Below are 113,809 nucleotides of genomic sequence, written 5' to 3'. Positions count from 1 at the left end.
TCGACGCCGACGATCCGGGCGGCCTGCTCGATGTGCGGGGTGTCGTCCGCCACGATGATGCCGAGCTCCTCGTGCGAGGAGTCGAAGTTCGTCATCACCTCGGCCGTGGCGATCAGGGTCTTCGAGGGCACGCAGTCGGTGAGTACGGAGGCTCCGCCGAGGCCGTCGCAGTCGACGACGGTCACCTCCGCGCCGAGCTGGGCGGCCACCAGAGCCGCCTCGTATCCGCCGGGTCCGCCGCCGATGATCACGATCCGGGTCACTGGGGTTACGCCTCGCGCTCTCGCTCTGCCGGGTGTCCGTCCCACCCATTCTCCCGCACGCGCGAACCTGCTTCGCGCCGGGGGCTCTCCCGGGCGGGGAGCGGACCGGCGGGGAGGACGGGGGAGCCGGGCGCGAACGCGGGACCTGCGCGTACGGGCCCAGGCGCGCACGAAGGGGCTCCTCCCGGAGGGCCCGTCCCGGGGCATCGGGGCGGGCGGCCACGGCTTCCCCTCCCGTACCCTCGATCCCATGTCGCTCTACGCCGCGTACGCCGGCAACCTCGACGCGCGGCTGATGACCCGCCGCGCACCGCACTCCCCGCTGCGCAGCACGGGCTGGCTCAACGGCTGGCGGCTGACGTTCGGCGGCGAGCAGATGGGCTGGGAAGGCGCGCTGGCCACGATCGTGGAGGCCCCCCGCTCCCAGGTCTTCGTCGCGCTGTACGACATCGCGCCGCTCGACGAGGACTCGATGGACCGCTGGGAGGGCGTAGGGCTCGACATCTACCGCCGCATGCGCGTCCGGGTGGACACGCTGGACGGCGAGGAACCGGCCTGGGTGTACGTCCTGAACGGGTACGAGGGCGGGCTGCCCTCCGCCCGCTACCTGGGCGAGATCGCCGACGCGGCCGAGTCCGCGGGCGCCCCCCACGACTATGTGATGGAGCTGCGCAAGCGCCCCTGCTGACCGGGGCGCAGGGGCGTACCCGCCGGACGCGGCGCCCGTCCCCCGGCACCCGGCAGGTCCCTCGACCGGGCGGCACCACCTCGTCGCGGCCGTTCACGACCGCCGCGGCCACGGCTGCCTCCGCGCCTCCGCCCGGCGCCGCTCCCCCCGCTCGGGCCCTTGCCCGGCGCCCGTCAGCCCGTCCCGGCACGCAGGGCCGCAGGCCGCCGTACCGGTCCCGCGCACCTCCGCGCACCTCCGCGCCACTTCGCCCGCGCCGCTTCGCCCGCTGTGGCCGGCCGGGGGCCTCGCGCGCACCTCCGCGCGGCCGGCGCCGCCGTGAACTGCGCGCGTCGCGCGCCCTCTTCCCCGGCTTTGTGCGTTTCCACCAGGAAACGGTTGCAGAGTCGTGAGCATCGTCATCTACGCGCGTAGGGTTTCTCAGGCTAGGCTTTTCTCGTGAACGTTTCTCATACCCCGGACCCCCATGCCGCCGCCGACGCCGCGGCCGCGCGCCTGCGAGAGCTGACCGGCGCCGAGACCCACGACGTCGCCCTGGTGATGGGCTCGGGCTGGGCGCCCGCAGTCGACGCCCTCGGTGCCCCCGACGCCGAGTTCCCGGTCACCGAACTGCCGGGCTTCCCGCCCCCGGCGGTCGAGGGCCACGGCGGCAAGATCCGCTCGTACCGGATCGGTGAGAAGCGCGCGCTCGTCTTCCTCGGCCGTACGCACTACTACGAGGGCCGCGGCGTCGCCGCCGTGGCCCACGGTGTGCGCACCGCCGTCGCCTCCGGCTGCAAGACCGTCGTCCTGACCAACGGCTGCGGCGGTCTGCGCGAGGGCATGCGGCCCGGCCAGCCGGTCCTGATCAGCGATCACATCAACCTCACCGCGGCCTCCCCGATCGTCGGCGCCAACTTCGTCGACCTGACCGACCTCTACTCGCCGCGGCTGCGGGCGCTCTGCAAGGAGGTGGACGCGACGCTGGAGGAGGGCGTGTACGTCCAGTTCCCCGGCCCGCACTACGAGACCCCGGCCGAGATCAACATGGTCCGTGTCATGGGCGGCGACCTGGTCGGCATGTCCACGGTCCTCGAGGCCATCGCGGCCCGCGAGGCCGGCGCCGAGGTGCTGGGCATCTCCCTGGTCACCAACCTCGCCGCGGGGCTCTCGGGCGAGCCGCTGAACCACGAGGAGGTCCTGCAGGCCGGCCGTGACTCCGCGGCGCGGATGGGCGAGCTGCTCACCCAGGTGCTGGCCCGGATCTGACGGGACACCGCCGCGGCGCCGGAGCGGCGCCCGGCACGGACCCCGCGGGCCGCGCGGGACCGGAAGGCCGGCGGCGGCCCGGGGCGCGGCGGGACGACACCGCCGCCCCGAACGGGCAGGCGCGGGCGCACGTGTCGTCGGGCACACCGGCGGCGGCGCCCACGCTCACGACGACATCAGAGAGGCACATCACCGTGGCGCAGGACCTGATCGCGCAGGCCCGGGCTTGGCTGGCCGAGGACCCCGACGCGGAGACCCGGGACGAGCTGGCCCGGATCATCGAGGCTGGGGACACCGCGGAGCTGGGCGCCCGGTTCGCCGGGACGCTGCAGTTCGGCACCGCCGGTCTGCGCGGGGAGCTCGGGGCCGGGCCGATGCGGATGAACCGCGTCGTCGTCGTCCGCGCGGCGGCCGGCCTGGCCGCCTACCTCAAGGCCCAGGGCCACGCGGGCGGCCTGGTCGTCATCGGCTACGACGCCCGCCACAAGTCGGCGGACTTCGCCCGTGACACGGCCGCCGTCATGACCGGCGCCGGGCTTCGGGCCGCGCTGCTGCCCCGCCCGCTGCCCACGCCCGTGCTCGCGTTCGCGATCCGGCACCTGGGCGCCGTCGCCGGTGTCGAGGTCACCGCGAGCCACAACCCGCCGCGCGACAACGGCTACAAGGTCTACCTCGGCGACGGCTCCCAGATCGTGCCCCCGGCCGACGCAGGGATCGCCGCGGAGATCGAGGCGGTCGGCAGCATCCACCACCTGCCACGCCCCGAAAGCGGCTGGGAGACGCTCGGGGACGAGGTCCTGGAGGCGTATCTGGAGCGCACGGACGCCGTCCTGAGCCCACACTCCCCGCGGACGGCCCGTGTGGTCCACACGGCCCTGCACGGCGTCGGCAAGGACGTGGTCCTGGCGGCCTGGGAGCGGGCCGGATTCCCCGCCCCCGTGCTCGTCGACGAGCAGGCCGAACCGGACCCCGACTTCCCCACGGTCGCCTTCCCCAACCCGGAGGAGCCGGGCGCGATGGACCTCGCGTTCGCCAAGGCGCGCGAGGTCGGGCCCGACCTCGTCGTCGCCAACGACCCCGACGCCGACCGCTGCGCGGTCGCGGTCCCCGACGACACCGCGGACGGCGGCTGGCGCATGCTCCGCGGCGACGAGGTCGGCGCGCTGCTCGGCGCCCACCTCGTCCACAAGGGCGTGTCGGCGAAGGACGCGAACAGCACGTTCGCCACGTCCATCGTGTCGTCGTCGCTGCTGGGCCGGATCGCCGCGGCGGCGGGGCTCGGCTACGAGGAAACCCTGACCGGCTTCAAGTGGATCTCCCGGGCGGAGGGCCTGCGGTACGGCTACGAGGAGGCGCTCGGCTACTGCGTCGACCCGGACGGCGTGCGCGACAAGGACGGCATCACCGCCGCGCTGCTCGTCGCCGAACTGGCCTCGGAGCTCAAGGCCCAGGGCCGTACCCTCACGGACCTGCTGGACGACCTCGCCGTCGCCCACGGTCTGCACGCCACCGACCAGCTTTCGGTGCGCGTGGAGGACCTGGACGTCATCGCCGAGGCCATGCGCAGGCTGCGCGAGAAGCCGCCCGCTGCGCTGGCCGGACTGCGGGTGGTGTCGGCCGAGGACCTGTCGAAGGGCACCGAGTCGCTGCCGCCCACGGACGGTCTGCGCTACCACCTCGAGGGCGAGTACGACGCCCGCGTCATCGTCCGCCCGAGCGGCACCGAGCCCAAGCTGAAGTGCTACCTGGAGGTCGTGGTCCCGGTCGGCGGGCCGAGCGAGCTGTCCGCCGCGCGCGCCCGCGCGGCGGAGGTCCTCGCGGCCGTCAAGCGGGACCTGGCGGAGGCCGCCGGGATCTGAGGGCACGTCGGGCCCGAACCACCGCCCGCGTCCGGCCACGGCCGGGCGCGGGCGCAGTCTTCTTGCGGGTGATTTCCGTACGGCAACCGACCTACCGGCCCGTGCCCCTCCGTGCCCTGCGGGCGAAGGTGGCCCCGGTAGCGCCCGCCGAATCACCGGAGCCCCCGTGCCCCCGACCGCAACCCACCACGCCACCGTCCCCGCCTCCCGCCGGGCACCCGGCTCGGGAGGCGGCGCCGTACCCGGCGGGGAGAGCAGGCTGCTCCATGCGCTGAACCGGGCCGCCCCGGCACTGCTCGGCTATCTCGCGGTGCGGTTGACGGGGCTCCTGGTGCTCGCACGGTGGGCCCATCTCAAGGGCGAGAGCCTCTGGCCGACCCTGGCCGCTTCCTGGGACTCCCACTGGTACCTGGGGATCGCCGACCACGGCTACCACCACGAGCTCGGTCCCACCCTGAACACCAACAACCTGGCGTTCTTCCCGCTCTATCCGGTGCTGGTGAAGGCGGTCGCGGCGGTGACCCCGGGCAGCCGCGCGTCGGTTGCCCTGGCGATCGCGGTGGTGGCGTCCGTCGCCGCGGCGTGGGGCATCTTCGCGGTCGGCGAGCGGCTGCACGGGTGGCGCACCGGGACCGTGCTGACGGTGCTGTGGGGCGCGATGCCCGTCGCCGTCGTGCAGTGGATGGGCTACACCGAATCGCTCTTCACGGCGCTCGTGGCCTGGTCGCTGTACGCGGCGCTCACCGGACGCTGGCTGTGGGCCGGCTGGCTGGCGGCCCTGGCCGGGCTCACCAGGCCGACCGGCGTCGCGATCGCCGCGGCGGTGACGGTGGCCGGGCTGGCGGCGTTCGTCCGCGGGCGCGGACGGCGTGCGCTCGCGGGCGCGCTGATCGCCCCGCTGGGATGGTGCGGCTACGTGGCCTGGGTGGCGCTCCGCCTCGGGCGCTGGGACGGCTACTTCGCGGTCCAGCAGCGGTGGACCAACGTGTGGGACGGCGGGAAGGCGACGCTGGATGAGCTCACACAGCAACTCGCGTACGACGCCGACCCGCAGCTGCTCATGCTGCTCGTCTCGGTCGTGCTGGTGCTGGCCACCGGGCTGTTCCTGCTCTGTCTCGCCGACCGGCAGCCGCTGGTGCTGCTCGTGTTCACGGGTGTGCTGCTGCTGATCGTCCTCGGCAGCGGTGGCGTCTACTTCCCCCGCGCCCGGTTCCTGCTGCCCGCGTTCCCGCTGCTGCTGCCCGCCGCGGTCGCGCTGGCTCGGGCGCGCAGGGCGGCGGCGCTGCTGGTCCTGGGCGGGGCGGTGCTGTCCTCGGCGTGGCTGGGCGGGCATCTGCTGCTGGTGTGGCAGGGGCCGCCGTGACGGCCGCGGCCGTGCCCGCACCCGGCGGGCCCGGGCCGGCGCCCGGGAGGTCCGGCCGCCCGCCGGCGGGGACCGCGCCGGATCAGCCGACGGCGAGCAGGACCACCAGGGCGAGCGCACCCACGACGACGGGGCCGGCGATCTCGTACGCCCAGCGCACCTGGGGTTCGCCCTTGGCGGTCGGGCGGTGCGCGGCCTGCTCGGACAGCTCCCGCAGTTCGGCGATGGTCCGGTCGCCGGGCGCCACGTGCGACGCACCGCCGGCCGGGGCGCCTCCCGGCCCGAGGCGGGAGGAGTCGCCCGCGGCGGCCCTCGACCGGCGGCGGGCGGCCGTCTTGCGCTGCCGCAGCGACACCGGCACGGCCCACAGCTGGTACTTCGCGCCGTCCTCGGTGAAGACCTCGCTGGAGTACGCGGCGCGCACGTCCGAGACCGTCTGCCAGGGCAGCACGATGGTGCGGAAGGGGTTCCTGATGCGGAGCCGGTCGTCGTTGGCGAAGACCGCGGGCCGCAGCGTGAAGGCGACGATCAGCGGTACCAGCACCAGGAGTCCCGCGAGCGCGATCCACGGAGTCAGCCCCTCGCCGCGGACGAGCGCGTCGCCGCCGATCCAGCCGGTGAGCGCGAGCAGCAGCACACCGGCCGCGATGCCGGAAATCGAACGGTAGGCGCGGTCGGCGTAGACCGGCTCGGCGGTCGGCTGCTGGGGGCTCTTCATGCTCCCGATTCTGCCCCATGGGCCCGCGGTGCCCGATGACGAGTCCCGGGTGCCCCCTGTACAGGTTGCTACGCGCGTAGATATGCTGGTCTGGTGACCATGCCCACCATTGCACCTGCATTCGCTGACGTGACCTCGTCCGACAGCGCACTGCGCCGCTTCCTGCACGGGCTGCCCGGGGTCGATCCTGTCGGCCTGGAAGCGCGCGCCGCGTCCCTCGGCACCCGCTCGATCAAGACGACGGCCAAGGCGTACGCCATCGACCTGGCCATCTCGATGATCGACCTGACGACGCTGGAAGGCGCGGACACCCCGGGCAAGGTCCGGGCGCTCGCCGCCAAGGCCGTCCACCCCGATCCGACCGACCGCACCACCCCGACGACGGCCGCCGTCTGCGTCTACCCCGACATGGTGGCCACCGCCAAGGAGGCCCTGGCCGGGGCGGACGTGAAGGTCGCCTCCGTCGCCACCGCCTTCCCCGCGGGCCGCGCCGCCCTCGACGTCAAGCTCGCGGACACCCGTGACGCCGTCGCGGCGGGGGCCGACGAGATCGACATGGTGATCGACCGCGGCGCCTTCCTCGCGGGCGGCTACATGAAGGTCTTCGAGGAGATCCGCGCCGTGAAGGAGGCCTCCGGCCCCGCACGGCTGAAGGTCATCTTCGAGACCGGCGAGCTCTCCACCTACGACAACATCCGCCGCGCCTCCTGGCTCGGCATGATGGCCGGAGCCGACTTCATCAAGACGTCGACCGGCAAGGTCGCCGTCAACGCGACCCCGGCCAACACCCTGCTCATGCTGGAAGCCGTCCGCGACTTCCGCGCGCAGACCGGCGTACAGGTCGGCGTGAAGCCCGCCGGCGGCATCCGCACCAGCAAGGACGCCATCAAGTTCCTGGTGCTCGTCAACGAGACGGCGGGCGAGGACTGGCTGGACAACCACTGGTTCCGGTTCGGCGCGTCCAGCCTGCTGAACGACCTGCTGATGCAGCGCCAGAAGCTGGCGACCGGCCGCTACTCCGGCCCCGACTACGTGACGGTGGACTGAGACCCCATGACCATGGACAAGCATTCTCTCTTCGAGTACGCACCCGCACCCGAGTCGCGGTCGGTCGTCGACATCGCCCCCTCGTACGGCCTCTTCATCGACGGCGAGTTCACCGACGCCGCCGACGGCAAGGTCTTCAAGACCGTGTCCCCCTCCAGCGAGGAGGTCCTGTCCGAGGTCGCCCAGGCGGGCTCCGAGGACGTCGACCGTGCGGTGAAGGCCGCGCGCAAGGCGTTCGAGAAGTGGTCCGCCCTGCCGGGCTCGGAGCGCGCCAAGTACCTGTTCCGCATCGCCCGGATCATCCAGGAGCGCTCGCGCGAGCTCGCCGTGCTGGAGACCCTGGACAACGGAAAGCCGATCAAGGAGACCCGCGACGCGGACCTCCCGCTGGTCGCGGCGCACTTCTTCTACTACGCGGGCTGGGCCGACAAGCTGGGCCACGCGGGGTACGGACCCGACCCGCGGCCGCTCGGCGTCGCCGGCCAGGTCATCCCGTGGAACTTCCCGCTGCTGATGCTGGCGTGGAAGATCGCCCCGGCGCTCGCCACCGGCAACACCGTGGTGCTCAAGCCCGCCGAGACCACCCCGCTGTCCGCACTCTTCTTCGCCGACATCTGCCGCCAGGCGGGGCTGCCCAAGGGCGTCGTCAACATCGTCCCCGGCTACGGCGACGCGGGCGCCGCGCTCGTCGCGCACCCGGACGTGAACAAGGTGGCCTTCACCGGTTCCACCGCCGTCGGCAAGGCCATCGCCCGCGAGGTGGCCGGCACGGACAAGAAGCTCACGCTGGAGCTGGGCGGCAAGGGCGCCAACATCGTCTTCGACGACGCCCCGATCGACCAGGCCGTCGAGGGCATCGTCGGCGGCATCTTCTTCAACCAGGGCCAGGTCTGCTGCGCCGGTTCCCGGCTCCTCGTCCAGGAGTCGATCCAGGACGAGCTGCTGGACTCCCTCAAGCGGCGGCTGTCGACGCTGCGCCTCGGCGACCCGCTGGACAAGAACACCGACATCGGCGCCATCAACTCGGCCGAGCAGCTGGCCCGGATCACGGCCCTCGCCGAGACCGGTGAGGCCGAGGGCGCCGAGCGCTGGACTGCGCCGTGCGAACTGCCTTCGTCCGGCTACTGGTTCGCCCCGACGCTGTTCACGAACGTCACCCAGGCCCACACCATCGCCCGTGACGAGATCTTCGGCCCGGTGCTGTCGGTGCTGACGTTCCGCACCCCGGACGAGGCCGTCGCCAAGGCCAACAACAGCCAGTACGGCCTGTCGGCGGGCATCTGGACGGAGAAGGGCTCCCGCATCCTCGCGGTGGCGAACAAGCTCCGTGCCGGTGTCGTGTGGGCCAACACCTTCAACAAGTTCGACCCGACCTCGCCCTTCGGCGGATACAAGGAGTCGGGCTTCGGCCGCGAGGGCGGTCGCCACGGTCTGGAGGCCTACCTCGATGTCTGAGTCGACGCGTCTGTCCGTCTTCAAGACCTACAAGCTGTACGTCGGGGGCAAGTTCCCCCGCAGTGAGAGCGGCCGGGTGTACGAGGTGACCACAGCGACATCAGCCGCCGGCGCGGGGGGCAAGGGCAAGTGGCTGGCCAACGCGCCCCTCTCCTCCCGCAAGGACGCCCGTGACGCGGTGGTCGCGGCGCGCAAGGCGTTCGGCGGCTGGTCGGGCGCCACGGCGTACAACCGGGGCCAGATCCTCTACCGCGTCGCCGAGATGCTGGAGGGCCGCCGCGGGCAGTTCGTCCGCGAGGTCGGCGAGGCCGAGGGCCTGTCGAAGTCCAAGGCGGGCGCGGTCGTGGACGCGGCGATCGACCGCTGGGTCTGGTACGCGGGCTGGACGGACAAGATCGGCCAGGTCGTGGGCGGGGCGAACCCGGTCGCCGGCCCGTACTTCAACCTGTCGACGCCCGAACCGACCGGTGTCGTCACCGTCCTCGCCCCGCAGGAGTCGTCCTTCCTCGGGCTGGTCTCGGTGATCGCCCCCGTGATCGCGACGGGCAACACGGTCGTGGTCGTCGCCTCGGAGCGCGCCCCGCTGCCGGCGCTGTCCCTCGGCGAGGTGCTGGCCACGTCCGACCTCCCCGGCGGAGTCGTGAACGTCCTCTCCGGCCGCACGGCGGAGATCTCCGCCCCGCTGGCCGCGCACCAGGACGTCAACGCGATCGACCTGACCGGCGCCGATGCGCAGCTCGCCAAGGAGCTCGAGGTCGCCGCCGCGGACAACCTCAAGCGGGTGCTGCGGCCCCGCGCCGAGGACTGGACGGCCGAGCCCGGCACGGACCGGCTGACGTCGTTCCTGGAGACCAAGACGGTCTGGCACCCGACGGGTTCGCTGGGGGCCTCCGGCTCCGCGTACTGACGCCTGCCACCGGCCGCGGGAGGCCGGTGTGCCGAACGGGCCCGCGGGGATGCTCCCCGCGGGCCCGTCGCCGTACCCCGCCCTCAGCCCGGGATGAGCCCGCCGAGCAGCGGGCCGGCGACCGGGACCTCGCGCGGGCTGCCCAGGGAGCCGGTGACGTGCCGGGTGTTGAGCGCCTTGAAGTCGGCGACCTGCGTGCCGACGCCGTTGTCGAGCGGATCCACACCGGTGTGCGCGAGCGGGTTCAGCGGGACGCTCTCGACGGGGGCTCCGACGTACCCGACGGTGTCCGCGAGGGCGTTCACGGTCTCGGAGCCGTGGCCGTCCGCGTGCGCCGCCTGGGCCGGTGCCGCCCCGGCGCCGAGCGCCGCGCCCAGCGCGGTGACGGTCAGCCCGGCCGCCCTGAGGAATTTCGTGCCTGCCATGGGAATCCTGCCTCCAGAAGTAACCGATCGACGACGCAGCGTAGTTGCGATGTGACGCTCGATACCAACCGGACCTCCAGGGGATCCCCTGCACGGGTCAATGCCTCACACTGGTGTCCCGTGAGTTCCCAACCGCCGCCGATGCGCGTCGTCCTGCTGTCCGGGCCCTCCGGTTCCGGAAAATCGTCCCTCGCCGCCCGCTCCGGCCTCCCGGTGCTGCGCCTCGACGACTTCTACAAGGAGGGTGACGACCCGACGCTCCCGCTGATGGCGGGCACGGCGGCCGTCGACTGGGACTCCCCCGCCTCCTGGGACGCCGACGCCGCGGTCGGCGCCGTCGCCGAACTGTGCCGCACGGGACGGACGACGGTCCCCGTGTACGACATCGCCACCAGCTCCCGGACCGGCCGCGAGACCGTCGACATCTCCAGCGCCACGCTGTTCGTCGCGGAGGGCATCTTCGCCGCGGACATCGTGGACCGCTGCCGGGAACTCGGCATCCTCGCGGACGCCCTGTGCCTGCGTGGACGCCCCTCGACCACCTTCCGCCGCCGGCTCGTGCGCGATCTGCGCGAGGGGCGCAAGTCCGTGCCCTTCCTCGTCCGGCGCGGCTGGCGCCTGATGCGCGCCGAGCGCGGCATCGTCGCCCGCCAGACGGCGCTCGGCGCCCACGCCTGCGGCACGGACGAGGCCCTGGGCCGCCTCGCCGCCGCTGCCGCGGGGCACTGCCACCGCGCGCCGGCGACGGAAGCGGTGTAGGCGGCCCGAAGAGCGAACTCCCGTCCACCGGCGCGGGCCCGGCCTCGCGGAAACGGAGCCCGGCGCGGGCCCCGGTGGGGACGCGCGGCTGCTCGGGCGCGGCCCCCGGGCACAACCGCACGACCCCGCTCCGGACGAGCACACGCCGCACGATCCGGCCCTCCTGGCCAGGGCGCCCGCCGCCCGGCCCGCGACCCGCTCCGGACCCGGCAACGCCTCCGGCCCCGGCCCTCCTTGGCCGTCCGCGCACACGCGAAGCGGGACCGTACAAGACCCCCGGTCCTGTACGGCCCCGCTTCGTCTCCCCCGTGGATCCCCCGTGGTCCCCCGTGGTCCCCCCGTACCGCCTTCAGGCCACCAGCTCGCCGAAGGACTCCTCCTCGTCACGGCCGAAGCTGAGGGCGTCGTCCTCGCGCATCCGGCGCAGGGAGCGCCAGATGCTCGACTTCACCGTGCCGACACTGATGTCGAGGATCTCCGCGATCTCCGGGTCCGTGCGGCCCTCGTAGTAGCGCAGCACCAGCATCGTGCGCTGCAGCTCGGGCAGCCGTGCCAGGGCCTGCCACAGGACCGCCCGCAGCTCCGTGCCGCGCATCGCGTCCGTGTCGCCGGCCGTCTCGGGCAGCTCCTCGGTCGGGTACTCGTCGATCTTGCGCCGGCGCCAGGCGCTGATGTGCAGGTTCGTCATCGTCCGGCGCAGGTAGCCGCCGACCGCCGCCTTGTCGCTGATCCGGTCCCACGCCCGGTAGGTGGAGAACAGCGCGCTCTGCAGCAGGTCCTCCGCCTCGTAGCGGTCGCCGGTCAGGTGGTAAGCCGTCGCGTACAGGGAGGCGCGGCGCTCCTGGACGTAGGCGGTGAACGCCGCTTCGGCGTCCGCCCGCTCCCCCGTGACGCTCCGCTCCCCCGCGGCCTCCCCGTACGCGCTTCCCCCGTGGCCCCCCTCGACCCTGACGTCGACGACGGTCATGCAGGACGTGCGTCCCTGGTCCGCCGGCGACGGCCTGTGCTGGCGCCCGGCGCCGCGAACGCACCCCCGTCCGTTCACGGCGCCGGACTTCTCGGTGTTCCGCACGACGTCGTGGAGACGCATGACAACTGCGCTTGAAGAGGTGCTGTGCAGTGCGTTCATCTCGCGCCCCCCGTCGGTAGGAGTCCGTTCGTGCCTTGTGGAGAAGACTCTGCCCGGGTGACTTCACGCCGCTGTCCGCCGACTGTCACAGGCCTGTCACAGGGCCCCGTGTCCCTGGCGGGACGGGCCGTGGCGGTCCAGCGGTCGAACTGTCGGGGCCGCATGGGCCAGAATGACCTCCGTGCCTTTCCTGTTGCTGATCGAGGACGACGACGCCATCCGCACGGCCCTCGAACTCTCGCTGTCACGCCAGGGCCACCGTGTGGCCACCGCGGCGACGGGCGAGGACGGCCTGAAACTGCTGCGTGAGCAGCGGCCGGACCTGATCGTGCTGGATGTGATGCTGCCCGGCATCGACGGTTTCGAGGTGTGCCGGCGGATCAGGCGCACGGACCAGCTGCCGATCATCCTGCTGACCGCCCGGAGCGACGACATCGACGTCGTGGTCGGCCTGGAGTCGGGCGCCGACGACTACGTGGTCAAACCGGTGCAGGGGCGGGTGCTCGACGCCCGGATCCGCGCCGTGCTGCGGCGTGGTGAGCGCGAGTCCACGGACTCCGCGACCTTCGGCTCGCTGGTGATCGACCGCTCCGCGATGACGGTCACCAAGAACGGCGAGGACCTGCAGCTCACGCCGACCGAGCTGCGTCTCCTGCTGGAGCTGAGCCGCCGGCCCGGCCAGGCCCTCTCGCGCCAGCAGCTGCTGCGCCTCGTGTGGGAGCACGACTACCTGGGCGACTCCCGTCTCGTGGACGCGTGTGTCCAGCGGTTGCGGGCGAAGGTGGAGGACGTCCCGTCCTCGCCGACGCTGATCCGCACGGTCAGAGGCGTGGGCTACCGGCTGGACACGCCTCAGTGAGCGGTGCCGCAAAGAGGGCCATACTGGCGGGACTTGGCTGGACCAGTCTCAGACTGCGCCTCGTCGTCGTGTTCGGCATGGTCGCGCTGACCGCCGCCGTGTCCGCGTCCGGCATCGCGTACTGGCTGAACCGCGAGGCCGTGCTGACCCGTACGCAGGACGCGGCGCTGGGCGACTTCCGCCAGCAGATGCAGAACCGTGCCGCGTCGCTGCCGGCGCGGCCGACGGAGAGCGAACTCCAGACGACCGCCGAGCAGATGGCGGGCGGCACGGCCGGCTACAGCGTCCTGCTGCTCGGGGAGCGGGCGGCCGGCAAGCCGATCGTCGGCGCCTCCGACCCGGACCTCTTCACGCTCGACGACGTACCCGCGCAGCTGCGGGACGCGGTGAACGAGCAGCCGCATCTGTTCTGGGTGCGCACCCAGCGCGGCAACACGCCCTATCTGGTCGCCGGTACGCGCATCGTCGGCGGAGGGCCCACCGGCTATCTGTTCAAGTCGCTCGACCAGGAGCGCCAGGACCTGAACTCGCTCGCGTGGTCGCTGGGTATCGCCACGGCCCTGGCCCTGGCCGGCTCGGCGCTGCTGGCGCAGGCGGCCGCGACGACCGTGCTCAAGCCGGTCCAGCGGCTCGGGCAGGCGGCGCGGCAGCTCGGCGAGGGCAAGCTGGACACCCGGCTCCAGGTGTCCGGCACGGACGAACTGGCCGATCTGTCGCGGACCTTCAACAACGCGGCGGAGTCGCTGGAGAAGAAGATGGCGGACATGAGCGCGCGGGAGGAGTCCAGCCGCCGCTTCGTCGCCGACATGTCGCACGAGCTGCGCACGCCGCTCACCGCGCTCACCGCCGTGACGGAGATCCTGGAGGGCGAGCAGGACACCCTCGACCCGATGATCGCCCCGGCCGTGGAGCTGGTGGTGAGCGAGACGCGACGGCTGAACGACCTGGTGGAGAATCTGATGGAGGTGACCCGCTTCGACGCGGGCACGGCCCGGCTGGTCCTGGACGACGTCGACGTCGCCGACCAGGTCACCGCCTGCATCGACGCCCGGGCCTGGCTCGACGCCGTGGAACTGGACGCGGAGCGCGGCATCATGGCCCGCCTCGACCCGCGCCGCCTCGACGTCATACTGGCGAATCTGATCGGCAACGCCCTGAAGCACGGCGGCTCGCCGGTCCGGGTGGCGGTGCGGACGGAGGGCGAGGAGCTGGTCATCGAGGTACGGGACCACGGTCCCGGCATCCCGGAGGAGGTCCTGCCGCACGTCTTCGACCGGTTCTACAAGGCGAGCGCCTCGCGGCCGCGGTCCGAGGGCAGCGGCCTGGGACTGTCCATCGCGATGGAGAACGCCCTCATCCACGGCGGCGGCATCACCGCGGCCAACTCGACGGACGGCGACGGCGGTGCGGTGTTCGTGCTGCGGCTGCCGCGCGACGCCTCCGGCATCTCCCCGGAGGGCCACGGGCGTCCCGGCCAGGAGCGCGACACCGAGCAGGGAGAGGCGGGCGACGCGCGGTGAGCCGAGTACGTGGGTCACGCCGGTCCCCCGTGCCGGACGCGCCGGCGGGCGCCGGTGGCAACGCGGCCGGGACGGAGCACGGCACCTCGCGTCCGGGGGCGCGTCGGGCGGTCGCCGCCCTGGCCGGTGCCATCGCCCTGGCGGCGGCCGTCAGCGGCTGCGGCATCAGGACGACCACGGTGCCGGTCGACGCCGGCCCGGCGCCCTCCCGGGTGCCGTGCACGCTCTCCGGCAAGGAGACCGCCACCCAGACGCAGCCGCAGATGCCGGTGCGGGTGTACCTGGTGTGCGCGTCGGCGCTGGAGGCGGTGGACCGTACCGTTCCGATCTCCGAGGGGCGGACCGGCAACCGGGTGCGGATCGCCCAGGCGCTCCTCGGCGAGCTGCTGGAGGAACCGTCGGAGACCGAGCGGGAGGCCGGGTTCGCCACCCTCGTACGAGGGCCGCTGACCGTCTCCCCGCCGCGTGACGGCGACCCCGCCGGCACGCTGCGGCTGAGCCGTCAGCCCGAGGACCTGCCGCCGGCGGCACTGGCACAGGTCGTGTGCACGCTCGCGGAGAGCGAGGTGGCGACCGGGAGCGGCACGGTGGTGCTCGCGGGTCCCGGCGAGTACGCGCCCCGCGGCTACCGCTGCACGGACTCGGTCAAGCAGCGTCCCGACACGGCCCTGCCGACCGCGGGCCCGACGCCCTCGCCGGCCGCTTCCTGACGGGGCTCGGCAGCCGTTCCGCGACGCGGACGCGGCCGGTGCGGAACCGATCCCGCCGGTCGTCGCGTCTTGGGGTGCGTGCAGCGTCAAGGTTCGGGCGGCAGTGCCGCCATCCGCTTCCGCGTCGCAGGAGGCGTCCTCCTGCTCGCACATCTCGCTCTCGTGGCGTGGCTGACGCTCCGCCCGCTGGATGTGCCGTGGGTGACGGCGGCGAACCTGGAACCGCTGGCGGGCATCAAGGCCGACCTCGCGGCGGGCCCGGTACGGGCGGCCCGCCGGATCGGCGAGGGAATGCTGCTCCTGGCTCCGCTCGGGATACTGCTCCCGATGGCGGGCGGCAGGCTCGCCGTCTCCCCCTGGGCCTCACTGGCACGTACGGTCGCGGCCGGTGCGCTGCTGTCCCTGGGCATCGAACTGCTCCAGACCGCGGTGCCGGGCCGGGTCGCCGACGTGGACTCGCTGCTGCTCAACACGGCCGGGGTGGCGCTGGCCCATCTCCTCGTCGTGCCCGCCGGACGGGCCCGGCTGCGGCGCGGGGGCTCCGGACGGCGGCCGGCAGGCCCTGGGAAGGAGCGGGGGCCCCTGCTCCGGGAGGACGCTCCTCAGGGGCCCACCCCGACGATTCCCAGGGTCGGGATCGCCCCCTAGAGCGACGCTTGTTCCGCTTGTTCCCGGTGAAGATGGAGTCATCGGGAGCCCGACGGAGCGGCTCCCCGGAAGGACTCGTGAAGGAGCCCGCCATGGCCGCACTTGCCCGCCCTCGTGACGGACGCATGATCGGCGGTGTGTGCGCAGCGCTGGCACGGCGCTTCGGCACCTCCGCGACCACGATGCGCGTGATCTTCCTGGCGTCCTGCCTGCTGCCCGGCCCGCAGATCCTGCTGTACCTGGCGCTGTGGCTGCTGCTGCCGACGGAGAAGACCACGTCCACCGCCTGGTGACGACCGCCGCGACCAGCGCGACCAGCGCACAGGGGCGCGCACCCGGATGTCCGGGTGCGCGCCCCTCGTCGTCGGCGCTCGCGCCGTCGGGCGTCCCTCGTCACCGGACGCCGTGCGCCCTGGTCACATGGGCAGCGGCAGGCCGTTCAGGGGCAGGCCGTTCAGCGGCAGGCCACTGAGCGGCAGACCGCCCAGGAGGCCGCCGACGGGGGCGGGTGCGGGGGCGGGCAGGATCCTGGGACCGGACTGCTGGGCGAGCTCCTCGACGGCGGGCAGCACGGTCGGCTGGACGGCGGAGAGCGCGTCCACCGGCGTGCCGACGTCGGGGAGGGACGTCGCGGCCGACGCGGAACCGGCGGCGGCAGCGGCAAAGGCGGCGCCGAGAGCGGCGACACCGAGGGTCTTGGCAGCAGCTTGCTTCATCAGGTGTGTTTCCTTGGGGAGGGGAAATTGCACGGCTTTGCAAGCTAGCCAGCGCCTCCGCGGCCCCGCAAACACCCGGAGGAGGGAAAAAGACCGGGATTTGACACTCCCGGCCGGTTCCCCCCCTCCCGCGCCTCAGCCCTTCTTCGCGGCGGAACCGCTGGTCGCGGCGGTCTGCTGGAAAAGCCACTCGGATTTCAGTTCGGCGTATCCGGGCTTGATGACGTCGCTGATCATCGCGAGCCGCTCATCAAAAGGAATGAACGCCGACTTCATCGCATTGACCGTGAACCACTGCATGTCGTCGAGCGTGTAGCCGAACGTCTCGGTCAGCAGCTCGAATTCACGACTCATACTCGTGTTGCTCATCAGCCGGTTGTCCGTGTTGACGGTGGCCCTGAAGTGCAGCCGGCGCAGCAGCCCGATGGGGTGCTCCGCGTACGAGGACGCGGCACCGGTCTGCAGATTGGAGGTCGGGCACAGCTCGAGCGGGATCCGCTTGTCCCGGACGTACGCGGCGAGCCGCCCCAGCTTCACGCTGCCGTCGGCGGCGACGTCGATGTCGTCGATGATGCGGACGCCGTGACCGAGCCGGTCGGCGCCGCACCACTGGAGGGCCTGCCAGATGGACGGCAGCCCGAATCCCTCGCCGGCGTGGATCGTGAAGTGGTTGTTCTCCCGCTTGAGGTACTCGAACGCGTCGAGGTGGCGGGTGGGCGGGTAACCCGCCTCGGCACCCGCGATGTCGAAGCCGACGACGCCCGAGTCCCGGTAGCGGTTGGCGAGTTCGGCGATCTCCAGCGCCCGGGCGGCGTGCCGCATGGCGGTCAGAAGGGCGCCGACCCGGATGCGGTGGCCGTTGGCCCGGGCCCGGCGCTCGCCCTCCCGGAAGCCCTCGTTCACCGCCTCGACGACCTCTTCGAGGGTCAGCCCCGACTCGAGGTGCTGCTCCGGCGCGTACCTCACCTCGGCGTACACGACGCCGTCCTCGGCGAGGTCCTCGGCACACTCGACCGCGACGCGCTTGAGCGCCTCCCGGGTCTGCATGACGGCACAGGTGTGCGCGAACGTCTCCAGGTAGCGCTCCAACGAGCCGGAGTCGGCGGCCTCGTGGAACCAGATGCCGAGCTTGTCCGGCTCGGTCTCGGGCAGGGCGTCGTAGCCGACGGCACGGGCGAGGTCGATGACCGTGCCGGGGCGCAGCCCGCCGTCGAGGTGGTCGTGCAGAAGAACCTTCGGGGCGCGGCGGATCTGGTCCGTGGTCGGCCCCTGGTGCCCGGGGGCGCTTCCCCGGGAGGACGCGTGGGGTGTCTGGCTCGTCATCTCCGCACTCTAATCCCTACGCGCGTAGAAGGCAGCTGCACGAATCACCTGTCGATACGTAACAGTGACCGTGCGGACGGGTGGAGTACACCTGTCCTTCTGAGACTGTTCTGCCATGGCACACCACGCACTGCCCCGGTGGTGGGGGCGCATGGCGGGCGCGGCGGGGTCGGCCCGTGCCGGGCTCGAGGGGAACGCGGCGCGAGGGGAAGGGCACGGCGGCGCCGCCGTGCGGGCCAGGCTGGGCCGCGCCGTCCGGCCCTCCGGAGAGACGGCGGACGGGGTCGTCACCGGAGTGGTCCTGGTGCTTCCGGACGGTGAGCCCGCTTCGGCACGCGGCCCCTCCACGGTCTCCCACGCCTCCGCGCTGCCGCTGGCGCGCTCCCTCGCCCGTGCGGGCCGGGCGGACGGTCTCGTCGCGCACGTCGTGCGCTACCGCGGGCGCGGCTGGAACGGCCCGGACGCCCGGCTCGCGGCGGATGCGTCCTGGGCCGTGGAAGAGGCGGTCCGCCGTTACGGCGACGTCCCCGTGTGCCTGGCAGGGCAGGGCATGGGAGGCCGCGCGGCCCTGCACGCGGCAGGGCACGACGCCGTCAACTCCGTTCTGGCGCTTGCCCCTTGGCTGCCCGAGGACGATGTCGCCGCGCAACCCGAACCGGTGAAGCAGCTCGTGGGCCGCCAGGTCCTCATCGTGCACGGCACGAACGACGCCAGAAGCGATCCGGAGCTGTCGTACCGGCTGGCGGTGCGGGCGAAGAAGACGAACCGGGACACGTGCCGGTTCGAGGTCCATTCGGACGGCCACGCCCTGCGCCAGTACCAGGACGAAGTCCAGGCGCTGGCCGCGGACTTCGTCCTCGGCTCCCTGTTCTCGCGCTCGTACGCCCGGCCCGTCGCCGACGCGCTCGCCGCACCCCCGCCGCTCGGGCTCCGCATGCCCCTGGCCGCCGGCTTCGGGCGGGCGCTGCGTCACTGACGGTACGGGTGTGCCGTGCCGGGGCTCCGAGGCAGGCGCCCCGGCAGACGGTGCGCGCCCGTCCGTACGACCGCGCCCCGGGCGCCCGGCTCAGTCCGGCAGCAGGTTCCCCCGGCGCGACAGCAGGAACCTCTTGAACGCCGCAACCGGCGGCGTGTCCACGTGACCGTCCAGCCATGCCACGCCCACCTCCCGGATCGCCCGCGGCGCCGTCACCGTCAGCTCGACCACCCCCGGGCGCGGCACCGCCGGCGGCGGCAGGAGGGCCACCCCCAGGCCCGCGGCGACCAGTCCGCGGAGCGTCTCCGCCTCCTCGCCCTCGAAGGCGACCCTGGGCGAGAAGCCCGCCTCGGCGCACAGCGCGTCGGTGATGCGGCGCAGCCCGTAGCCCGGTTCGAGGGTCACGAAGGTCTCGTCCGCCGCCTCGGCCAGCCGGATCCGCTTGCGGGTGGCGAGCCGGTGGTCGTCGGGCACGACGAGCCGCAGCCGCTGTTCGTCGAGGCGCCGGGCGACGAGGTCCGGCGCGTCCGGGACCGGCGAGGTGAGGCAGAGGTCGAGTTCGCCGGCGCGGAGCCGCTCGATCATCGCCTCGCCGTAGTTCTGCACGAGCGTGAAGCGGATGCGGGGATGGTCGACGCGGAACGCCCGGATCAGCTCGGGCACGGTCTCGGAGCCCATGGTGTGCAGGAAGCCGAAGGCGACCTTGCCCCCTGAGGGGTCGGCGTCGGCGCGTACCGACTCCGCCGCCCGCTCGACCTCGGCGAGGGCCCGCTCCACCGAGACGAGGAAGTCGCGGCCGGCCGGCGTCAGCGACACGGTGCGGCCCTTGCGGGTGAACAGCGTGACCCCCAGGTCCTGTTCGAGTCGGACCATCGCGCGCGAGAGCGTCGACTGGGGCACGCCGAGCTCCTGCGCGGCCCTCGTCACATGCTCGTGCCGGGCGACCCCGGCGAAGTACGCGAGGCGCGGCGCGAGGAGCATTCGCATGTCTTCTTCGTAACTGCTCGGTGACAGGCGACCCTGTGAGCTGTAGTCATGCGCCATGGGAACGATTAAAGCCGTTCCATGCATTGGACGCATCAAAAAGGAATGCCTACCTTCGACGTATGCCTTCCGCAAGTACCGGGGCACCCACCACCGTGGGTGCCCTCTCCTCGCCGTCCCCCGAACCCACCTCGTCGCGGCTCGCTCCCGGAGTCCCCGGCTACCGGCGGATGAGCTTCGCGCTCTTCACCGCGGGCGTCGCCACCTTCGCCCTCCTCTACTCCACCCAGGCCCTGCTGCCCGCCGTGTCCGACGACTTCGGGGTGACCGCGAGCGCGGCCAGCTGGACGGTCTCCGCGGCCACCGGGGCCCTCGCCCTGTGCGTACTGCCGCTGAGCGCGCTGTCCGAGCGGTTCGGCAGGGTGCGGCTGATGACGGTGTCCCTGGTGGTGGCGACGGTCCTGGGGCTGCTGGTGCCGTTCGCGCCCGGCCCGGAGTGGCTGGTGGCGCTGCGTGCGGTGCAGGGCGCGGCACTGGCCGGCATCCCCGCCTCGGCGATGGCGTACCTGGCTGAGGAGGTGCGCCCGAAGGCACTGGTCGCGGCCATCGGGCTGTTCGTCGCCGGCAACAGCATCGGCGGGATGAGCGGACGGATCGTGACCGGCTGGGTCGCGCAGCTGTGGGGCTGGCGGGCGGCGCTCGCCGCGGTCGGCCTGATGGCGGTGGTCTGCACCGTGGCGTTCCGGCTGCTGCTGCCGAAGGCGCGGAACTTCACGCCCGGTTCGCTGAACCCGAGCGCGCTGGCGCGCACCGTCCGGGGTCATCTCTCGGACCCGCTGCTGATGCGGCTGTACGGGATCGGCGCGCTGTTCATGACGGTCTTCGGCGCGGTCTACACCGTGATCGGCTACCGCCTCGTCGGCGCCCCGTTCGGCCTTCCCCAGGGCGTCGTCGGCTCCGTCTTCCTGGTCTACCTGGTCGGCACGGTCTCGTCCGCGGCGGCCGGCAGTCTCGTGGGCAGGCTCGGCCGGCGCGGAGCGCTGTACCTCGCGGTCGGTACGACGACGGCGGGTCTGCTGCTGTCGCTGGCCGACTCGCTGACTGCGGTGCTGGCGGGCCTGGTGCTGATCACGGCGGGCTTCTTCGCGGGGCACGCGGTGGCCTCCTCCTCGGTCAGCCGTACCGCGACGACGGGCCGCGCCCAGGCCTCGGCCCTGTACCAGTCGGCGTACTACCTGGGCAGCAGCGCGGGCGGCACGCTCGGCGCGGTCGCCTTCCACTCCGGCGGCTGGGCGGGCACGGTCCTGCTGGGGCTGCTGGCGGTGCTCGGCGTCGTGTCGATCACGCTGTACGGGTCGTACGCGGCCCGTGCGCGGGAACGCCGGCCGGTGCTCTCTGCGGCGGGAGTTCGCCACTGAGGCCACTGTGACGGCGGTCCCGGAAATCCGCCGAATCCGTCCCCTCCTCCCTACAACCGCCGCTCCCCCCTGCGCGTCCATAGGTCAAGGCAACCGCACCGGGCGTACAGGGGAGTTGGTGACCATGGGCCGCGCAGGACACTGGGGGACCATACGGAGACGGGGTGGTGCCGCCCTCGGCATCACCGGGCTGGTCGTGCCGCTGAGCCTCGCGCTCGGCGCCGCGCCGGCCCAGGCGGCGTCGTGCACGACGTCGACCGGGCCGTACCAGAAGCAGGTCGAGAAGTTCATGGGCCTGAAGGTCGACGGGCGGCAGTCGCCGTCCGACTGCAAGGCGATCCAGACCTTCCAGCGCTGGCACGGGATCACCCCGACCATCGGCTATGCGGGCACGGTCACCTGGCGCACGATGAACACGATCCTGGCCCAGCGGGCGGCGGGCACGACCCCGAACAAGGCCGGCACGTGCCCGACGAACAAGGGGCGCATCGCCTGTGTCGACCTGACCCGGCAGCTGAGCTGGATCCAGGACGGCTCGAAGCTCAAGTACGGGCCGGTGCCGGTGCGCACCGGGCGGAACGGCGCCGAGACCCGCACGGGCGCGAAGCGCGTCTACTACCGCAGCACCAACCACTGGTCGACGATCTACAAGGTGTGGATGCCGTACTCGCAGTTCTTCGACGGCGGACAGGCGTTCCACTCGGTGACCAAGAGCATGTACAACCCGCCGGGCTCGGGTGGCTGCGTCAACATGCGGTCCGCTGACGCCAAAGCGTATTGGAACCTGCTCAAGAACGGGGACGACGTGTACGTCTACGGCCGCAAGCCGGGAACCTGACCCCCGTTGTCAGTCCCCTCCTGTAGCGTCCGAAGGGCTGGTGCGGACGGCGACAGGGGCGGACCCATGGGTGATCTGGCATCGACGCAGGACCTCGAGTCCCGGCTGGAGGGCTATCGGACGGAGCTCACCGGTTACTGCTACCGCATGCTCGGCTCGGCCTTCGAGGCGGAGGACGCGGTCCAGGACACGATGGTGCGGGCCTGGAAGAGCTTCGAGAAGTTCGAGGGAAGATCCTCGCTGCGTTCGTGGCTGTACCGCATCGCCACGAACGTGTGCCTGGACATGCTCAACGCGGGCAACCGCCGCGCCCGCCCGATGGACCTGACCGCCGCCACCCCGGTGGCCCGGGCCCAGCTCACCGCCCGTCCGGAGATCACCTGGCTGGAGCCGGTGCCGGACGGGCGGGTGCTGCCGTCGGTGGCCGACCCGGCGGACACGACGGTGGAGCGCGAGTCGATCAGGCTCGCGTTCGTCGCGGCGCTGCAGCACCTGCCGCCGAAGCAGCGCGCGGTGCTGATCCTGCGGGAGGTGCTGGCGTGGAAGGCCGCCGAGGTGGCCGAGCTGCTGGGCACGTCCGTCGCCTCGGTCAACAGCGCGCTCCAGCGGGCCCGTGCCACGCTCGCCGAGTACGACCCATCGGCCTCCGATCCGGCGGACCCGCTCGACGAGGAGCAGCAGAAGCTGCTGGAGCGCTACGTCGCCGCCTTCGAGGGGTACGACATGCAGGCTCTGACGGCGCTGCTGCGCGAGGACGCGACGATGTCCATGCCGCCGTACGACCTGTGGCTGCGGGGCCACGACGACATCGTGGGCTGGATGCTCGGCGTCGGCGAGGTGTGCCGCGGCTCGAAGCTGGTCCCCACGGTCGCCAACGGCTCGCCGGCGTTCGCCCAGTACCACCCGAGCCAGGACGGCGAGGGGTACGAGCCCTGGGCGCTGATCGTCCTGGAGGTCGCCGACGGCCGGATCGGCGCGATGGACTTCTTCCTGGACACCAAGCGCTGGTTCCCGCTGTTCGGGCTGCCGGAGCGGCTCAGCGCCGGGGGCTGACCGGCGACGGCCGGTCAGGGTCGTCGTCACCCAGCCCGACGAGGGAGAGCAGGGCGAGCAGCTCGGGACCCGCGTTCACGAGCCGCAGCTCCCGGCCCAGCCTCCGGGCGGTCAGCCGCAGCCGGACGACGGCGTTGACGGCCGTCAGATCGGCGACGGCCAGCAGGCCCGCGTCGCACACGACGTCCCGGCCGGTGCCGTCACCGGCGGCCTGTCTCCGCAGCCGGGCGCACAACAGCGGCACATCGGCCGGGGTGATCCGGCCGATGAGCTCCACGACGATCGGCTGCCGAGTGCTGTCCACACGAGAAGAGACCGCGCCCGCGACGACAACTCATCGGATCGGCGCGGTCACTTCCCGCGTGGGGCGCGCGCGCACGGGAGGCCGGGCGGGACGTCAGCCGACAGGACGCCCGTGTCGATCGTGAGGGCGAAGGGGCGGGGATGCGGAGCCCTTCCCCGTACTCCACCGTGTCGAGCTCGCGGTACATGGCGTTCTTGGGCTGCCCGTACAGGGTCGCCGTGGGCCGTCCGGAGTGCCCGCTGTCGAGCAGCAGGTGCAAAGGCACTCCGGCTGTCGCGTAGCCGTGCAGCTTCTCGATCCGATCGTGATCGGCGTCGGACTTCGAGGTGATCTCGACGACGAGCAGGGCGGCCGCAGCCGGCATGTAGTGACCGGGTTCGTCAGAGCTGCCGCTGGACCCGCTGGGCGGCGCTGTTGCGGCTGTTCGCAGGCGTGGGTGACACGGTGACGATCCCCTCGATGATCTCCACCTTGCAGCCCTCGGGTACGTCCGTCTCCTCCCAGAAACGGACGAGGTCCCGCTCCTGGCCGTGAGGGGCCGGTGGGTCGACGCTGAGTGCGCTCATGGCGGTCTCCGCCGTCGGTGCGTCACCGGGTCCAGCATGCCGAACGGGACCGGCGGCCCAGCACCGATCCCGTTCGCCCGAAGGAAGTCACCGGGCTCTTGCCCGCGCCCGCATCGTCAGGCGATGCGCTCCAGCACCACCGGGGTCGCCTCGTGCGAGGTGCCCGGTGCGGCGATGTCGAAGGAGCCCTCCAGGGACTGCAGGGCGTAGTCGAACTTCTCGGGGGTGTCCGTGTGCAGGGTCATCAGCGGGGTGCCCGCGGTGACCTCGTCGCCGGGCTTGGCGTGGAGCTCGACGCCCGCGCCCGCCTGCACCGGGTCCTCCTTGCGGGCCCGGCCCGCGCCCAGGCGCCAGGCCGCGACACCGACCCCGTAGGCGTCGAGGCGGGTCAGCACGCCGGAGGCGGGAGCCGTGACCACGTGCTGCTCGCGCGCGACCGGGAGAGCGGCGTCCGGGTCGCCGCCCTGTGCGGCGATCATGCGGCGCCAGACGTCCATCGCCGAACCGTCGGCCAGGGCCTTCGCCGGGTCGGCGTCCTTGATGCCGGCCGCGTCGAGCATCTCGCGGGCCAGCGCCAGGGTCAGCTCCACGACGTCCGCCGGGCCGCCGCCCGCCAGCACCTCGACGGACTCGCGGACCTCCAGGGCGTTGCCGGCGGTGAGGCCGAGCGGCGTCGACATGTCGGTGAGCAGCGCGACGGTCTTCACGCCGTGGTCCGTGCCGAGGCCGACCATGGTGGAGGCGAGCTCCCGGGCGTCCTCGATGCTCTTCATGAAGGCGCCGGAGCCGACCTTGACGTCCAGCACGAGCGAGCCCGTGCCCTCGGCGATCTTCTTGGACATGATCGAGGAGGCGATCAGCGGGATGGCCTCGACCGTGCCGGTGACGTCGCGCAGGGCGTAGAGCTTCTTGTCGGCGGGGGCGAGCCCGTCGCCCGCGGCGCAGATGACCGCGCCGGTGGTGTCGAGCACCCGCAGCATCTCCTCGTTGGACAGCAGCGCCTGCCAGCCGGGGATGGACTCCAGCTTGTCGAGCGTGCCGCCGGTGTGGCCGAGACCGCGGCCGGAGAGCTGCGGCACGGCTGCGCCGCAGGCGGCGACCAGCGGGGCCAGCGGGAGCGTGATCTTGTCACCGACTCCGCCCGTGGAGTGCTTGTCGGCGGTCGGGCGCGACAGCGACGAGAAGTCCATGCGCTCGCCGGACGCGATCATCGCGGCGGTCCAGCGGGCGATCTCCGTCCGGTTCATGCCGTTCAGCAGGATCGCCATCGCCAGGGCCGACATCTGCTCGTCGGCGACCTCGCCGCGCGTGTACGCGTCGATGACCCAGTCGATCTGCTCGGGAGTGAGTTCGCCTCGGTCGCGCTTGGTGCGGATGACGGAGATGGCGTCCATGTGCTTGGGGTCCTTCCGGGTGCGAACCAGGTGGTGCGAAAAATGGCGCGGCCCCTCCGCCGGAGCAGCGGAGGGACCGCCAGGATGATGGCCCCGCGGGGCCTAGCCGAGCTTCTCCGGGCCGAGCTTCTCCGGGCCGAAGGCCAGGGGCAGCATCTCGGAGAGGGGCAGGATGCCCGCCTCGGTCTCCAGCAGCAGACCGGGGCCGCCGAACTCGTACAGCAGCTGGCGGCAGCGGCCGCACGGCATCAGCACGTCGCCGTTGCCGTCCACGCAGGTGAAGTGCGTGAGCCGGCCGCCGCCCGAGGCGTGCAGCTGTGAGACGAGTCCGCACTCGGCGCACAGCGACAGCCCGTAGGAGGCGTTCTCGACGTTGCAGCCGGTGATGGTGCGGCCGTCGTCGACGAGGGCGGCCGCACCGACCGGGTAGCCCGAGTACGGGACGTACGCGTGGGACATCGCGTCCCGCGCCGCCTCGCGAAGGGCTTCCCAGTCGACGGCGCCGGCGGCCGGCGCGGGGCCGGGCGTCACTTGCCCTGGCCCTTCTTGTACGGCAGGCCGTCGGCCTTGGGCGGCCGCAGGCGCTGTGCCGACAGGGCGAGCACCAGCAGCGTGGTGACGTACGGCGCGGCGTCCACGAACTGGCTGGGCAGCGCGTCGGTGAGTCCGTACCAGGCGAAGAGCAGACCGGCGACGGCGAGGGAGATCGCGCCCTGCCAGTACTTCTTCTTGTACAGCTGCCAGGCGAGGACGAGCACCAGCAGGATCGCCAGGAGCAGCAGCATGGCGTGGACGTTCTCGGCACCGCCGCGCAGCTTGAGGCTGTCGGTGAAGCCGAACAGTCCGGCGCCCAGCGCCATGCCTCCGGGCATCCAGTTGCCGAAGATCATCGCGGCGAGACCGATGTAGCCGCGGCCGCCGGTCTGACCCTCCTGGTAGATGCCGGTGGAGACGATCACGAGGAACGCTCCGCCGAGTCCGGCCAGCGCGCCGGAGACGATCACGGCGATGTACTTGTACTTGTAGACGTTGACGCCGAGGGTCTCGGCGGCGACGGGGTTCTCACCGCAGGACCGCAGCCGCAGGCCGAAGCCGGTCCGCCACAGGATCCACCAGGTGGCGGGCACGAGCAGCAGCGCGAGGACGGTCAGCAGCGACAGGTTGGTGACCAGGCCGCCGAGCACGCCCGCCAGGTCCGAGACGAAGAACCAGTGCTTGGCCTGGACGTCCCCCAGGGCTTCCGAGAGCCCCGGAACGGTGATCTCGGTGATCGGGTCGATGCGCGGGGACTGCTTCGACGAGCCGCCCGGGGCCTCGGCGAAGGTGAAGTTCGACAGGTAGCGGGTGACACCGATGGCGAGGATGTTGATCGCCACACCCGAGACGATGTGGTTCACGTTGAACGTCACCGTCATGATCGCGTGCAGCAGGCCGCCGAGCGCGCCGCCGACGATGCCCATCAGGACACCGGTCCACGGGCCCCACTGGAAGCCGGCCCAGGCACCGAACCAGGTGCCCATGATCATCATGCCTTCGAGGCCGATGTTGACGACACCGGCCCGCTCGGCCCAGAGACCGCCGAGGCCGGCGAGGCCGATCGGAACGGCCAGCTGGAGGGCGCCGGAGACCTGGCCGACCGAGGTCAGGTCGTTGGCGCCGCTGATCACGCGGACCAGGGAGAACAGCGCGAGACCGGCCGCGATGATCAGCAAGATGACCGGCAGGGACAGCGTGGGGCGTCCACCGCCCTTCTTGGGCGCGGTGCTCGTCATCGAGACCGTGCTCGTGGACTCGCTCATGCCGTCCTCATTTCGTTCTCCCCCGGCGCTGACGCCTGGGTGGTGCCCCGGTCTCCGTCCACGCGGCTCAGAGCCGCGTCCTTCGTCGTCGTCTGCGGCCCGTCGGCCGCGCGCGCGTCACTCACAGCGCAACCTCTTCCTTGTTCTTGCGGGCCTGGGCGGCGAGCTCCTCGCCGACCTTCTGCTGCTGGCGGCGGAGCCCGTACTGGCGGACGAGTTCGTAGGACACGACGACCGAGATCACGATGAGTCCCTGCATGATCGTCGCGATCTCCTTCTCGTAGCCGAACTGGTCCAGGTCGGCCGAGGTCTTCTCGATGAAGGAGATGAGGAGCGCGGCGAAGAAGATGCCGATCGGGTTGTTGCGGCCCAGCAGCGCGATGGTGATGCCGGTGAAGCCGACGCCGGCCGGGAAGCTCAGGCTGTACGTGTGGGTCTGGCCCAGCAGCAGCGGCATGCCGACGAGACCGGCCATCGCACCCGAGATCAGCATGGCGGTGAGAACCATCTTCTTGGAGTCGACGCCGCTCGCCTGCGCCGCGGACTCGCTGGCGCCGGTGGCGCGCAGGTCGAAGCCGAAGCGGGTGCGGTTGAGCGTGAACCAGTAGACGATGCCGAGGGCGAAGGCCACGAAGGTGAAGCCGTAGATGGTGCCACCCTCCATCGCCAGGCCCGGGAACCAGCCGGACTCGGCGATCTGGCCGGTGGTCAGGTCGTTCGAGCCGGGCAGCTGCTCACCCAGGTTGGCGGGCAGGATCATCCAGGCGATCAGGCTGGTGGCGATCGCGTTGAGCATGATCGTGGAGACGACCTCGCTGACGCCGCGGCTGGTCTTCAGGACACCCGCGATACCGGCCCACAGCGCGCCGACCAGCATCGCGACGACCACGATCAGCAGGATGTGCAGCGGCGCGGGCAGCTCGACGGACGCGCCGACGACGGCGGCGAGCATCACGGCGAGGCGGTACTGGCCGTCCACACCGATGTTGAACAGGTTCATCCGGAAGCCGATGGCGACGGCGAGCGCGGCGAGGTAGTACGTGCCGGCCTGGTTGAGGATGTTGACCTGGACGTCCGTGAACTCGGCCGTCTGGAACATCAGCTGGTACGGCTCGAACGGGTCGCGGTCCGAGACGAGCAGCACCACCGAGGTGAGCAGGAAGGCGACGACCAGGGCGAGGCCCGGTCCGGCGATGCCGAGGAGCACCCGGTCCTTGTCGAACTTCTTCATCGGCCCTCACCGTTCTCGTTGTGCTCGAGGTGGCCGGTGGCAGCGCCGGTCATGGCCGAACCCAGCTCCTCAGGAGTGATCGTGGCGGGGTCGGCGTCCGCGACCAGCCGGCCGCGGTACATCACCCGCAGGGTGTCGGAGAGCCCGATGAGCTCGTCCAGGTCGGCGGAGATGAGCAGCACCGCCAGCCCCTCCCGCCGTGCCTCACGGATCTGGTCCCAGATCTGCGCCTGCGCGCCGACGTCCACACCCCGGGTGGGGTGGGCGGCGATCAGCAGCTTGGGGTGGTGGCTCATCTCGCGGCCGACGATCAGCTTCTGCTGGTTTCCGCCGGAGAGGGAGGCGGCAGTGACCTCGATGCCGGGCGTGCGGACGTCGTACTCGCGCACGATCCGCTCGGTGTCCTTGCGGGCCGCCTTGAGGTCGAGCAGGCCCTTCTTGCTGTTGGGCCGCTCGGTGACGTGGCCGAGGATGCGGTTCTCCCAGAGCGGCGACTCGAGCAGCAGCCCGTGGCGGTGGCGGTCCTCGGGGATGTACCCGATCCCGTCCTCACGGCGCTTGCGGGTCGGCACGTGCGAGATGTCCGACCCGTCGAGGGTGATCACACCGCCGTCGGGGTCGCGCATGCCCATGAGCGCCTCGATGAGCTCGGTCTGGCCGTTGCCCTCGACGCCGGCGATGCCCATGACCTCGCCCTTGTGGATGGTGAAGGTGATGCCGTCGAGAACCTCGCGGATGACGCCGTCGGGGTCTGTCGCGGTCAGCCGCAGCGCGTCGACGTTCAGCATCGGCACATCGGTCACGGTCGACTCGCGGGTCTCCGGCGAGGGCAGCTCGCTGCCCACCATCAGCTCGGCGAGCTGCTTCGGAGTGGTGGTGCGCGGGTCGGCGGTGCCGACGGTGGTGCCGCGGCGGATGACGGTGATGTCGTCGGCCACGGAGAGCACTTCGCCCAGCTTGTGGGAGATGAAGATGACGGTCAGGCCCTCGGCCTTGAGCTCGCGGAGGTTGTCGAAGAGCGCGTCGACCTCCTGCGGGACCAGCACGGCGGTCGGCTCGTCGAGGATGAGGGTGCGGGCACCCCGGTAGAGGACCTTGAGGATCTCGACGCGCTGGCGGTCGGCGACGCCGAGCTGCTCGACGAGGACGTCCGGGCGGACGTTCAGCCCGTACGCGTCCGAGATCTCCTTGATCTTGTTGCGCGCCTTCGCGCCGATGCCGTAGAGCTTCTCGCCGCCGAGTACGACGTTCTCGAGCACGGTGAGGTTGTCGGCCAGCATGAAGTGCTGGTGGACCATGCCGATGCCGGCCGCGATGGCATCGGCCGGGCTGTGGAAGCCGACCTGCTTGCCGTCGATCGTGATGGTTCCCTCGTCCGGCTTCTGCATGCCGTAGAGGATCTTCATCAGGGTCGACTTGCCTGCACCGTTCTCACCGACGAGGGCGTGGACCGTGCCCTTGCGGATGGTGATGTCGATGTCGTGGTTGGCGACGACGCCGGGGAAGCGCTTGGTGATGCCGCGCAGTTCTACAGCCGGCGGCGTTGACGGACTGGACGCGTTGATGACGCACTCTCCTTGGCGGGAAAGGAGCGAGAAAGCAGTGGGCAGGGCGGACGCCATAAGGGTGTCGCGCGGGCAGGGGTGGGGCGAAGTTACCGCGCTCCCAGGGGCTCTACGCGCGTAGCGATACCGAATAGCAAAAACCGATGGCCAGAACCTGGTCCGGGGTCCGGAAGGGCGGCTCGCACTGCCCCTCCGGACCCGGTGACCATCGGGTCGGGCCGCTCGGTTACGGAGCGGTCTTGACCTTGATCGTGCCGGCGATGATGTCGGCCTTGGCCTTGTCGACCGCGGCGGTGACGTCCTTCATCTCGGTGAAGGCCGGGTTGGAGGTGGCCAGGCCGACGCCGTCCTTGTCCAGGCCGTACCGGATCTCACCGGACTGCGGCTTGCCGTCCTTGACCGACTTGATCAGGTTGAAGACGGCGTCCGAGACGTCCTTCGTCACCGAGGTGAGGATGAAGTTCTTGTACGCCGCGAGGCCCTGCTGGTTGTACTGGTCCGAGTCGACGCCGATGGCCCACTTCTTGGCCTTGGCGGCCGCCTCGATCGAGCCCGAGCCCGCGAGACCGGCGGCGGCGTAGATCACGTCGGCGCCGGCGTCGAGCTGGCCCTGCGCAGCGGCCTTGCCGAGGTCCGGCTTCGAGAAGCCACCGAAGTCCGGCGGCTGGGTCAGGTACTGGACCTTGACGTTGACGTTCTTGTTGGTGTCCTTGACGCCCTGGACGTAGCCCGCCTCGAACTTCTTGATCAGCGGGGTCTCGACGCCGCCGATGAAGCCGACGGTGTTGGACTTCGTCACCTTGGCGGCGGCGACGCCGGCCAGGTAGGAGCCCTGCTCCTCGTTGAAGACCATGTTGGCGATGTTCTTGCCGGTCTTGGAGGTGTCGTCGATGAGACCGAAGGTGGTGTCCGGGAACTTCGGCGCGACCTCGGCGATGGCCGGGGCGTAGGCGAAGCCGACGCCGATCACCGGGTTGTTGCCGGCGCGGGCCAGCGACGTGAGGCGCTGGACCTTGTCCGGGTCCGCCTCGCCCTCGCTGGGCTCGGCCTCGGTGCCCTTGACACCGAGGTCCTTCTCGGCCTTGGCGAGGCCCGCGTAGGCGGCGTCGTTGAACGACTGGTCGCCGCGGCCGCCGATGTCGTAGGCGATGGCGGCCTTGGTGCCGCCGTCCGATCCGGCCTCGGACGAGGTCTTGCCGCCACATGCGGTGGCGGACAGCGCGAGAGCCGCGGACGCGATGCCCACGGTGGCGATCCTGGTGATCCGGCGCACTGAGAGGCTCCTTATAAACCTGACCGAAAGCGCCACTTCCGGCGCTGGTTTTGCGGCGATCGTAACGCGCGTAGATGTCAGGTAAAGACGTGTTCGACAGCCGTTATCGGATCGTCGCGTTGGACGAACGTCAGATGAACTGTCCGGTTACGATCGGTGGTCGTCCAGCAGCGCCGCCGCCGTGAAGAGTTCGACGCCGACGCGGATCGCCTCCTCGTCCACATCGAAGTCGCCTCGGTGCAGGTCGAGGCGGGATCCCGAGCCCGGAGTGCGGACGCCGAGGCGGGCCATCGCGCCCGGGACGTGCTCCAGATACCAGGAGAAGTCCTCGCCGCCGAGGCTCTGCTCGGTGTCCTCGATCGCCTGCGAGCCGCGCCGCGCCGCATGGGCGTCGCGCAGCAGCTCCGTGATCACCGGGTCGTTGACCACGGGCGGCACCCCGCGGATGTAGTTGATCTGGGACTTGGCCCGGTGCAGCGTCGCGATCTCGTCGACCGCCGCGTGCACCAGGTCCGGGGCCTCGCGCCAGGCGGGCAGGTCCAGGCAGCGGACGGTGCCCGCGAGTTCCGCCTGCTGCGGGATGACGTTGCAGGCGTGCCCGGACTCGATGCGGCCCCAGGTCAGGGCCAGTCCGGAGCGGGTGTCGACCCGCCGGGACAGCAACGCCGGGACCTCGGTGACGATCTTGGCGGCGGCCGTGACGAGGTCCGTGGTCAGATGTGGACGCGCGGTGTGGCCGCCGGGGCCGTCAAGGGTGATTTCCAGCCGGTCGCAGGCCGAGGTGATCGGGCCGATGCGCAGACCGATCCGGCCGACGTCGACGCGGGGGTCGCAGTGCACGGCGATGATCCGGCCCACGCCGTCCAGCGCACCGGACTCGATCGCGTCGGCCGCGCCGCCCGGCAGGACCTCCTCCGCGGGCTGGAAGATCAGCCGCACCGGGTGGGGCAGCAGGCCCTGCCGGTCGAGTTCGGCGAGTACCAGGCCGGCACCCAGGACCGCCGTGGTGTGCACGTCGTGCCCGCAGGCGTGGGCCCGGTCCGGCACGGTCGAGCGGTACGGCACGCCCGTCTTGGTGTCCGGGATCGGAAGGGCGTCGATGTCGGCGCGCAGCGCGAGCATGGGCCGGACCCGGTCCGTGCCGACGTCGCACACGAGTCCCGTGCCCGTCGACAGCACCTGCGGGTGCAGGCCGGCGGCCTCCAGCCGCGCCTTGATCGCGGCGGTCGTGCGGAACTCCTGGTTCCCGAGCTCCGGGTGCATGTGCAAGTCCCGGCGGAAGGCGATGAGTTCGGTGCGCAGGGGGTCGGACAGCGTGCCGGGCAGAACGTAGTCGCCGGGCAACTCGGCTTCGCCGGGGAGACCGGCGTCGGGCTCGCGGGACATCAACTGGTTCACCCGTTGAAGAGTAGGCCCCTTCAAGGCCCAACTAACTCGAGATCAACAAAAGTTCAGCCCTATAGGGGGAAGAAAATGCGTCTGACGACGCATGGCCGTCGTTCGGTGTGGGTAAGCTCACCCGCTCCTGACCACGATATGGACACTCCGGCCTCCTGTCGCGTCCAGGTCGCCCGTACGGGTACCCCGGGCCGCGCGGGGGGAACGTCCGTACGCAGGGCACCGCCCGCGCGCGGGTCTCACGGACCTTCGGTCGTGTGTCCGCAGGATGCCGGCCGGGCCCCGCCGGGGTCGGGGACACCGGGGCGCGCACCCGGCTCCGCTCCTCCCCGCCCCGGCCGGTCAGACGGGTGCCGAGAGGCGCCGCACGTGCCGCGCCGTCCCCGTGACCCCCGCGAGGAAGCCCTGGGCCCGGGGCGACGCCGTGTCCTTCAGCCATTCCGGGGCGATGTCGCAGACGGCCACCGTCACACCGGTGCCCGCGAGCGCCAGCGGCAGGGTGTGCACGACGGTGGACGGGAAGCTCAGCACCGTACGGCCGACCGGGCCGCGCCGGGCGATCAGCTCCAGCGGCAGATCGGGCCGGACGATCTCCAGACCGGTGGCCGCGGCGAGCCGGTGCAGCTTGTCCGCGCGCTCCCGGCGATGGGCGAAGTACCGGGTGGCGCCGTGCGCCCCGGCGAGCGAGGCGACTGCGTCCAGATACCGGTCGAGGTCGACCACCCCCGTCTCCACCAGCGAGGTTCCCACCAGGTCCGCACCCCGGGTGAGCAGCGGAGGGCCGAACCGCGAGCGGGTCCAGCGGAACCGGTTGGGGGTGACGGTGATGCCGTCCGGGGCCTCCTCCACGGGCATCGCGGTGAAGAGCTCGACGGCGCGGCAGCGCGACGGCGTGAGCCGGCGGCGGGCGGCCGCCGAGACCGGCGCGAGCAGCAGCTCACGCGGGCCGCGGCGGCCCCGGCGGTGCCAGCGCACCAGCCGTTCGCCGCGCGTCAGCTGCGCCACGAACTCCATGGTCGCCGTGCCGTCGTCGACCACCGTCAGCCGCCGGGTGCCCACGAGGGCGAGCAGGAGCTGCACATAGCGGGAGAACGGGTCGCCGATGACGATCCGCTCGGCCCGCCGCAGCACCGGGCCCAGCGCGCGCACGGTCCGCACGACCGCGTCCGCGCCGCCGCGGGCCTCCTGCCAGCGCACCGTGATCCCCTCGTCGCGCGCCAGCTCCGCCATCCGGCGCAGCTGGCCCCGGGACATGGGATCGGTGGGCGACAGCACGACGACCGTCAGGTCGCCGGCCCGGCCCGCCGCGGTGGGGGCGGAGCCGGGCCCCGGCTGCGCTGGTATCGCCGCGAGCGCGGGGGCGTGCGCCCACTCCAGGACGTTCAGCAGCTGGACCGGGCTCTCGACGAAGGCGAGGTCCATGGTCGTCAGACCGCGGCCGGCTCGGCCCGCTCGCCCTGCTCGGCCTCGGCGACGACGCCGGGGACGCGGCGGAGCTTCCTCATCGGGGCGAGCTCGGACTCGTAGACCTTCTTCACGCCGTCGCCGAGGGCCGCCTCGATGGTGCGGATGTCGCGGACCATGCGCTGCAGACCGCCGGGCTCGACGGAGGCGGCCTGGTCCGAGCCCCACATGGCGCGGTCGAGGGTGATGTGGCGCTCGACGAAGGCGGCGCCGAGCGCGACGGCGGCGAGCGTGGTCTGCAGCCCGGTCTCGTGGCCGGAGTAGCCGATCGGCACGTTCGGGTACTCCTGCATCAGGCTGTTGATGACGCGGAGGTTGAGCTCCTCGGCCTTGGCCGGGTACGTCGAGGTGGCGTGGCAGAGGAGGATGTTCTCGCTGCCGAGGACCTCGACGGCGTGCCGGATCTGCTTCGGCGTCGACATCCCGGTGGACAGGATGACCGTCCTGCCGGTGGCGCGCAGCTCGCGCAGCAGTTCGTCGTCCGTGAGGGACGCGGAGGCCACCTTGTGGGCGGGGACGTCGAACTTCTCCAGGAAGGCGACGGCCTCGGTGTCCCACGGGGAGGCGAACCAGTCGATGCCGCGCTCGCGGCAGTGCTCGTCTATGGCGCGGTACTCGTCCTCGCCGAACTCCACGCGGTGGCGGTAGTCGATGTACGTCATCCGGCCCCAGGGCGTGTCCCGCTCGATGTCCCACTGGTCGCGGGGGGTGCAGATCTCCGGGGTGCGCTTCTGGAACTTGACCGCGTCGCAGCCGGCGTCGGCGGCGGCGTCGATCAGCGCGAAGGCGTTGTCCAGGTCGCCGTTGTGGTTGATGCCGATCTCGCCGGTGACGTAGACGGGCCGGCCGGGACCGGCGGTCTTGCCGCCGAGGGTGCGCAGACGGGCGTTCATGTGGGGTTCCTTACCGGGTGGGCGTGCTGGGGGTGGGGGTGCTGAGGGTGGGGCCGAGGAGCCAGGCGGCGATCTCCCGGATCGCGCCCGCGCCGCCCGGGGAAGTGGTGACGGCGCGGGCCGCGGCGCGCACGGAGTCGTGCGCGCTCGCCACGGCGACGGGCCAGCCGACCATCCCGAAGCAGGGCAGGTCGTTGACGTCGTTGCCGGCGTAGAGGACCCGCTCGGGCGCGACCTCGTTCTCCTCGCACCAGCGCTTCAGGGCGGCGTCCTTGCGGTCGATGCCGTGCAGGACGGGGAGGTTGAGCTTGCGGGCGCGGGCCGCGACGACGGGGTTCTGTTCGGTGGAGAGGATCAGCAGCTTCAGCCCGGCGCGGCGCAGCGCGGCGATGCCGAGGCCGTCGCCGCGGTGCACGGCGACGAGTTCGCGGCCGTCGGAGTCGACGAGTACGCGGTCGTCGGTCTGGGTGCCGTCGAAGTCGAGGACGACGGCGTCGACGTCCGCGTGGGTGGGGACGGCCGCCGGGTCGAGCAGGGGCGCCAGGGCGCGGGCCCGGGCGAGGTCGTGCGGGTCGTCGATCTCCAGGACCCGCGCGGGGTCGGTCTCGACGAGCGCGGTGCGCCCGAAGAAGCGGTGCCCGTGGACGCGGAGGCCACGGGCGTCCATGGCATAGGCGGCGCCGGTCTCGAGGAAGTCCTCGGGCCGGTCCTGCCGCCGGGGGCGGTGGCTCTTGTCGTGGTTGACGCCGCGGCCCCCGCCGTCGGCGGCACGGGCGGAGGCGCCCGCCCCCGGCGAGCGGCGCCAGACGAAGGCGTGGAAGGGCGCGACCGCGACCGCGGTGTCGGCGCCGTCCTTCGCCACGGCGGAGGCGACGCGGTCGATGTCCTCGTGGGTCAGGAACGGGCTGGTGCACTGGACGAGGAGGACCACGTCGACGGTGCGGCCGTGCGTCGCCTCGTAGGCGTCCATGGCGTGGAGGACCGCGGACTCGCTGGTCGCGGTGTCGCCCGCGATGCCGGCGGGGCGCTCGACGCAGTGGACCCGGCCGGCCGCGCCGAGGGCCGCTCCGGCCGCCAGCGCGGCGTCAGCGATCGCCGGGTCGTCGGTCGACACCACGACATCGGTGACCAGGGAGGATCCGGTGCAGGCCCGGACGGCACGCGCGACCAGCGGGAGGCCGCCGACCGCGGCGAGGTTCTTGCCGGGCACGCCCTTGGAGCCGCCCCTGGCGGGGATCACGGCGAGGACGGTGGTCATGGGATGGGGGCTCCTTCGGGCCTGCGGAACGGTCACAGCTCGCCCATGCGGCGGATGACGGGCGCGACGCGCTGGACGCCGTGGCGGTAGGCGCCGCGTGCCGCCCGGCGCACCGCGTCGCGGAGGACGCGGCGCACCCCGGTGGGCTCGGCGGCCGGCGCCGCTCCGGGCAGCGGGCGGCCGTCCGGGGCGAGGCGGTGGCGGGCGAGGATCCCCGGCAGATAGCCGGGCGCCGTGGCGGGGGTGTAGTAGGGGGTGAGGGGCGGGAGCTCCGGCCGGCGCAGCAGTGCGGCCACCCGCTCGCGCGCCGCGTCGAAGGCCGTCTCGTACCGCCCGTCGGCGGCGACGCCCTGCCGGGCCAGCCACTCCTCGTCCGGTACGGGCCGGTCGCCGCGGTCGAGCCGGTCCCAGGAGGTGAGCAGCCCGGAGCCGAGGAAGTGGTGGTTGCCGAGCGCCTCACGCACGCCGAGATCGGTGAGGATCGCGGTGGGGATGCGCCGGTGGAGCGCTTCGAGCGCGGCGGTCGAGGAGACGGTGACCAGCAGGTCCGTCCGGTCCAGGACCTCGCCCATGTGCCCGTACACGAGGCTGAGGTTCGGGGGCAGCCCTCCCGGGAGCCGCTCGGCCAGCCGCTGGTACGGGAGTTCCTCCAGGTGCGTGGTGTGCTCGCCGGGGCGGGAGCGCAGCTTGAGCAGCACCTCGCGGGAGGGGTGCAGTCTGGCGTGCCCGGCGAGCCGGCCGAGCAGGTAGAGGCGATCGGACCGGCTCTCCGGGACGGACGGCTGGACGGCGAAGACGACCGTGTCCCGCCCTTCACGCCGCTCGTACGGGGCGCCGCCGAGGAACGGCAGCGCCGCCTCCGTGACCGGCGTGGCATCGGCGCCGACGCCCTCGTACACGGCACGGAACCGGTCCGCGTCGTGGCGGGAGTTGGCGAGGACGACGTCCGCGCCGTGCCGGAGCAGCAGTCCGTCGGCGAGCTTCTCGTAGACGACGCCGACGTAGCCGGTGACCAGCACGGGCCGGCGGGGCAGCCGGAGGGCCGCGATCCCGTGGAGGACGGCCTGAACGGCGCCGCCGACGAGGGCGAGGACGACGACGTCGTACCCCTCGTCGCGCACCGCCCGCAGGAACTCGGCGCCAGTGACCTCGCGGACGGTGTCCGCCGCGACCCCGACCTCGGCGAGCTGCCGCGCGGTGGGCGTCGCCCGCCCGCGCAGCAGGAATCCGGCCGGTGCGGCGGCACCCGCCGGATCGTCCCCGGCGGCGATCCGGCGCGCGGTGAGCGCACCCCACTTCCACCGGGTGTCGGAATCGGCGAGCACGGCGACGCGCGGCGCCTGGCTGGTACGTGATGACACGCCGAGGACGTTAGAAAGGCATTCGGCTCGGCGGCCCAACTGGGCAGCAACAAATGGTTAACAGCGCGTCGACGAACAGCGAAAGCGCCCGGGAGGCGTGCGGGTTAACAATTCCGCCGCACCTTGTTCACCCGCCGTCCCTCCCGCCGACAGAGCGAATGCCGGGGCCCGCGCCTAATGTCCGGCGCGTGGTCAAGCTCTCGGTCATCGTGCCCTTCTACAACGTCCGGGCCTACGCGCCCGACACCCTCGGAAGCCTCCGGTCGAACGCCCGCGAGGACTTCGAGTTCCTGCTCGTCGACGACTGCTCGACGGACGGGACCCCGGAGATCCTGGAGCGTGCCGAACGCGAGGTGCCGGGAGCGGTCCTGATCGGACGCGCACGGAACGGCGGGCTCGCCACGGCCCGCAACACCGGCCTGGACGCCGCCCGGGGCGAGTACATCACCTTCCTTGACGGCGACGACTGGCTGGCGCCGGGCTACTACGAGCGGCTGCTCGCGGCCGCCGAGGGCCTCGGCGTCGACTTCGTCCGCACCGACCACGTGCAGTGCACGGCCCGCGAGCGCAAGGTCTTCCGGGTCCCCGTCGGCCGCCGGAACGAGGTGCTCCGGCCGCGGGACGCGATCCTGCCCACCGACCGGTCCACCTCCGTCGACTACCCCATGGCCTGGGCCGGGATCTACCGGCGGGAGTTGCTGGACCGGGGGCTGCTGCACTTCACGGACGGGCTGCGCACCGCCGAGGACCGGCCCTGGATCTGGCGGCTGCACCGCGGTGCGGAGTCCTTCGCCGCGGTCGGTCTGCTCGGGATCTTCTACCGCCGGGGGGTCGCCTCGTCACTGACGCAGATCGGAGACGTACGGCAGCTCGATTTCATCAGGGCTTTCGACCAGGTGCTCGAAGAAACCGCAAACGATCCTGAATCCGAGCGGCTGATGCCGAAAGCCGTAAGAACCTACTGTGCCGTCATTTCCCATCACCTGGGATCGATAGAGAGGTTCGAACCGGCTGTGGCCAGGAAATTGCGTTCCATGAGCGCGGACGCCCTGCGCCGTATGCCGCAGGACATTCTCCAGGACGCACTCGACGGCATGGACGGCGAACGCTCTTCCCGGCTGCGCAGGCTGCGCCGCCGGGCGCCGGGCGCACCCGCGGTCTCCGGCACGGCGGGAGCGGCCTGATGCGTACGACGACGAGCACCGGCCCGGGCGCCGGCACCGCGCGGAGCACGCAGATCTTCTTCGCCTCCACCCTGTACGGCGCGGCGACGCTGGCGGCGGCGCTCGACAGCGGCTGCTTCGCACCGGCCGACCGGCGGCTGCTGCTGGTGAGCAACAACGCGACGACCCCCGAGACGGCGCCCCCGGTCGACCGGATGCCGGGCTTCGAGCGGTTGCGCGGCCGCTTCGACGGCGTGCTGTCGTGGAACGAGGCGATCTCGCCCTTCCATCCGGGCGGCTGGTCGCCGCGCCCGGACGACGTCCCGATGTGGGAGCGCCACCTGCGGATGCTGTGGGACCTCGGGGACGACCGGATCGAGCTTGCTCTGGAGTCCATCCAGGTCAACCCCGCGCTCGCGGTGGCCCAGTTGTTCCCCGACGCCCGGCTCGACGTGTACGCGGACGGGCTGATGAGCTACGGGCCGACCCGCAACAGGATCGATCCGCTGGTGGGCGAGCGGGTGCGCAGGCTGCTGCACCTCGATCTGGTGCCGGGGCTGACACCGCTGCTGCTGGAGGAGTTCGGCGCCCGCCCGGAGACGGTGCCGACCGAGGCGTTCACCAAGGTGGTCGCCGAACTCTCCGCGGACGCGGGGGAAGCAGAGGAAGCGGGGGTCGCGGCGGACGAGGGCGAGGGGCCCGCGCTGCTGCTGGGGCAGTACCTGGCGGCCCTGGGCATCCTCACCGCCGAGGAGGAGGAGGACCTGCACGTGCGGATGGTGCGGGGGGCGGTCGCCCACGGCCACCGCCGGCTCGTCTTCAAGCCGCATCCGATGGCGCCGGCGGCGTGGTCGCGGGCCCTGGAACGCGAGGCGGAGGGCCTGGGTGCCGAACTGACCGTACTGGACCGGCCGGTGCTGGCGGAGGTGCTGTACCGGCGGCTGAGGCCGGCGCTGGTGGTCGGTTGCTTCTCGACGGCGCTGCTGACCGCGAGCACGTTCTACGGCATCCCGGTCGCGCGGGCCGGGACCGAGCCGCTGCTCGACCGGCTGAAGCCGTACCAGAACAGCAACCGCGTGCCGGTGACGCTGGTCGACACGCTGCTCCCCGATCTGGAGACCGGGCACCCCGGTGCCCCGCGCCCCGTGGACGAGGAGGTGTCGGGGCTGGTCCGGGCGGTCGGCTTCGCGATGCAGCCGCAGGTCCGCGCGGATCTGCGCGTGGCGGCGGAGGCCTACCTGACGGCCCGTCTCACCGCGGGTACCGCACGCTACTTCAAGCGCCGCCGCCTGACCGTCCTCGGCCTCCCCGGCAGCCTCCCGGTCCCCCGCCACGCCGCGGTCCGCCGCATGGCCCGCAGGGTCCTCCGCCTCAAGCGCGCCGCGCTCGGCTGACGAGGGTCGCCCCACCCGAGGCCGGGGCGCGCCGGGGAAGCCCCGCTTGGCCCGCCCCGGTGCGGGGCGAGCGCGATGCCTCTCCCCACCGCGCGAGACTCGCGTGCACCCGGCCGGCGCCCGGAGATCACGGCCATCACGCATCGGCAAATCGGCGTCACGTCTGAAATCGCTCGTTTGTCGGTTCAATTGACTTGGTGATCGTGGAGCGTCTAGAACCTCGTTGCCGCTGCGCACGGCTCCGTACCGGCAGGCGGGACGCCGACCCGGGCGCCGGGCGGATCAGCCCGTACCTCGACCGCCCGTTCAACAAGGGAGAAATTGCAGTTCATGCATGTTCTCTGCGTCGACACCACGCGACGGTTCCGGCTGACCCGGATCCGCCACAGACGACCGGCCTTCCGTCCGATGGGCCGGGTGGCGTGACATGGGACGCGATGGACGCGGAGTGCGGCTTGCCGTACGGGTGCTGGTCCCTGCCGGGCTGGCTCTGGCTGCGGGGGCGATCCTGGTGATCGGCACCAGTCACACGTCGGCCACCGTCAACGGCAGCGCCATGGATCCGACCTATTCCCCCGGTGAACTCGTCCTCCTCGAGAGAGTCGACGCGGGTGCGATAGAGCGAGGTGACGTCGTGCTCTACCGGACGGGGAACCGTTACATGGGCATGGCCGTACTGCAGCGCGTGATCGGCATGGGCGGCGACCGCATCAGGCAGAGCCCCGGCGGGCCGGTGACGGTGAACGGGAAGCCGCTCGCCGAACCGTACGTGAAGGACGGCGATCCGTCCGGCATGGCCCAGGAGTACGACGTGGTGGTGCCTGAGGGGCGGCTCTTCCTGCTCGGCGATCACCGTGCGAACGCCAACGACTCCCGCTTCTTCCTCACCGAGCAGGCGGGCAGCGTCGCGGCCACCGCGGTCCAGGCGCGGGTACCCGACAGCCGCGCCGGACTGCTCGTGCCGGCATTGACAGCTCTGCTCGGGCTTCTCGTCGCCGCCGGCGGGCTCACGGCAGGAACGGTCTCCTGGGTCAAGCGGCGGACGGGCCGTGGGAGACGTACACGATGAAACACGTGTCATCCGGCTTCTTCCCGCTCCACACGGGGGCCGGATGCAGCTGACGGCCCGGCCGAGGTGCACGCGTCCTACGGCGAGGGCCTGTACCTCGTGCGTCCCGAGGGCTACATCGGCTGGGCCGGTGAGGACCCGGCCGGGCTCGCGACCGGCTCGGGAAGGTCATGCGCTGCTGAGCGACAGCTTCACCGCGAAGCCGAGGAACAGCGCGCCCGCCGCGGAGGTGGCGCCGGCCGACAGCCGCCTGCGGCGCCGGAAGGCGTCCGCCAGATGGGTGCCGGTGAAGATCAGCAGGGTGAGGTAGAGGAAGCTCGCCAGCTGGGCGAGACCGCCGAGGACGGTGAAGGACACCGCGGGATAGGCGTACGCGGGGTCGACGAACTGTACGAAGAAGGCGATGAAGAACAGGATCGCCTTCGGGTTGACCAGGCTGATCACCAAGGCCCTGCGGAACGGCCGCTCACCCGGCGCGGACCCGTCCGCCGGCTGACCGTCCCGGGGCTCCGTCAGATCCCGCCGCGACCGCCACATCGACCAGGCCGCGCGGAGCATGCCGACGGCGAGCCACGTCAGATAGCCCGCACCGGCGAACTTCACCACCGAGAACAGCACGGCGTTCGCCTGGAGCAGCGAGGCCACACCCGCCGCGGACAGCACCATCAGCACCGTGTCCCCGCACCACACACCCGCGGCGGCCTTGTACCCCGTGCGCACCCCTCGGCGCGCGGCGACCGATAGCACGTAGAGGGAGTTGGGCCCCGGGAGGAGGATGATCAGGACAAGTCCCGCGAGATACGTCGGCAGATCGGTGACACCCAGCATGAGGCGGAGTGTCGCACACGGGTACGACAGCCCGCCTCCGCGTTCCGGATGGCGGAAGGGCGGTCAGAACACGTCACTGGGGACGTAGGTGCCCCACACCTCGCGGAGGGCGTCGCAGACCTCGCCGACCGTGGCCCGCGCCCGCAGCGCCTCCTTCATCGGATAGAGGACGTTGTCCGTGCCGGCCGCCGCCCGGCGCAGCTCGTCGAGGGCCGCGTCCACGGCCACCCGGTCGCGTCCGGCCCGCAGCTTCGCCAGCCGATCGGCCTGCTGGGCCTCGATCGCGGGGTCGACGCGCAGCGGCTCGTACGGCTCCTCCTCGTCGAGGGTGAAGCGGTTGACGCCGACGACGACCCGTTCGCCGCCGTCCGTCTCCTGCGCGATGCGGTAGGCGCTGCGCTCGATCTCACTCTTCTGGAAGCCGCGTTCGATGGCGCTCACCGCGCCGCCGAGGTCCTCCACCTTCCGCATCAGCTCCAGCGCCGCGGCCTCCACGTCGTCCGTCATGCTCTCGACCACGTAGGACCCGGCGAACGGGTCGACGGTGGCGGTGACGTCGGTCTCGTACGCGAGGACCTGCTGGGTGCGCAGCGCCAGCCGGGCCGACTTGTCGGTCGGCAGCGCGATCGCCTCGTCGAAGGAGTTGGTGTGCAGCGACTGGGTGCCGCCGAGGACGGCCGCGAGCCCCTGCACGGCGACGCGCACCAGATTCACCTCGGGCTGCTGGGCGGTGAGCTGCACGCCGGCGGTCTGGGTGTGGAAGCGCAGCATGAGCGACTTCGGGTTCTTCGCGCCGAACTCGTCGCGCATCACCCGGGCCCAGATGCGGCGCGCGGCGCGGAACTTCGCGACCTCCTCCAGGATCGTCGTCCGCGCGACGAAGAAGAACGACAGCCGCGGCGCGAAGTCGTCCACGTCCATGCCCGCCGCGACGGCCGTCCTGACGTACTCGATGCCGTTCGCGAGGGTGAAGGCGATCTCCTGCGCGGGGGACGCCCCGGCCTCGGCCATGTGGTAGCCGGAGATCGAGATCGTGTTCCACTTCGGGATCTCGGCCCGGCAGTACTTGAAGATGTCGGCGATCAGCCGCAGCGAGGGCTTGGGCGGGAAGATGTAGGTGCCCCGGGCGATGTACTCCTTGAGCACGTCGTTCTGGATGGTCCCGGTCAGCCGGTCCGCCGGCACGCCCTGTTCCTCGCCGACGAGTTGGTAGAGAAGCAGCAGCAGCGCGGCGGGCGCGTTGATCGTCATCGACGTGGAGACCCGGTCCAGGGGGATGCCGTCCAGCAGCACCCGCATGTCGTCGATCGAGTCGACGGCCACGCCCACCTTGCCGACCTCGCCGTGCGCGATCGGCGCGTCGGAGTCGTGTCCCATCTGCGTGGGCAGGTCGAAGGCCACCGACAGGCCGGTCGTGCCGTTGGCGATGAGCTGCTTGTACCGGGCGTTGGACTCGACGGCCGTGCCGAAGCCCGCGTACTGGCGCATGGTCCACGGGCGGCCCGTGTACATCGACGGGTAGACACCGCGCGTGAAGGGGTACGAGCCGGGCTCGCCCAGCTTCTCCCCGGGGTCCCACCCTTCGAGGTCGTCCGGCCCGTAGACCGGTTCGATGGGCAGACCCGACTCGGACTCGCGCGCCATTGGTGTGCCTCCCGGTAAAGCTACTCGCCAGTACGCAACTCTCGCGACGGACTGTATCGGCGGGTCTCCGGGCAACGGCGTGCCCGTGACTGGGACCTTGCTCACAGCATGCTCCTTCGACCGCAACCAAGCACGGCCGCCGAGCATCCCTACACACACACGACCTCAGGGGGGCACCTATGCACCGTACGTCCGTTCTGCACAGATCGCTCATGTCCCTCGTGGCGGTGGCCCTGGCCGCAGGGTGCACGAGCCAGGGAACGGGCGGGCACAGCGCCAAGCCGCCGGCCGCCCCGAGCGCCCCGTCGAAGGCCCCGTCGGCGCCCGCCACCGCCACTCCCGCGGCCGACGACGCGAAGCCCCCCGCCCCGTCCCCGGGAACGCCGGGCGGGCAGACGGCGGAGCCCAGGGTGCTGATGGCGGAGGGCACCGAGACCGAGCAGGTTCGCGAACTGCAGGCGCGGCTGCGCCAGATCGGTCACTTCCACCGCAGCCCCACGGCGTTCTACGGCTCGATGACGGCGAAGGCGGTCAGCGGCTTCCAGCGGAAGGGGGGACTCGCCGCGACCGGTTCGGTCGACGAGACCACCTGGCAGCGGCTGCTCGGGCTGACCCGCCCGCCCACGGCCGACGAGCTCCGGCCCGCGACGACCAACACCCTCGACACGCCCGATCCGCGGTGCATGAAGGGGCGCGTGCTCTGCATCAGCAAGGAGAGCAGGACGCTCGCCTGGATGATCGACGGCACGGTCGTGGCGGCGATGGACGTGCGCTTCGGATCGGAGAACACACCCACCCGCGAAGGGACGTTCAACGTGGGCTGGAAGGCCAAGGAGTGGGAGTCGACGCTCTACCACACCCCCATGCCGTACGCGATGTTCTTCAGCGGCGGTCAGGCGGTGCACTACTCCTCGGACTTCGCCGCCCGCGGCTACAACGGAGCCTCGCACGGCTGCGTCAACGTCCGGGACAAGAAGAAGATCGCGTCGGTCTTCGCCCAGGTGAAGGTCGGCGACAAGGTCGTCGTCCACTGGTGAGGCGGTGCGGGCCGCGCGGGCGGCCGGCACGGCGCTCCGCGGGAAGCGGACCGAGCGGGAGAAGTGAGGAGGCGCGGGCGGGACCGGGGGAACGTGTCCCGCCCGCGCCTGTGTGCTCTGAGCCGTGGGTACGGGGGGAACCCCGGCTCAGGCATCGCCGATGACCAGTCGGCTCACTTAGTACTGCGCCGGCCAGCCAAAAAACGTCACACCTGGCCGGAAAATTTTCCTGAGAAAGGAAAACCGCAGGTCAGAGGGATGCGATCGAGAGGGTGCGGACACCGTCCTCCGCCTGCCCGCCGCCGACGGGCAGGCCGGCGGAGGCCGTGGGGAGGGACGAACCGGGGACGGACGCCCCGGAAACGGCGGGCCGGAACGCCGGCCGCATGTCCGTCGGGGGCACGAACGGCTGCTGCGCGGGACCGGGCCGCACGGAGGTGGGCGGCAGGAACGGGGAACGGGGGAAGCCACCCGAACCGGAGCCGTCACCGCCGTCGTCGCCGTCGTCACCTCCGCCGCCCGGGCCGCCGTCGCCCCCCTTGTCGCCGCCGTCACCACCGCTGTCGCCCTCGCCGTCGGCGGCCAGCATCCGGTCGCAGAAACGCTTCACGCGGTCCGCGCCCTGCGCCGCGGCCTCCAGCTTGCGCTTGCGCTCCTCGTCGAGCGTGCCGTTGCGGTAGTCGCGGCAGGCGTCGACGGTCTTGCGGTACCAGTCCCTGCCGTAGGTGTCCCCGTCCGTGCGGCCGTCGTGCGGCGCGGTGGACTCGACCCGCCCCGGACCGGAGCTCGGCCCGTCCCCTGGTCCGCCCGGAGTGTCGGTGCCGCCCGAGGCCGCGGGGGCGCTCGGCGAGGGGGGAGCGTCCGCGGGCGACGGCCGGTCGGGACTGCGGAGTCCGTCGGTCGAGGGCTCGGAGGTGACCGGCCCGGGGGTGACGGCACCCGAGACGGAGGAGGCGGGCGCCGGCTGAGGGCCGCCGAACGGCGTCGGCAGCACGCCGACCCCGGCGGCGACGGCCACGCCGCCCACCGCGAGTCCGGCCAGCGAGGCCGCCAGTCCCCAGCGCACCGACCGGCCCCAGGAGACCTGCCGGGTCTCCGGCGTCAGGCGCACCGTCGGAAGCAGCTCCGCGGCGCCGCCGTCACGCGCCTTGCGGAACGCGGCGAGCGCGGCGTCCTCACCTCTCAGCGGCTCGGCCACCGGGCCCTGGGCCCGCGCGCCGTCGAGCAGCTCAGCCAGCCGAAGGGCCTGGTGACGCGCGTCAATGCCGACGGGCTCGACCGGTTCACCGCGAAGCAACCGCTCCGCCGCGTCCTGATCGAGCCATTCGTAACGCTCGTCGGCCATCACATGTCCTTCTGCGTCCGCAGACGCGAATGCGTCACACCGGCGGAGCGGGACGCGCCGGGGCGAACGTTGCGCGGAGACGGTACCGCGCCGAGTCCCGTCCCGCGCCCAGGAGTCTCGGACGCCCCTCCGTGCTCTGCTCCGTGCTCGGCCCCCATCAGCTCCGCGAGCCGCTTCAGCCCCCGGTGGGCGGCGGTGCGCACCGCTCCGGGCCGCTTGCCCAGGGTCTTCGCCGCGCTCTTCGCGTCGAGGCCGACCACCACGCGCAGCACGACCGCTTCGGCCTGGTCCTGGGGGAGCTGGGCGATCAGTTCCATGGTCCGGCCGGTCGACAGGGCTTCCATGGCCTCGCCGGCGGTGTCGGACTCCGCGGGTTTCCCTGTCAGTTCGGTCTCGTCCCCGCCGACCGCCGGGCGCCTGCCGCGCATCCGTATGTGGTCGAGAGCGCGGTTGCGGGCGATGCGCGCGGCCCAGCCGCGGAAACGGTCGGCGTCACCGCTGAACCGGTCGAGGTCCCGGGCGATCTGCAGCCAGGCCTCGGACGCCACATCCTCGGCCTCCGGCTCGCCGACCAGCGTCCTTATGTATCCGAGCAGCCGCGGGTGAACGGCGCGGTACACAGTCCGGAAGGCGTCCTCGTCTCCGTCCTGCGCCGCGCTCACCGCGGCGGTCAGCTCCGCGTCGTCCCCCAGCACTCCCACTACCCGTTCGTCATCGCGGCTGGTCACCACCGCCGCACAGCCCAGCGCGCAGCGCCACGCTACGTCCTCCGCGGGGGCCGCGTCCATGTCTTGTACAACCTGCAACATTCTGCGGCAGGGGCGCGGTGTGACAGAAAACGCACCTGCGGCGCTGAGAGAAGTACGGGGCCGCCGCGCGGCCCTGGCGGACGGCGACCGGGGCCTCTCCTGTGGGGGGTGGCGGCCCCGGTCGTCCTTTCGCCCCTCCCCCGGATGACGAATCCGGTCGGCCCCGGGCCTGCTCAGCACGCCACCTTTCGGCTGCTGCGGCCGTGCAGCAGCAGGTAGAGCCGCTGCACGGACTCCTCCGGGCCACCCACCTCGAAGCGGTTGACCACCTTGCCCAGCGGGTTCCACGCCCGGCCGTCGGGCATCCGGATGCCCGTCGGCTGCCCGAAGAACTCCCGCTGCCCTGCGTCGAAGTCGATCCACTGCCCACCTGCCCGGCGCACGATGACCTCGCCGGTGTACGCGCCGAGACCCCGCAGGACTTCCTCGACCCGGGCCCGTTCGGGACGGTTCTGCCGTAGTCCGTCCACGACGAAGTCGACGATCCGCAGGCTGGCCACGGAGTAGTCGAGCGGAAGTCTGTTCCGCTCGGTCAGGTGCGCGACGAAGCGGGTGACGTAGGCGCGCATGTCCTGTGCGCCGGGCAGTGTGCCGAAACGGTTGTCCATGCTTGATCAAGCGACGCCATTGTCATGGCCATCACGAGAGATGGGCGTATCGGTTGTCACACCGGCAACTTCCGTCGCCCGTACAACCATGTACGGAACTCAGGCGTCTGGTGACGATCTCGCGGGAGCGACGGCGGCCGGGCGGCCGACGGGCCAGCCGATCGCGATGATCCAGGCGACGTACATTCATTGCACAAGGGATGAATCAGTCTGCGACGGAGAGCGGCCAGGTGGCCCCTGCGGCAGTTCGCACCAGACCGTCTTGGTGCCGGGCCCCTGGTCGACTCCCCACCGCAGGGTCACTGCGTCGAGCAGCGCGAGCCCTCGTCCGCCCTCGTCGTCCCCGGCGGCGACACGCAGGACGGGCAGGGCCCGGGGGTCGGGGTCAGTGATCTCCACGCGCGTGCGGCCTTGCCCATGGAGGACACGAACGGTCACCGGCACCCCTTCGCCGAGGTGACGGATCACGTTCGTCAGCAGTTCGCTGACACACAGCTCAAGGTCCGGGCGGAAGGCGTCGCCGAGGTGCTCGCACACGGCGCGGCGCACGTCGGGCACGGCCTTCGCGGTGGCGAGGAGCTCCAGGGTCAGCGGCAGCATCAGACGGCCCCCTTGCGCAGGGCGGCCACCAGGGCGCGGGCGGTGGTCACATTGCAGTTGCCGAGCGCGATCAGCGGCCGGGTGGGGCAGCGGGCCGCGAAGGTCGGCAGGTCGACACCGAGGGACGGCAGCGTGATGCCGTGGGCGGCGAGGGCGGAGCGGAGCTGCTCGACGCAGTCGTCCGCGTCCGTCGTGTCGTGCATGGGACACACCTTCCTGTGCGCTCTGTGACGAATCACTCACACAGTGGCGTGACGGGCCCTACCGTGAAAGGGGTTCGGATTCCCGCACGTGAACGGCGTGAATCCGGCGCGCGGTTGGTAACGGCACCAGGCGGGGACCATGGGACGACGCAAGGACATCGACGGCTCGGCAGGGGTACCTACGTTCTACGGCAAGGAGCTGCGCTGGCAGCGGGAGCGGGCCGAGCTGACGCTTCAGCAACTGGTGGAGGGCAGCTTCTACGGCGTCAGCCACCTCAGCGAGATCGAACGTGGCGAGCGGCGCATGCCGGCGGAGCTGGCGGAGCACGTCGACCGAATGCTCAAGACGGACGGGTTCTTCAAGCGCCGCTGTGAAGACGTACAGAGAGCCTGACGGCGAGGGCACGCAAAGTACTTTGAGCGGGTACTGGAGGCGGAGAAGCACGCGGAGACGATCGAGGAGTGGAGCCCGACGCTCATTCCGGGCCTGCTGCAGACGGAGGAGTACGCGCGGGCTGTAGTGCGGGCGACGCACCCACTGGCGCCCGATGAGGACGTGGAGGAGAGGGTGAGCGCCCGCATGCCGCGGGCCCGTCTGTTCGAGAACGACCACAACACCCCGACGTACTGGGCGATCCTGCCGGAGTCGCTGCTTCGCGGACCGATCCTCCCTCCCGAGCAGATGGCCGAACAGCTGTACCGCATCACGGCGTTGGCGCACCGGCATCGGATCGTTCCACAGGTCCTTCCCGGGAACTGCGGGCCGCATCCCTTCATGCTCGGCACCGCGAAGATCATGACCTTCCCTGACGCGCCGCCCCTGGTCTACACCGAGGCTCTGCACAGTGGTGACACCATCGACGATCCGGCCCTCGTGAAGGACTACCGCAGGTCGTACGATCTGCTCAGGGCCGCCGCACTGCCACCCGAGGCGTCCCTCGCCCTGATCGAGGAAGCGGCTGAGGTTTACCGAGATGGCAAGCACCCAGATTGACTTGAGCGCCGCCGTCTGGCGCAAGAGCAGCTACAGCAACGGCAGCGGCGGCGACTGCGTCGAGGTCGCCGACGGACTCCCCGGTGCCGTCCCCGTCCGCGACTCCAAGCGCCGCCACGGACCCGTAATCGTGGTCCCTGCCGGCGCCTGGGCGGCGTTCGTCACCGCCGTCAAGGCGTAACCGCGGGGCAGGTTCCCCGTACCGCCCGAGTCACCTCGGGCGGTCGGTCGGCTTCCCCGGCTCACGCTCCTTGGGCGGCTTCCCAGCCTCCGGGCTGACCACAGGACCGGCCCCGGGACCGTCCTTCGGGCCGTCGGGCCGAGGCTGCCCGGCGGCGGCCGACTTCTCCTCGCACCAGGCGCGTACGGCCTCCGGACCACCGGCCTGCGCCTCCAGACGAGCCTTCGCTTCACCTCGCGGCGGTTCGCCCTTGCCGTCCAGCGCATCCAGATAGACGCGGCACAGCGCGTCCTCGGCCGCGGGTGGCATGCCGCTGGGCCTGTTCTTCGCGAGCCCGGTCGCCCCGCTTCCGGGCGTCGGGGAGGGCGTGATCGAGGCTTCCGGTGTCCCGGACTCCGTCCGCGCCCTTTCCGTGGACCGGGTCTGCACGGGCTGCGGCTCGTCCCGGCCGGGCTTCTCACTCCCGCCGAACGGTACGGGAATCGGGAGCGCACCGTTGCCCGCGGCGACGGCCACCCCGCCCAGCGCCCCCATGACGAGGCCCGCGATCAGACCTCTGACCAGCAGTCGGCCACGGCGCCGTTCGGCCTCCGGCCGCCAGTCGTCGCGGGCCCGCCTGCGCCACCACGGCACGGGCGCGGCGTGCAGCCCCGCGTCGCGCGCCGTACGGAACGCGGCGAGCGCCTGCTCCTGCGCGGACGGATCGGACACACCGGGACGACGTGCCGCTTCGAGCAGCGCGTTCAGCTCTGGAGTGCGGGGCTCTTCCCGTTCGTCCCGTTCCGGTGTCATTTCGTCTCGTCCTTCAGGGCACGCGGTCGCGTTCGTGTGGGGGCCAGTCGCTCGGCCAGTCTCCTCAGCCCGCGGTGCGCCGCCGACCGTACAGCGCCGGGGCGCTTGCCCAGCACCCGGGCCGCCGCGGGGCCGTCCAGCCCGACGACGACCCGCAGCAGCACGGCCTCGGCCTGGTCCCGCGGCAGGCTCCCGATCATCTCCAGCGCCTGCTCGGTGGAGACGGTCTCCAGGGCGGCGACGGCCGTGTCCCGCCCGTCCGGAAGTTCGAGTACGTCCTGCTCGAGCAGCGATGTCTGCGGCCGCCGGCGCTGCTTGCGCAGATGGTCCAGCGCCCGGTGACGGGCGATCGTCGCGGTCCAGCCCCGGAAGCCCGCGCCGTCCCCGCGGAAGCGGCCCAGATCGCGGGCTATCTCCAGCCAGGCGTCGGAGGCCACGTCCTCGGCATCCTCGGCGACGAGCCCCCGGAGGTAGCCGAGCAACCCGGGTTGCACCAACCGGTACACCCGGGCGAACGCGTCCTCGTCCCCCTCCTGAGCACGCGCTACGACGACGCCGAGCTCCCCCTCGTACGCCTCCACACTTCCCTCTTCATCTGCGGTCCGGCCGCCGGGCCGACCTCACAAAGCCGTCACGGAAACCCTGAGCACGGCACCCCTGCCGGCGCTGCCGCCCAGCAGCAGCTGCGGCCACTGAACGGAGTCGTCCGCCCCACCTCGAACAGGCTGCCCACCTTACCCACCGGGTCGGACACTCGGCCGCCACACACGTGGAGCCCCCGCGCGGGCTCGGCCCTCGCTCTGTCGGGCTCGCGCTTCGCCGTCCGCCGCACCGGCCCAGCTCGCGCCCAGGGCAGGCCGGGCCGCAGGAATGGCTGGGATTGGGAAAGCCCTCAGTCGACGCGAGGGCGTCAGGGCAGCATGTCGCCCCGGTTCACGCAGGTGTACGAGCCGTCGTCGTTGCGCCCCACGCTGACTCCATCTCGATGGTCCCGCCGAAGCCGATCAGCACCACGAAATCGGCGAAGGTGAAGACGAAGGCGGCTGCGCAGCCGCGCCCCGCCTCCGGCCGGGGACGGGACGGCGGTCTGGACTCGCGCGCAGGCTCGGCGGATCGTTCGTCGATCACGGCCGCTCCTCCCTCTCTTCGACGAGCCGTCGGCGTAGCGGCGTAGCGTGGGGCGAGCCGTGCCGCGAGCTCTTCCGACCCCGGAGACCTCAATGACCGTCACTGCTCAACTCGTCGCCACCGTCGCCGCCCCCTAGGACCCCGAGTCGGCGGACGCCCCGCAGGTGCTGCACTGGGCCGGACGCAAGGTGCTGGTGCAGCGCGGGGACGCCGAGTTGGCCGTCCGTGACCTGGACGGGGACGGGGCGGAGGTGCGATTCCCCGCCCCCTGGCCTCGCGCGTACGGCTCGGTGGCGGTCTCGCCCGGGCGTGATGTCGCCGTGTTCGCCGGTGTGCACGCGTTGCGGGCCGTGGACGCGGGCGGCGCCGTCCGCTGGGAGATCCCGCACGGCTGCTGGTCCGCCACCGTCTGCGAGGAGGCCCACGCCTCGTTCGAGGAGTACGCCGACGATCACGGCCACGGTCATGGCGACCACGGCTCGGCGGCCTTCACCTCCGACGGCAAACTCCTGTGGGCCCACATACGCACTCACGCAGAGCCGGGGCAGGGCACCACCGAGGAGTGGCTGGTCCTCGCCCCGCCGACGGAACGGTACTGGCCCGCGCAGCGACGGGGACTGTGACAGCGGGCTCCTACCACTTCCCCCATCCGGACCCGGCGTACATGGGACTGTCCATCGGTCAGGGCGACGACGACACGCCGCACCGGTCGGCCCAGCGCAGCAGTTGACTGATGGCGTGTCTGATCTGCGCGTCGGGTGCGCGAAGGCGACCTTGGAGGTGAGGACGTACCGGCCGTGCTCGGCGTTGGCCAGGTGCGCGAGCGGTGTGGGCAGCTTGATGCTGACCTCGCCGTCCGGGGTGACGCGGATCGTCTCGTTCCCGTACCGCTTGCCGGACTCGCCGTCAGCGGCGAGGAACCAGCGTTCCGCCTCCCAGCGCTGGCGCCACTCAGGCTCGGTGAGCTGCGCGGCGTCCAGGTTGTGACGGTTGTTGATCAGACGCCTGCCGCCGCGCACGACGTGCACGACACCCGCCTCCCGCTCCACGCGCGCAACGTCCAGGCGGTCCTCCAGCACATGCAGGCGGCGCGACTTGCGGAACCACTCGCCCTTGGAGCGGTAGCCGCCCGGGGCGCGCTTGGTTCCCTTCTCGCCGATGGGCTGGGACAGGCGGTGCATGAGGGTGCGGACACCGGCCTCAAGCCCTTGGATGTGGGCGAGCTGGCAGCGCCGGGACAGCGCCCACTGGTCGTGGGTGGCCTTGGTGAGCGCACCGGCCCACCGGGACGACGACTTCGCGGTCAGGCCCTGCTTGCGGGCGGCCCACGTGTCGTTGTTGTGGTCCAGACCGTCAGCACACCGGGCTTTGAGGTCCAGGGAGGCGAGGCGTCCGAGGTGTTCGCCGACCAGGCGCAACACCTTGTCGTCCACGTCGGTGGGGTGCTTGAGGCGGTCGCGTATCGCCACCCCGGACGGGCCCAGGGCGACGAAAGGGTCCTCGAACTTCCGGAGCTTCTTCTCAGCCATCGGCAGCCGCCGCCTCAAGGGCCTTGCGGGCCCGGTTCTTCGCCGAGCGTCGCCCGTAGAGGCGAGCACAGAACGAGGTCAGCACCTCCACCATGTCCCGCACCAGGTCGTCTTCCACTTCGCCGTCATCAAGGACGACGAGACGACGACCCGATGTGGACAAGGCCGCTTCGACCAGTTCGACATTCATCCGGCCAAGCATGTCCTTGTGCTCCACCACCACGGTGGTCACCTTCGGGTCTGCCAGTAGCCGCTTCGCCTTGGAACGGCAGCCGTTCATACCCGAAGCGATCCCGGACTCGATCCGCACGACCCGGTGACCGGCCTGAGAGGCCCACACCGACAAGCGTGCGGTCTGACGCTCCAGGTCGGGCTTCTGATCGTGCGAGGAGACGCCGGCGTACAAGCCCACACCACCGATCACGTTGGCTGAGGCGTTCGCTTCGATGTTCACCAGGATCGTGCGCGGCCCCACCCGGCGCGCGGGTACCGGCAAGGTGCCCTCATGAAACCAGCGATATCCCGCATGCGGGTTCACCCCCTGCGCCCGCGCCCACTCCGTCAGGTTCATACGCTGATAACGCACCACCCCCTCACGGTTACGCACACTCAACAACCTTTCGCGGCCAGCAGTTGGCAACCCCTTCCCCGTCTCGGGCTCTCCCCTCTCCGCGGGCCGGGGAGCGTGGTGCACCGTCTCCAAGGACGGGACCGCTCTGCATCTGTGGCGCCTGCGGGACGGGGAGTGAGGAGCGGCATCCAAGTACCGCCCGCGCGACGTCAGATGACGTCGTTCTCGACCTCCTCGTAGACCCAGTCGGCCCCGGATCCGACCAGTGAACCCGTCCGCGTACGAAAACGCCCCCGTGCCGGAACACCGAAGAACGGCGCTCCGCCACGAGGGCGCTGCTGGGCGCGTTACTGCCACTTGCATCAGCCCTGGGCAGGGGTCGGACCGGATCAGAACAGCGAGTTGTTCCCCCGCAGTCGGCGGCGCAGGAACGAGGCGAAGGTCTGGTCGTGCAGATGCGTCAGGGACGTGCCGTCGGGCTCGACGTACGCGACGCGCCATTCCGCCGGATCACCGCCGAGCGCGAGCCACCCGAACGCCCGCCCCTCCAACTCGCCCCACTGCAGGAACACCGGGTCCTCGGTCAACCAGCCGACCCGGTCTACGGGGAACACCTTCATCCCGGCGATCACCCCGCCGGGGAACTCCCGCATCACCGCCAGATACTCCTCCGGGTACGCCAGCGAGGACTCCCGGGCCGCCTCCAGTGCCCGGGCGACGCGCTCCTGCGCGTACTCCCGGACACCGGGGACGCCAAGCGCCCGCAGTCTTGTGACGAGCTCGTCCACTGCCCGGACGTCCCGGTTCGCCATCGCCATGGCGGTCGCGCGCATGTCGTCCGCGACCTTCCAGAACGAACCCGACTCGTACTCCTCGAAACTCTCGAACGCGGGAGTGCCCTCCTCGCGCGCCATCAGCGTCCGTGCGACGAACTCGGAAGCGGAGAAGGGAAGGTCCAGCCAGAGCTGGAAGTCCTTGTCCGCCAGGACCGTCGTCCATTCCTCGGTGTCCGGCGCCGCGGTGTCCCACAGCAGCACCCCGTCGCGCGCGGTCCGGCCCCAGGGCACCAGGCCCCCGGGCTCCGGGTGGAGCGACGCCGGGAGCGCCTGCTCGCGGGAGGTCAGGGCCTCGCGCATGTCTCCGAGACGCAGCTCCGCCTCCGCCGCGAAGTCCTTCACCGAGCGCACCGGGACGTCGGCGCGGTTCAGGATCACGGACCCCGCGACCACGCCCGCGGGCACCGCCCGCAGCAGCAGCTCGAAGTCACCGGGCACGACCTGCCCGGACGCCTCTCCCTCCGCGCACGTCGGAGCCGTGAGCCCGAGAAGTCGGACGACATCGTGAAGATTCATGTGTACCTCTCTGAACGGCGTCGACGGTGGGGCGGGCGGGCCGACGGCCGCCTGCCCCACCGCCTCAGCTGCGCCGGATCAGTCGTGGACCCCGGACGCTACCAGCCGGGAGAACGAACCCGACGAGCTCGAAACGTGCATGTGCACGCCGATCGGATTCACGTATCCAGGCACGTAGACCGGGATGGACTGGTAGTAGACCTTCTCGCCGAGCTTGAGCCGCCGCTCGATCTCGTACTCGACGGTCCGCATGCCCTCCTTCTGGTTCTGGTACATGGTGGTCGGGACGATGTTCTCCCGGAAGTGGCTGCCGCCGAACTCACGGGCGATCAGGTGAGCCCGGTTCCAGTCGTCGGACTCGTCCTGGAGGTCCCAGCCCCGCGGATTCTGTGGACCGGTGTTGTCCAGATCCGCCGGCTGCGACGGGTCCAGACAGGCGAACCCGCCGGTGGCCCGGCCCTGACTGTCCACCGGGGAGTTCCACACCAGGCTCGGACCGGAGGACTCGTGGCACCTCCGGCTCTCGTTGTCCGCATTGTCGATCGCCTTGCGCTGCGGGGACTTGTCCTCGTCCGGCCCGGCCGCCCTCATGCCCGAGAAGATTCGGACGATCATGGAGACCGCCGCCCCGGTGTGGAACTTGCCGTTGAAACCGCTACCGCCGCCCGGCGGACCGGGCGCCGGGCCCGGAGAGGGCGACGGAGTCGGCGCGGTGCTCGTCCCGCTCGACGAGCCGGACGAGGTCACGGAATCGGCGGTCGGCATCAGCTGGCCGAGCGCCGTGGCCGCGTCGGACAGGTTCTGCTGACCCTCCGGCGTCGCCGCGTACAGGGCCGTGGCCAGAGCGGCGCCCGCCCACCACAGGGCCGGGATGGCGAACGCGAGATGGCCGTCCAGCTCGACGAAGCTGGTCGGATTGCCGCCCGCGAACGCGTAGCGATTGCCGGTGAACGGGTCCGCACCCAGGTTCATGTCGGCGAGGGCGCCGTTGTACATGTCCCGGGTGGTGAAGCGGTTGAGACCGGGGCTGTAGTCCCGGAAGCCCATGTCATACGTGCCGGACTGGGCGTCCCAGCGCTTCGCGTTGAACCGGTACGGGTTGTACTCCTGCTTCGTCGGGTCAGCGGCGTCCGGCTTGTCGATGCCGGTGAACTCCGTCTTGTCGTCGGAGCCGTAGGCGGTGTAGCCGTACGTCGCCTTGGTGTCGCCGTCCTTGTCGGTCAGCGTCTCGACGTCGGTGTGGGCGTTGTAGCCGTAGTAGCCGTCCTCGCCCGTACCGTCGGTGTTGTGCTTGACCTGGGACAGACGCTCGCCCCACGGGCTGTACTGGTACGACTTCGTCAGCGCCCCGGCGACTTCCTCGCTCAGCACCTCGCCGGACATGCCGAGGTAGTTGAAGTCGGTCGTCTTGCCCTCGGCCGTCTTCGAGGCGGTGCGGTCGAGCGGATCGAAGGTGTACGTCGTCGTCTTCAACGCGCCGCTCTCGTCCCGCTTCTGGGACTCCACGACATGGTCGAAGCCGTCGTACACGCTTCGCTCGATGACCTGACCGCCCGAGGTGACGGACTCCTGCCGGCCGAACGGGTCGTAGTTGTACGTGGCCGCCGAGCCCGATGTGGTGGCCCGCAGCAGTCGGTTGCGGTCGTACTCGAAGTTGGTCGTGACACTGTCGACCGTCTGCGAGACGACGTTGGCGTTGTCGTCGTGGACGTACTTCTCGGTGCCCGCGCCGTTGCCGGTCTTGACCGACTCGGTGAGCCGGCCCGCCGGGTCGTAGGTGTAGTCGGTCGTGGATTCGAGGTACGCCGCATGGTTGTCGGCGTTCATCTTCTTCGCGATGTCCTGCGCCTTGCTGCCGTTGAGGTCGTAGGCGTAGGTGTGCGAGGAGACGAGCGTGCCGGAGCCCTTCTTCTCCGTGGTCGACCTCAGGTCACCGCCGAGCAGGTACGTGTAATCGACGGTGTTTCCGTTGGCCTTGGTCTCCTTCAGCCGCTGGCCGCGGTCGTTGAACGTGTACGAGGTGACCTTCGGCGAGGCGTCCGTGGCAGACTTCCCGACCGAGATCGTCTTGACCAGCTCGCGCAGGTCGTAGGAGTACTTGGCGTACTGGGTCGGGTGAGTGACCGTGTCGGCCTGGCCGTTGGCGTCGTACGTGTACGACGTGACCTTCTTCTCCTGGCCCGCGAGCGCCTCGGTCACCTTCTGGACCTGGTTCAGCCCGTCGTAGACGACCGTGTACGCGTCGATCTTCGCGCCCGAGGACGTGTCGTCGATCGACGTCAGGTTTCCGTTGACGTCGTAGGCGTACGCGAAGGTCCGCTTCTCGGTGTCCGTCTCACCGGCCGTGTCGCGCACCAGCTTGACCCCGTCGGCCACCGCTGTGCCCGAGCTGCTCTGCTCCAGCTTCAGCGTGGCGTCGTTGCCCTGCTTCAGGCTGTAGGAGCCCAGCGACACCCAGGTGCCGGCGGCTGCCGTCTGGTCCTTGGAGACCGCCGGATGCGTGGTCGCACCTTGCGCCAGCGTGTACTTCGCAGCCGTCGCCGCGCCCGTCACCTGCGGGTACTTCACGTACGCGGTGTACGTGCCGTCCTTCGGGATGTTGAGCGTCCAGGTGAAGGCGTCCGTGCCGCTCCCGGCCGCATGCGTGCGGTGGTCATAGCCCTGCTGCCCCGTGCGGTCACCGGTCGCCCAGGTGCCCGTGGCGGCGGTGTGCTGGCTGTCGGAGTTGTCGACGAGCACGACCGACTTGCCCACCGGCACACCGTCGTCCGACTTGGACTTGAGTTTGCCGTCGGGGTAGTACGACTGCGTCATCGTGCGGTCCGAGGAGCCGCCCGCGGACGTGAGCGTGCGGGCCTTCTGGTACCCGAGATCGGTGTAGTCGTACGTCGTGGCGATGTCCCACGCGTCGGTGGACTTCTTCGTCCAGCCGTTGTCGTAGTACTCGAAGACCGTGTCGTTTCGGACCGTTTGGCCCTTCGACGGCGGCAGCGACTGCCGCGCGACCCGGCCGACGGCGTCGTACACCGTCTGCGTGTAGACGTTCGGGTCGCTGTGCGCCGGGTCGGTCGGGTCGTACGGCTGGTACTGCTTGACCGGACGGTTCAGGACGTCGTACTCGGTGCGTGACACGAAGTCGTCGGCGGTGGCCGTCGCGGCGCCCTTGGGGGTGATCACCTTGGTGGTGTTGCCGGCCTGGTCGTACTCGTACTTGGTGACGCGGAACGTCGTCGCGTCGTACGGGACCTTGACCTCGGCCTGCTTGCCCCGCTCGTCGTACGTGTACGTCGTGGTGCTGTTCGCGGGGTCTGTGGACGTGAGGACGAGACCGTCCTTGTCGTAGCTGCGCGAACTGGACTTGCCCGCCGCGTCCGTGAAGGTGGTGACCCGGTGGTTCAGGTCGTACACCATTTTGGACGTGTGGTCGGTCGTGTCCGGGGTCGCGTTCTTCTTCGGGTCGACGACCTTGACCGCGTTGCCGACGTTGTCGAACTCGTAGGTGATCTTGTTGCCCGCGGCGTTGACGGCCGAGGTGAGCTGGTAGATCGCGTCGTAGTGGTTGGTGGTGACGTAGTCGGTGGCGTCCGAGGTCTTCAGCGTGCCCTTCGGCTCGGTGACGGTCTTGACGTTGCCGACCTTGTCGTAGGTGTAGGCCGTGCGCCGCTCGGGCGAGGTGGCCGTGTCCTTCGGAGCCGTGGCCGAGACGATCTGGTCCGCGGCGTCGTAGACGGCGGTGGAGACCGCACCGTTCGGCGCCGTCGACGTGGTCACGTTGTCGTTGGCGTCGAAGACCGGGGCGGGGGTCGTGATGTACTCGCCCGCGGCCTGGTTCTTCGGGACCTTGCTCTCCTTCGGACGTCCGAAGGTGTCGTAGGTCTGGGTGACCTTCTTGCCGAGGGCGTCGGTGACCTCACGGACCTGACCACGTTCGTCATAGACGAAGTCGCTCGACTTGCCCAGAGCGTCAATGATCTTCGCCGGGTAGCCAGTGGGGCCGAAGTCGCTGGAGGCCGTCGGGTTGCCGTTGGGGTCGATCGCCTTGGTGAGCTGGCCGTGGGCGTCGTACTCGTACGACGTGGTGTAGTCGCCGGCGGCAGGCGTGGCGACGCCCTTCGGGTCGGTGACCGTCTTCAGGTTGCCGAACGTGTCGTAGCCGAACTGCCACTTGCGGCCCTCGGGAGAGGTCTTGGTGAACAGGTCGGCCGAGTAGCCGTCAACACGTGTCTGGTACGTGTACCGGGCCGAGTTCTCCGGGTATGTGCCCGGGGCACAGTCGCCGGGAGGCGGAACTCCGGACTTGTTCTGCTCCGCGTCGCGCTTCCAGAGCGGGTAGCCCGTCTTCTGGTCGTAGCAGAACGCGGTCTTGGCGCCGTTGGCCTCCTCCAGGTACGTGACGTTGTGGTCCGCGTCCCACGACATCTTCGTGGTCTCAGACTTGGCGTTGGTCGTCTGGACGGGGCGGCCGAGGTTGTCCGTCACATAGTCGGTCGCGTGGTTCTCGGCGTCGATGACCTTGGTGTCGGTGAACTCAGGGTTGGTCGCGTTGGCCGCGTAGGTGAAGTCCGCGGTGCCCTGCAGACGGTCGGTGATGGTCTGCGTGCGCCAGTGGTACTTCGGGTCGTCACCTTCCCTCGGGAAGTAGTACCCCAGCTGTGTGTGGTTGCCGCGCGGGTCGGTGACCTCGACCAGCTTGACGTTCTTGTTCCCCTGCGTGGCGTCGTAGGTGAACTTGAACACCTTGGGCTGGGACGAACCCACGCCGTCGGTGAACTGACCGAGCAGGCCCTTGGTGGTGTAGTAGAACTCGATCTTGCGGCCCGAGATGTCCGTCACGGACCTCACGTGGTCGTAGATCTTGGAGTTGTTCAGGCTGCCGCTGTCGGTGGTCAGCACGCCCGAGTCATTGACGTACTGGTAGCCGGACTGGCCCTTGGTCCAGTAGTCGACGGCCAGCGACTGACGGCCGGCCGGGTCGGTGATGTACGTGAGGAACTTGGTCGGCTTGTTGTTGGACTTGCGCTCCTCGTACGTGTACGTCTGCGTGTTGCCGTTCTTGTCGATGGCAGACGTCATGTAGCCGTCGCAGCCGAACAGGAACCGCGTCCCGTCCGGACGCGTCAGCGTCCAGGCGTCCGGGACCGGGTCCTTGTTGGGCTTGCAGTCCAGGCCCGACTTCATCGTGACCTTGTAGTGGACGCCCGCGGGAGCCTTCCACGTGCCGTCCTCCTGCTTGCGGAAGACGTGCGTGGTGCCGTCACCGTCCGGGAGACGGATCTCCGTCGGGTTCGGGTTGGGGTGGAAGTCCAGCGGCGCGCCCAGCCTGATCGGGCCGGAGATCTGCGCCGACCAGCCATGGCCCGAGACCGTGTCCGAGGTGTCGAGGCTGTTGTATGCGAAGCGGGCGAAGGTGTTGAGCCCGCGGCCCGGGTTGTTGAACGCGTTGTACGACCAGACGCTGTTGCCGGAGGCCAGGTTGTTCATGACCGTCGAGCCGGCACCGGTGTTCTTGCCCGTGTAGGCATAGAACTTCTCCAGACCGAGCTGGTCGGAGGTCGGTTCCTCGACGGCCACGTTCTGCTTCAGCGGCGCGATGCCGCCGGTCCCGGCGGACAACCAGGTGCCGTCGGAGACCTTGCGCACGTCCCAGCCCAGTGCGTACTCGTCCCGCTTGTTGCCGGCGGCCGAGTCGGACGGGGTCTTGACCTGCGCCTGGATCGTCGCCGACTTGCCCGGCAGCAGGGCCGGGATCGGCGTCTTGAGCTGGTTGCCGGCCGTGGTGGCGTCGGTGCCGTCGGGCAGCTTCCACGTGTAGGACAGCTCGCGCTCACCGGCGGCCCACGCGTTCCCTGTGGTGTTGGTGACCGTGACGTCCTCGGTGTACGTGGAGTCCGTGGCCTTCCGGGACGGCGTCTGCGGCGCGTAGTACGTGTCCTCCGTCGTGGAGTCGACGTAGATCACGCGCAGCAGGGGACGGAGCTGCGGGTCGGGCGCGGCGGCGGACAGGAAGATGGAGCGCTCCTGCGGGCCGGCCGTCGTCTCGTCCTTCAGCTTGAGCAGGGTGCCCTTGTTGCTGCTGGGCGTCTTGACCCAGCCCTGGGTGAGGGAGGTCGCGTCCCACCAGTGGCGGCCGAGGTCCGTGTTGAACGCGGGCACGTAGTCGGAGACGACCGAGGAGTGGTCACCGCCGGCGGTGGTCCACGCGGTGGTGGAGTTCGCGTTGTTCCAGGTGGCCTGGGTCTCGGTGAAGTCCCGGGTCAGCCCGTGCAGGTTGTACTGGGCCTTGGACGCGGTGTCCCGTGTCGTCATCGTGGACCACAGGAAGACCCGGCTTTCCAGCACCGTGGCGGTGGCGGGGATCGTGGTCGTGGGCCACTTGATCACCGAGCGGGTCTTGCCGTAGGTGGCGGAGTTGTTGCCGACGGTCAGCCAGTCCTGCCCGACAGTGCCCTGCTCGATGGTGTTGAGGTTCGTCGTCGGCTTGAGCGAGGACAGGGTGGTGTCCGTGACGCCCGCGCCCGCCTGGATCAGCCGCATCGTGCGGCCGGCCTTCGGGATGCCCACCACGCGGGTCGGCGAGCCGAGGACCTGGCCGTCGGCCGTCTTGACCGCGATCTGGTAGTAGTACGACTTCCCGATCTCCGCGCTGCTGGAGTCCGGCGTCGGGACGGCCGTGGTGTCCGTGTACGTGGTGGCCGTCTTGGCGATCGGCGCGATCAGGGTCGCGGCGGAAGGCGTGAAGACCTGCTGCGTGGAACGGTGCAGCTGGTACTCGGCGATGTCGAGGTCCGCGTCACCGGTGGTGTTGTTGTACGCGGCCCAGGACAGCTCGGGGCCGGTGCCGTGCACGACGGTCGGCGAGTTCAGCGAGGTGCCGGTCTTGCCGAAGGTGACCGTCAGGCGCGGGATCGTGGACGTCTCGCCACCGTAGTCGTAGTCCCCGGCCTGGTACTGGGGACCGCCGAGCGGTGCGGTGCCGGACTCGTCGACGGCCTTGACGACGAAGCCGTGGTTCGTCGCCGTGCCCGAGACCCACTTCTGGACGGTGTCGCCGACCCGGAAGTTGTGCCACTGGTTGTACTCGCCGATGTCCTTGCGGACCTGGGCCGGGTTGACCAGCCGGACGCCGTCGGCGATGGTCCGCTTGGTCGAGTCGCCCGTGTCACCGAGGACGATCTTGCCGGCGTTGCCCTTGGCGAAGTCGATCTGCGTGGTGCCGAGCTGGCGCCAGCCGGTCGTGCCGGTGGCCTGGTTGACCGTGAAGTTCGCGGTCGGCTCGGCCGAGGTCACCGTGTACGGGGCGGCCGTGGCGCCGTCCGCCTGCACCGGGGTGTGGACCTCGACCTTGTAGTCCGCGGCGTCGACGATGTTCGGCTGCCAGGTGTAGGACTCACCGGTCGCGGTGTTCTTGTTGTAGGCGTAGTCGCTCGCGTGACCCGTGCCGCTGACCCGCGGCCACTCGCCGACCGCGGCCGTACCGGTGTCGCCGTCGTCCATCAGGACCGTGGTCGCGGACTGCTCACCACCTGCCAGCGCACTGGTGTTGTTCCACGTCGCAGTGGTCTCGTCCCAGGCGCCCGTTGCCCGGCGGACCTCCACGTCCACGTTCGTGGAACCCGTGGTGTGGACCTGGTCGAAGTACAGCGACAGCTGCGCCGTGTCGATCTTCGAGCCGGCCGGGATCTCGTCCAGCGGGAACTTGATCAGCGAACGGGCGATGCCCGTGCTGCTGGTCTTGCCCGCCGACATGTCCCAGGTGCTGTTGAAGTTCGTCGTCGGCGCGTCCGAGCGGACCATCACGTCCTGCGACTCCGTCGGCGACGGCGCGATCGTGATCGTCGGGTCGATCACCACCGGGTACTGCCGCTCCGGAGCCGCCAGCCACGTCGCGTCCGGCGTCACCGTCAGCCGCCACTGCTTGCCGTGACGGCTCAGCTCCTGCGAGACCTTGGGGCTGTAGGACGTGCCGTACGGGGACGCCTTGTCCTTCTTCGCGTCCGTCATGAACGCCGGCGGGATCACCAGCACCGGGTTGGCAGGATCCTCGCCGAACAGGGCGATCGACCCGTCGCCCCGCTCCTTCGGCTCCAGCGGGCCCGCGTCCAGCGTGAACACGAACCGCACCGGCTTCGCGGGCCGTTCGGCGAGGGTGATGTTCTCCTTCACCCGGCCCGCGCCCACCTCGTACGAGACGTCCGCGCCCGCGGCCAGATCCTTGTAGGTGACCGTGTCACCCTTGGCGGTCGGCGCGACGCCCTTGGCCGCGCCCTCCAGCCCCAGGGTCACCGCCTGGCCGGCGGCCGTCTCGAACCGCACCAGCTTCGACGCGTCCGAACCAAACCAGCTGCGGCCCGCGTTCGTCGTGTTGGCGTAGGCGAACCCCTTGGCCTTCGACGCCGTCACCGTCGTGTCGATCGGCTTCCACGAGCCGTCCGCCTCCGACCGGTACGACTCCGGCGAGGCCGACAGCTCCGCCTCGACGCGCCCGTCCGACATCTGCCAGAACCTCGCCTGCGGCGTACGCCGCTGCGTCAGCTCCTTGACCCGCTTCGGCTGCGGGAGCACCTTGCCCTTCGGCAGTTTCTGCCGACTGGGTATCTCCAGCTTCCCGCCGACGGGGGGCTTGTCCGCCCCTGCTTCGTCGTCGGAGAACCAGCCCGCAATCGTGTCGATGACGCCCTTGTCGTCGTCGCTCGACGGTGATGCGGGGGCCGCGTAGGCGATCTGCGGCAATAGCGTGCTCGCTACCGCCGAGACGACAAGACAGGAGAGAGATCTCCTGTACGGAACTTTCACCTCAATACCTTTCCGCATCGGCGAACCCAGGTCGCCGCATGCGAAATGGGCACGCCGAACGAGCCGGAGCGGAGAATTCCACCCGGCTTTGAGCATGGCGAAGCAACCGCGAAAAAGGAGTGGCGCATTCTTTTTCACGGAGATCGCGGCGGGTTTCTAATCAAGCAGCTGATGCCCTGTCAACTGCGCGGACATAACTGGACAATCAGCAGGCCACAGGAGGGGCGGTTCGCCCGCTTCATCCGCTCGCTCGCGCCGGATCGGCGGCATGGTGTATAAACCCCCGGTTCCACGTCAGCCAATCACCGAAAGCCGGTCCACTCATGTCGTCCAATGAACTCCCGGAACGTACGGCGCCGGAGAAGGAATCACCGGCGGAGGAAACGCCGACGAAGGAACTCGCCGAACTCTCCGGACTCGCGCCGGCCGAGAACACCGCGCCGGAGGGCGAGGCCACGGAGGGCTCTCCCGACCGGCGCGGCCTGCTGATCGCCGCGGCCGTACTGCTCGCCTGCGGCGGGCTCGTCGGCTACGGCGTGCTCAACACGAAGGAGGAGCCGAAGCCCCGCGCCGTCCCGACGGCGGAAGTGACGTACGAGGTCACAGGGACGGGCACGGCCGAGATCGCGTATCTCGCGCGCAGCGAGGCCGGCACGGCCACGGTCGAGAAGGGCGTCACCCTGCCCTGGAAGAAGTCGGTCGAGGTCCCTCTGGGCCAGGCCCCGAGCGTGGCCATCGTCCTCGACAAGAAGGGCGGCCGGGCCTCGTGCACGCTCGCCGTCCGCGGGCAGCACGTACAGCGCGCCACGGCCATGGGCGAGTTCGGGCGGGCGACGTGTTCGGGCGAGCTCCCCGCCGCCGGAGCGGGCGAGGACTGACCCGGACCCGTGCGAGGCGGGCCCGTGCGACACAGACCCACGCAACGCGCTACGCGCACCGCACGACCGGCGAGCACACTGCACGACCAGCGAGAGCACGCACGACGATCATGCTGTGACTCGTGTCACATCCCATGGTTTCCCGTGACGGTTCGGCATCCGCCATCGCTGTGTGAACCAGGCCATCCATGAGACGGATGAGCCGCGAGTGAATCTCCAAGGGGTGGGGCATTTGAGTCCGCGTACGTCACATGCGTACCGACCATTGAGCATGAAGCGCCGGGTGTGGCTGACGCTCGGCGCCGTGGTGCTGGGTGGTGCCGGTGTGGTGACCGTGGCCACGGCGAGTCCGTCGGACAGGCCGCAGCCGCTGCGGCTGCACGAGCGGGCCGCCGAGCTGCGTTCACTCGCTCTCGCCAAGGGCGGCGCCACCGACCGGGACCTTCCGGCGACGACGACGGAGCCGTTCTCCCTGGTCGGCATCGGCTGGGACGACGACTCCGCGAAGGTCGCGGGCATCGTCGCGCAGGTGCGGACGCGCAGTGCCGAGACCGGGCGGTGGTCCGGCTGGCAGTCCGTGGACCTCGCGGAGTCGGACACTCCGGACGAGGTCGAGAGCGACGGCGGACGCGGAGCGTCCGAGCCGCTGTGGGTCGGCCCTTCCACCGCCGTGCAGGTGCGCGTGGACGGCCGGGCGGCGCTCCCCAAGGGCCTGAAGCTGCACATGGTGGACCCGGGCGTGAGCAAGGCGGAGGCCGAGAACCCCGCCGCTCCGGCCGCGGCGCTGAGCACGCCCGCCGCGGACGCGGACATGGACAGCGCGGCGTTCGCCGTGGAGGAGACTCCCGGCGCGACCGCGACGGACACCCCGGCACCGACGGACACCGCCGCCCCGGGCGGCACGGCGACCCCGACGGACAGCGCCGCGCCGAGCGACACGGCGGCGCCGACCGAGACCGGCACGCCGACCGAGACCGCGACGCCCACGCCCACGCCGACCAAGCCCGCTGCGCTGCCGTCGACGGTCAGGCAGCCGTCGATCATCAGCCGCGCCCAGTGGGGGGCCGACGAGTCGCTGGTCGAGGACCCCGCCGAGTACATCGAGAAGGTCCAGGCGGTCTTCATCCACCACACCGTCGGGGCCAACAACTACAGCTGCGCCGAGTCCGCGGCCCTGGTGCGCGGCATCATGGAGTACCACATCAACGCCGAGGACTGGAACGACCTCGGCTACAACTTCCTGGTCGACAAGTGCGGCCAGATCTTCGAGGGCCGCGGCGGCGGTATCGACCTTCCCGTCAAGGGCGCGCACACCTACGGCTTCAACAGCTACTCCACCGGCATCGCCGTCCTCGGCGACTTCGAGGGCGACCCGGCGACCGGAAAGCCCGCCGGACAGCCGACGAAGGCCGCGCTGCAGTCGGCGGCCCGGGTCGCGGCCTGGAAGCTCGGCCAGTACGGCGGTGACCCGCAGGGCAGCGTCACCCTGACCGCGCAGGGCAACACCGGCAAGTACGTCACCGGCCAGCAGGCCACCATGAAGGTGATCTCCGGGCACCGCGACGCCTTCGCGACCGCCTGCCCCGGCAAGAACCTGTACGCCAAGCTGTCCTCGATCCGCGGCTTCGCCGCCGGCGCCGGCCGCAACTCCGCGATCCCGACGGCCGACTACAACCGGGACGGCATCACCGACCTGGTCGCGGGTCTGCCCAAGTACGCGAGCAGCGCCGGCCGCGTCACCGTTCTGCCCGGCACCACCGACGGGCCGAGCACCACGGTGCGCACGTCCATCGACCAGAACAGCGGGGACGTGCCCGGCGCCAACGAGAGCGGCGACCAGTTCGGCACCACGTCCGCCTGGGGCGACTACAACGGTGACGGCTACGCCGACCTGGTCGTGGGCGCCCCCGGCGAGGACGACGAGTCGGGGCACACCGACACCGGCTCGGTGACCGTGCTCAACGGCCCCGGTCTCACCTCCGGCGTCAGCTACATGACCTCGCCCGCCTACCGCGTGACCGGTGACAAGCTCGGCACCGCCGTCGCCGTCGGCGACTTCAACGCCGACGGCACCGCGGACGTCCTGTCCGTCGCCCCCGGCAAGCCGGGCCGCTGGTGGGTGTTCGAGTCCAAGAACCCCACCTACGCCACCAAGGCCGGCTGGCTGAGCGACACCGCGAACACCTCGGTGGTCTCCTTCGCCTCCGCCGGAAGCGGCGACTTCAACGGCGACGGCTACGCCGACGCCGCCATCACCTACCGCGACTCGTCGGGTGTCGGCCGGATCCTCGCGCTCAAGGGCACGGCCAACGGCCTGGAGCGGATCGGCGTCCTCTACCCGCGCGGCGGCCGCTCGCTCGCCGTGGGCGACATCAACGGCGACGGCTACGACGACCTGGCCATCGGCCAGCCGAACTCCACGGAGTCCGGCCACCTCGCGACGGGCGGCGCGGTCGCCCAGGTGCTCGGCTCGCCCACGGGCCTGACCAAGGACGGCCGTGCCACCTTCAACCAGAACAGCACCGGGATCCCCGACAGCGACGAGTCCGGCGACACCATGGGCGCCTCGGTCTCCGTCGGAGACGTCAACCTCGACGGTTACGCCGACGTGCTCGTCGGCCTGCCCGGCGAGGACCTCACGCGGGACGGCGCCAACCAGGCCAACGCGGGCCAGGCCCTCCTGATCCGCGGCTCCGCCACGGGCATGACCGCCACCGGTTCGGTCGCGTACCACCTGGACACCGCCGGAGTCCCCGGTACGACCGCGCCGAACGAGCGGCTCGGCGCCGCCGTGAGCCTGACCGACCTGTCCGGCTACAGCCGTGCCGATCTCGCCCTCGGCGCGGACGGGACGGACGCCAACAACGGCACGATCCTCCAACTCGACAACAGCAGCACGTCGGGTGTCGTGCCCTCCTCCGGCGTCTTCTACGGCGTCAGCACCCTGGTCGCGCCCTCGGGCCTGGGCATCGGGCGTCTCATCACCCCGTAGCACCACACCACAGCGCCACCACCGAACGGCAGCGGCCGGGACCCCGAGGAGAAGGGGGGCCCGGCCGCTCGCCTTCCGCCGCGTCAGTCCCGCGTGGCCCCGTGCCACCGCCAGGACTCCAGGCGCCTGCGGCCCGGCAGTTCGCCGCGGCCCGTCGCCCAGAGGAGGGTTTCCCAGCGGTCCGTGTCCACCGGGGCACCGGGGAAGAGGCGGGCGAGTACGCGGTCGCAGAGGCCCGCCGGAGGGGACCATGTGAGGCCCAGGCCCTGAGCCACGTCATGGGTGTGGACGAGGGTCTCGACCACACCCATGGCGGCGAAGCCCTCGCCGTCGGACGTCCCGAAGGTGTGGTACGCCCGGGCATCAGCGGGGGCCGTGCGCACCATCGCCGTGAGCATGCCGCCGCAGGCGTCCAGCATCTGGAGCAGACCCCGGGGGCCGGCGGCCCGGTCGGCGAAGGTGACGTTCGCCGGTCCGCCGTCCCGGCGCGTGATCCAGTCGAAGGGGACATCGTTGTCGAGCGGAGGGGACTCGGGGCCGAGCTGGGCGGCGTAGGCGAAGAGGTCGTCGGCGAGATGCTCGACGGTCTCCCAGCAGGTCCACTCCAGGGCGCCCGCCCTGGCGTCCCAGTCGGCGCCGAGGCCCGCCCGCAGGGTGGTCAGCGCCAGCCGTACGGCATGCTGCACGTCGTCGGCGGTGACGGGGGTTCTCGTACGTTCCTCTGATGCGTCCGACACACCTGACGCGTGATCAACGGCCATGACCGGACCGTACCAATGACCGGGAACGGGAGTTCGGGTAAGTCATTTTCGGACAGCCCGTCAATCACCGTTCATTACGGGCGTCACCGTCCCGGCCGTAGCGTCATTGCACACCATATGCCCGCTGCTTCCTTATGCTCCGGCCCCATGAGATGCCGCCCCGTGGCCTTCACCGCCGCGTGCACCGCCGCCGTCTGCCTCACCGGCCTCACGGCCGCAGCGCCTCCCTCGGCTCCCGGTTCCCCTTCCGTCTCCCCCGTACGGTCCCCCGCTTCCCCCGCCCGCGAAGCGGACGCGCCGGGCGCCGGCAGGATCCACAGCGTGCCCGTACCCGGCGACGACCCGGCGCAGCGTTCGCTCCCGGCGCGCACCACCGAACCGTTCAGCCTGGTCGGCGTCACCTGGGACGACCCGGACGCGGAGCTGGTCGGCACCGCCGAAGTCCGCACCCGGGACGGCCGTACCGGTGTCTGGTCGCCCTGGCACCCGCTCGACATGGACGTACGGACGCCCGAGACCGGCCCCGGGCAGCCCTCCGCCGGCCTCCGGGCGGGCAGCCGGCCGCTGTGGACCGGACCGTCGGACGGCGTTCAGCTGCGGGCCGAGGGACAGGCGCTGCCGCGTGGGCTGCGGGTCGAACTCGTGGACCCGCAGGGCGGCGCCCCGGCGCCCCCGTCCGCCGCCCGCACCGAGGCTCCGGCAGGCGCGCCGCCGATGACCATGCGGGCCGGCTGGGGCGCGGACGAGTCCAAGGTCGGCGGGCCGCCCACGTACAACTCCACCACCAAGGCGGTCTTCGTCCACCACACCGCGGGGTCGAACACGTACCAGTGCGCCGACTCGCCCGCGATCGTCCGCGCCGTCTTCACGTACCACGTGGAGGGTCAGGGCTGGAACGACATCGGCTACCACTTCCTCGTCGACAAGTGCGGAAGGATCTTCGAGGGCCGGGCCGGCGGCGTCGACCGGCCGGTGCAGGGTGCGCACACGTACGGCTTCAACGTCGACACCAGCAGCGTGTCGGTGATCGGCGACTACAGCACCGCCACCACGACGTCCGCGGTCCGCGACGCCGTCGCGAAGCTCGCATCCTGGAAACTCGGCCTCTACGGGCTGCCCGTGAACGGGACGACGACGCTCACGGCATCGGTGGACAACGGCAAGTTCCGGCAAGGGCAGCGCGTCACCCTCCCGCGGCTGCCCGGGCACCGTGACGCGTACCCGACCGAATGCCCCGGCGGCAATCTGTACGCCGATCTGCCCGCGATCCGCCTGTCCGCCGCGGCACAGGACGACGGGTCGGGCGCCGGCGATCCGGAGACCTCCCCAGTGCCCTGGCCGCACGACCCGGGGGGCGAGGCCGCGGCCGTCGTACCCGACGACGCCGAGGAGCAGGACTCCGCCGGCGGTGACTTCGACGGGGACGGGGACCGGGATCTGGCCGTCGGCTACCGCACTCCGGAGGGTGCCGCCCCGCTCGTCGTGCTGAGCGATCCCGCGCGCGGACGCCCGACCGCCTCGCCGACCGTCCTGATGGGCGCCGGCGGCTCCGCCCTCGCCTCGGGCGACATGAACGGCGACGGGTACGACGATCTGGCCGTGTCCACCGGACGGGGGATCGTGACCTACCACGGTTCGCCCACCGGCCTGAGCACGGCCGGTGCGCCCACGCTCGCGGTGGGCGCGGACGCCGAGGCACTGACCGCCCAGGACCTGGACGGCGACGGCTACGCGGATCTCCTCGCCGGTTCCGAGGTGATCGCGAGCGGCGGGCCGCTGGGGCTGACCGTGCCGGGCGGCGGACCGGCCGCTGCAGGCGGCCAGGGCACGTGAGACGCGCGGGCCGCACCGCGACCTCCCGTGCGCCTCGGACGGGCCGCCGCACCCGTAGCCGTCCGCCCCGCCCGGGACACCGGTACCGGCCCTCGGGCCGGACTCCGCGCCGCCGGGAAGGTCAGCCCCGGGCCCTCGCCCGCCGGGAGAGGGCCGCGCGCAGCACGCGCCGGCCCTCCGTCGACAGGTCCAGGGCGCGGCGGAGCGCGGCGCCGTCCGGACAGCCGGCGAGGATCTCGAGGATCTGGATCTGCCGGCGCTCCTCGCCGGCGACGAGCGGGCCGCCGGCGCCGCCGGTCGGGTCGAGTTCCCGGTGCAGTTCCAGGGCCAGCGCGGAACAGGCCGTCGCCCATTCGCCGAGCGGTCCGACGGCCCACTCGGACGGGGCGGCGGCGATCATCTTCCGAACGGGGGCCCAGGCCTCGCTCGACGCGTCGTCGACGGGCGTCTCGTCGAGTGCCGCCCTGGCCGCGGCCAAGTGCCCGGCCCAGCCCTCCTCCCCCTCGGCGATACCGGCCCAGAGCGGCCGCAGCACGTCGGGCTCCTCGTCGAGCAGGGGCTGGCAGCGGTCGAGACACGCGAGACCGCTCGCGGCCAGGCTCCGCTCGTCCGCCTCCGCGATCAGTTGCACCAGGCCCATCGACGCCTCCCCGACTGTGCGTTCGCAGTACGTCACTTACAGCGCCGAGTGGCCGAAAATCGTCACCCCCGCGGCCGAAGATCCACCCTGTTGAGTCCGTTTCACCCCATTCCTGGCCGACGGCACCGCCCGGCCCGCGTCGGCGCGCAACCCCGGGGCGGACGGCCGTACGCGACGCGAGAACGGCCGGCGTCCGGAGCCCGGACTCAGCCGAGCCTGTCCGCCAGCGCGTTGAACTGCGCCCACGAGAGCGCCGGCTGACCCGGGGCCCACAGCTTCTGGGACACCGCCCGCAGCGGCATGCGGATGCCCGCCGCCACCTGGTCCTGGGTCTGCGCCTGGGCGCGGTCGCCCCAGATGGCGAGGCGGCCGCCGAGGATCTGGCCGGAGTAACGCTCGGGGACGGGGGTGGTCCCCCGCAGCACGAGCGGCGTCCACTGCTCGTAGATGCGACGGCCCGTCGGATACGTGAAGTCGTTGGGCTCGCCGAGCACGTAGTAGAGGTACTCGTCGTTGAGGTTGACGACCTTGCGGCCCTCCGCCAGGTACTCGGCCGGCGGCCGGGCGCCGATCTCCTTGCCCGTCCAGTACTCGACCTCGATGTCCTTGGCGGGCGAGACCGCGCCACCGCGGAAGAAGCCGTCGTTCCACGCCTTGGGCTGCTTCTGCGCGGCGCGCACCACCGCGGCCCGGTCGTTCAGCCAGCCGGTCGCGAGGTCCTGAACCGTGGCGTTCGGTCCGTACTGCCGCACGGCCGCCCGGGCCAGCTGCGGGTACGACGCCTGCGGGTCGCGCACGGTCAGCGCCTGGTACTCGTCGGCGCCGACGTGGAACCAGCGGCCCGGGAAGAGCTGTGAGTACTCGCGCAGCAGGTCGTCGACGATCCGCGCGGACTCCGGATCGGAGATGTCGATGGCGCCCTGCCGGGGCACTCCCTGGACGTTGCGCAGCTGGAGCTGGGGGTGGGCCCGCATGACCGCGCCCAGGTGCCCCGGAGAGTCGATCTCCGGCACGACGGTGATGTGCAGACTCCGCGCGAGCGCCAGGATCCTGCGCACCTCGGCCTTGCTGAGGTGCTCCCTGGACACGACCTCGGGGTGGGTGTCGGAGGCGATCCGGAAGCCCTGGTCGTCGGAGAAGTGCAGGCCGAGCACGTTGAGCTTGAGGTCGGCCATCTCGCGCAGCCGCGCCTCGATCCAGCCGGGGGTGAAGTGCTTGCGCGCGATGTCGACGTTCAGACCCCGCTGCGGCCGGTCGGGCCGGTCGCGGACGACCCCCTCGGGCATCGCGCCGCCGGATCGGACGGCCTGCTTCAGGGTGCGGGTGCCGTAGAAGACCCCGGCCTCGTCCGGACCGGTGACCCTGACGCGGCCGTCGCGCGCGGTGAGGGTGTAAGACTCGGGCGCGCCCCCGCCGGCGGAGTCGAGCGACAGCTCGATGTCGCCGGCCTTCACGGGCCCGTCGTTGCGGAAGCCGGTCTTCAGCTCCCCCGCCAGCAGCCGGCCCTCGTCGGCGAGCGCCTCGCTCCCCTTGGCGACGACGACGGCGCTGCCCGCCGCCGGACGCCAGCCAGGACCGCGGGCCGCCTCGTGGGCGCGCACGGAGGGAATGGTCATGGGCGCGGTCGACAGCGGATAGGTCTTCGTCGGGGAGGGCTTCGGGGGAGGCGTCGGTGCGGCCTCCGCCCTGGGCGTCCCCTGGGCCCGCTCGGCGCCGGCGGAGCCGCCCGCGGAGCAGGAGGCGACCGCCGACAGCGCGATGGCGGCCGCTACGGCCGGGGTGACCCGCCGCACTCGCCGGGAGTGCCACATCACGAAAAGAACCTCCTCCTCATGAAGAAGTATGACGAACAAAGCCTAATCGGGTGATTTACGCCGAGGTCGTCTACGGTGCACACCGAAACTCTCCCGTCCGGGTGAAATTCGCGCATCCTTCGGACACCTTCTGGCGCGCCTCGATAGCGTTGCAGCTCAACCACCCCACGCTTCCCAGTCGCCCCGGAGTCCACGCTGTCCAGCGAATCGCACACCGGTCTCCCGCAGCGACCGCCCACGCTCCCTCCGGCGGTGCGGATCCCCGCCCCCGCCGGGCCCGCCTCCCCGGCGTCCGTTCCCGGACCGCGTCCGGCCGCCCGGGCGCACCTGCCCGGTCTGGAGCGCTTCAACACCGCCCCGGCCGCCGCCGCGACCGCAACCCTCCTCAGTTGCTGCGGCAGCCGCCGCTGGGCCCGGCGGGTCGCCGCCCACCGCCCCTACCCCGACCTCGGCGCCCTGCTCGCCGCCGCCGACGAGGCCAGTTACGACCTGGCCGCCGCCGACCTCGACGAGGCGCTGGCCGCGGAGTCGTCGTCCGGACTGCATCCCGCCGCCCCGGCCGCGGCGCACACCGCCCTGCGGGCCGCGCACGCCGCCTACGAGGCGAGCTTCGGCCACGCCTTCGTGATCTGCCTGGACGGCTTCCGGGCCGACGAGCAGTCCGACCAGGTACTCGCCGGGATCCGCTCGCGGCTCACGAACGATCCGGACGACGAGCGGGTGGTCGCCGCCGACGAACTGCGCCGGCTCGCCCGGGCACGGCTGGACCATGTGGTGGCCGACCATCCCGGATGCCCCGATTACGGACGCCCCGATAGCCCGTCCGTGCCTGTTTGATCACACCAGCGGACCCCGGGCGAGGGATCCGACAAGTCGTCGCTACGATGGCGAGGGCCGGTGGACCGTACCCGGCCGGGCCAGACCGACAGAGCTGTCACCTTGGAAGGACGCTGGCGGCCGGCTCCAATCCCCGCTCCCGGAGGGTTTTTCCGTGCCGGCTGGAACGCTGTACCGCGGCCGGGAAGGTATGTGGTCCTGGGTGGCTCATCGAGTCACCGGCGTCCTCATCTTCTTCTTCCTGTTCGTACACGTGCTGGACACCGCTCTCGTCCGTGTCTCCCCCGAGGCCTACGACGAGGTCGTCGCGACGTACAAGACGCCGATCGTCGCGCTGCTGGAGTACGGCCTGGTGGCCGCCATCCTCTTCCACGCGCTGAACGGCCTTCGCGTCATCGCCGTGGACTTCTGGTCCAAGGGCCCCCGCTACCAGAAGCAGATGCTCTGGACCGTGATGGGCATCTGGGTCGTCCTGATGGCCGGTGCCGTCTACCCGGTGCTCGGCCACGCCGCACGTGAACTGTTCGGGAGCTGACGCCAGACATGTCCGCTGAGACCCCTTCCGCGATCGGCGCCGTCGAAGGCGCCGCCTACGGCCCCGACAACCCCGCGCCGTACATCGAGCCCCCGCGCAAGCGGACGGGCCGGACCCCGCGGTCGACCCGCGGCAACTTCGAGATGGCCGCATGGCTCTTCATGCGCCTTTCGGGTGTGGTCCTCGTCGTCCTCGTCATCGGCCACCTGCTGATCCAGCTCGTCCTGGACGGCGGTGTCTCCAAGATCGGCTTCGCGTTCGTCGCGGGCCGCTGGGCGAACCCGTTCTGGCAGGTCTGGGACCTGCTGATGCTGTGGCTGGCGATGCTGCACGGCGCCAACGGCCTGCGTACCGTCATCAACGACTACGCCGAGCGGCCGAACACGCGTCTGTGGCTCAAGGGCCTGCTGTACACCGCCACGGTGTTCACCATCCTTCTGGGCACGCTGGTGATCTTCACCTTCGACCCGAACATCCGCTAGGCACGGGGCTGAGGTTCCACACCATGAAGATTCACAAGTACGACACCGTCATCGTCGGCGCCGGCGGCGCCGGCATGCGCGCCGCCATCGAGTCGACGAAGCGCAGCCGTACCGCCGTGCTCACGAAGCTGTACCCCACCCGCTCCCACACGGGCGCCGCGCAGGGCGGCATGGCCGCCGCGCTGGCGAACGTGGAGGAGGACAACTGGGAGTGGCACACCTTCGACACGGTCAAGGGCGGTGACTACCTGGTCGACCAGGACGCCGCCGAGATCCTGGCGAAGGAGGCCATCGACGCCGTCCTCGACCTGGAGAAGATGGGCCTGCCGTTCAACCGGACGCCGCAGGGCACCATCGACCAGCGCCGCTTCGGCGGCCACTCGCGCAACCACGGCGAGGCCCCGGTCCGCCGGTCCTGCTACGCCGCGGACCGCACCGGCCACATGATCCTCCAGACGCTGTACCAGAACTGCGTCAAGGAGGGCGTGGAGTTCTTCAACGAGTTCTACGTCCTCGACCAGCTGATCACCGAGGTCGACGGCGTCAGGAAGTCGGCCGGCGTGGTCGCCTACGAGCTGGCCACCGGCGAGATCCACGTCTTCCAGGCGAAGTCCGTCATCTACGCGTCCGGCGGCACCGGCAAGTTCTTCAAGGTGACCTCGAACGCGCACACCCTCACCGGTGACGGCCAGGCGGCCTGCTACCGGCGCGGACTGCCGCTGGAGGACATGGAGTTCTTCCAGTTCCACCCGACGGGCATCTGGCGCATGGGCATCCTCCTCACCGAGGGCGCCCGCGGCGAGGGCGGCATCCTCCGCAACAAGGACGGCGAGCGCTTCATGGAGAAGTACGCGCCCGTCATGAAGGACCTCGCCTCGCGTGACGTCGTCTCCCGCTCCATCTACACGGAGATCCGCGAGGGCCGCGGCTGCGGTCCCGAGGGCGACCACGTCTACCTGGACCTGACGCACCTCCCGCCGGAGCAGCTGGACGCCAAGCTCCCGGACATCACCGAGTTCGCGCGCACGTACCTCGGCATCGAGCCCTACACGGACCCGATCCCGATCCAGCCGACCGCGCACTACGCGATGGGCGGCATCCCGACCAACGTCGAGGGTGAGGTCCTGGCGGACAACACCACCGTCGTGCCCGGTCTGTACGCCGCGGGTGAGGTCGCCTGCGTGTCGGTGCACGGCGCCAACCGCCTCGGCACCAACTCGCTCCTCGACATCAACGTCTTCGGCAAGCGCGCCGGCATCGCCGCCGCCGAGTACTCGGCGAAGGCCGACTGGGTCGAACTGCCGGAGAACCCGGCCGCCTTCGTGGAGGAGCAGGTCGAGCGCCTGCGCAACTCCACCGGTGGCGAGCGGGTCGCCGAACTGCGCCGCGAGCTGCAGGAGACGATGGACGCCAACGTGATGGTGTTCCGTACGGAGCAGACCATCAAGACGGCCGTCGAGAAGATCGCCGAGCTGCGCGCGCGCTACAAGAACGTGTCCGTCCAGGACAAGGGCAAGCGGTTCAACACGGATCTGCTGGAGGCCGTCGAGCTGGGCAACCTGCTCGACCTGGCCGAGGTCATGGCCGTCTCCGCCCTGGCCCGAAAGGAGTCCCGCGGCGGTCACTACCGCGAGGACTTCCCGAACCGCGACGACGTCAACTTCATGCGCCACACCATGGCGTACCGCGAGGTCGGCGCCGACGGGACCGAGACCGTGCGTCTCGACTACAAGCCCGTCGTCCAGACCCGCTACCAGCCGATGGAGCGTAAGTACTGATGGCTACCCCGACCATGGACAAGGTGGAGGCGGAGGCCGTCTCCTCCCCCTACATCACGGTCACCTTCCGGATCCGCCGCTTCAACCCCGAGATCTCGGACGCGGCGGTCTGGGAGGACTTCCAGATCGAGATCGACCCGAAGGAGCGCGTGCTCGACGGTCTCCACAAGATCAAGTGGGACGTCGACGGCTCGCTGACCTTCCGCCGCTCCTGCGCGCACGGCATCTGCGGCTCCGACGCGATGCGGATCAACGGCAAGAACAGGCTCGCCTGCAAGACGCTGATCAAGGACATCAACCCGGATAAGCCCATCACGATCGAGGCCATCAAGGGCCTGACGGTCCTCAAGGACCTGGTCGTGGACATGGAGCCGTTCTTCCAGGCGTACCGGGACGTCATGCCGTTCCTGGTCACCAAGGGCAACGAGCCCACGCGCGAGCGGCTGCAGTCGGCCGAGGACCGCGAGCGCTTCGACGACACCACCAAGTGCATCCTGTGCGCCGCGTGCACGTCGTCCTGCCCGGTGTTCTGGAACGACGGGCAGTACTTCGGCCCGGCGGCGATCGTCAACGCGCACCGCTTCATCTTCGACTCGCGCGACGAGGCGGGCGAGCAGCGCCTGGAGATCCTCAACGACAAGGACGGCGTGTGGCGTTGCCGCACGACGTTCAACTGCACGGACGCCTGCCCGCGTGGCATCGAGGTCACGAAGGCGATCCAGGAGGTCAAGCGCGCGCTGATCACCCGCCGCTTCTGAGCGAAGAGTCAGACGCTCCGTCAAGGGCCCGTTTCTGTACGCTCGCCGTACGGGAACGGGCCCTTGCCCTGTGCGTTCGCTTCGGGCGGGCTTGTGCCGTGCCAGCTTCTGTCATGCGAGAGCGGGGACCGATGAACCAGCCGAACCCCTACCAGGACGGCGGCGACTACCAGTGGGGCCCGGCGGAGCCCCCGGGCGCACCGGAGTACGGACACCGCTTCGCCCCAGCGCCGCTCGCACCGCTGGGCGGCCCCGGAGTCCCCCTGCTGGCGGTCGGCGACATCGTCGTCCTCCAGGACTCCATCGTGACCCCGAACGGGACGCTGCCCCTCAAGGGGGCGGTGTGGAACGTGACGGACATGTCCCGGACGGAGGAGAGGATCCCCACGACCGGCGTCGTGCTCGCGGTCGTGTTCGCGGTCTTCTGCCTCCTCGGCCTGCTCTTCCTGCTCATGAAGGAGCGGCGGACGACCGGCTACATCCAGGTCGGTGTCAGCAGCGGCGGCCGCCATCACACGACGCTGATCCCGGCGACCGGCCCGGACACCCTGTACTGGGTCATGGACCGGGTCAACTACGCCCGCTCCCTGAGCGCCTGACCCGCCCTCCGGCCCGGGTCCGTCCCGTACCGGCCGGCGTGCGGAGCGGCGGCGCCGGCTCCACGGGACCCTTGCGGGCCTTCGGGCGCCCGCCCCGGACCGGGAGGGCCGGGGCGGGACCGGTCCAGCGGCCAGGGGCCGTCAGGGGGCGGGTGACACCGGCGCTGCGCCGCCCTCCCGGAGGACTCCGCTGTCGCGCAGGAAGTCCCGGAGCAGGTCCGTCACTTCGGCCGGCCGCTCCAGTGAGGGGAGGTGCCCCGCCCAGGGGAGCTCCACGGCGCGTGCCCCCGGGATCAGCTCGGCGAACCGGGCGGCCATGGCCTTGAAGTCGTCGAGGTCGTGAGCGCCCGACACCACGAGGGCGGGGGCCGTGACCGCGCCCGGGTCGACCTGCGGATCGTCGCCTTCCACCGGCTCCAGTCCCGCCCTCTCCGCCTCGGCGTCCGCCGCGAGCTGCACGTCGAAGGCGTGCCGCTGCATGGCTCGCACGCGCTCCCGCACGGGCTCTCCGGCCTCCGGACCGAGCCAGGTGGCGACGTTCAGCTCGACGGCGGCGTCGAGGTCGCCGGCCTCCACGAGTTCGTCCTCCTTCCGGTCGAAGGCCAGCAGGCCGGGCCCCGGTTCGTGGCCGGGCAGCGCGGCACAGAGCAGGGCGAGCGCCGTCACGCGCTCGGGTCGCCGCGCGGCGATCCCGACCGCGACGCCGCCTCCGTACGAGGCCCCGACGAAGGCCGCGCGCTCGATCCCGAGCTCGTCCAGGAGGGCGAGGACGTCGTCCTCGTCGCTGTAGGGGTGCACGGCTTCGGCAGGTGTGCCGCCGAAGCCCCGGAAGTCGGGGCGTACGACGCGGTACCCGGCGCCGGTCAGCGCGTCCCGCTGTTCGTCCCACATCCGGCGGTCGCAGACCGAGGAATGCAGGAGCACCACCGCGGGGCCGTCCCCCGCCACATCGTGAGCAATCGTCATCCGGCCGACTCTACGGGCCGATTGCGGGTGGCGCCCATCGATTTCCGACCACCCCGGATTCGTCTTGAACACGTTCAAGAAGAGGACTACAGTCCTGGACAAGACCTTTTGAACGTGTTCAAGGGAGGGTGGGGAAATGGACCTCACTGTTGTCGCGTACGTCGCCTACCTGCTGATCAGCGTGGCGCTCACCATCTGGGTGGCCCGCACGCTCAGCCGGAACGGACGGATCTTCCTCTCCGACGTCCTGCACGGGAACGAGAAGCTCGCGGACGCCGTCAACCACCTGCTGGTGGTGGGCTTCTACCTCGTCAACTTCGGCTTCGTCGCGCTGTACCTCAGCCAGGACGACGCCGTGGCCGACGCCCGCCGGCTGTTCGAGGCGCTCTCGGTGAAGCTCGGAGTCGTCCTGCTCGTCCTCGGAGTGATGCACCTGGCCAACGTCTATGTGCTCAACAAGATCCGCCGCCGCGGCGTGATGGAGCGGGAGCAGACCCCGCCCGTCCCGCCGCAGGGCTGGACCGGACCGGCCGACAAGGGTCCCTGGGCCACGCCCGCGACGGGTGCGTGAACGGCCGTGGGAGTCCCCGTGAAGCGGCTGACGGTGCTGTACGACGCGCAGTGCCCGCTCTGCGTCCATCTGCGCCACTGGCTGCTGCGGCAGCGGCAGCTCGTCCCGCTGGACCTCGTCCCGGCGGCGTCCGAGGAGGCCGAGCGCCGCTTCCCGGCTCTCCACCACGAGAGCACCCTGCGGGAGATCACGGTGGTCGGCGACCGGGGCCAGGTCTACCGGTCCACCGCCGCCTGGATCGTCTGTCTCTGGGCGCTGGCCGAGCACCGGCCCAAGGCCCACTGGCTGAGCACCCCCGCAGGGCAGCCCTTCGCCAAGGTAACGGTCCTCGCCGCGGCGAAATACCGCGAGCTCACGGCCGCCTCCTGCGAAGGGCGGTGCGAGGTCCCGGTCCCGCCCGGCTAGGCTCGCTGACCGTGAACGACGTGACGGACGAGAAGCAGGACCAGGCCGGAAAGCCCGCGAAGAGCGAGCAGACCCGCACCCTCATCCTCGAGACCGCCCTCCGGCTCTTCCAGGAACGCGGCTACGACAAGACGACGATGCGGGCCATCGCCCAGGAGGCCGGGGTCTCCGTGGGAAACGCCTACTACTACTTCTCCTCCAAGGAACACCTCGTCCAGGGCTTCTACGACCGGATCGCCGAGCAGCACCAGGCGGCCGTCGCGGAGGTCCTGGACGGCGGCGAGAAGGACCTCGCGGCACGTGTCCGGGGGGTCCTGCTCGGCTGGCTGGACATCGCCGAGCCGTACCACGAGTTCGCGGCCCAGTTCTTCAAGAACGCGGCCGACCCGGACAGTCCGCTCAGTCCTTTCTCCCCCGAGTCGGAAGGCCCCCGGGAGGCGGCCATCGACGTCCACCGGCGGGTGCTGTCCGGGGCCTCCGTCAAGGTCGACCCCGAACTGGCCGACGCGCTCCCGCGGTTGCTCTGGCTCCAGCAGATGGGGCTCGTGCTGTTCTGGGTGTACGACCGCTCCGAGGGCTGTGCCAACAGCCGCCGCCTGGTGGAGCGGCTCGCACCCGTCACCGCCCGGGCGATCTCGCTCTCCCGGTTCCGCATCCTGCGCCCCCTCGTGCAGGAGACCCACGAGCTGCTGCGGGACTTCATGCCGACGGCCGCGGGCATGGCCGCCTCGGGCAGGCCCGAGCGGGCGGCGGGCCGCAAGGCCTCCGCCGCGGACGCCGGCCGGGGAGGCGACGAGCACGAAGGCCCGAACGGCGGCAGCGGCAGGGGCCGCCGCCGGGGGCGCGGGCCGACGGCGTGAACCCGCCTGCCGGGCCGGCGCCGTCCGTGCGGCCCGCCCGGCCCCGCGGGGCTCACAGCCAGGCGAGCTCCCACAGCCGCCAGATCCCGGTGCCGTCCGACAGGTACTGGGAACCGGTGACGTCCTCACTGCTGAGCACGTAGTCCTTCTTCTGCCACAGCGGTACGAGGGGGACGTCCTCCGCGACCGCGTTCTGGATCGACCGGAAGTCCCTGGACGCCCGCCCCCGGTCGCCGTACTGCCGGGTGGACTGGATCAGCCGGTCGACCAGCGTGCTCCGGTAGCCGGAGCGCAGGGTGGAGTCCCGGCCGACCAGCGGCTGGACGAAGTTGTCGGGGTCCGGGAAGTCCGGCAGCCAGCCGACGGTGTACGCGTCGTACCTTCCGGCCGCGTACCCCTTCTGGAAGGTCTGCCATTCCGCGGCGGTCACCCGCACCTCGAACAGCCCGGTGCGCTCGAGCTGCCTGCGCAGCTCGGTGGCCTCCGCGGCCGCGGCACTGTCGTCCCGGTGGGCGAGGGTGAAGCGCACCGGTGTCTCCACACCGGCCTTCTCCAGAAGTTCCGCGGCCAGCTCCGCGTCCGGCTGCGGATAGGCGTCGAAGAAGGAGGTGCTGTGCCCGCTGATGCCCTGGGGGACGAGGGAGTAGAGCGGTTCGACCGTGGCCTTGTGGACCGTGGTGGCGATGGCTGCGCGGTCGACGACGGCGGCGACCGCCCGCCGCACGGACTTCTTCGCGAAGGGTTCGCCCTTGCGGACGTTGAAGACGAGGTTGCGGATCTCGGAGCTGTCGGCCTCGTCGATGCGCACCGGCTCCTTGCTGTTCTCCAGGCCGGCGATCACCGAGGGAGGCAGCTGGCGGTGGGTGACGTCGATGCTCCGGTCCTTCCAGGCCGCCGCGAGCTGCTCGGAACCCTCGAAGTAGCGGATCACGACGGGCCCGCCGCGCTTGGTGACCGCGCCCCGGTAGCCGGGGTTGGGCCTGAGCGTGGCACTGACGCCGGGGCTGTACTTCCCGAGCAGGTAGGGGCCGGACCCGTCCACGGTGCCGCCCTGGCGGAGCGAGTCCGCCGGGTACACCGTGCGGTCGACGATCGAGCCGGCCCCCGTGGCGATCTTGTGCGGGAAGGTCGCGTCCCGGGAGCCGAGGTTGAAGATCACGCTGCGGCCCCTGGCCGTGACGGACCTGAGGGTGGTGAACAGGGTCCGCGGCCCGACGTCCGACTTGATCCTGAGCACCCGGTCGAAGGAGTACTTGACGTCCTCGGCCGTGACCTTGCGGCCGTTGCCGAACGTGAGGTCCTCGCGGAGCTCGCAGCGGTACGTCTGCAGGTTCAGCCCCGTGAAGGCGCAGCTCTCCGCGGCGTCGGGGACGGGCGTGGCCGCGCCGGGCCGGAAGGTCAGCAGCGACTGGAAGACGTTGCCGTAGAGCGCCCAGGACCCGGCGTCGTACGCCCCCGCCGGATCCAGTGAGGTGACCACATCGGTCGTCCCCACGGTGATCGGCGTCCGCGGGTCCTCCGAGGGAACCAGCCGCCAGGCGCCGACTCCGGCCACCAGCAGGACGAGACACGTCACGAAAATCCGCAGCCGGATCGAAGGCATAGCCCGAATCCCCTTCACGCCCACCCCTGTTCGTGATGCGATCAGCCAATCACACGGGGTGCACGGCCGAAGGGGAAATCCCTCAACTCCCGGTAACCGTCAGGTTTCGCGGGAGGCGAGTTCCACCACGGTGATGTCGGACGGGGCGCCGACCCGCACCGGCGGGCCCCACGCTCCGGCGCCGCGCGAGACGTAGAGCTGGGTGTCGCCGTACCGCTCCAGACCCTCGAGGGTCGGATTGGCCAGGTCCGCGATGTAGTTGGCGGGCCAGAGCTGACCGCCGTGGGTGTGGCCGGACAGCTGGAGGTCCACTCCATGGCGCACGGCCTCGTGGATGACGACGGGCTGGTGGGCGAGGAGCACCGAGGCACGGCCGCGGTCGCGGTCGCCGAGCGCCCGGACGAAGTCCGGTCCCTGGCCCTCCCGCTCGCCCGCGACGTCGTCGACCCCGGCCAGGTCGAAGCCGGCGATCTCGACGCGGTCGTTGCGCAGCGGGGTCAGACCGAGCTCGCGCACGTGGTCGACCCAGGCGTCGGCGCCGGAGAAGTACTCGTGGTTGCCGGTGACGAAGAACGAGCCGTCGCGCGCACGGAGCTGTGCGAGGGGTTCGGCCGCGCTGCCGAGGTCGGCGACGCTGCCGTCGACGAGGTCGCCGACGACGGCGACGAGGTCGGGCTGCGTGGCGTTGATCGCGTCCACGATCCGCTGTGTGTGGGCGCGGCCCAGCACGGGCCCGAGGTGGATGTCGCTGACGACCGCGATCCGGTAGCCGTGCGTGCCGCGGGCGAGCTTCGCGAGCGGCACGGTGACGCGCTTGACGCTCGGTCCGCGGAGGACGCCGTACGTCCCGTGCCCGACGGTCCCCGCGGCCGCGGCCGCGGCGGCCCCGCCGACGATCCGCGCCACGAACAGCCTGCGCGAGATGGCGCCCGTGGGGCGCCCGCCCTCGGGCGAGCCGTCGGCCACCGGAGCCTCAGCGGCACCGGGTTCCTCGGGGCCCGGCCCGTCGCCGTGGCGGGCGGTGGCGCCGGGGATCTCCTCGGCCGGCGCGGCGACCGCGGTCGCCGCGGCTCCCTGGGCGGCGGCGGGCGGAGCGGGGGCCACGGCCGTCGCGGAGCCGGCTGCGGCGGCGGTCGCGGAGCCGGGTGGTGCCGTGCCTCCGGCCGACGGTTCGTTCGCGTCGGGAGCGGTGTTCGCCGGGGCCTCGGCCGCAGGGTCCGTCGCCGTGGCGGCGGCGAGCGGTGCCCCGGGAACCGGACGGGCCGCCGCCCGGCGGTCCAGGACGCGGCGCAGGAGGGGGCGGACGGCCTCGCCCGCGACCAGGGCGAGCGTCAGGTACAGCAGCACGGCGAGCCAGAGGTAGCCCGGCCAGGCGAAGGTCTGCTGGAGCCGGAAGGGTGCGTCGGTCCGGCTGGTCACGAACGCGCCGACGGTGAGCAGCGGCAGCACGATCACGGCCGCCGTGCCCGCGCGGCGGGCCGCGCCGGGCCCGGCCGTCGTGTCGCGGACGAGGCGCCGCCAGATGTACCAGTGCACCGTCACCAGCAGGGTGACGACGACGGCGATCACAAGCAGGACGACGAGCACGGCACCGTTCCCCTATTCGCGGCCGCGGCGCAAAGCGCGTACGCCACGCAACCCGATGACCCCGACGGCCGTCCCCAGGAGCAGGGACGTGACGGCGAGCAGCAGATGGACCCAGAAGTACGCAGTCGGGTCACCGGCGTCGTCGAAGGCGAGCCCGCTGGCGTCCTGCCACAGGTTCTTGACGAAAGTGACCCAGATGACCCAGCTCCACACCCCGAACGCGAGCAGGAACCAGGAGACGGGGCGACTGAGCTTCATGGACTCAGTATCGCCGCAGTCCACTGCCCCGGAGCGGCGGGGTCCGGTGACACCGGACTCGGGGTCCGCGCCCGCGGAATCCGGAGCCGCGGAGTCCGCAACTGGCGGAGCTGGGCTGTACCGGCGGAGCTCGCGGCGGGTCACCCGGCCGGTGTCGGAGCGGTCGCGGACTCCATGTACGTTCTCGTCCGTGTCTGCTTTGACGAAAACCGCATTGACGTTCGCCGCCGCCGCGTTGCTGCCCGCGCTCACCGCCGTGCCCGCGGCCGCCGCGGCCAAGGCCGACACTCGGGACGAGAAGGCTCCCAAGCCCCCGTCGGTGATGTCCACCGTCGGCGGCGCGCAGCTCGGCAGGCCCGGCACCCAGGTCAAGCTCGCGGCGGGCGCCCCCGTCCTGCCCAAGGACGTGACGGGCAGGTCCTGGATCGTCGCGGACGCCGAGAGCGGCGAGGTGCTGGCCGCGCACAACGCGCACTGGCGCCTGCCTCCCGCCTCCACGCTGAAGATGCTCTTCGCCGACACGGTGCTGCCCAAGCTGTCCAAGGACCAGAAGCACACGGTCACCCGCAGCGAGCTGGACGGCGTCGGCGTGGGCAGCAGCCTCGTCGGCATCAAGGAGAGCCAGACCTACTCCGTCCACGACCTGTGGCTCGGGGTGTTCCTCCGCTCGGGGAACGACGCGGTCCACGTGCTGTCCGAGATGAACGGCGGCATCCCCCGGACCGTGCAGGAGATGCAGGAGCACGCGGAGGAGCTCCAGGCCCTCGACACCCGTGTCGTCACCCCGGACGGGTACGACGAGAAGGGCCAGGTGTCGAGCGCGTACGACCTGACCCTGATCGCCCGGAGCGGTCTGCAGAAGAAGGACTTCCGGGAGTACTGCGCCACTCCCCGCGCCCAGTTCCCGGGCGAGCAGAAGCCGGGCAAGAAGCGCGAGTCGTTCCAGATCCAGAACACCAACCGGCTGCTCACCGGCGAGTCCGGCGTCGCCCCCTACCAGGGCATCGCGGGGGTGAAGAACGGCAACACCACGCACGCCGGCTCCACCTTCACCGGGGTGGCCGAGCGCAACGGCAAGGTGCTCCTGGTCACGGTCATGAACCCGTCGTCGAAGGAGGTCCACGCGGTCTACAAGGAGACCGCCCGGCTGCTCGACTGGGGCTTCGCCGCGGCCGGCAAGGTGGAGCCGGTCGGGGAGCTGGTGCCGCCGAGGTCGGCGGACACGGGCTCGTCGGACGGTTCCGACGCCTCCTCGCCGGCCGGCGAGGAGGGCAAGAAGAACCGGCACGGCCCGGACAAGGCGTCCGCCGCGGGTACCGGCCAGACCACCGGCGCCGGCGTCGCGGTCTCGGTTGCCATCGTCGCGCTGGTGCTGCTCGCGGTCGCCGGGTTCCTGGTCAACCGGCGCTGGCCGCTGCCCGATCTGGTCCGTCGTCTGCCGCGCCGCTGACGGGTTCCCCGGCGTCGGAGCCGCTGTCCGTGGCCGTCCAGGCGGCGCAGTACAGCAGCAGCTTCGCGGTGAAGTTGATCCACAGCAGCAGGGCGACGGGCACGCCGAACGCGCCGTACATCGAGTTCGCCGCCACCCCGGAGATGTAGCCGCTGAGCAGCAGCTTCAGCAGTTCGAAGCCGATCGCCCCGATCAGCGCCGCCACGAACAGCCGGCGGCGCGGGGGATGGACGCCGGGCAGCAGCGTCAGGACGTACAGCAGCATCAGGAAGTCGGCGACGACCGCGATGGCGAGGGCGGCGGTCCGCAGCAGCACACCGCCCGCCCCGCCCCGGTCGATACCGATCTGGTCGGCGGTCCAGCCTACGGCGCTGGACCCGAGCGCCGACGCGGCGAACGAGGCCAGCACGACGGCTCCGAGGCCGAGCAGGACCACGGCGTCCTTGCCCTTGCGGACGACCGGGTTGCCGTCCTCCTTGTCGTCGAGGCCCCAGACGACCCTCAGGCACTCCCGCATCGAGCCGACCCAGCCGATGCCGGCGAGCAGCAGCAGCGCACCGGCGATCAGTCCGACGGTGCCGGCGTTGTCCACCAGCGCGCCGAGATCGACCTGGTCGGAGATGCCCGGCACCTGCTCGGTCAGCTTGCCCTCCAGCGACTTCAGCCGCTCCTTGCTGACCAGCGCGGCACCGATCGCGGCGGCGACGGTGATCAGCGGGAACAGCGCGAGGAAGCTGATGAAGGTGATCGCCGCTGCCAGCCTGGTCCAGCGCGCCTCGTCGAGCTTCTCGTACGAGCGCCATGCGTGCGTCCGCATCAGCCGTCGTACGAGCGGTCCGATGACGGGAAGCCGGGTCAGCCAGTCCATGGCCTACGCCTTCCCCCGGTCGGCGCAGTTGATCCGAAGACGAGCGTTCGCGTGCCCCAGAAGCGCAGACAGGTCGCGAGGACCATGCCTACGCCCAGTCCTGACACGGTGTCGGCACGGGCCGAGGTGAAGCCGAGGACGTGGTGGGAGACGGCGAGGCAGAGCAGCTGGACGAGGGCGCCGGCCGCGTTGACCCCGAAGAAGGCGCAGCAGTCCCGCCAGGAGACCCGCCGGGCGCGCCCGCGGCCGCCGTAGGTGCCCAGCGCGTTCCCCAGGTAGGCCACGCCGGAGCCGGCGAGGAAGGACAGGGCCTTCGCGGTCAGCGGCTCCCAGCCGAGGGCGCCGCGCAGGACCGCGAAGAGCGCGAGGTCGACGGCGTAGGCGCAGCATCCGACCAGCAGGAACGAGACGAGTTCCCGCCCGTCCGGCCCGCAGGCCCGGGCCCGCCGACGGAGGAGGGGCCGGTGCAGCGGCTCGGTCACAGGTCCGCGACCGCCATTCCGTAGATCGCCAGCCAGGCCAGTCCGATGACGGCGAGCGGCCGGTCGCGCAGGACCACGTCCTCGGGGGCGCCCGCGGCACCCCGGTCGGCGAACACCGCGTACCGCAGGACGGCCAGGATGAACGCGATCATCGAGAGCTGGCGCCACGGCAGCAGCGCGCCGTCGGCGGTGCCGCCGCCCTCCAGGGCCCAGAGGCAGTAGCCGAGGACCGCGACACCGGCCGCGAGTTGCCACACGAAGCGAAGGTAGCCGGTCGTGTACGAGGTGAGCAGGGCGCGGGTCGCACCGTCCGAGCCCTCCATCTCGACGGCTTCCGAGTAGCGCTTGGCGGCCACCATGAAGAGCGCTCCGAAGCCGGTGGTGATCAGGAACCAGCGGGAGAGCGGAATGGACAGCGCGACCCCGCCGATCATGGCGCGCATCAGGAACCCGGTGGTGACGACGGCCAGATCGACCACGAGGACGTGCTTGAGCCGGACGCAGTAGGCCACCTGCATCACCACGTACGCCGTCAGCAGCGCGGCCGTCATGGCGTTGCAGAGGACGGCCGCCGCGGCGGTCGAGGCGACGGCGAGCAGCACCCCCGCGGTGTAGGCGACGGGTACCGGCACGTCCCCGCGGGCCACCGGCCGCCGGCACTTCACGGGATGCGCGCGGTCGGCCTCCGCGTCCCGTGCGTCGTTGATCAGGTAGACGGCAGCGGCGGCAGCCGTGAACAGCACGAAGACGACGCCGAGTTGCAGGGCGGTCTGCCGGGACACCAGCTCCCCGGCCGCGGCGGGAGCCGCTCCGACCAGCACGTTCTTGATCCACTGGCGTGGTCTGGCCGTCCTGACGAGACCGATCGGCAGGCGCAGCGGACGCCGGCGCGCGCGGACGCCCCCGCCCGGCGGCGGCGACGGCCGTTCGGGCTCTCCCGGCTGCTCCAGCAGCGCGGTGCTGCGCTCAGACACGGCGTCCTCCGCCGTCCCGGTGCCCGCCGCCCCCGGCCCGCAGCCAGGCGGCTCCGCCGCGTGCCAGCAGCCCGCCGAGCAGCGCCCCGGCGGCCACGTCGGTGGGGTAGTGGACCCCGGCGACCAGGCGGGAGACGCACATGGCCGCGGCGAGCGGCGGGACCACCACGCGGCCCGCCGGGCGCAGCACCCCGAAGGCCACGGCGGCGGCGGCGGCCGAGGTGGCGTGCGAACTGGGGAAGGAGTGGCGCCCCGCGGTGCGTACGAGCGGCTCGCCCGTGGGCAGCAGGGGCCGGGGGCGGCGCACCACGCGTTTGACGCCCATGCTGGCCAGGTGGGCGGCGGCGATCAGCGCGGTGCCGCGCAGCCAGCCCTCACGCCGCTCCCGGTCGGCCACCGCGCAGACCAGGCCCGCCCCGAGCCAGAGCGCGCCGTGCTCGCCTCCGTGCGAGAGCGCACGGGCCGCCGCGGCCACCCGGGGCTCGTCGCCGCAGCCGCGCAGCACTGCCAGCATCCGCCGCTCGGCGGCGGTCCAGCCCGCTCGTCCGTGCCTGTACCCGTGCCCGTGCCGGGGGTCCGGCGGACGGCCCCGGTACGGCGGGTCGTGCGGGTCACCCGGGCCGTGCGTGGCCCGCCGGTCCTGCGGGTCCCGCCGGGGTGCCCCTTCGGCGTCTCGCATCTGCCGCCCCTTTCGATGAACCAGGAGCGACTCTTCTCAACGCGAGGCCGAAATTTGCGGTCATATTTTGTGACACTCGTTTAATCACCCGTTTCGGCGAGTCAGGGATATTGAGCGCAAATCACCTATAGCTGGCGATACCGTCGCGCGCATGTCTGCCGAGTGCGCCCCCGTCGCCCCCGCCGAGCACACCGCCCCGCCCCCGCCCGCGACCCGTTCCGACCCGGACGAGGACCTGCCGGTGCCGGTGACCGGCTGGGGGCGCACCGCGCCCTCCGTGGCGCTGCTGGTCCGTCCCCGTACGCACGAGGAGGCCGTGGCGGCCGTGCACCGGTGCGGCAGCCGCGGCACCATCGCCCGCGGGCTGGGCCGGGCCTACGGTGACGCGGCGCAGAACGCCGGCGGGGCCGTACTCGACATGACCGGGCTGGACCGCGTCCGCACCATCGACGCCGAGGGCGGCGTCGTCGTGTGCGACGCGGGCGTCAGCCTCCACCGGCTGATGGAGGTGCTGCTGCCCCTCGGCTGGTTCGTGCCGGTCACGCCCGGCACCCGCTACGTCACGGTCGGCGGGGCCATCGGCGCCGACATCCACGGCAAGAACCACCATGTGTCGGGCTCGTTCTCCCGCCATGTGCTCTCGCTGGAACTGCTGACCGCCGACGGCGAGGTGCGCACGGTGGTCCCCGGCACCGAGCTCTTCGACGCGACGGCCGGGGGCATGGGCCTGACCGGCGTGGTCCTCTCCGCCACGATTCGGCTGCACCCCGTCGAGACCTCGCTGATGTCGGTGGACACCGAACGCGCCACCGACCTCGACGACCTGATGTCCCGTCTGACCGCCGCACAAGACCGACGCCGGTATTCGGTCGCGTGGATCGACCTGCTCGCGCGCGGCGCGGCGACGGGTCGCGCGGTGCTCACCCGCGGGGAGCACGCGCCGCTCGACGCGCTCCCGGTGCGCGCACGGCGCCGGCCACTGGACTTCCGACCCCGGCAGCTCTTCTCCCCGCCCGGCTTCGTGCCCGAAGGGCTGCTCGGCCGCGCCTCCGTGTCCCTCTTCAACGAGGTCTGGTACCGCCGCGCTCCGCGCGCACGCCGCGGGCAGCTGCAGAGCATCCCGGCCTTCTTCCATCCGCTCGACGGAGTTCCGCACTGGAACCGCGTCTACGGCCGCAGCGGCTTCGTCCAGTACCAGTTCGTGGTCGGCCACGGACAGGAGGAGGCGCTGCGCGAGGTCGTACGGCGCGTCTCCCGGCAGCGATGCCCCTCGTTCCTCGCCGTGCTGAAGAGGTTCGGCGAGGGCGACCCGGGCTGGCTGTCGTTCCCGATGCCCGGCTGGACGCTCGCCCTGGACGTACCGGCCGGGCTGCCCGGCCTCGGCACGTTCCTGGACGGGCTCGACCAGGTGGTGGCCGACGCGGGCGGGCGGGTCTATCTGGCCAAGGACTCCCGGCTGCGGCCGGAGTTGCTGACCGTGATGTACCCGGGCCTCGACCGCTTCCGGGCGCTGCGCGCACGGCTCGACCCGCGCGGGGTGTTCGTGTCCGACCTGTCCCGCCGGCTCTCCCTGTGACCTCGGCCGGCCCAGCACCAATGTGACGAAGGAGCACGCACCATGAAGGACGCTTTCGGCACTCCCCAGACCCTGCTCGTCCTCGGCGGTACGTCGGAGATCGGCCTGGCCACGGCGCGCCGGCTGGTGGCCCGCCGTACCCGTACGGTCTGGCTCGCCGGCCGCCCCTCCCCCGCGCTGGACTCCGCCGCCGACGGACTGCGCGAACTCGGCGCGGACGTACGCACCGTGCCCTTCGACGCCCTGGACCCCAGCGGTCACGAGGAGGTCCTCGGCAAGGTCTTCGCCGAGGGCGACATCGACATGGTGCTGCTCGCCTTCGGTGTCCTGGGCGATCAGGCGCACGACGAGGCCAGGCCGCTCGCGGCGGTCCGCGTCGCCCAGACCAACTACACCGGGGCGGTGTCCTCCGGGCTGATCTGCGCGGGCGCACTGCAGGCGCAGGGGCACGGCTCGCTCGTCGTGCTGTCGTCGGTGGCGGGCGAGCGGGCCCGGCGGGCCAACTTCATCTACGGCTCCAGCAAGGCGGGGCTCGACACCTTCGCCCAGGGGCTCGGCGACGCCCTGCACGGCACGGGGGTGCACGTGATGGTCGTCAGGCCGGGGTTCGTGCGGTCGAAGATGACGGCGGGGCTGGTGGAGGCGCCTCTGGCCACAACGCCCGACCAGGTGGCACAGGCCATCGAGAAAGGGCTGCGGCGGCGCTCCGAGACCGTGTGGGTTCCGGGCGTGCTGCGGGTGGTGATGTCGGCTCTGCGGCACGTCCCACGGCCGTTGTTCCGCCGGCTTCCGGTCTGAGCCGTCAGCGGCACCGCGGGCCTCGGAGGGACGTCGCCCCGGCCGGGACCGCCCCTTCCCGGGCGCCTTGATCCGGGCCGTCCCGCCCGCGGGATCCGCGGTGCGGGGCGGCTCCGGCGTCAGTGGTGCGTGGCGGCCGGTTCGTCGACCGGGGCGCTCTGCGGCGGGACGCCCGGCACGGGACCGCCGCCGAACGCGTACTCGCGCAGCTTGCGCCACACCCCGTCCGCGCCCTGCTCGTAGAGGGCGAAGGAGGTGCAGTTCCACGCGGCCTCGTAGCCGGCCAGCTCCTCGTACGCCCGGTCCATCGCCTCCTCGGCGATGCCGTGTGCGACGGTCACGTGCGGGTGGTAGGGCCACTGCAGCTCACGCACGAGCGGCCCCGAGTCGTCCCGCACCCGCTGCTGGAGCTCGGTGCAGGCCGCGGCGCCCTCCACCACCTTGACGAACACCACGGGCGACAGCGGGCGGAACGTGCCGGTGCCGGACAGCCGCATGGGGAACGCCCGGCCCGCGGCCGCGACCCTCGTCAGATGCTCCTCCACCTCGGGCAGGACCGACTCGTCGGCCTCGGTGGGCGGGAGCAGGGTCACATGCGTGGGGATGCCGTGCGCTGCGGGATCCCCGAAGCCCGCGCGCCGCTCCTGGAGCAGGCTGCCGTAGGGCTCCGGGACCGCGATCGAAACGCCGAGCGTTACGGTCCCCACGTCGTCCTCCTCATCCGGATTCTCGGTGGTCTGCGCAGGCGCCAGTGTGACGCCTGCGGCCGTGGTCCCGCCAGGGCCCTTTGCCCCGGTGCCCTGCGGAACCCGCGGCCTCAGTGCTTGGCGGGCAGGAATCCCACCCGGTCGTACGTCTGCGCGAGTGTCTCCGCGGCGACCGCGCGGGCCTTCTCCGCTCCCTTGGCCAGCAGGGAGTCCAGCGTCTCCGGGTCGTCCAGGAACTCCTGGGTGCGGGCCCGGAAAGGGGTGACGAAGTCGACCATGACCTCGGCGAGGTCGGTCTTGAGCGCGCCGTAGCCCTTGCCCTCGTACCCCTGCTCCAGTTCCGCGACGCCCGTGCCGGTGAGGGTGGACAGGATTGTGAGCAGATTGCTGACGCCGGGCTTCCCGGCCGGGTCGAAGCGGATGACCGTGTCGGTGTCCGTGACGGCGCTCTTGACCTTCTTCGCGGTCGCCTTCGGCTCGTCGAGGAGATTGATCAGGCCCTTGGGGGTGGACGCCGACTTGCTCATCTTGATCTGCGGGTCCTGCAGGTCGTAGATCTTCGCCGTCTCCTTCAGGATGTACGGCGCCGGGAGCGTGAACGTCCGGCCGAAACGTCCGTTGAAGCGCTCGGCGAGATCACGGGTGAGCTCGATGTGCTGCCGCTGGTCCTCGCCGACCGGCACCTGGTCCGCCTGGTACAGCAGGATGTCGGCGACCTGGAGGATCGGGTACGTGAAGAGGCCGACGGTGGCCCGCTCGGCGCCCTGCTTGGCGGACTTGTCCTTGAACTGCGTCATGCGCGAGGCCTCGCCGAAGCCGGTGAGGCAGTTCATGACCCAGCCGAGCTGGGCATGCTCGGGCACATGGCTCTGGACGAACAGCGTGCAGCGCTCCGGGTCGAGGCCCGCGGCGAGCAGCTGGGCCGCTGCCAGGCGGGTGTTGGCGCGCAGCTCGGCCGGGTCCTGCGGGACCGTGATCGCGTGCAGGTCGACCACCATGTAGAAGGCGTCGTGGGTCTCCTGGAGGGCGACCCACTGGCGCACCGCGCCGAGATAGTTGCCGAGGTGGAACGAGCCGGCGGTGGGCTGGATTCCCGAGAGCACACGAGGACGTTCAGAGGCCATGCTCAGCATTCTCTCAGGTGGCGCCGACAGGTCGGGAACCGATCGCCGACGCGCGGTGTATCAGCGGTGTGGGCATGCGGGAGGGGACCCTGGAGGGGGACCGCACTCTGACCGTCGTCGACGAGGCAGCGGTGATCGCGCGCGTGCGTTCCGGGGAGCCCGAGGCGTATGCGGAGCCGGTGCGCGCGTACACACCGGTGGCACTGCGTGCGGCGGTGGCCTGCGGTGCCGGGTCGGACGCGGAGGACGTGGTGCAGTCCGCCTTCTTCAAGGCGTACCGGTCTCTGGGCCGGTTCCGGGAAGGCTCGCCCTTCCGGCCGTGGCTGCTGCGGATCGTCGTCGATGAGACGAGGAACACAGTGCGGTCGGCGGTGCGGATGCGTGAGCTCGCCGGGCGGGAGGCGAGCCTGCCGGGCGGTGCGGAGATGCTGATACCGGATGCGGCCGACCCCGTGGTCGCGGCGGTGGCGGGCGAGCGGCGCGGGCCGCTGCTCGCCGCTCTGGACGAGCTGGGCGAGGAGCATCGGCAGGTCGTGATCCACCGCTATCTGCTGGAGCTGGAGGGACGAGTCGCCGCACTTCTGGCGCTGCCGGAGCCATCGCCCTGGGTGCGGGTCTGTTCCTCGCCCCGGGCGCGGTCGCGGGCGGCCCGGCGAGCGTGCTGAGGGTGTCCCCGGAGTGCGGTGAGGCGACGGGGCTGTACGGCTCGTCGGCGGAATACCGTCGGCCGTCCTCGCTGCTCGACGACGGGGCCGTCGCCGCCGGCGCAGGACCGCCCGCCGCGCCTGGACCGGGTGACGGGAGTGATCCGGATCAACATGGTCTGGATGTTGCGCGACAACACGCCCTGGCGGCTGGACCGCGTCTACCCCTCGGAGGACGGGCGCACGGTGGGGATCCACACGGCGAGAGGACTCCCGGAGTCGTACGACAGGTTCTGGCACGGGGCCGCGGCCCCGCGGGAGCTGACGGCGCTGCTGCGGAAGCTCGGGGTGATGGGCGGGAGGAGCGGCGGGCAGGGCGTCGCCGTCCCGCCGGGGTCGCCGTGGGAGGACGGCGGCGGCACCGCGTCACCCCGGTCCGGTGCGGCGCCGGCTGCCGGGCGGCACCGGCGACTGGGGGGCCATACCGGTGTCCAGCCGCGGGGGCGGTTCTCGGCGCTGCCCTGCGGCCCCTCGCCGCCCGCCTCCCCCACCGCGGGGGCCGGGGGGCGCCGGGGACGGGGACCGGGGCCGCGGCAGCGGCTTTCCGGATCCGTAGGCGGAGGCGATGCCCGCCCGTCGGGAGGCCACGCCCCCGTCGGTGCCAGCCGGGACGGGCCGGACGGCGCGCGCGGGGGCGGGTCCCGGCGCCGGCTCGAACCGGCAGACCCGGTCGGGTCAGGCCGGCAGGCCCGGGGCAGGGAACGCGGCCATCAGGTCGCCGACCTCGGCCCGGATCGTGGCCAGCGCGTCCTCGTCGCCGTTGCGGGCGGCGGCCACTCCACGGTCGATCCAGCCGGCGACGGCCGGCATGTGCTCCGCGGTGAGGCCGCGGGAGGTCAGGGAGGGCGTGCCGATGCGGATGCCGGAGGGGTCGAACGGCTTGCGCGGGTCGTAGGGCACGGTGTTGTAGTTGACCACGATCCCGGCCCGGTCCAGGGCCTGTGCCGCGACCTTGCCCGGGACCTCCCTGGAGGTGAGGTCGATCAGCACGAGGTGGTTGTCGGTGCCGCCGGAGACCAGCTCGAAGCCGCGGGCGAGCAGGGCCTCGGCAAGGGCCCTGGCGTTGGCGACGACACCGTGGGCGTAGTCGCGGAAGGAGGGCTGCGCCGCCTCGTGCAGGGCGACGGCGATGGCGGCGGTGGTCTGGTTGTGCGGCCCGCCCTGGAGGCCGGGGAAGACGGCCTTGTCGATGGCCTTGGCGTGCTCATCGCGGCACATCAGCATGGCGCCCCGAGGACCGCGCAGCGTCTTGTGGGTGGTCGTGGAGACCACGTCCGCGTGCGGGACCGGCGAGGGATGGGCGCCGCCGGCGATCAGGCCGGCGATGTGCGCCACGTCGGCGACGAGCACGGCACCGGCCTCGCGGGCGATCTCTCCGAACGCGCCGAAGTCGATGGTGCGGGGCAGGGCCGTGCCGCCGCAGAAGATGACCTTCGGCCGCTCCTTGAGGGCGAGTTCACGCACCTCGTCGTAGTCGATGAGACCGGTGTCCTCCCGGACGCCGTACTGGACGCCGCGGAACCACTTGCCGGTGGCGGAGACGCCCCAGCCGTGGGTGAGGTGGCCGCCCATGGGGAGGGCCATGCCCATCACGGTGTCGCCGGGCTCGGCGAAGGCGAGGTAGACCGCCAGATTGGCCGGGGACCCGGAGTAGGGCTGGACATTGGCGTGCTCGACGCCGAAGAGGGACTTGGCGCGGGCGACGGCGAGCAGCTCGACCTGGTCGATGTTCTGCTGGCCCTCGTAGTAGCGCCGCCCGGGGTAGCCCTCGCTGTACTTGTTCTGCAGGACGGTGCCGGAGGCTTCCAGCACCGCCTGGGAGACGTAGTTCTCGCTGGGGATGAGCCGCAGGGTGTCGGCCTGCAGCCGCTCCTCGGCGCCCACGAGCGCGGCCAGTTCGGGATCGGCGGCGGTGAGCGCGGGACGGCGGTCGGGCGTGGCGGGAACGGTCATGGCGTCCTCCGGGGCAGATGGCGGGTGCGTCCCGGGTGCCCAGGCGGGCGGCACCTCGCAGGTTCTGCCGCACACGGCTCCCCCGCGGTTCGTTCCGCGTACGCCAGTCGCCGTGCGTACCGCCCACCCTACTGGTGGTGCACCCGGGCCCGGCCACGGGTGCGCGAACGGCCGGGAAACGGGAAGCTCTCCGGCGAACCGCACCGGAAGCCCGATGTTTCTTCACCCGGTGACCGAGCGACGATAGAAAGGGGCACGCACCCGGCCCTGGTCCGATCGGGCGACCCACGCCGCAGTGGACCCACGCCGCAGTACGAACGGAGACCCCGTGTCTGCAACGGAGAGAGCCATCGCCTCCGCGGAGGCGCACAGCGCCCACAACTACCACCCGCTGCCCGTCGTCGTCGCGACGGCCGACGGCGCGTGGATGACGGACGTCGAGGGCCGCCGCTTCCTCGACATGCTCGCCGGGTACTCGGCGCTCAACTTCGGCCATGGCAACCGGCGCCTGATCGACGCCGCGAAGGCCCAGCTGGAGCGGGTGACGCTGACTTCGCGGGCGTTCCACCACGACCGGTTCGCCGACTTCTGCACCCAGCTCGCCGAGCTGTGCGGCATGGAGATGGTGCTGCCCATGAACACCGGGGCGGAAGCGGTGGAGACCGCCGTGAAGACCGCCCGCAAGTGGGGCTACAAGGTCAAGGGCGTCCCGCCCGGCCAGGCCAAGATCGTCGTCGCGGCGAACAACTTCCACGGCCGTACGACGACGATCGTCAGCTTCTCCACGGACGCGGAGGCCCGGGCCGACTTCGGTCCGTACACGCCGGGTTTCGAGATCGTGCCGTACGGCGATCTCACGGCCCTGCAGGCCGCGTGCAGCGCAAACACGGTGGCGGTGCTGCTGGAGCCGATCCAGGGCGAGGCCGGGGTTCTGGTGCCGCCGGCCGGCTACCTCGCCGGGGTGCGGCAGCTGACCCGCGAGCGGAACGTGCTGTTCATCGCCGACGAGATCCAGTCGGGCCTCGGCCGCACGGGACGCACCTTCGCCTGCGAGCACGAGGGCGTCGTACCCGACATGTACGTCCTCGGCAAGGCCCTCGGGGGCGGTGTCGTCCCGGTGTCGGCGGTGGTGTCCTCCTCCGAGGTGCTCGGGGTCTACCGGCCGGGTGAGCACGGCTCGACGTTCGGCGGCAACCCACTGGCCTGCGCGGTGGCGCTGGAGGTGGTCGCGATGCTGCGGACCGGCGAGTTCCAGCAGCGGGCGAGCGAGCTGGGCGACCACCTGCACCACGAACTCGGGCTGCTGGTGGGCGGTGGCGCGGTGGAGGCGGTGCGCGGACGCGGGCTGTGGGCCGGGGTCGACATCGCCGCCTCGCACGGCACGGGCCGCGAGATCTCCGAGAAGCTCATGGACCGCGGCGTCCTGGTCAAGGACACCCACGGCTCGACGATCCGGATCGCGCCGCCGCTGGTGATCAGCAAGGAGGACCTCGACTGGGGCCTCGACCAACTGCGCGCGGTGCTGGCGGACGAGTGAGCGGCGCGCGGGAGCGGAGCCCGGAACGCGATCCGGGAGGGGCGCCGGGGAGGGGTGTTCGGAAGGGCGCGGAATGACCCGGCCGTGAGCGACGGGCGGTGATCCGGGCCGGCACCGGCCGGGCCGGCACCGCCACGCTCGGCCGGCGCGGACGCGTCACTGCCACCCGCCGGCCCGGGGCCGGTGGGCCACCGAGTCGGGCCGGGCTCGGGCCGGGCCGAGTCGGGCCGGGCTCAGATGCAGGACTCACGGCCCGGGCTCAGAGGCGGCAGGGCGCGCGGCCCGGGCTGGGGCCGGACTCACGCCGGAGTCGGGACTCGGGCCGGACTCGGGACCCGGGCGGCCAACGGCCGGTCTCACGGCGGCGCGTCGGGGGAACCGGCCGCCGCCGGCGCCTTCTCACGGGGAGCCGCCCGTCAGGGGATCAGCCGCTGGGGAACAGGCCGCCGGAGGACCGGGCCTGCGGAGAAACAGGCCGGGGGGAGAGAAGCGGCCGTGGAGGACCGGCGGCCCTCAGAGGATCACGTGCGGCAGGAAGCGGGCGTACTCGTCCGTGACCAGTCCCGAGGACTCGCGGATGCCCAGCCCGGCCGCCTCGTTCTCGACGACCCAGGCGCCGAGCACCACCCGGTTCCCGCCGCCGGAACCATCGCCGCCGGGCGCCACCAGATCGGGGAGCGGCGCCAGCTCCTGGTAGCAGCACGGCTCGTCACGCACCTGGGGAGCCGTCCCCGGCTCATGGACCGTGATGCCCGAGCCCTCGCGCCCCAGGAGCGGTTTGGCGACCCAGCCGGTGGAGGCTGCGAGTTCGCGCGGGCCGTCGAGATAGGCGGGCAGCAGATTCGGGTGCCCGGGGTAGAGCTCCCACAGCACCGCGAGCAGCGCCTTGTTGGAGAGCAGCATCTTCCACGCGGGTTCGATCCAGCAAGTGCTGCCGGTGCCTCCGCCGTTGTCCAGGGTGTCCAGGACGTACGGGCCGAAACCGTCCGTGGTCAGCCACTCCCACGGGTACAGCTTGAAGCAGCTGCGGATGAACCGGAGCCGTTCGTCCACGAAACGGCCCGACAGCCTGTCCCAGCCGATCCGTTCCACGGACAACGCCTCGGTGGCCAGCCCGGCCTGCTGAGCGGTCTCGCGCAGATACGCGACCGTCATCAGGTCCTCGCCCAGTTCGTCGCCGTCGGAGTGCACGAAGTGCAGCGGACCGGGCGGCAGCAGCGGGGCCTGACGCCGCCATGCGTCGACCAGGCGCTCGTGCAGCGAGTTCCACTGGTCGGCGCCGGGGAAGCGGTCCTCCATCCAGAACCACTGGGGGCTGGCCGCCTCCACCAGCGAGGTGGGGGTGTCGGCGTTGTACTCCAGCATCTTGGCCGGTCCGGCGCCGTCGTAGCGCAGGTCGAACCGGCCGTACAGGGAGGGAAGTTCCGCGCGCCGCTGCCAGGACTGGGCGACGAGGCGCGCCAGCCGGGGGTCGGTGATGCCGAGGTCCCCGAAGCGGTCGTGCTCCACGATGTGGGCCGCGGCGGCGAGGCACATGGCGTGCAGTTCCTCGACGACCTCCTCCAGCGCCTCGACCTCGGGCAGCGAGAACTCGTAGTAGGCGCTCTCGTCCCAGTACGGCCGCAGGGAACCGTCCGGGTGGCGGGTGAGGGGATAGACGAGACCCTGCTCCTCGACGATCTGCTGCCAGCCGGGGCGGGGTTCGATGGTGTGCCGCTTCATGCCGCCGGGCCGCTCAGCCGCCGCCGGAACCGGAGCAGCCGAAGCCGCCGCGCTCCACCGCGGCCTTGTCGAAGCTGCCGCCCGACATCTTGCCGCCGGACTTGCTGCCGCCGTAGTAGTAGGTGCCGTTCCTGGTGCCGTTGTCGTCGTCGCACTCGTAGTTCGGCAGCACCTCACGGTTGATCGGGTCGACACAGCGCTTGTCGGGCTCCGAACCGCACGATGTGAGCGCCGCCGCGAGCACCCCCATACCGCCGAGCACGACCGTGCTCGACCTCAGCCTGCGACGTGACATCCTTCGGGCCTCCCCCTCGGCGTTCGGACACTTCCAGCCGGTCGATCCGCCGCCGGACAGACTAGGTGACTCCTCTCCCTCATGCATGAGGGGGCTTCTCGCTATGCCGGTGCGGCAGCACTTCCCGTCCGGCGCATTCTCCCTTGGCGGTGAGGACATGGAGGAACACCGCCCATCCGGCATCAGCGATCGAGCGGTTCAGCCCGGCCTTCACGGCGGCCGGTTGGGCAGGAAGCTGCCCGGCTGGTCCGGGTCCGGCTTCGGGGCCGGCGTCTTGTCGCCGGGCCAAGGATGTGTTTCCCTCCCCGGCTCAGGCCGGGGGGAAACCCACGCAGGATCAACGGATGGCGCCTGCCGATGTCCGCAACCCGGTCCGCGAACCCTCCCCGTCTAGAGTCGTTTTGTGATCTTTGGGATGCTCTGTGCGCTGAGTGCGTCGGTCTGCTACGGCACGGCCACCGTCTTCCAGGCCGTCGCGGCACGGGCGGCCGCCGGGCAGGGCGAGGGCGCATCGCGCCCGGGGGTGGACGCCGCGCTGTTCGTACGCGCCGTGCGCCAGTGGCGCTACCTGCTCGGGCTCGCCCTCGACGGGGCGGGGTTCTTGCTCCAGGTCGTGGCGCTGCGGCTGATTCCCATCTACGCGGTCGGCGCGGCGCTGGCGGCGAGCCTGGCCGTCACGGCGGTGCTCGCCACGCGCGTGCTGGCGGTGCGGCTGAGCCGGACGGAGTGGGGGGCCGTCGCGGTGGTCTGCGCGGGCCTGGCGATGCTGGGCTTCGCCTCGGGGCCGGAAGGCAGGGCGACCGCCCCGCCGTGGCTGGAGTGGGCGCTGCTCGGCACGGCAGCCGCCGTGCTGCTGGGCGGCGCGGCCGCGGGCCGGCTGCCCGGGCGCTCGCGTGCGCTGGTGCTGGGCGTGTGCGCGGGACTCGGTTTCGGGGTGCCGGAGGTGGCGGTCCGGCTGCTGGACCGGCCCTCCCTCACCGACCCGGCGCTGTACGCGCTGCTGCTGGGTGGTGCGGCGGCGTTCCTGCTGCTCACTTCGGCGTTCGCGCACGGCTCCGTCACCACGGCCACGGCGGGCATGGTCCTCGCGGAGACCATCGCCCCGGCGGTCGTGGGCGTGGTCTGGCTGGGCGACCGTACCCGCGAGGGCCTGGCGTGGCTCGCGGTCCTCGGCTTCGCCGTCTCGGTGGCCGGGGCGCTGGCGCTGGCCCGCTTCGGCGAGGTCCCGGCCCCGGCCTCGCCGATCGGCGCCGACGGGTCCCCACCCGGTGGCCGGAACCGCCCCTGAGCGGCCCCGGCACGGGCCGGACACCGGGGCCGGTCCCGGCTCACGCGGCTCACGGCTCACGGCTCACGGCGCCACGCTGACGGCGGACGGCGGCCCGCGTCGGTCCGGCCCAGCCGCTCACCGGCCGCGGCCGGGCGCCCGGCCGCCCAACGACCGGCGGCCCCGCCCCACCCGGTGCGGGCGCCTGTGCCCCGGCTCAGGGAAGGACCCGGCACAGGGCGTCCAGCGCTCCCGACCATGCGCTGTCCGCAGGGGTGCCGTAGCCGACGACGAGGGCGTCCGGACCCGGTGGGGTGGACGGGTGGTGGAATCGGCCGAGGCCGGAGACGGCGAGGCCCTGCCAGGCCGCGGCCTGGACGATCGCTCGTTCGGTACCCGGCGGGAGTTCCAGCACCGCGTGCATCCCGGCGGCGATCCCGCTCACCCGGATGTCCGGGGCGCGTTCCGCGAGCGCCTCGACGAGCTGGTCGCGGCGGCGCCGGTAGCGCAGCCGCATGGCCCGCACATGGCGGTCGTAGGCGCCGGAGGAGATGAACTCGGCCAGGGTCAGCTGGTCCAGCGTGCCCGAGGCCCAGTCCGACTCCCCCTTCGCAGCGACGACTTCGTTCACCAGCGCCTCCGGAAGGACCATCCACGCCAGCCGCAGCCCGGGGGCCAGGGACTTGCTCGCCGTGCCGAGGTAGACGACCCGCTCGGGGTCGAGTCCCTGGAGCGCACCGATGGGCTGGCGGTCGTACCGGAACTCCCCGTCGTAGTCGTCCTCCAGAATCAGCCCGCCCGTGCCGCAGGCCCAGTCGACCGCGGCGGTGCGCCGGTCCGGGGGCAGGGCGACGCCCATCGGGAACTGGTGCGCGGGCGTCAGCAGCACCGCGCCCGCACCCTTGAGGGAGGCGAGATCGCCGGTGCGGGTGCCTCGCTCGTCGAAGCGCAGTGCGGACAGCCGCAGGCCGGCGTCCGTCAGCCGCCTCCAGTGCGCGTCGAGCCCGTACGCCTCGACCGCCACCTCCCGTACCCGGCCCCTGAGCCCGGCCGACGGCGCTCCGGCCCGCAGCACCGAGGCGAGCAGCATCAGCCCGTGGACGTAGCCCGAGCAGATCACGATGCGGTCCGGGTCGGCGTACACACCACGAGCCCGGGCCAGATAGTCGGCGAGGACGGTACGCAGTTCCGTCCGTCCGCGGGGATCGCCGTATCCGAAGGCCTCGTGCGGCGCGTCGGTGATCGCGCGACGAGCCGCCCTGAGCCACTCTGCGCGCGGGAACGACGCGAGGTCCGGCGACCCGGGCATCAGGCTGTACGCCGGGCGGCCCCGTGCCGGTCCGGGGCGCGGCGGTGAGGGCGCCGGCCTGCGCGGGGGCGATCGCCGGGCGACGCGGGTGCCCGAGCCCTGCCGGGCGGTGAGCCACCCCTCGGCGACGAGCTCGGCGTAGGCGTCGGCGACGGTGTTGCGGGCGATGCCGAGATCGACGGCGAGCGTACGCGAGGAGGGCAGCCGGGTCCCGGGAGCGAGCCTGCCGCTGCGGACGGCGTCCCGCAGCGCGTCCATCAGCCCGGTCCGCAGGCCGGTGCCGCGCAGTTCGACGTGGAGGTCGGCGCCGGCGCCGGATCGAAAAGTGGCCCAGTCATTCGTCATGTAAATGGACCATAGCGCTGTGCCATGTGCGGAGTACGGTCGATGTCATGCCTGAGACCGAGAACGACCTGAACCACGAGCACAGCCCGCGCATGCAGTGGGCCAAGCACGCTCCCGAGGTGTACAAGGCGATGGTCAAGCTGGACGCGGCCGCCCGGCAGGGGGTCGATCCCACGCTGCTGGAGCTGGTGAAGATCCGCGCCTCCCAGCTCAACCACTGCGCCTTCTGCCTCGACATGCACACCAAGGACGCCCTGGCGGCCGGCGAGTCGGTGGACCGGATCATCCAGCTCGGCGCCTGGGAGGAGTCGCAGCACTTCTACACGGCCAGGGAGATCGCGGCGATCGAGCTGACGGACGCCGTGACGGTACTGACGGACGGGTTCGTCCCGGACGAGGTCTACGAGAAGGCCGCGAAGCACTTCGAGGAGGCGGAGCTGGCCCAGCTGATCGCGGCGATCGCCGTCATCAACACGTGGAACCGCTTCGGCGTGGCGACGCGGATGGTGCCCGGCCACTACACGCCCGGCCAGTCCAAGCACTGAGGGCCGCGGTGTCCGCGGCGGACTTCCGCGATCTGCACCACGGCCGGGCACCCGAGGACCCGCTGGTCCTGCCCGGACCGTGGGACGCGGTCAGCGCTCGGGTATTCGCCGACGCCGGCTTCCCGGCGCTGGCCACGCCGAGCGCGGCCGTGGCGGCTTCGCTCGGATACGAGGACGGAGGGACGCCGGCGGACGAGATGTTCGCGGCGGTCGCCCGGATCGTCCGGTCCGTGGACGTCCCGGTCTCCGCGGACGTTGAGGCGGGCTACGGCCTGCCGGCCGGGGAACTCGTGGCCCGCGTCCTGGAGACCGGCGCGGTCGGGATCAACCTGGAGGACTCCGATCCCGGCGAGGCGCTCGTGGAGCCACTGCGCCAGGCGGACCGGCTGGCGGAGATCCGCGCGGAGGCGGGCGACGCACTGTTCGTCAACGCGCGCGTCGACACGTTCCTGCTCGGGGTGTCCGACCCCGGCGCTGCCGCGATCGAGCGGGCGCGGCTGTACGTCGCGGCCGGTGCCGACTGCGTCTACCCGATCGGCGCTCCCATGGACGCGCTGCCGCGACTGCGCCGGGAGATCACGGGGCCGATCAACGCCGTGGCGTCCCCCGGCGCACCGGGCGCACCTGCCCTGGGCCGCCTCGGCGTCACCCGTGTCACCTTCGGCCCCGGCCTCCTGCTGCACACGCTCGACGCGCTCCGCGAGTGGTCGACGAGGCTGCGCGGCTGACCGCGGGCGCACCGGTCCGGCGGGCACCACCGCCTCGGCGGCAGCCGCCGGCCGGGGCGTGCGGAGCCGGCGGCCGCGCCGACCCGCACCGCTGACCCGGGCCCCGGGACCGGGGCGGGGCCCGGCGCGAACGACGCCGGGACCGGCGCCCCGTGGCCCCGCGACGCACCCGGTCCGTACGTGCGCGACACCCGGCGCCCAAAAAAGTGCCCGGGCGCGGGGCGCGGCCCTGACGCACAGGGGTCGCGCACCGCGCCCGGGCAGGGGCCGACGGGCCCCGGAGGCCCGTCAGCCCTACGTCACTTCTTGGGGAGCCACGCCTTCCAGGTCGCCTCGTTCTCCTTCACCCACTTCTCGGCCGCGGCCTCCGGCGACATCTTCTCGCCGGCGATCATCAGTGCGACCTCGTTCTGCTGCTCGGTCGTCCACTTGAAGTTCTTCAGGAACTCGGCGGCCTCGCCGCCCTCCTTCGCGAAGTCCGCGTTGAAGAACTTCTGCAGCGGCGTGTGGGGGTAGGCGCAGGCGACCTTCTTCGGGTCGGCGTCGCAGCCCTCCTTGTACTCCGGCAGCTTGATCTCGACCATGTCCACCTGGGCGTTCAGCCACTGCGGGGTCCACCAGTACGTCAGGAAGGGCTTCTTCTCCTTGGCGTACTTCTTGATGGCCGTGATCTGCGCGGCCTCGGAGCCCGCGTAGTTGGTCTTCAGGTTCAGCTTCAGATTGGCGATGATGGCGTCGTCGTTGGTGACGTAGTCGGGCGAACCCTCCAGCAGTTCGCCCTTGTCCCCGCTCTCCGCGGTCCTGAACTCCTCGGCGTACTTGTTGAGGTTCTTCCAGTCCGTCACGTCGGGGTGCTTGTCGGCGAAGTACTTCGGCACGTACCAGCCGATGTGCCCGGTGACGCCGAGGTCGCCGCCCTTGACGACGGTCTTCTTCGTCTCGACGTACTGCTTCTCCTCCTTGGGGTGGCCCCAGTCCTCGAGGATGCCGTCGATGTCGCCCTTGGAGAGCGCGTCCCAGGCCAGGACCTCCCCCATCTGCTGGGTCTTGACCTTGTAGCCGAGCTCCTTCTCGAGGATGTGCTTGGCCACGGCGACGTTCGCCTGGGCGCCGACCCAGGACGGAACGGTCAGCTTGACGGTCTTGTCGCCGCCGGCCTCGTTGCTCTTGCCGGTCTCGGCGGCGCCGCAGGCGGTGAGGGAGAGGACGCCGAGGGCTCCGGCGACGGCCACGGCGGTACGGAAGGTACGGACGGTGCGCATGGTGCTCCTGTCGAGAGATCCAGAAAGGTGGGTCAGCGGGGGGTGCGGGAGGTCCGCTGGGTGACGCGGTCCAGGACGAGCCCGAGGCAGACGATCGCGATCCCGGCCGTCATGCCGAGGCCCATCTCGCCCCGGGACAGGCCCTTGATCACGTCGTAGCCGAGCGCGCCTCCGCCGACGAGCCCGCCGACCACGACCACGGCGAGCACCAGCACGACGCCCTGGTTGACGGCGAGCTGCAGGGCCGGACGGGCCAGCGGCAGCTGGACGCCGAAAAGCTGCTGGCGCGTGGAGGCGCCGAGCGAGCGGGACGCCTCCACGGCCGCCGGGTCGACCTCGCGCAGACCCTGGGTGGTGATGCGCACGACGGCGGGCAGCGCGTACACGACGGCCGCGACGATCGCCGAGGTGCGGGTGGCGCCGAAGAGTGCGACGACCGGGATGAGGTACACGAACTGCGGCATCGTCTGCATGGCGTCCAGCAGCGGCCGCACCCAGCGTTCGAGTCGTCCGGCGCGGGCGCACAGCACGCCCGCGAGGAAGCCGAGCACCAGCGTGAGCACGAGCGCCGCGAGCACCTGGGAGAGCGTGTCCAGCGACTTGGCCCACACCCCGAGCACGCCGATCGCCGCCATCGCGGCGGTCGCCGTGACCGCGGAGACCCAGTTGCCGACGAGCCAGGCCACGGCGGCGACCAGCAGCAGTACGGACCACCAGGGCAGCCAGACCAGCACGTCCCGCAGCGGGTTCAGGACCCACAGGGTGAACTCGCGCGCCCAGACCTCGGTGAAGGTCAGGTTGGCGGTGATCCACTCCTGGGCCTTGTTGACCGGAGTGGAGATGTCGTACGTCCAGGCTTCGGGCCAGGTCGCGGTGCGTACGGCCGCCGCGGCCGCGACCGCGGCCGCCACCAGCGCCCACGCCCGGCCGCCGTGCAGCCAGCTCCCGGCGGGGGCCGGCACGCCGGCCCCGTTGCCCGCGGCCGCCGTCGTACGGTCCAGCCAGACCGCGATGAGGACGATCGGGAGACCCGCGGTGAACGCCTTGCCGACGTCCGTGGTCGACAGCGCCGAGTACACCTCCTCGCCGAGGCCTCCGGCGCCGACGAGCGCGGCGATGACCACCATGGACAGCGCCATCATGATCGTCTGGTTGAGGCCGAGGAGCATCTGCTTGCGGGCCAGCGGCAGTCGCGCGGTCCACAGACGCTGCAGGCCGCTCGCGCCGAGGGACGCGGACGCCTCCAGCGCCGCCGGGTCGGCCCCGCGCAGTCCGAGCGCGGTGAGCCGGGCCATCGGCGGGGCGGCGTAGATGACGGTGCAGAACAGCGCGGCGGGCGTCCCCGTACCGAAGACCAGCACGAACGGCAGCAGGTACGCGAAGGCCGGCATCACCTGCATGGTGTCGAGCACCGGGCGCAGGGCCCGGTCCACCCGGTCGGAGAGACCCGCGGCGAGACCGATCAGCGCGCCGAGCAGGGCCGCGACCGCGACCGACACCACCATCAGCGCGATGGTGAGCAGTGTGGCGTCCCACATCCCGAGCACGCCGCAGACGGCGAACGCGCCGAGCGCGGTCACCGCGGCGCGCAGCCCGCGCCGCCCCAGGCCGGCGGCCCGCCAGGCCACGAGCACCGCGGCGACCGTGACACCGAGCCAGCCGAGGGCGTCGAGCCCCTGGTAGACGGCGTCGACGGCGTCCGTGGCGGTGTTGGACAGGTGCAGCAGGAAGTACAAGAAGAGCGGGTGGGTGTCGCGGTTGTCGACGACCCAGTCGTTGGCCGCGTCGAGCGGCCCCGATATGTCGGCGGTCAGGCCGGCCGGCCAGCCGCCGCCACCGAGCAGGACGGCGCCGAGCACGAGGAGCGCGGCGAGGACACCGCCGCCCGTGAGCAGCTTGCGCCGGCGCCTTACGGCTTCGCGCAGGCCGCCGGAGTCCTCGGTGCGGGCGTCGCCGGCGGCGGTGCCGGCCTTGGAGACGGTGGTGACGGTGGCGCTCATCGGCCCCACCTCACGGTGCGGGCGGCCGGTTCGCGCGCGGGGCGGAACCCCGTGTGGACGGGCTTTCTCATGCCGCCACCCCCTGTGCCGGGACGCCGGCCACGACCGCGAGCAGCGCGGCGTGGTCCACGACGCCGAGGCAGCGGCCGTCCTCGACGACGCGGACGGGGCCGCCGGAGCGGGCGACCGCCTCGATCGCCTCGGAGACCGTCGCGCCGGGGGCGACCGCGGGGCCGCTCTCGGCCTCGGTCGCGTCGGCCGCGGGACGCATGGCCGTGCGGACGGTCATGACCTGCTCGCGTGGCACGTCGCGGACGAAGTCCCGCACGTAGTCGTCGGCGGGCGAGCCGACGATCTCCTCGGGGGTGCCGAGCTGGACGATGCGGCCGTCGCGCATCAGGGCGATCCGGTCGCCGAGGCGCAGCGCCTCGTTCAGGTCGTGGGTGATGAAGACCATCGTGCGGCCCTCCTCCCGGTGCAGCCGGATCACCTCCTCCTGCATGTCGCGGCGGATCAGCGGGTCGAGCGCGCTGAACGGCTCGTCGAAGAGGAGCACTTCGGGGTCGACGGCGAGGGCCCTGGCGAGGCCGACGCGCTGCTGCTGACCGCCGGAGAGCTGTCCCGGACGGCGCTCCTCCAGACCGGCCAGGCCGACCTTGGCGACGACCTCGGCGGCCTTGGCGCGCCGCTGGGCCTTGCCCACGCCCTGGATCTCCAGTCCGTAGGCGACGTTGTCGAGGACGGTGCGGTGCGGCAGCAGACCGAAGTGCTGGAAGACCATGGCGGCGCGGTGCCGGCGCAGCTCGCGCAGGCGTGCCTTGTCCATGGAGAGCACGTCCTCGCCGTCGATGGCGATCGACCCGGAGGTCGGTTCGATGAGCCGGGTCAGCGTGCGCACGAGCGTGGACTTGCCGGATCCGGAGAGTCCCATGACGACGAAGACCTCGCCCTTGCGCACGTCGAAACCGACGTCCCGCACGGCGGCCGTGCAGCCGGTGCGCTCGCGCAGCTCGGCGGGGCTCAGCGCGGCGAGCTCGGCCGAGCCGGGCACGCGGTCCGCCCGGGGCCCGAACACCTTCCACAGGCCGCGCACCGCGAACACGGGCGGTTCCAGGTCACCGGTGCCGTTGTCGCCGGCCGTTCCGGCGGCCTTGGTGTCGATGTCGATCGTTTCCTTGGTGTCGCCGTTCATCGCGCCTCATTTCCCGTCAGCGTCAGCAGATCCGCACATTTCTCGCCGACCATCAGCACCCCGATCATCGGGTTGACGGCCGGCATGGTCGGGAAGACGGACGCATCGGCGATCCGGATTCCGTCGAGCCCCCTGACTTTCAAGTCGGGGGCGACCACGGCCAGTTCATCGGCGGAGGAACCCATTCGGCAGGTGCCGGCCGGGTGGTAGACCGTGTGCGCGACCTTGCGCGCGTACTCGCTCAGTTCCTCGTCGCCCGTGATCTCCGGTCCGGGACAGACCTCCCGCTTGAGCCAGCCGGCCAGCGGCTCGGACTTCGCGATCTCCCGGGCGATCCGGATGCCGTCGACGAGGGTCCGGCCGTCGTAGTCGTCCTCGTCCGTGAAGTAGCGGAAGTCCAGGGCGGGCTTGACCTCGGGGTCCGCGCTGGTCAGGTAGAGGCGGCCACGGCTGCGCGGCTTGGGGATGTTGGGCGTCATCGACACGCCGTGCGCGGGCCGTTCGTAGCCCAGCCGCTCCGGATTGTCGGTGAACGGGATCTGGTAGAAGTGGAACATCAGGTCGGGGCCGCGCTCGTCGTCGTCGCGACGTACGAACAGGCCGGCGTCCGAGTCCATCGCCGAGTTCTCCGGGATCGGCCCGTGGGTCTCCCAGACGATCACCGACTCGGGGTGGTCGAGCAGGTTCTCGCCCACCCCCGGCAGATCGTGGACCACGGGGATGCCGAGGGCCTCCAGATCTCCCTCGGGCCCGATGCCGGAGTGCATCAGCAGCCGCGGGGTGTCCACGGCCCCGGCGCAGACGATCACCTCGCGCCGTGCCCGTACCAGCCGCTCCTCGCCGTCCTTCGTGCGGACGTGCACGCCGCGCGCCCGGGTGCCCTCCAGCTCCAGCCGGTACGCCCAGGTCTCCAGCAGCAGGGTGAGGTTGGCCCGTTCGTCCATCACCGGATGAAGGTAGGCCACCGACGCCGAGGAGCGCTTGTTGTTCTCGGGGTGGTACGCGAGGTCGAAGAAGCCGACGCCCTCGTGGAACGGCGCCTTGTTGAAGCCCTCGACGCGCGGCACGCCGAGCGCGGACCGGGCCGCCTCGACGAAGTCCCGCGCGATGGCGTTGCGGTCGGCCTCGTCGACCGGGACGACGTTGTTGAGCAGCTTGCCGAAGTACGGGTCCATGGCGGCGGCGTCCCAGCCGTCGGCCCCCGCCTCGGCCCATTCGTCCCAGTCGGACGGCAGCGGCTTGAAGGCGATGAGGGTGTTGTGGGAGGAGCAACCGCCGAGCACCCGGGCGCGGCTGTGCCGGATGTGCGAATTGCCGCGCGGCTGTTCGGTGGTGGGGTAGTCGTAGTCGAGCTCCCCGCCGAGAAGGCCCATCCAGCGGCGCAGGGTGAGGACGTCCTCGCGGTCGACGTCGCTCGGGCCGCCCTCGATGACGGCCACGGTGACATCCGGGTTCTCGGTCAGGCGGGCGGCGATCACCGATCCTGCGGTGCCGCCCCCGACGACGACGTAGTCGTACGCGTAATCGTGCTCGGTCATGGTGGTGGTTGCTCCTGCTCCCCGTGATCAGCCCGCGAACCAGCGCACGGGGCGCGGGGCGAGGTTCTGATAGATGTGCTTGGTCTCGCGGTACTCGGCGAGACCGGCGGGGCCGAGCTCCCGGCCGATGCCGGACTTGCCGAAACCGCCCCACTCCGCCTGAGGCAGGTACGGGTGGAAGTCGTTGATCCAGACGGTGCCGTGGCGCAGCCGCGCGGCGATCCGCCGGGCCCGGCCCGCGTCGCCGCTCCAGACGCCGCCCGCGAGCCCGTACTCGGTGTCGTTGGCGAGCGCGACGGCCTCGTCCTCGGTACGGAAGGTCTCCACGGTGAGGACCGGGCCGAAGACCTCCTCGCGCACGACGCGCATGGTGCGGTCGCACCGGTCGAGGACGGTCGGCCGGTAGAAGTAGCCCGGCCCGTCGGGCCGCTTGCCGCCGGCGCGCAGCACCGCGCCCTCCGCGAGGGCGGAGGCCACGTACTCCTCCGTCTTCGCCAACTGCTGGGAGGAGACGAGCGGTCCGCACTCGACGCCGTCGTCCGAGCCCCGGCCGAGCCGGATCAGCTCGGCACGGCGGGCGAGTTCGGCGACGAAGCGCTCGCGCAGCGACTCCTCGACGATGAGGCGGGAGCCGGCCGAGCAGACCTGGCCGCTGTGGATGAACGCGGCGTTCAGCGCCTGGTCGACGGCGGTGTCGAAGCTTTCGTCGTCCGTGCAGGCATCGGCGAACACCACGTTGGGGTTCTTGCCGCCGAGCTCCAGGGCGACCTTCTTGACGCTGTCGGCGGCGGCCCGCATCACCTTGGTGCCGCTGGCGAGTCCGCCGGTGAAGGAGACGAGGTCGACGTCGGGATGCTCCGCCAGGCGGGCGCCGACCGGGTCACCGGGGCCGGTGACGAGGTTGGCGACGCCGTCCGGGAGCCCCGCCTCCGACAGGAGGCGGATCAGCGCGACGGTGCTGAGCGGGGTGATCTCGCTGGGCTTGACGACGAAGGTGTTGCCCGCCGCGAGGGCCGGCGCGATCTTCCAGCTCGCCTGCAGCAGCGGGTAGTTCCACGGGGTGATCAGGCCGCACACGCCCACCGGCTCGTGCACGACCACGCTGTGGATGTCCGGCGAGCCGGCGTCCACGACGCGGCCGTTCTCGTTGACGACGAGATCGGCGAAGTAGCGGAAGGCATCGGCGACGCAGTCGACGTCGACGCGGCCTTCCTCCACCGTCTTCCCGGCGTCGCGGGCTTCCAGGCGCCCGAGTTCCTCGCGGTCCCGCTCCAGCAGCGCGGCGACCCGGCGCAGCAGCGCCGCCCGCTCGGCCACCGGCGTGCGGGGCCACTCCCCCTCGTCGAACGCCTTGCGCGCGGCGGCGATCGCGGCGTCGGTGTCCTCGGCCCCGCCCTCGGCCACCACCGCGAAGGGCGTGGCGTCGGCGGGGTCGAGGATTTCGCGCGTGGCGCCGGAGACGGCTTTGCGCCATTCTCCGGCCACGTGGATGGTCAGTTGTGCCGACACGTCGCGTTTCGCCTTCCGTTCCCGTTATGTCTCTCACCAGCAAGGACTGGCGAGCGGATCGCCTGCCCCGCGGGACGGAAAGCATGCGCAACGGGTGGCCGGAAGTAACGCGTGTCACTCTCCGGGGAAGTCGTCGCCCGGCTCGTCACGGACGGTGAGCCCGGCAAGCCGGACGGCGTTCGCCGCGGCGCGAGGGCGGGGCCGTACGGCGCATCCATCCGGCGTCGGGCGGTGATGAGGACAGGCCCGCGGGACCCCGGGACGACGCCTCTTGACTTCCGTCAAATCGGGAGGAAACTGGTTCTTACACCAGAAAACCGCAGAGAGCCGCACTCCCTCGGAAGAGACGTCTTGCCGGAGGGCGTGACCCGCTCGGCTCTGGCTAGGCCCCCGGCGAGAAGAGCGAGGACCAGCGCGATCGGCGACGACCGGAGCGCAGGAATCCGCCCGGATCACCGGGGACTGTTTTGTTTCCGGGGGCTTCCGCGTCTGCGTGGGGGCCCCGAAACGCCTGTGGGGCGCCGTGCGAACGCGCGGCGCCCCACAGGCGCATACCGGGTGCCGGTCGTCAGATGAGGCCGAGGCCGCGAACCGCCTCGCGCTCCTCCTCCAGCTCCTTCACCGACGCGTCGATGCGGGTGCGGGAGAACTCGTTGATGTCCAGGCCCTGGACGATCTCGTACTTGCCGTCCTTGCAGGTGACCGGGAAGGAGGAGATCAGGCCCTCCGCGACGCCGTAGGAGCCGTCCGACGGGATGCCCATGGAGGTCCAGTCGCCCTCGGCGGTGCCGTTGACCCAGGTGTGGATGTGGTCGATCGCGGCGTTCGCGGCGGAGGCGGCCGAGGAGGCACCGCGGGCCTCGATGATCGCGGCACCGCGCTTGGCGACGGTCGGGATGAAGGTGTCCGCCAGCCAGGCCTGGTCGTTGATGACCTCCGCGGCGTTCTTGCCCGCGATCTCCGCGTGGAAGACGTCCGGGTACTGGGTCGCGGAGTGGTTGCCCCAGATGGTGAGGCGCTTGATCTCGGAGACCGGGGCGCCGGTCTTGGCGGCCAGCTGCGACAGCGCGCGGTTGTGGTCGAGGCGGGTCATCGCGGTGAAGCGCTCGGCCGGTACGTCCGGAGCGGCGGCCTGCGCGATGAGCGCGTTCGTGTTGGCCGGGTTGCCCACGACGAGGACCTTGATGTCGTCCGCGGCGTGGTCGTTGATGGCCTTGCCCTGCGGCTTGAAGATGCCGCCGTTGGCCTCCAGCAGGTCGCCGCGCTCCATGCCCTTGGTGCGCGGGCGGGCGCCGACGAGCAGTGCCACGTTCGCACCGTCGAAGGCGACGTTCGGGTCGTCGGTGATGTCGATGCCCTGGAGCAGCGGGAAGGCGCAGTCGTCGAGCTCCATCGCCGTGCCCTCGGCGGCCTTCAGGCCCTGCGGGATCTCGAGGAGGCGGAGCCTGACCGGCACGTCCGCGCCGAGCAGTTGGCCCGAGGCGATGCGGAAGAGCAGCGCGTAGCCGATCTGGCCGGCGGCGCCGGTGACGGTGACATTCACGGGAGTGCGGGTCATGGCGATCTCCGTAAGACAGCTGGCGGTGGGGGTCCCTGCCCCTGGTGCTGGATATCTCCACCGTAGTGATCGGCCCCGCCGCGATCGACGCGATCGGCGTGATCGGCGCTTGCGGTGCCAAGGGGTGGCACGTACGCGCCGATCGGCACCGACGGCACCGATCGCGGTGATCGATCTCTCGACGTGAAGAGATATCCAGCGGTCAGGCTATCCGACCCGGGCCCCCCGGAACCCCCGGCCCCTTGTGGTGCGGCTCACTGGAGCGAACTACTGCTCCGTCGTGCAGCCCTTGGTGCCGGTCGTCAGCGTGGCGCACGCCTCGGCCTCGGCCTCGGCGGCCACGGCGACCATCGGGGTGTAGGCGTCCTTGTCCGCGTTGACGAGCCCGTTCTCGCTCTCGCCGCCGGCGCTTATCTGCACCTTGTCGCCCGCGGTGGCCTGGGTTATCCGCGCCCAGGCGGCCCCGCACGTCTTGCTGTAGCGCACCTCCACGAGGGCGGTTCCGACCGTCGCCCGGGAGGTGGTCGTGGCGAGTTGTCCGCCGCACCCCATGTTCTCGGGGTCCTGGCCCGTGCAGTCGGCGCCGAAGCACTTCACCCCGTCGGGCAGCTCCGGCGCGCTGGTGGTCGGCGCCGCCGAGGGCGACTTGGCCACGTCGTTCCCCGGCTCCTCGCCGCCACCGCCGAGGTCGGTCAGCAGCACCGCCGCCGCGATCACCAGCAGCGCACCGACGAGCCCCGCCAGGAACACCGTCGCCCTGCGCCGCCCCTTCGCCCGGCCCGGTCCGCCGGGCGAAGGGGCACCGGGGTGCGAGGGGGCCGTCCGGTTCCCGGCCCGCCCCGATCCGCTGCTGGGCTGGGCGGGGACGAAGGGCCGGTCGCGCGGGCCGTCGTCGTCCGGCGCGGCGGTGGTCAGCCCGCCGGAGCGGCCGCCGCGGCCGGCAGGCGCCGCCGGACCGTTCGGTCCGAACTCACCCAGCGCGGCCCGCGCCTGGGATATGCGTATGGCCTCCATCGTCATGTCGTGGCGCATCTCGGCGCGGCTCCAGGCGCGCTCGGCCAGCTCCCACATGGTCGTGAGATGGACCGGATTGGTACCGGTCACCTCGGCGAGGGCGACGATCGCGCCCTTGGGTGCGAGCAGCCGTCCGTTGAGAAAGCGCTCCCACGACGTCTTGCTGTAGCCGGTGCGGTCCGCGACGGCGGCGATGCTCAGCCCGCTGCGGTCGACGAGCCGGCGCAGCTGGCTCGCGAACTCCCTCACCTGCGGGTCGAGTTCTTCCGGTAGCGCCTTCCAACGAGGCATTGCCTCCCCCTTGTCCCCCGAATACGTGCCTGATGTGCCCCGCGCCGTGGTGCCCCCCGCCACGCCTCCGGGCCCGCGTCGTGCGGACTGCCCGGAGGGATGCGCGAAGCCAGGATGACAGTTCCTGGCGTCGGGGCGCACGGGGGCATTCGGGACGATGCCGTACCCCCGTGTGCGCCGCCGTTCCGAAAGCCGGCCTCAGTCTCGCATCCGTTGCCCGACGATCACACCATGGCGGAACGGTCACTTCCGTGCCACAGGCCCCGGTCGCCTCTTGTGACTGTTTGGCGCGTGCATGACTCTGAATCACGCGACGGCGTCCGTCCTCCTCGGGGGAGGGGACGGCCGCCGTCGCCCCGCGGGAACGGGAGCGGATTCGGCTCGTCCGGCGGTACGCGAACGGCAAATGGAGCGCTAGCTGTTCTGTCCCGGGAGGTTGTGGACGGGTGATGCAGGTCTCGGCTGAGGGATCTTGAAATGGGTGAGGGCCTTCTGGCCTGGTGTGGATTGCGACATCTGCACCGGCGACCAGAAAGGCCCTCGTGCCCCACCGTAATGCACCCCTGACCGAGACCGGACGGCTGCGTCTGGCCCGCTGCGTGGTCGAGGACGGCTGGCCGCTGCGCCGGGCGGCCGAGCGTTTCCAGGTCTCGCCGACCACGGCCCAGCGGTGGGCGGACCGCTACCGCAGGTTCGGCAAGGCCGGAATGACCGACCGGTCGTCCCGCCCGCACACCAGCCCGCGCCGGACGCCCACGAGGACCGAACGGCGG

At 71.7% G+C, this 113,809-nt stretch carries 102 protein-coding genes, 2 pseudogenes and 1 riboswitch (1 of these 105 cut by a window edge); of the genes and pseudogenes, 44 read left to right on the top strand and 60 right to left on the bottom strand.

The features are described 5' to 3' along the window. On the bottom strand, positions 1-263 hold the beginning of the coding sequence (locus tag BLT82_RS03610) for an NAD(P)H-quinone dehydrogenase (RefSeq protein ID WP_093652333.1). It extends 1,177 nt beyond the left edge of the window; the window shows 263 of its 1,440 coding nt (coding positions 1-263); the start codon lies at positions 261-263; its stop codon lies off the left edge, out of view. 250 nt (positions 264-513) lie between these two features. Between BLT82_RS03610 and BLT82_RS03605 the strand changes: the two genes are divergently transcribed. The 4 genes from BLT82_RS03605 (at position 514) to BLT82_RS03590 (ending at position 5,421) form a co-directional block, all read left to right on the top strand. After that, a complete protein-coding gene (locus BLT82_RS03605) occupies positions 514-951 on the top strand; it encodes a gamma-glutamylcyclotransferase family protein (protein WP_093652332.1) in 438 nt (145 codons plus the stop codon). Between the two features lie 438 nt (positions 952-1,389). Next, positions 1,390-2,199 (top strand): purine-nucleoside phosphorylase, encoded by an 810-nt coding sequence (locus BLT82_RS03600; RefSeq protein ID WP_093652331.1) that lies wholly within the window; start codon positions 1,390-1,392, stop codon positions 2,197-2,199. Between the two features lie 194 nt (positions 2,200-2,393). Continuing rightward, positions 2,394-4,058, top strand: a complete 1,665-nt coding sequence (locus BLT82_RS03595) for a phospho-sugar mutase (RefSeq protein ID WP_208867684.1) — start codon at positions 2,394-2,396, stop codon at positions 4,056-4,058. A 166-nt stretch (positions 4,059-4,224) separates the two neighbouring features. Then, complete coding sequence (locus BLT82_RS03590) at positions 4,225-5,421, top strand: hypothetical protein (protein WP_093652330.1); 1,197 nt, start codon at positions 4,225-4,227, stop codon at positions 5,419-5,421. Positions 5,422-5,503: 82 nt separating this feature from the next. Here BLT82_RS03590 and BLT82_RS03585 read toward each other — a convergent pair whose 3' ends face one another. Then, positions 5,504-6,139 carry a PH domain-containing protein gene (locus BLT82_RS03585; RefSeq protein WP_093652329.1) on the bottom strand — a complete coding sequence of 212 codons (636 nt, stop codon included), beginning with the start codon at positions 6,137-6,139 and terminating at the stop codon, positions 5,504-5,506. A 99-nt stretch (positions 6,140-6,238) separates the two neighbouring features. Here BLT82_RS03585 and deoC point away from each other — a divergent pair, with 99 nt between their 5' ends. Genes deoC through BLT82_RS03570 form a run of 3 tightly spaced genes read left to right on the top strand, consistent with a single transcriptional unit; the run spans position 6,239 to position 9,548 of the window. Then, positions 6,239-7,186 carry a deoxyribose-phosphate aldolase gene (gene deoC / locus BLT82_RS03580; RefSeq protein ID WP_093652328.1) on the top strand — a complete coding sequence of 316 codons (948 nt, stop codon included), beginning with the start codon at positions 6,239-6,241 and terminating at the stop codon, positions 7,184-7,186. 12 nt (positions 7,187-7,198) lie between these two features. Continuing rightward, positions 7,199-8,641, top strand: a complete 1,443-nt coding sequence (locus tag BLT82_RS03575; RefSeq protein WP_385944382.1) for an aldehyde dehydrogenase family protein — start codon at positions 7,199-7,201, stop codon at positions 8,639-8,641. Next, on the top strand, positions 8,634-9,548 hold the full coding sequence (locus BLT82_RS03570) for an aldehyde dehydrogenase family protein (protein ID WP_093652326.1): 915 nt from the start codon (positions 8,634-8,636) through the stop codon (positions 9,546-9,548). The genes BLT82_RS03575 and BLT82_RS03570 overlap by 8 nt, the downstream gene beginning before the upstream one ends. Before the next feature lie 83 nt (positions 9,549-9,631). On the opposite strand, the gene BLT82_RS03565 is transcribed toward BLT82_RS03570, so the two are convergent. Beyond that, positions 9,632-9,973: a hypothetical protein gene (locus BLT82_RS03565; protein ID WP_093652325.1), complete on the bottom strand. Its 342-nt coding sequence runs from the start codon at positions 9,971-9,973 to the stop codon at positions 9,632-9,634. A gap of 120 nt (positions 9,974-10,093) precedes the next feature. Between BLT82_RS03565 and BLT82_RS03560 the strand changes: the two genes are divergently transcribed. Further along, entirely contained in the window at positions 10,094-10,732 is a 639-nt protein-coding gene (locus BLT82_RS03560; protein WP_244291818.1) for a hypothetical protein, read from the top strand. Positions 10,733-11,081: 349 nt separating this feature from the next. On the opposite strand, the gene BLT82_RS03555 is transcribed toward BLT82_RS03560, so the two are convergent. Then, positions 11,082-11,861: a SigE family RNA polymerase sigma factor gene (locus tag BLT82_RS03555; protein ID WP_093652323.1), complete on the bottom strand. Its 780-nt coding sequence runs from the start codon at positions 11,859-11,861 to the stop codon at positions 11,082-11,084. Between the two features lie 181 nt (positions 11,862-12,042). Here BLT82_RS03555 and afsQ1 point away from each other — a divergent pair, with 181 nt between their 5' ends. From afsQ1 to BLT82_RS03530, 5 genes are all read left to right on the top strand, one after another. Further along, complete coding sequence (gene afsQ1, locus BLT82_RS03550; protein WP_026165053.1) at positions 12,043-12,720, top strand: two-component system response regulator AfsQ1; 678 nt, start codon at positions 12,043-12,045, stop codon at positions 12,718-12,720. Next, positions 12,717-14,240: a sensor histidine kinase gene (locus tag BLT82_RS03545; RefSeq protein ID WP_093652322.1), complete on the top strand. Its 1,524-nt coding sequence runs from the start codon at positions 12,717-12,719 to the stop codon at positions 14,238-14,240. Before afsQ1 ends, BLT82_RS03545 begins: the two co-directional genes overlap by 4 nt. A gap of 29 nt (positions 14,241-14,269) precedes the next feature. Further along, complete coding sequence (locus tag BLT82_RS03540; protein WP_244291817.1) at positions 14,270-14,950, top strand: hypothetical protein; 681 nt, start codon at positions 14,270-14,272, stop codon at positions 14,948-14,950. A gap of 78 nt (positions 14,951-15,028) precedes the next feature. Next, on the top strand, positions 15,029-15,598 hold the full coding sequence (locus BLT82_RS03535; RefSeq protein ID WP_093652320.1) for a VanZ family protein: 570 nt from the start codon (positions 15,029-15,031) through the stop codon (positions 15,596-15,598). A 92-nt stretch (positions 15,599-15,690) separates the two neighbouring features. Continuing rightward, positions 15,691-15,891, top strand: a complete 201-nt coding sequence (locus BLT82_RS03530; RefSeq protein WP_093652319.1) for a PspC domain-containing protein — start codon at positions 15,691-15,693, stop codon at positions 15,889-15,891. A 123-nt stretch (positions 15,892-16,014) separates the two neighbouring features. Here BLT82_RS03530 and BLT82_RS03525 read toward each other — a convergent pair whose 3' ends face one another. Both BLT82_RS03525 and BLT82_RS03520 read right to left on the bottom strand, forming a co-directional pair. After that, positions 16,015-16,314 (bottom strand): hypothetical protein, encoded by a 300-nt coding sequence (locus BLT82_RS03525; RefSeq protein WP_093652318.1) that lies wholly within the window; start codon positions 16,312-16,314, stop codon positions 16,015-16,017. A gap of 135 nt (positions 16,315-16,449) precedes the next feature. Beyond that, positions 16,450-17,637, bottom strand: a complete 1,188-nt coding sequence (locus tag BLT82_RS03520; RefSeq protein WP_093652317.1) for an adenosine deaminase — start codon at positions 17,635-17,637, stop codon at positions 16,450-16,452. Between the two features lie 151 nt (positions 17,638-17,788). Between BLT82_RS03520 and BLT82_RS03515 the strand changes: the two genes are divergently transcribed. Then, entirely contained in the window at positions 17,789-18,613 is an 825-nt protein-coding gene (locus BLT82_RS03515; RefSeq protein ID WP_093652316.1) for an alpha/beta fold hydrolase, read from the top strand. A 90-nt stretch (positions 18,614-18,703) separates the two neighbouring features. On the opposite strand, the gene BLT82_RS03510 is transcribed toward BLT82_RS03515, so the two are convergent. Next, a complete protein-coding gene (locus tag BLT82_RS03510; RefSeq protein WP_093652315.1) occupies positions 18,704-19,657 on the bottom strand; it encodes a LysR family transcriptional regulator in 954 nt (317 codons plus the stop codon). A gap of 62 nt (positions 19,658-19,719) precedes the next feature. Here BLT82_RS03510 and BLT82_RS03505 point away from each other — a divergent pair, with 62 nt between their 5' ends. The 3 genes from BLT82_RS03505 (at position 19,720) to BLT82_RS03495 (ending at position 22,906) form a co-directional block, all read left to right on the top strand. After that, the gene (locus BLT82_RS03505; protein WP_093652314.1) at positions 19,720-21,015 is read left to right on the top strand and encodes an MFS transporter; all 1,296 of its coding nucleotides are present in this window, start codon (positions 19,720-19,722) and stop codon (positions 21,013-21,015) included. Between the two features lie 124 nt (positions 21,016-21,139). Continuing rightward, the gene (locus BLT82_RS03500) at positions 21,140-21,853 is read left to right on the top strand and encodes a L,D-transpeptidase family protein (RefSeq protein WP_208867682.1); all 714 of its coding nucleotides are present in this window, start codon (positions 21,140-21,142) and stop codon (positions 21,851-21,853) included. 66 nt (positions 21,854-21,919) lie between these two features. After that, positions 21,920-22,906: a sigma-70 family RNA polymerase sigma factor gene (locus tag BLT82_RS03495; RefSeq protein WP_093652313.1), complete on the top strand. Its 987-nt coding sequence runs from the start codon at positions 21,920-21,922 to the stop codon at positions 22,904-22,906. Here the strand turns inward: BLT82_RS03495 and BLT82_RS03490 are convergent. From BLT82_RS03490 to BLT82_RS03430, 14 genes are all read right to left on the bottom strand, one after another. Beyond that, complete coding sequence (locus BLT82_RS03490; protein ID WP_093652312.1) at positions 22,890-23,210, bottom strand: STAS domain-containing protein; 321 nt, start codon at positions 23,208-23,210, stop codon at positions 22,890-22,892. The two genes, BLT82_RS03495 and BLT82_RS03490, sit on opposite strands and share 17 nt — an antisense overlap. After that, positions 23,107-23,574, bottom strand: a complete 468-nt coding sequence (locus BLT82_RS38650) for a Uma2 family endonuclease (RefSeq protein WP_342029394.1) — start codon at positions 23,572-23,574, stop codon at positions 23,107-23,109. The genes BLT82_RS03490 and BLT82_RS38650 overlap by 104 nt, the downstream gene beginning before the upstream one ends. 16 nt (positions 23,575-23,590) lie before the next feature. After that, a complete protein-coding gene (locus tag BLT82_RS38645) occupies positions 23,591-23,776 on the bottom strand; it encodes a hypothetical protein (protein WP_342029393.1) in 186 nt (61 codons plus the stop codon). A gap of 116 nt (positions 23,777-23,892) precedes the next feature. After that, positions 23,893-25,170, bottom strand: coding sequence for a thymidine phosphorylase (locus BLT82_RS03480; RefSeq protein WP_093652311.1), 1,278 nt, complete (start codon positions 25,168-25,170; stop codon positions 23,893-23,895). A 102-nt stretch (positions 25,171-25,272) separates the two neighbouring features. Beyond that, a complete protein-coding gene (locus tag BLT82_RS03475) occupies positions 25,273-25,701 on the bottom strand; it encodes a cytidine deaminase (RefSeq protein WP_093652310.1) in 429 nt (142 codons plus the stop codon). Next, positions 25,698-26,969 carry an ABC transporter permease gene (locus BLT82_RS03470; RefSeq protein ID WP_093652309.1) on the bottom strand — a complete coding sequence of 424 codons (1,272 nt, stop codon included), beginning with the start codon at positions 26,967-26,969 and terminating at the stop codon, positions 25,698-25,700. The genes BLT82_RS03475 and BLT82_RS03470 overlap by 4 nt, the downstream gene beginning before the upstream one ends. A gap of 121 nt (positions 26,970-27,090) precedes the next feature. Beyond that, positions 27,091-28,200 (bottom strand): ABC transporter permease, encoded by a 1,110-nt coding sequence (locus tag BLT82_RS03465; RefSeq protein ID WP_093652308.1) that lies wholly within the window; start codon positions 28,198-28,200, stop codon positions 27,091-27,093. Continuing rightward, positions 28,197-29,822, bottom strand: coding sequence for an ABC transporter ATP-binding protein (locus BLT82_RS03460; RefSeq protein ID WP_107490227.1), 1,626 nt, complete (start codon positions 29,820-29,822; stop codon positions 28,197-28,199). Before BLT82_RS03460 ends, BLT82_RS03465 begins: the two co-directional genes overlap by 4 nt. 169 nt (positions 29,823-29,991) lie before the next feature. Beyond that, positions 29,992-31,038, bottom strand: coding sequence for a BMP family lipoprotein (locus tag BLT82_RS03455; protein WP_093652307.1), 1,047 nt, complete (start codon positions 31,036-31,038; stop codon positions 29,992-29,994). A gap of 147 nt (positions 31,039-31,185) precedes the next feature. Beyond that, complete coding sequence (locus BLT82_RS03450) at positions 31,186-32,424, bottom strand: M20 family metallopeptidase (protein WP_093652306.1); 1,239 nt, start codon at positions 32,422-32,424, stop codon at positions 31,186-31,188. Between the two features lie 354 nt (positions 32,425-32,778). Further along, a complete protein-coding gene (locus BLT82_RS03445) occupies positions 32,779-33,858 on the bottom strand; it encodes a hypothetical protein (RefSeq protein ID WP_093652305.1) in 1,080 nt (359 codons plus the stop codon). Between the two features lie 5 nt (positions 33,859-33,863). Beyond that, positions 33,864-34,793: an N-acetylneuraminate synthase family protein gene (locus BLT82_RS03440; RefSeq protein ID WP_093652304.1), complete on the bottom strand. Its 930-nt coding sequence runs from the start codon at positions 34,791-34,793 to the stop codon at positions 33,864-33,866. Between the two features lie 10 nt (positions 34,794-34,803). Continuing rightward, positions 34,804-36,051 (bottom strand): acylneuraminate cytidylyltransferase, encoded by a 1,248-nt coding sequence (locus tag BLT82_RS03435; protein ID WP_093652303.1) that lies wholly within the window; start codon positions 36,049-36,051, stop codon positions 34,804-34,806. Positions 36,052-36,083: 32 nt separating this feature from the next. Next, positions 36,084-37,412, bottom strand: a complete 1,329-nt coding sequence (locus BLT82_RS03430) for a DUF6716 putative glycosyltransferase (protein ID WP_208867680.1) — start codon at positions 37,410-37,412, stop codon at positions 36,084-36,086. A gap of 188 nt (positions 37,413-37,600) precedes the next feature. Here BLT82_RS03430 and BLT82_RS03425 point away from each other — a divergent pair, with 188 nt between their 5' ends. The 3 genes from BLT82_RS03425 to lepB all read left to right on the top strand — a co-directional run bounded on the left by BLT82_RS03425 (position 37,601) and on the right by lepB (position 41,038). After that, positions 37,601-38,596 (top strand): glycosyltransferase family 2 protein, encoded by a 996-nt coding sequence (locus tag BLT82_RS03425; protein WP_093652301.1) that lies wholly within the window; start codon positions 37,601-37,603, stop codon positions 38,594-38,596. Further along, positions 38,596-39,969, top strand: a complete 1,374-nt coding sequence (locus tag BLT82_RS03420; protein WP_093652300.1) for an alpha-2,8-polysialyltransferase family protein — start codon at positions 38,596-38,598, stop codon at positions 39,967-39,969. The genes BLT82_RS03425 and BLT82_RS03420 overlap by 1 nt, the downstream gene beginning before the upstream one ends. A 427-nt stretch (positions 39,970-40,396) precedes the next feature. Continuing rightward, positions 40,397-41,038, top strand: coding sequence for a signal peptidase I (gene lepB, locus BLT82_RS03415; RefSeq protein WP_093652299.1), 642 nt, complete (start codon positions 40,397-40,399; stop codon positions 41,036-41,038). A gap of 168 nt (positions 41,039-41,206) precedes the next feature. Here lepB and leuE read toward each other — a convergent pair whose 3' ends face one another. After that, the gene (gene leuE / locus BLT82_RS03410) at positions 41,207-41,866 is read right to left on the bottom strand and encodes a leucine efflux protein LeuE (RefSeq protein WP_093652298.1); all 660 of its coding nucleotides are present in this window, start codon (positions 41,864-41,866) and stop codon (positions 41,207-41,209) included. Positions 41,867-41,929: 63 nt separating this feature from the next. Then, positions 41,930-43,510 (bottom strand): acyl-CoA mutase large subunit family protein, encoded by a 1,581-nt coding sequence (locus BLT82_RS03405; RefSeq protein WP_093652297.1) that lies wholly within the window; start codon positions 43,508-43,510, stop codon positions 41,930-41,932. A gap of 212 nt (positions 43,511-43,722) precedes the next feature. On the opposite strand from BLT82_RS03405, the gene BLT82_RS03400 reads away from it, so the two are divergent. Further along, a complete protein-coding gene (locus BLT82_RS03400) occupies positions 43,723-44,547 on the top strand; it encodes a L,D-transpeptidase family protein (protein WP_093652664.1) in 825 nt (274 codons plus the stop codon). Positions 44,548-44,797: 250 nt separating this feature from the next. Here BLT82_RS03400 and BLT82_RS03395 read toward each other — a convergent pair whose 3' ends face one another. From BLT82_RS03395 to BLT82_RS03375, 5 genes are all read right to left on the bottom strand, one after another. Beyond that, the gene (locus tag BLT82_RS03395) at positions 44,798-45,892 is read right to left on the bottom strand and encodes a hypothetical protein (protein ID WP_244291815.1); all 1,095 of its coding nucleotides are present in this window, start codon (positions 45,890-45,892) and stop codon (positions 44,798-44,800) included. After that, entirely contained in the window at positions 45,892-46,587 is a 696-nt protein-coding gene (locus tag BLT82_RS03390; RefSeq protein ID WP_093652663.1) for an RNA polymerase sigma factor, read from the bottom strand. Before BLT82_RS03390 ends, BLT82_RS03395 begins: the two co-directional genes overlap by 1 nt. Before the next feature lie 287 nt (positions 46,588-46,874). Beyond that, positions 46,875-47,309, bottom strand: coding sequence for a hypothetical protein (locus tag BLT82_RS03385; protein WP_093652296.1), 435 nt, complete (start codon positions 47,307-47,309; stop codon positions 46,875-46,877). Positions 47,310-47,495: 186 nt separating this feature from the next. Then, positions 47,496-47,909 carry an ATP-binding protein gene (locus BLT82_RS03380; RefSeq protein WP_208867678.1) on the bottom strand — a complete coding sequence of 138 codons (414 nt, stop codon included), beginning with the start codon at positions 47,907-47,909 and terminating at the stop codon, positions 47,496-47,498. Continuing rightward, on the bottom strand, positions 47,909-48,112 hold the full coding sequence (locus BLT82_RS03375; RefSeq protein ID WP_093652295.1) for a hypothetical protein: 204 nt from the start codon (positions 48,110-48,112) through the stop codon (positions 47,909-47,911). The genes BLT82_RS03380 and BLT82_RS03375 overlap by 1 nt, the downstream gene beginning before the upstream one ends. Positions 48,113-48,251: 139 nt before the next feature. Between BLT82_RS03375 and BLT82_RS03370 the strand changes: the two are divergent. Both BLT82_RS03370 and BLT82_RS03365 read left to right on the top strand, forming a co-directional pair. Further along, positions 48,252-49,106: pseudogene (locus BLT82_RS03370) on the top strand (helix-turn-helix domain-containing protein). Further along, positions 49,087-49,287, top strand: a complete 201-nt coding sequence (locus BLT82_RS03365; protein ID WP_093652294.1) for a DUF397 domain-containing protein — start codon at positions 49,087-49,089, stop codon at positions 49,285-49,287. Before BLT82_RS03370 ends, BLT82_RS03365 begins: the two are co-directional and overlap by 20 nt. A 30-nt stretch (positions 49,288-49,317) precedes the next feature. On the opposite strand, the gene BLT82_RS03360 is transcribed toward BLT82_RS03365, so the two are convergent. The 7 genes from BLT82_RS03360 to BLT82_RS03330 form a co-directional block, all read right to left on the bottom strand. Next, entirely contained in the window at positions 49,318-50,079 is a 762-nt protein-coding gene (locus BLT82_RS03360) for a hypothetical protein (protein ID WP_093652293.1), read from the bottom strand. Beyond that, a complete protein-coding gene (locus tag BLT82_RS03355) occupies positions 50,076-50,660 on the bottom strand; it encodes an RNA polymerase sigma factor (RefSeq protein WP_093652292.1) in 585 nt (194 codons plus the stop codon). Before BLT82_RS03355 ends, BLT82_RS03360 begins: the two co-directional genes overlap by 4 nt. Positions 50,661-51,012: 352 nt before the next feature. After that, positions 51,013-51,207, bottom strand: coding sequence for a hypothetical protein (locus tag BLT82_RS03350; protein WP_093652291.1), 195 nt, complete (start codon positions 51,205-51,207; stop codon positions 51,013-51,015). Between the two features lie 89 nt (positions 51,208-51,296). Further along, positions 51,297-52,736, bottom strand: a complete 1,440-nt coding sequence (locus BLT82_RS37720; protein WP_244291814.1) for a hypothetical protein — start codon at positions 52,734-52,736, stop codon at positions 51,297-51,299. Beyond that, positions 52,729-53,307 carry an IS607 family transposase gene (locus BLT82_RS03340; RefSeq protein ID WP_093652290.1) on the bottom strand — a complete coding sequence of 193 codons (579 nt, stop codon included), beginning with the start codon at positions 53,305-53,307 and terminating at the stop codon, positions 52,729-52,731. Before BLT82_RS03340 ends, BLT82_RS37720 begins: the two co-directional genes overlap by 8 nt. 389 nt (positions 53,308-53,696) lie before the next feature. Further along, entirely contained in the window at positions 53,697-54,659 is a 963-nt protein-coding gene (locus tag BLT82_RS03335) for a hypothetical protein (RefSeq protein ID WP_093652289.1), read from the bottom strand. A gap of 78 nt (positions 54,660-54,737) precedes the next feature. After that, positions 54,738-63,470, bottom strand: coding sequence for a DNRLRE domain-containing protein (locus BLT82_RS03330; protein WP_093652288.1), 8,733 nt, complete (start codon positions 63,468-63,470; stop codon positions 54,738-54,740). Positions 63,471-63,775: 305 nt separating this feature from the next. Here BLT82_RS03330 and BLT82_RS03325 point away from each other — a divergent pair, with 305 nt between their 5' ends. Both BLT82_RS03325 and BLT82_RS03320 read left to right on the top strand, forming a co-directional pair. Next, on the top strand, positions 63,776-64,330 hold the full coding sequence (locus BLT82_RS03325) for a hypothetical protein (protein WP_244291813.1): 555 nt from the start codon (positions 63,776-63,778) through the stop codon (positions 64,328-64,330). 271 nt (positions 64,331-64,601) lie between these two features. Next, positions 64,602-67,322: an FG-GAP-like repeat-containing protein gene (locus tag BLT82_RS03320; protein WP_208867677.1), complete on the top strand. Its 2,721-nt coding sequence runs from the start codon at positions 64,602-64,604 to the stop codon at positions 67,320-67,322. Positions 67,323-67,405: 83 nt separating this feature from the next. On the opposite strand, the gene BLT82_RS03315 is transcribed toward BLT82_RS03320, so the two are convergent. After that, positions 67,406-68,008 carry a maleylpyruvate isomerase N-terminal domain-containing protein gene (locus BLT82_RS03315; RefSeq protein ID WP_208867713.1) on the bottom strand — a complete coding sequence of 201 codons (603 nt, stop codon included), beginning with the start codon at positions 68,006-68,008 and terminating at the stop codon, positions 67,406-67,408. Positions 68,009-68,230: 222 nt separating this feature from the next. Between BLT82_RS03315 and BLT82_RS03310 the strand changes: the two genes are divergently transcribed. Further along, positions 68,231-69,916 carry an FG-GAP-like repeat-containing protein gene (locus tag BLT82_RS03310; RefSeq protein ID WP_244291812.1) on the top strand — a complete coding sequence of 562 codons (1,686 nt, stop codon included), beginning with the start codon at positions 68,231-68,233 and terminating at the stop codon, positions 69,914-69,916. A gap of 121 nt (positions 69,917-70,037) precedes the next feature. On the opposite strand, the gene BLT82_RS03305 is transcribed toward BLT82_RS03310, so the two are convergent. Together BLT82_RS03305 and BLT82_RS03300 are read right to left on the bottom strand one after the other, a co-directional pair. Further along, positions 70,038-70,556: a hypothetical protein gene (locus BLT82_RS03305; RefSeq protein WP_093652284.1), complete on the bottom strand. Its 519-nt coding sequence runs from the start codon at positions 70,554-70,556 to the stop codon at positions 70,038-70,040. Between the two features lie 206 nt (positions 70,557-70,762). Continuing rightward, positions 70,763-72,367 (bottom strand): beta-N-acetylhexosaminidase, encoded by a 1,605-nt coding sequence (locus BLT82_RS03300; protein WP_208867711.1) that lies wholly within the window; start codon positions 72,365-72,367, stop codon positions 70,763-70,765. Positions 72,368-72,622: 255 nt separating this feature from the next. On the opposite strand from BLT82_RS03300, the gene BLT82_RS03295 reads away from it, so the two are divergent. The 6 genes from BLT82_RS03295 to BLT82_RS03270 all read left to right on the top strand — a co-directional run bounded on the left by BLT82_RS03295 (position 72,623) and on the right by BLT82_RS03270 (position 77,359). Beyond that, entirely contained in the window at positions 72,623-73,207 is a 585-nt protein-coding gene (locus BLT82_RS03295; RefSeq protein WP_093652282.1) for a 2-oxo-4-hydroxy-4-carboxy-5-ureidoimidazoline decarboxylase, read from the top strand. Between the two features lie 154 nt (positions 73,208-73,361). Then, positions 73,362-73,742: a succinate dehydrogenase, cytochrome b556 subunit gene (gene sdhC, locus BLT82_RS03290; protein ID WP_026165064.1), complete on the top strand. Its 381-nt coding sequence runs from the start codon at positions 73,362-73,364 to the stop codon at positions 73,740-73,742. Between the two features lie 8 nt (positions 73,743-73,750). Further along, on the top strand, positions 73,751-74,224 hold the full coding sequence (locus BLT82_RS03285; protein ID WP_093652281.1) for a succinate dehydrogenase hydrophobic membrane anchor subunit: 474 nt from the start codon (positions 73,751-73,753) through the stop codon (positions 74,222-74,224). 23 nt (positions 74,225-74,247) lie between these two features. After that, a complete protein-coding gene (sdhA, locus tag BLT82_RS03280) occupies positions 74,248-76,002 on the top strand; it encodes a succinate dehydrogenase flavoprotein subunit (protein WP_093652280.1) in 1,755 nt (584 codons plus the stop codon). Further along, positions 76,002-76,760 (top strand): succinate dehydrogenase iron-sulfur subunit, encoded by a 759-nt coding sequence (locus tag BLT82_RS03275; RefSeq protein WP_093652279.1) that lies wholly within the window; start codon positions 76,002-76,004, stop codon positions 76,758-76,760. The genes sdhA and BLT82_RS03275 overlap by 1 nt, the downstream gene beginning before the upstream one ends. 131 nt (positions 76,761-76,891) lie before the next feature. Beyond that, on the top strand, positions 76,892-77,359 hold the full coding sequence (locus BLT82_RS03270) for a hypothetical protein (RefSeq protein ID WP_093652278.1): 468 nt from the start codon (positions 76,892-76,894) through the stop codon (positions 77,357-77,359). Positions 77,360-77,500: 141 nt separating this feature from the next. On the opposite strand, the gene BLT82_RS03265 is transcribed toward BLT82_RS03270, so the two are convergent. Further along, the gene (locus BLT82_RS03265; RefSeq protein WP_093652277.1) at positions 77,501-78,325 is read right to left on the bottom strand and encodes an alpha/beta fold hydrolase; all 825 of its coding nucleotides are present in this window, start codon (positions 78,323-78,325) and stop codon (positions 77,501-77,503) included. A gap of 136 nt (positions 78,326-78,461) precedes the next feature. Here BLT82_RS03265 and BLT82_RS03260 point away from each other — a divergent pair, with 136 nt between their 5' ends. Genes BLT82_RS03260 through BLT82_RS03250 form a run of 3 tightly spaced genes read left to right on the top strand, consistent with a single transcriptional unit; the run spans position 78,462 to position 80,161 of the window. Next, complete coding sequence (locus BLT82_RS03260) at positions 78,462-78,896, top strand: hypothetical protein (protein WP_093652276.1); 435 nt, start codon at positions 78,462-78,464, stop codon at positions 78,894-78,896. An 18-nt stretch (positions 78,897-78,914) separates the two neighbouring features. Continuing rightward, positions 78,915-79,301, top strand: coding sequence for a thiol-disulfide oxidoreductase DCC family protein (locus BLT82_RS03255; protein ID WP_093652275.1), 387 nt, complete (start codon positions 78,915-78,917; stop codon positions 79,299-79,301). 11 nt (positions 79,302-79,312) lie between these two features. Next, entirely contained in the window at positions 79,313-80,161 is an 849-nt protein-coding gene (locus BLT82_RS03250) for a TetR family transcriptional regulator (RefSeq protein WP_093652274.1), read from the top strand. 52 nt (positions 80,162-80,213) lie between these two features. Here the strand turns inward: BLT82_RS03250 and BLT82_RS03245 are convergent, their stop codons facing one another. The 3 genes from BLT82_RS03245 to BLT82_RS37715 all read right to left on the bottom strand — a co-directional run bounded on the left by BLT82_RS03245 (position 80,214) and on the right by BLT82_RS37715 (position 83,609). Then, positions 80,214-81,764, bottom strand: a complete 1,551-nt coding sequence (locus BLT82_RS03245) for an ABC transporter substrate-binding protein (protein WP_093652273.1) — start codon at positions 81,762-81,764, stop codon at positions 80,214-80,216. 99 nt (positions 81,765-81,863) lie between these two features. Next, complete coding sequence (locus tag BLT82_RS03240; RefSeq protein ID WP_093652272.1) at positions 81,864-83,351, bottom strand: metallophosphoesterase; 1,488 nt, start codon at positions 83,349-83,351, stop codon at positions 81,864-81,866. A 12-nt stretch (positions 83,352-83,363) separates the two neighbouring features. After that, positions 83,364-83,609, bottom strand: a complete 246-nt coding sequence (locus tag BLT82_RS37715) for an SCO4848 family membrane protein (protein ID WP_093652271.1) — start codon at positions 83,607-83,609, stop codon at positions 83,364-83,366. Positions 83,610-83,799: 190 nt separating this feature from the next. On the opposite strand from BLT82_RS37715, the gene BLT82_RS03230 reads away from it, so the two are divergent. After that, positions 83,800-85,059, top strand: coding sequence for a D-alanyl-D-alanine carboxypeptidase family protein (locus tag BLT82_RS03230; RefSeq protein WP_342029392.1), 1,260 nt, complete (start codon positions 83,800-83,802; stop codon positions 85,057-85,059). Here BLT82_RS03230 and BLT82_RS03225 read toward each other — a convergent pair. The 4 genes from BLT82_RS03225 to BLT82_RS03210 are packed head-to-tail and all read right to left on the bottom strand — an operon-like array spanning position 85,007 to position 87,897. Then, on the bottom strand, positions 85,007-85,927 hold the full coding sequence (locus tag BLT82_RS03225; protein WP_093652270.1) for a YihY/virulence factor BrkB family protein: 921 nt from the start codon (positions 85,925-85,927) through the stop codon (positions 85,007-85,009). The genes BLT82_RS03230 and BLT82_RS03225 overlap by 53 nt on opposite strands. Next, positions 85,915-86,397, bottom strand: a complete 483-nt coding sequence (locus BLT82_RS03220) for a GtrA family protein (RefSeq protein ID WP_093652660.1) — start codon at positions 86,395-86,397, stop codon at positions 85,915-85,917. The genes BLT82_RS03225 and BLT82_RS03220 overlap by 13 nt, the downstream gene beginning before the upstream one ends. Before the next feature lie 8 nt (positions 86,398-86,405). Then, positions 86,406-87,383: a decaprenyl-phosphate phosphoribosyltransferase gene (locus BLT82_RS03215; RefSeq protein WP_093652269.1), complete on the bottom strand. Its 978-nt coding sequence runs from the start codon at positions 87,381-87,383 to the stop codon at positions 86,406-86,408. Further along, the gene (locus BLT82_RS03210) at positions 87,376-87,897 is read right to left on the bottom strand and encodes a phosphatase PAP2 family protein (protein WP_244291840.1); all 522 of its coding nucleotides are present in this window, start codon (positions 87,895-87,897) and stop codon (positions 87,376-87,378) included. Before BLT82_RS03210 ends, BLT82_RS03215 begins: the two co-directional genes overlap by 8 nt. A gap of 316 nt (positions 87,898-88,213) precedes the next feature. On the opposite strand from BLT82_RS03210, the gene BLT82_RS03205 reads away from it, so the two are divergent. Both BLT82_RS03205 and BLT82_RS03200 read left to right on the top strand, forming a co-directional pair. After that, positions 88,214-89,638 carry a decaprenylphosphoryl-beta-D-ribose oxidase gene (locus BLT82_RS03205; protein WP_244291809.1) on the top strand — a complete coding sequence of 475 codons (1,425 nt, stop codon included), beginning with the start codon at positions 88,214-88,216 and terminating at the stop codon, positions 89,636-89,638. Between the two features lie 42 nt (positions 89,639-89,680). Then, positions 89,681-90,436 (top strand): decaprenylphospho-beta-D-erythro-pentofuranosid-2-ulose 2-reductase, encoded by a 756-nt coding sequence (locus tag BLT82_RS03200; RefSeq protein WP_093652267.1) that lies wholly within the window; start codon positions 89,681-89,683, stop codon positions 90,434-90,436. Positions 90,437-90,555: 119 nt separating this feature from the next. Here BLT82_RS03200 and BLT82_RS03195 read toward each other — a convergent pair whose 3' ends face one another. Together BLT82_RS03195 and trpS are read right to left on the bottom strand one after the other, a co-directional pair. Beyond that, on the bottom strand, positions 90,556-91,143 hold the full coding sequence (locus BLT82_RS03195) for a 2'-5' RNA ligase family protein (RefSeq protein ID WP_093652266.1): 588 nt from the start codon (positions 91,141-91,143) through the stop codon (positions 90,556-90,558). Positions 91,144-91,253: 110 nt separating this feature from the next. After that, positions 91,254-92,267: a tryptophan--tRNA ligase gene (gene trpS / locus BLT82_RS03190; protein ID WP_093652656.1), complete on the bottom strand. Its 1,014-nt coding sequence runs from the start codon at positions 92,265-92,267 to the stop codon at positions 91,254-91,256. A gap of 74 nt (positions 92,268-92,341) precedes the next feature. Between trpS and BLT82_RS03185 the strand changes: the two genes are divergently transcribed. Next, a complete protein-coding gene (locus BLT82_RS03185) occupies positions 92,342-92,932 on the top strand; it encodes an RNA polymerase sigma factor (protein WP_093652657.1) in 591 nt (196 codons plus the stop codon). Between the two features lie 714 nt (positions 92,933-93,646). On the opposite strand, the gene BLT82_RS03180 is transcribed toward BLT82_RS03185, so the two are convergent. Next, positions 93,647-94,924, bottom strand: a complete 1,278-nt coding sequence (locus BLT82_RS03180; protein WP_093652265.1) for a serine hydroxymethyltransferase — start codon at positions 94,922-94,924, stop codon at positions 93,647-93,649. Between the two features lie 30 nt (positions 94,925-94,954). Beyond that, positions 94,955-95,045, bottom strand: a riboswitch (ZMP/ZTP riboswitch). Positions 95,046-95,252: 207 nt separating this feature from the next. Here BLT82_RS03180 and rocD point away from each other — a divergent pair. Continuing rightward, the gene (gene rocD / locus BLT82_RS03175) at positions 95,253-96,461 is read left to right on the top strand and encodes an ornithine--oxo-acid transaminase (RefSeq protein WP_093652264.1); all 1,209 of its coding nucleotides are present in this window, start codon (positions 95,253-95,255) and stop codon (positions 96,459-96,461) included. Between the two features lie 513 nt (positions 96,462-96,974). On the opposite strand, the gene BLT82_RS03170 is transcribed toward rocD, so the two are convergent. The 3 genes and pseudogenes from BLT82_RS03170 to BLT82_RS37710 form a co-directional block, all read right to left on the bottom strand. Further along, positions 96,975-98,183 carry a glutathionylspermidine synthase family protein gene (locus BLT82_RS03170; RefSeq protein WP_093652263.1) on the bottom strand — a complete coding sequence of 403 codons (1,209 nt, stop codon included), beginning with the start codon at positions 98,181-98,183 and terminating at the stop codon, positions 96,975-96,977. A gap of 13 nt (positions 98,184-98,196) precedes the next feature. Next, complete coding sequence (locus BLT82_RS03165) at positions 98,197-98,478, bottom strand: hypothetical protein (RefSeq protein WP_093652262.1); 282 nt, start codon at positions 98,476-98,478, stop codon at positions 98,197-98,199. 79 nt (positions 98,479-98,557) lie between these two features. Further along, positions 98,558-98,754, bottom strand: a pseudogene (locus tag BLT82_RS37710) (RNA-guided endonuclease TnpB family protein); the annotation flags it as partial. Positions 98,755-98,881: 127 nt separating this feature from the next. On the opposite strand from BLT82_RS37710, the gene BLT82_RS03155 reads away from it, so the two are divergent. Next, a complete protein-coding gene (locus BLT82_RS03155; RefSeq protein WP_342029391.1) occupies positions 98,882-99,766 on the top strand; it encodes a DMT family protein in 885 nt (294 codons plus the stop codon). 196 nt (positions 99,767-99,962) lie between these two features. Here BLT82_RS03155 and pdxR read toward each other — a convergent pair whose 3' ends face one another. Beyond that, complete coding sequence (gene pdxR, locus BLT82_RS03150) at positions 99,963-101,399, bottom strand: MocR-like pyridoxine biosynthesis transcription factor PdxR (protein WP_093652260.1); 1,437 nt, start codon at positions 101,397-101,399, stop codon at positions 99,963-99,965. Positions 101,400-101,446: 47 nt separating this feature from the next. On the opposite strand from pdxR, the gene BLT82_RS03145 reads away from it, so the two are divergent. Both BLT82_RS03145 and BLT82_RS03140 read left to right on the top strand, forming a co-directional pair. Continuing rightward, the gene (locus tag BLT82_RS03145; protein WP_093652259.1) at positions 101,447-101,944 is read left to right on the top strand and encodes a carboxymuconolactone decarboxylase family protein; all 498 of its coding nucleotides are present in this window, start codon (positions 101,447-101,449) and stop codon (positions 101,942-101,944) included. An 8-nt stretch (positions 101,945-101,952) separates the two neighbouring features. After that, complete coding sequence (locus tag BLT82_RS03140; RefSeq protein ID WP_093652258.1) at positions 101,953-102,672, top strand: isocitrate lyase/PEP mutase family protein; 720 nt, start codon at positions 101,953-101,955, stop codon at positions 102,670-102,672. Positions 102,673-102,971: 299 nt separating this feature from the next. Here BLT82_RS03140 and BLT82_RS03135 read toward each other — a convergent pair whose 3' ends face one another. The 7 genes from BLT82_RS03135 to BLT82_RS03105 form a co-directional block, all read right to left on the bottom strand. Continuing rightward, positions 102,972-103,934 (bottom strand): ABC transporter substrate-binding protein, encoded by a 963-nt coding sequence (locus tag BLT82_RS03135; protein WP_093652257.1) that lies wholly within the window; start codon positions 103,932-103,934, stop codon positions 102,972-102,974. Positions 103,935-103,966: 32 nt separating this feature from the next. Next, positions 103,967-105,934 carry an ABC transporter permease gene (locus tag BLT82_RS03130; RefSeq protein WP_093652256.1) on the bottom strand — a complete coding sequence of 656 codons (1,968 nt, stop codon included), beginning with the start codon at positions 105,932-105,934 and terminating at the stop codon, positions 103,967-103,969. 67 nt (positions 105,935-106,001) lie between these two features. Then, positions 106,002-107,126, bottom strand: coding sequence for a quaternary amine ABC transporter ATP-binding protein (locus BLT82_RS03125; protein ID WP_167745949.1), 1,125 nt, complete (start codon positions 107,124-107,126; stop codon positions 106,002-106,004). Further along, positions 107,123-108,664, bottom strand: coding sequence for a GMC family oxidoreductase (locus BLT82_RS03120; protein ID WP_093652255.1), 1,542 nt, complete (start codon positions 108,662-108,664; stop codon positions 107,123-107,125). The genes BLT82_RS03125 and BLT82_RS03120 overlap by 4 nt, the downstream gene beginning before the upstream one ends. A 27-nt stretch (positions 108,665-108,691) precedes the next feature. Then, the gene (locus tag BLT82_RS03115) at positions 108,692-110,173 is read right to left on the bottom strand and encodes an aldehyde dehydrogenase family protein (protein ID WP_093652254.1); all 1,482 of its coding nucleotides are present in this window, start codon (positions 110,171-110,173) and stop codon (positions 108,692-108,694) included. Positions 110,174-110,741: 568 nt separating this feature from the next. Then, positions 110,742-111,731 carry a malate dehydrogenase gene (locus tag BLT82_RS03110; RefSeq protein ID WP_093652253.1) on the bottom strand — a complete coding sequence of 330 codons (990 nt, stop codon included), beginning with the start codon at positions 111,729-111,731 and terminating at the stop codon, positions 110,742-110,744. Between the two features lie 267 nt (positions 111,732-111,998). Next, positions 111,999-113,036, bottom strand: coding sequence for a helix-turn-helix domain-containing protein (locus BLT82_RS03105; protein WP_093652252.1), 1,038 nt, complete (start codon positions 113,034-113,036; stop codon positions 111,999-112,001). 542 nt (positions 113,037-113,578) lie between these two features. Here BLT82_RS03105 and BLT82_RS03100 point away from each other — a divergent pair. After that, positions 113,579-113,809 (top strand): leucine zipper domain-containing protein (locus BLT82_RS03100; RefSeq protein WP_143041469.1); only part of this gene is annotated, 231 nt, incomplete at its 3' end.

The sequence above is a fragment of the Streptomyces wuyuanensis genome (assembly GCF_900103455.1).
Classification (GTDB): domain Bacteria; phylum Actinomycetota; class Actinomycetes; order Streptomycetales; family Streptomycetaceae; genus Streptomyces; species Streptomyces wuyuanensis.
The sequence above is the reverse complement of the archived record's forward strand: the minus strand, read 5'-3'. Positions and strand labels throughout refer to the sequence as shown.

Coding starts and splice junctions, on each gene's coding strand:
- BLT82_RS03605 (WP_093652332.1), top strand. CDS start 514: ATGTCGCTCTACGCCGCGTACGCCGGCAACCTCGACGCGCGGCTGATG.
- BLT82_RS03585 (WP_093652329.1), bottom strand. CDS start 6,139: ATGAAGAGCCCCCAGCAGCCGACCGCCGAGCCGGTCTACGCCGACCGC.
- deoC (WP_093652328.1), top strand. CDS start 6,239: ATGCCCACCATTGCACCTGCATTCGCTGACGTGACCTCGTCCGACAGC.
- BLT82_RS03575 (WP_385944382.1), top strand. CDS start 7,199: ATGGACAAGCATTCTCTCTTCGAGTACGCACCCGCACCCGAGTCGCGG.
- BLT82_RS03570 (WP_093652326.1), top strand. CDS start 8,634: ATGTCTGAGTCGACGCGTCTGTCCGTCTTCAAGACCTACAAGCTGTAC.
- BLT82_RS03565 (WP_093652325.1), bottom strand. CDS start 9,973: ATGGCAGGCACGAAATTCCTCAGGGCGGCCGGGCTGACCGTCACCGCG.
- BLT82_RS03555 (WP_093652323.1), bottom strand. CDS start 11,861: ATGAACGCACTGCACAGCACCTCTTCAAGCGCAGTTGTCATGCGTCTC.
- BLT82_RS03530 (WP_093652319.1), top strand. CDS start 15,691: ATGGCCGCACTTGCCCGCCCTCGTGACGGACGCATGATCGGCGGTGTG.
- BLT82_RS03525 (WP_093652318.1), bottom strand. CDS start 16,314: ATGAAGCAAGCTGCTGCCAAGACCCTCGGTGTCGCCGCTCTCGGCGCC.
- BLT82_RS03520 (WP_093652317.1), bottom strand. CDS start 17,637: ATGACGAGCCAGACACCCCACGCGTCCTCCCGGGGAAGCGCCCCCGGG.
- BLT82_RS03515 (WP_093652316.1), top strand. CDS start 17,789: ATGGCGGGCGCGGCGGGGTCGGCCCGTGCCGGGCTCGAGGGGAACGCG.
- BLT82_RS03510 (WP_093652315.1), bottom strand. CDS start 19,657: ATGGCGCATGACTACAGCTCACAGGGTCGCCTGTCACCGAGCAGTTAC.
- BLT82_RS03505 (WP_093652314.1), top strand. CDS start 19,720: ATGCCTTCCGCAAGTACCGGGGCACCCACCACCGTGGGTGCCCTCTCC.
- BLT82_RS03500 (WP_208867682.1), top strand. CDS start 21,140: ATGGGCCGCGCAGGACACTGGGGGACCATACGGAGACGGGGTGGTGCC.
- BLT82_RS03495 (WP_093652313.1), top strand. CDS start 21,920: ATGGGTGATCTGGCATCGACGCAGGACCTCGAGTCCCGGCTGGAGGGC.
- BLT82_RS38650 (WP_342029394.1), bottom strand. CDS start 23,574: ATGCCGGCTGCGGCCGCCCTGCTCGTCGTCGAGATCACCTCGAAGTCC.
- BLT82_RS38645 (WP_342029393.1), bottom strand. CDS start 23,776: ATGAGCGCACTCAGCGTCGACCCACCGGCCCCTCACGGCCAGGAGCGG.
- BLT82_RS03480 (WP_093652311.1), bottom strand. CDS start 25,170: ATGGACGCCATCTCCGTCATCCGCACCAAGCGCGACCGAGGCGAACTC.
- BLT82_RS03470 (WP_093652309.1), bottom strand. CDS start 26,969: ATGAGCGAGTCCACGAGCACGGTCTCGATGACGAGCACCGCGCCCAAG.
- BLT82_RS03465 (WP_093652308.1), bottom strand. CDS start 28,200: ATGAAGAAGTTCGACAAGGACCGGGTGCTCCTCGGCATCGCCGGACCG.
- BLT82_RS03460 (WP_107490227.1), bottom strand. CDS start 29,822: ATGGCGTCCGCCCTGCCCACTGCTTTCTCGCTCCTTTCCCGCCAAGGA.
- BLT82_RS03450 (WP_093652306.1), bottom strand. CDS start 32,424: ATGTCCCGCGAGCCCGACGCCGGTCTCCCCGGCGAAGCCGAGTTGCCC.
- BLT82_RS03445 (WP_093652305.1), bottom strand. CDS start 33,858: ATGGACCTCGCCTTCGTCGAGAGCCCGGTCCAGCTGCTGAACGTCCTG.
- BLT82_RS03440 (WP_093652304.1), bottom strand. CDS start 34,793: ATGAACGCCCGTCTGCGCACCCTCGGCGGCAAGACCGCCGGTCCCGGC.
- BLT82_RS03435 (WP_093652303.1), bottom strand. CDS start 36,051: ATGACCACCGTCCTCGCCGTGATCCCCGCCAGGGGCGGCTCCAAGGGC.
- BLT82_RS03420 (WP_093652300.1), top strand. CDS start 38,596: ATGCGTACGACGACGAGCACCGGCCCGGGCGCCGGCACCGCGCGGAGC.
- lepB (WP_093652299.1), top strand. CDS start 40,397: ATGGGACGCGATGGACGCGGAGTGCGGCTTGCCGTACGGGTGCTGGTC.
- leuE (WP_093652298.1), bottom strand. CDS start 41,866: ATGCTGGGTGTCACCGATCTGCCGACGTATCTCGCGGGACTTGTCCTG.
- BLT82_RS03405 (WP_093652297.1), bottom strand. CDS start 43,510: ATGGCGCGCGAGTCCGAGTCGGGTCTGCCCATCGAACCGGTCTACGGG.
- BLT82_RS03400 (WP_093652664.1), top strand. CDS start 43,723: ATGTCCCTCGTGGCGGTGGCCCTGGCCGCAGGGTGCACGAGCCAGGGA.
- BLT82_RS03395 (WP_244291815.1), bottom strand. CDS start 45,892: ATGGCCGACGAGCGTTACGAATGGCTCGATCAGGACGCGGCGGAGCGG.
- BLT82_RS03385 (WP_093652296.1), bottom strand. CDS start 47,309: ATGGACAACCGTTTCGGCACACTGCCCGGCGCACAGGACATGCGCGCC.
- BLT82_RS03380 (WP_208867678.1), bottom strand. CDS start 47,909: ATGCTGCCGCTGACCCTGGAGCTCCTCGCCACCGCGAAGGCCGTGCCC.
- BLT82_RS03375 (WP_093652295.1), bottom strand. CDS start 48,112: ATGCACGACACGACGGACGCGGACGACTGCGTCGAGCAGCTCCGCTCC.
- BLT82_RS03365 (WP_093652294.1), top strand. CDS start 49,087: ATGGCAAGCACCCAGATTGACTTGAGCGCCGCCGTCTGGCGCAAGAGC.
- BLT82_RS03360 (WP_093652293.1), bottom strand. CDS start 50,079: ATGACACCGGAACGGGACGAACGGGAAGAGCCCCGCACTCCAGAGCTG.
- BLT82_RS37720 (WP_244291814.1), bottom strand. CDS start 52,736: ATGGCTGAGAAGAAGCTCCGGAAGTTCGAGGACCCTTTCGTCGCCCTG.
- BLT82_RS03340 (WP_093652290.1), bottom strand. CDS start 53,307: ATGAACCTGACGGAGTGGGCGCGGGCGCAGGGGGTGAACCCGCATGCG.
- BLT82_RS03335 (WP_093652289.1), bottom strand. CDS start 54,659: ATGAATCTTCACGATGTCGTCCGACTTCTCGGGCTCACGGCTCCGACG.
- BLT82_RS03330 (WP_093652288.1), bottom strand. CDS start 63,470: ATGCGGAAAGGTATTGAGGTGAAAGTTCCGTACAGGAGATCTCTCTCC.
- BLT82_RS03325 (WP_244291813.1), top strand. CDS start 63,776: ATGTCGTCCAATGAACTCCCGGAACGTACGGCGCCGGAGAAGGAATCA.
- BLT82_RS03320 (WP_208867677.1), top strand. CDS start 64,602: ATGAAGCGCCGGGTGTGGCTGACGCTCGGCGCCGTGGTGCTGGGTGGT.
- BLT82_RS03310 (WP_244291812.1), top strand. CDS start 68,231: ATGAGATGCCGCCCCGTGGCCTTCACCGCCGCGTGCACCGCCGCCGTC.
- BLT82_RS03305 (WP_093652284.1), bottom strand. CDS start 70,556: ATGGGCCTGGTGCAACTGATCGCGGAGGCGGACGAGCGGAGCCTGGCC.
- BLT82_RS03300 (WP_208867711.1), bottom strand. CDS start 72,367: ATGTGGCACTCCCGGCGAGTGCGGCGGGTCACCCCGGCCGTAGCGGCC.
- BLT82_RS03285 (WP_093652281.1), top strand. CDS start 73,751: ATGTCCGCTGAGACCCCTTCCGCGATCGGCGCCGTCGAAGGCGCCGCC.
- sdhA (WP_093652280.1), top strand. CDS start 74,248: ATGAAGATTCACAAGTACGACACCGTCATCGTCGGCGCCGGCGGCGCC.
- BLT82_RS03275 (WP_093652279.1), top strand. CDS start 76,002: ATGGCTACCCCGACCATGGACAAGGTGGAGGCGGAGGCCGTCTCCTCC.
- BLT82_RS03270 (WP_093652278.1), top strand. CDS start 76,892: ATGAACCAGCCGAACCCCTACCAGGACGGCGGCGACTACCAGTGGGGC.
- BLT82_RS03265 (WP_093652277.1), bottom strand. CDS start 78,325: ATGACGATTGCTCACGATGTGGCGGGGGACGGCCCCGCGGTGGTGCTC.
- BLT82_RS03260 (WP_093652276.1), top strand. CDS start 78,462: ATGGACCTCACTGTTGTCGCGTACGTCGCCTACCTGCTGATCAGCGTG.
- BLT82_RS03245 (WP_093652273.1), bottom strand. CDS start 81,764: ATGCCTTCGATCCGGCTGCGGATTTTCGTGACGTGTCTCGTCCTGCTG.
- BLT82_RS37715 (WP_093652271.1), bottom strand. CDS start 83,609: ATGAAGCTCAGTCGCCCCGTCTCCTGGTTCCTGCTCGCGTTCGGGGTG.
- BLT82_RS03225 (WP_093652270.1), bottom strand. CDS start 85,927: ATGGACTGGCTGACCCGGCTTCCCGTCATCGGACCGCTCGTACGACGG.
- BLT82_RS03210 (WP_244291840.1), bottom strand. CDS start 87,897: ATGCTGGCAGTGCTGCGCGGCTGCGGCGACGAGCCCCGGGTGGCCGCG.
- BLT82_RS03205 (WP_244291809.1), top strand. CDS start 88,214: ATGTCTGCCGAGTGCGCCCCCGTCGCCCCCGCCGAGCACACCGCCCCG.
- BLT82_RS03200 (WP_093652267.1), top strand. CDS start 89,681: ATGAAGGACGCTTTCGGCACTCCCCAGACCCTGCTCGTCCTCGGCGGT.
- trpS (WP_093652656.1), bottom strand. CDS start 92,267: ATGGCCTCTGAACGTCCTCGTGTGCTCTCGGGAATCCAGCCCACCGCC.
- BLT82_RS03185 (WP_093652657.1), top strand. CDS start 92,342: ATGCGGGAGGGGACCCTGGAGGGGGACCGCACTCTGACCGTCGTCGAC.
- BLT82_RS03180 (WP_093652265.1), bottom strand. CDS start 94,924: ATGACCGTTCCCGCCACGCCCGACCGCCGTCCCGCGCTCACCGCCGCC.
- BLT82_RS03170 (WP_093652263.1), bottom strand. CDS start 98,183: ATGAAGCGGCACACCATCGAACCCCGCCCCGGCTGGCAGCAGATCGTC.
- BLT82_RS03165 (WP_093652262.1), bottom strand. CDS start 98,478: ATGTCACGTCGCAGGCTGAGGTCGAGCACGGTCGTGCTCGGCGGTATG.
- pdxR (WP_093652260.1), bottom strand. CDS start 101,399: ATGACGAATGACTGGGCCACTTTTCGATCCGGCGCCGGCGCCGACCTC.
- BLT82_RS03145 (WP_093652259.1), top strand. CDS start 101,447: ATGCCTGAGACCGAGAACGACCTGAACCACGAGCACAGCCCGCGCATG.
- BLT82_RS03135 (WP_093652257.1), bottom strand. CDS start 103,934: ATGCGCACCGTCCGTACCTTCCGTACCGCCGTGGCCGTCGCCGGAGCC.
- BLT82_RS03130 (WP_093652256.1), bottom strand. CDS start 105,934: ATGAGCGCCACCGTCACCACCGTCTCCAAGGCCGGCACCGCCGCCGGC.
- BLT82_RS03125 (WP_167745949.1), bottom strand. CDS start 107,126: ATGAACGGCGACACCAAGGAAACGATCGACATCGACACCAAGGCCGCC.
- BLT82_RS03120 (WP_093652255.1), bottom strand. CDS start 108,664: ATGACCGAGCACGATTACGCGTACGACTACGTCGTCGTCGGGGGCGGC.
- BLT82_RS03110 (WP_093652253.1), bottom strand. CDS start 111,731: ATGACCCGCACTCCCGTGAATGTCACCGTCACCGGCGCCGCCGGCCAG.
- BLT82_RS03105 (WP_093652252.1), bottom strand. CDS start 113,036: ATGCCTCGTTGGAAGGCGCTACCGGAAGAACTCGACCCGCAGGTGAGG.